100 protein-coding genes and 3 riboswitches (1 of these 103 running past the window's edge) are annotated in these 115343 nt (G+C 67.0%); of the genes, 56 read left to right on the top strand and 44 right to left on the bottom strand.

Annotated features, from left to right (window positions below):
* From rplO to katG, 9 genes are all read left to right on the top strand, one after another.
* Positions 1-360 carry the 3' portion of a 50S ribosomal protein L15 gene (gene rplO / locus N7607_RS20240; protein ID WP_192400835.1) on the top strand. 75 nt of this gene lie to the left of the window's left edge, so only the last 360 of its 435 coding nucleotides appear in the window; the start codon falls outside the window, past its left edge; its stop codon occupies positions 358-360.
* Positions 361-1689 carry a preprotein translocase subunit SecY gene (secY, locus tag N7607_RS20235; RefSeq protein ID WP_279867686.1) on the top strand — a complete coding sequence of 443 codons (1329 nt, stop codon included), beginning with the start codon at positions 361-363 and terminating at the stop codon, positions 1687-1689. It abuts the gene before it with no gap.
* A gap of 31 nt (positions 1690-1720) precedes the next feature.
* Positions 1721-1837, top strand: a complete 117-nt coding sequence (gene rpmJ / locus N7607_RS20230; RefSeq protein ID WP_003281814.1) for a 50S ribosomal protein L36 — start codon at positions 1721-1723, stop codon at positions 1835-1837.
* Between the two features lie 133 nt (positions 1838-1970).
* Positions 1971-2327, top strand: coding sequence for a 30S ribosomal protein S13 (gene rpsM / locus N7607_RS20225; RefSeq protein ID WP_021702691.1), 357 nt, complete (start codon positions 1971-1973; stop codon positions 2325-2327).
* Between the two features lie 30 nt (positions 2328-2357).
* Positions 2358-2747 (top strand): 30S ribosomal protein S11, encoded by a 390-nt coding sequence (gene rpsK, locus N7607_RS20220; RefSeq protein ID WP_021702690.1) that lies wholly within the window; start codon positions 2358-2360, stop codon positions 2745-2747.
* 16 nt (positions 2748-2763) lie between these two features.
* Entirely contained in the window at positions 2764-3384 is a 621-nt protein-coding gene (gene rpsD, locus N7607_RS20215) for a 30S ribosomal protein S4 (RefSeq protein ID WP_137975152.1), read from the top strand.
* A gap of 22 nt (positions 3385-3406) precedes the next feature.
* A complete protein-coding gene (rpoA, locus tag N7607_RS20210; protein WP_043310325.1) occupies positions 3407-4408 on the top strand; it encodes a DNA-directed RNA polymerase subunit alpha in 1002 nt (333 codons plus the stop codon).
* Positions 4409-4451: 43 nt separating this feature from the next.
* The gene (gene rplQ, locus N7607_RS20205; RefSeq protein ID WP_021702687.1) at positions 4452-4841 is read left to right on the top strand and encodes a 50S ribosomal protein L17; all 390 of its coding nucleotides are present in this window, start codon (positions 4452-4454) and stop codon (positions 4839-4841) included.
* 235 nt (positions 4842-5076) lie between these two features.
* On the top strand, positions 5077-7224 hold the full coding sequence (katG, locus tag N7607_RS20200; RefSeq protein ID WP_279867689.1) for a catalase/peroxidase HPI: 2148 nt from the start codon (positions 5077-5079) through the stop codon (positions 7222-7224).
* Positions 7225-7282: 58 nt separating this feature from the next.
* On the opposite strand, the gene uvrA is transcribed toward katG, so the two are convergent.
* The gene (uvrA, locus tag N7607_RS20195) at positions 7283-10117 is read right to left on the bottom strand and encodes an excinuclease ABC subunit UvrA (protein ID WP_279867691.1); all 2835 of its coding nucleotides are present in this window, start codon (positions 10115-10117) and stop codon (positions 7283-7285) included.
* Positions 10118-10466: 349 nt separating this feature from the next.
* On the opposite strand from uvrA, the gene N7607_RS20190 reads away from it, so the two are divergent.
* The 3 genes from N7607_RS20190 (at position 10467) to N7607_RS20180 (ending at position 12706) form a co-directional block, all read left to right on the top strand.
* Positions 10467-11861, top strand: coding sequence for an MFS transporter (locus tag N7607_RS20190; protein ID WP_279867692.1), 1395 nt, complete (start codon positions 10467-10469; stop codon positions 11859-11861).
* A 9-nt stretch (positions 11862-11870) separates the two neighbouring features.
* Positions 11871-12365 carry a single-stranded DNA-binding protein gene (locus tag N7607_RS20185; RefSeq protein WP_279867695.1) on the top strand — a complete coding sequence of 165 codons (495 nt, stop codon included), beginning with the start codon at positions 11871-11873 and terminating at the stop codon, positions 12363-12365.
* A gap of 182 nt (positions 12366-12547) precedes the next feature.
* Positions 12548-12706, top strand: a complete 159-nt coding sequence (locus tag N7607_RS20180) for a DUF3309 family protein (protein ID WP_137975157.1) — start codon at positions 12548-12550, stop codon at positions 12704-12706.
* Positions 12707-12747: 41 nt separating this feature from the next.
* Here N7607_RS20180 and N7607_RS20175 read toward each other — a convergent pair whose 3' ends face one another.
* From N7607_RS20175 to N7607_RS20165, 3 genes are all read right to left on the bottom strand, one after another.
* Positions 12748-15138, bottom strand: a complete 2391-nt coding sequence (locus N7607_RS20175; protein ID WP_279867698.1) for a TonB-dependent receptor — start codon at positions 15136-15138, stop codon at positions 12748-12750.
* Between the two features lie 102 nt (positions 15139-15240).
* On the bottom strand, positions 15241-16170 hold the full coding sequence (locus N7607_RS20170; RefSeq protein WP_279867700.1) for a FecR family protein: 930 nt from the start codon (positions 16168-16170) through the stop codon (positions 15241-15243).
* Positions 16167-16712 carry a sigma-70 family RNA polymerase sigma factor gene (locus tag N7607_RS20165; protein ID WP_279867701.1) on the bottom strand — a complete coding sequence of 182 codons (546 nt, stop codon included), beginning with the start codon at positions 16710-16712 and terminating at the stop codon, positions 16167-16169. Before N7607_RS20165 ends, N7607_RS20170 begins: the two co-directional genes overlap by 4 nt.
* Positions 16713-16934: 222 nt before the next feature.
* On the opposite strand from N7607_RS20165, the gene N7607_RS20160 reads away from it, so the two are divergent.
* The 4 genes from N7607_RS20160 (at position 16935) to fes (ending at position 22476) form a co-directional block, all read left to right on the top strand.
* Positions 16935-17459 carry a sigma-70 family RNA polymerase sigma factor gene (locus tag N7607_RS20160; protein ID WP_279867818.1) on the top strand — a complete coding sequence of 175 codons (525 nt, stop codon included), beginning with the start codon at positions 16935-16937 and terminating at the stop codon, positions 17457-17459.
* Positions 17456-18400 carry a FecR family protein gene (locus N7607_RS20155; RefSeq protein ID WP_279867703.1) on the top strand — a complete coding sequence of 315 codons (945 nt, stop codon included), beginning with the start codon at positions 17456-17458 and terminating at the stop codon, positions 18398-18400. Before N7607_RS20160 ends, N7607_RS20155 begins: the two co-directional genes overlap by 4 nt.
* A gap of 84 nt (positions 18401-18484) precedes the next feature.
* Positions 18485-20923, top strand: coding sequence for a TonB-dependent siderophore receptor (locus tag N7607_RS20150; RefSeq protein WP_279867704.1), 2439 nt, complete (start codon positions 18485-18487; stop codon positions 20921-20923).
* Positions 20917-22476 (top strand): enterochelin esterase, encoded by a 1560-nt coding sequence (gene fes / locus N7607_RS20145; RefSeq protein ID WP_279867706.1) that lies wholly within the window; start codon positions 20917-20919, stop codon positions 22474-22476. The genes N7607_RS20150 and fes overlap by 7 nt, the downstream gene beginning before the upstream one ends.
* A gap of 15 nt (positions 22477-22491) precedes the next feature.
* On the opposite strand, the gene N7607_RS20140 is transcribed toward fes, so the two are convergent.
* The 3 genes from N7607_RS20140 to N7607_RS20130 all read right to left on the bottom strand — a co-directional run bounded on the left by N7607_RS20140 (position 22492) and on the right by N7607_RS20130 (position 25538).
* Positions 22492-22857, bottom strand: coding sequence for a response regulator (locus N7607_RS20140; RefSeq protein ID WP_279867707.1), 366 nt, complete (start codon positions 22855-22857; stop codon positions 22492-22494).
* 10 nt (positions 22858-22867) lie between these two features.
* Positions 22868-24313, bottom strand: coding sequence for an ATPase domain-containing protein (locus N7607_RS20135; RefSeq protein WP_279867819.1), 1446 nt, complete (start codon positions 24311-24313; stop codon positions 22868-22870).
* An 88-nt stretch (positions 24314-24401) separates the two neighbouring features.
* Complete coding sequence (locus N7607_RS20130) at positions 24402-25538, bottom strand: PAS domain-containing sensor histidine kinase (protein WP_279867709.1); 1137 nt, start codon at positions 25536-25538, stop codon at positions 24402-24404.
* Positions 25539-25696: 158 nt separating this feature from the next.
* On the opposite strand from N7607_RS20130, the gene N7607_RS20125 reads away from it, so the two are divergent.
* The 5 genes from N7607_RS20125 (at position 25697) to bchE (ending at position 32223) form a co-directional block, all read left to right on the top strand.
* Complete coding sequence (locus N7607_RS20125) at positions 25697-26068, top strand: DUF2946 family protein (protein WP_279867711.1); 372 nt, start codon at positions 25697-25699, stop codon at positions 26066-26068.
* Between the two features lie 60 nt (positions 26069-26128).
* Positions 26129-28210 (top strand): TonB-dependent copper receptor, encoded by a 2082-nt coding sequence (locus tag N7607_RS20120; protein ID WP_279867713.1) that lies wholly within the window; start codon positions 26129-26131, stop codon positions 28208-28210.
* Positions 28211-28416: 206 nt separating this feature from the next.
* Positions 28417-28782 (top strand): DUF3509 domain-containing protein, encoded by a 366-nt coding sequence (locus tag N7607_RS20115; RefSeq protein ID WP_279867715.1) that lies wholly within the window; start codon positions 28417-28419, stop codon positions 28780-28782.
* A gap of 124 nt (positions 28783-28906) precedes the next feature.
* Positions 28907-30547 carry a methyl-accepting chemotaxis protein gene (locus tag N7607_RS20110; protein ID WP_279867717.1) on the top strand — a complete coding sequence of 547 codons (1641 nt, stop codon included), beginning with the start codon at positions 28907-28909 and terminating at the stop codon, positions 30545-30547.
* 122 nt (positions 30548-30669) lie between these two features.
* Positions 30670-32223, top strand: coding sequence for a magnesium-protoporphyrin IX monomethyl ester anaerobic oxidative cyclase (gene bchE, locus N7607_RS20105; protein WP_279867718.1), 1554 nt, complete (start codon positions 30670-30672; stop codon positions 32221-32223).
* Between the two features lie 11 nt (positions 32224-32234).
* Here the strand turns inward: bchE and N7607_RS20100 are convergent, their stop codons facing one another.
* Positions 32235-33623: an NAD(P)-binding domain-containing protein gene (locus N7607_RS20100; protein ID WP_279867720.1), complete on the bottom strand. Its 1389-nt coding sequence runs from the start codon at positions 33621-33623 to the stop codon at positions 32235-32237.
* A 220-nt stretch (positions 33624-33843) separates the two neighbouring features.
* On the opposite strand from N7607_RS20100, the gene N7607_RS20095 reads away from it, so the two are divergent.
* The 3 genes from N7607_RS20095 (at position 33844) to N7607_RS20085 (ending at position 37046) form a co-directional block, all read left to right on the top strand.
* Positions 33844-34230, top strand: coding sequence for a c-type cytochrome (locus N7607_RS20095; RefSeq protein ID WP_279867721.1), 387 nt, complete (start codon positions 33844-33846; stop codon positions 34228-34230).
* A gap of 1 nt (position 34231) precedes the next feature.
* A complete protein-coding gene (locus N7607_RS20090) occupies positions 34232-35617 on the top strand; it encodes a D-arabinono-1,4-lactone oxidase (RefSeq protein WP_279867723.1) in 1386 nt (461 codons plus the stop codon).
* Positions 35618-35834: 217 nt separating this feature from the next.
* Positions 35835-37046 carry a DSD1 family PLP-dependent enzyme gene (locus N7607_RS20085; RefSeq protein ID WP_279867820.1) on the top strand — a complete coding sequence of 404 codons (1212 nt, stop codon included), beginning with the start codon at positions 35835-35837 and terminating at the stop codon, positions 37044-37046.
* 218 nt (positions 37047-37264) lie between these two features.
* On the opposite strand, the gene N7607_RS20080 is transcribed toward N7607_RS20085, so the two are convergent.
* From N7607_RS20080 to N7607_RS20060, 5 genes are all read right to left on the bottom strand, one after another.
* Positions 37265-38302, bottom strand: a complete 1038-nt coding sequence (locus tag N7607_RS20080) for an AraC family transcriptional regulator (protein WP_279867725.1) — start codon at positions 38300-38302, stop codon at positions 37265-37267.
* 351 nt (positions 38303-38653) lie between these two features.
* The gene (locus N7607_RS20075) at positions 38654-39271 is read right to left on the bottom strand and encodes a hypothetical protein (protein WP_279867726.1); all 618 of its coding nucleotides are present in this window, start codon (positions 39269-39271) and stop codon (positions 38654-38656) included.
* Positions 39268-40728: an aminotransferase class III-fold pyridoxal phosphate-dependent enzyme gene (locus N7607_RS20070; RefSeq protein WP_279867728.1), complete on the bottom strand. Its 1461-nt coding sequence runs from the start codon at positions 40726-40728 to the stop codon at positions 39268-39270. Before N7607_RS20070 ends, N7607_RS20075 begins: the two co-directional genes overlap by 4 nt.
* Positions 40725-41360 (bottom strand): class II aldolase/adducin family protein, encoded by a 636-nt coding sequence (locus tag N7607_RS20065; RefSeq protein ID WP_279867729.1) that lies wholly within the window; start codon positions 41358-41360, stop codon positions 40725-40727. Before N7607_RS20065 ends, N7607_RS20070 begins: the two co-directional genes overlap by 4 nt.
* Positions 41357-42937, bottom strand: coding sequence for an FGGY-family carbohydrate kinase (locus N7607_RS20060; protein WP_279867731.1), 1581 nt, complete (start codon positions 42935-42937; stop codon positions 41357-41359). Before N7607_RS20060 ends, N7607_RS20065 begins: the two co-directional genes overlap by 4 nt.
* 121 nt (positions 42938-43058) lie before the next feature.
* Here N7607_RS20060 and N7607_RS20055 point away from each other — a divergent pair, with 121 nt between their 5' ends.
* The 6 genes from N7607_RS20055 to N7607_RS20030 all read left to right on the top strand — a co-directional run bounded on the left by N7607_RS20055 (position 43059) and on the right by N7607_RS20030 (position 51217).
* Complete coding sequence (locus N7607_RS20055; protein WP_279867733.1) at positions 43059-43697, top strand: TetR/AcrR family transcriptional regulator; 639 nt, start codon at positions 43059-43061, stop codon at positions 43695-43697.
* A 142-nt stretch (positions 43698-43839) separates the two neighbouring features.
* Positions 43840-45639, top strand: a complete 1800-nt coding sequence (locus tag N7607_RS20050) for a DUF1302 domain-containing protein (RefSeq protein ID WP_279867735.1) — start codon at positions 43840-43842, stop codon at positions 45637-45639.
* Positions 45640-45653: 14 nt separating this feature from the next.
* A complete protein-coding gene (locus N7607_RS20045) occupies positions 45654-47009 on the top strand; it encodes a DUF1329 domain-containing protein (RefSeq protein ID WP_279867736.1) in 1356 nt (451 codons plus the stop codon).
* A 246-nt stretch (positions 47010-47255) separates the two neighbouring features.
* Positions 47256-49256 carry a neutral/alkaline ceramidase gene (locus N7607_RS20040; protein ID WP_279867737.1) on the top strand — a complete coding sequence of 667 codons (2001 nt, stop codon included), beginning with the start codon at positions 47256-47258 and terminating at the stop codon, positions 49254-49256.
* 128 nt (positions 49257-49384) lie between these two features.
* Entirely contained in the window at positions 49385-50269 is an 885-nt protein-coding gene (locus N7607_RS20035; RefSeq protein WP_279867738.1) for a sugar nucleotide-binding protein, read from the top strand.
* Between the two features lie 18 nt (positions 50270-50287).
* Complete coding sequence (locus N7607_RS20030; RefSeq protein WP_279867740.1) at positions 50288-51217, top strand: NAD-dependent epimerase/dehydratase family protein; 930 nt, start codon at positions 50288-50290, stop codon at positions 51215-51217.
* A gap of 102 nt (positions 51218-51319) precedes the next feature.
* Here the strand turns inward: N7607_RS20030 and N7607_RS20025 are convergent, their stop codons facing one another.
* From N7607_RS20025 to N7607_RS20005, 5 genes are all read right to left on the bottom strand, one after another.
* Positions 51320-52006: an OmpW family outer membrane protein gene (locus N7607_RS20025; protein ID WP_279867743.1), complete on the bottom strand. Its 687-nt coding sequence runs from the start codon at positions 52004-52006 to the stop codon at positions 51320-51322.
* 118 nt (positions 52007-52124) lie between these two features.
* Positions 52125-52637 carry a DUF3299 domain-containing protein gene (locus tag N7607_RS20020; RefSeq protein WP_279867745.1) on the bottom strand — a complete coding sequence of 171 codons (513 nt, stop codon included), beginning with the start codon at positions 52635-52637 and terminating at the stop codon, positions 52125-52127.
* An 8-nt stretch (positions 52638-52645) separates the two neighbouring features.
* A complete protein-coding gene (locus N7607_RS20015; protein WP_279867747.1) occupies positions 52646-53908 on the bottom strand; it encodes an ABC transporter permease in 1263 nt (420 codons plus the stop codon).
* 1 nt (position 53909) lies between these two features.
* Entirely contained in the window at positions 53910-54617 is a 708-nt protein-coding gene (locus N7607_RS20010) for an ABC transporter ATP-binding protein (RefSeq protein WP_279867748.1), read from the bottom strand.
* Positions 54618-54697: 80 nt separating this feature from the next.
* Complete coding sequence (locus N7607_RS20005) at positions 54698-55282, bottom strand: DUF2796 domain-containing protein (protein WP_279867749.1); 585 nt, start codon at positions 55280-55282, stop codon at positions 54698-54700.
* A gap of 113 nt (positions 55283-55395) precedes the next feature.
* Here N7607_RS20005 and N7607_RS20000 point away from each other — a divergent pair, with 113 nt between their 5' ends.
* Positions 55396-55737, top strand: coding sequence for a hypothetical protein (locus N7607_RS20000; protein ID WP_279867750.1), 342 nt, complete (start codon positions 55396-55398; stop codon positions 55735-55737).
* On the opposite strand, the gene N7607_RS19995 is transcribed toward N7607_RS20000, so the two are convergent.
* The 4 genes from N7607_RS19995 to N7607_RS19980 form a co-directional block, all read right to left on the bottom strand.
* On the bottom strand, positions 55738-56172 hold the full coding sequence (locus N7607_RS19995) for a thioesterase family protein (RefSeq protein WP_279867751.1): 435 nt from the start codon (positions 56170-56172) through the stop codon (positions 55738-55740).
* The gene (gene trxA, locus N7607_RS19990; protein WP_279867753.1) at positions 56172-57044 is read right to left on the bottom strand and encodes a thioredoxin; all 873 of its coding nucleotides are present in this window, start codon (positions 57042-57044) and stop codon (positions 56172-56174) included. The genes N7607_RS19995 and trxA overlap by 1 nt, the downstream gene beginning before the upstream one ends.
* Before the next feature lie 121 nt (positions 57045-57165).
* Positions 57166-57819 (bottom strand): 50S ribosomal protein L11 methyltransferase, encoded by a 654-nt coding sequence (locus N7607_RS19985; RefSeq protein WP_279867754.1) that lies wholly within the window; start codon positions 57817-57819, stop codon positions 57166-57168.
* Complete coding sequence (locus N7607_RS19980) at positions 57816-58271, bottom strand: YbaY family lipoprotein (RefSeq protein WP_279867755.1); 456 nt, start codon at positions 58269-58271, stop codon at positions 57816-57818. The genes N7607_RS19985 and N7607_RS19980 overlap by 4 nt, the downstream gene beginning before the upstream one ends.
* Before the next feature lie 135 nt (positions 58272-58406).
* On the opposite strand from N7607_RS19980, the gene nrdR reads away from it, so the two are divergent.
* The 13 genes from nrdR to N7607_RS19915 all read left to right on the top strand — a co-directional run bounded on the left by nrdR (position 58407) and on the right by N7607_RS19915 (position 67983).
* Positions 58407-58871, top strand: coding sequence for a transcriptional regulator NrdR (gene nrdR / locus N7607_RS19975; RefSeq protein ID WP_137970782.1), 465 nt, complete (start codon positions 58407-58409; stop codon positions 58869-58871).
* The gene (gene ribD / locus N7607_RS19970) at positions 58868-60010 is read left to right on the top strand and encodes a bifunctional diaminohydroxyphosphoribosylaminopyrimidine deaminase/5-amino-6-(5-phosphoribosylamino)uracil reductase RibD (RefSeq protein WP_279867757.1); all 1143 of its coding nucleotides are present in this window, start codon (positions 58868-58870) and stop codon (positions 60008-60010) included. Before nrdR ends, ribD begins: the two co-directional genes overlap by 4 nt.
* An 87-nt stretch (positions 60011-60097) precedes the next feature.
* A riboswitch (FMN riboswitch) is annotated at positions 60098-60242 on the top strand.
* A 119-nt stretch (positions 60243-60361) separates the two neighbouring features.
* Positions 60362-61024, top strand: coding sequence for a riboflavin synthase (locus N7607_RS19965; RefSeq protein ID WP_279867758.1), 663 nt, complete (start codon positions 60362-60364; stop codon positions 61022-61024).
* A gap of 11 nt (positions 61025-61035) precedes the next feature.
* Positions 61036-62115: a bifunctional 3,4-dihydroxy-2-butanone-4-phosphate synthase/GTP cyclohydrolase II gene (gene ribBA / locus N7607_RS19960; RefSeq protein ID WP_279867759.1), complete on the top strand. Its 1080-nt coding sequence runs from the start codon at positions 61036-61038 to the stop codon at positions 62113-62115.
* Between the two features lie 108 nt (positions 62116-62223).
* Positions 62224-62700, top strand: a complete 477-nt coding sequence (gene ribE, locus N7607_RS19955) for a 6,7-dimethyl-8-ribityllumazine synthase (protein ID WP_279867760.1) — start codon at positions 62224-62226, stop codon at positions 62698-62700.
* A 2-nt stretch (positions 62701-62702) separates the two neighbouring features.
* Positions 62703-63182 carry a transcription antitermination factor NusB gene (gene nusB, locus N7607_RS19950; RefSeq protein ID WP_279867822.1) on the top strand — a complete coding sequence of 160 codons (480 nt, stop codon included), beginning with the start codon at positions 62703-62705 and terminating at the stop codon, positions 63180-63182.
* A gap of 4 nt (positions 63183-63186) precedes the next feature.
* Positions 63187-64152, top strand: coding sequence for a thiamine-phosphate kinase (gene thiL / locus N7607_RS19945; protein WP_279867762.1), 966 nt, complete (start codon positions 63187-63189; stop codon positions 64150-64152).
* Positions 64145-64630, top strand: a complete 486-nt coding sequence (locus N7607_RS19940; protein WP_279867764.1) for a phosphatidylglycerophosphatase A — start codon at positions 64145-64147, stop codon at positions 64628-64630. The genes thiL and N7607_RS19940 overlap by 8 nt, the downstream gene beginning before the upstream one ends.
* Before the next feature lie 14 nt (positions 64631-64644).
* Entirely contained in the window at positions 64645-65400 is a 756-nt protein-coding gene (locus N7607_RS19935; protein WP_279867766.1) for a transporter substrate-binding domain-containing protein, read from the top strand.
* A complete protein-coding gene (locus N7607_RS19930; RefSeq protein ID WP_279867767.1) occupies positions 65387-66040 on the top strand; it encodes a TIGR02281 family clan AA aspartic protease in 654 nt (217 codons plus the stop codon). The genes N7607_RS19935 and N7607_RS19930 overlap by 14 nt, the downstream gene beginning before the upstream one ends.
* Positions 66041-66162: 122 nt before the next feature.
* Positions 66163-66774, top strand: coding sequence for a GTP cyclohydrolase II (gene ribA / locus N7607_RS19925; RefSeq protein WP_279867769.1), 612 nt, complete (start codon positions 66163-66165; stop codon positions 66772-66774).
* Entirely contained in the window at positions 66771-67190 is a 420-nt protein-coding gene (locus N7607_RS19920; protein WP_279867771.1) for an MFS transporter, read from the top strand. The genes ribA and N7607_RS19920 overlap by 4 nt, the downstream gene beginning before the upstream one ends.
* A complete protein-coding gene (locus N7607_RS19915) occupies positions 67183-67983 on the top strand; it encodes a cobalamin-binding protein (RefSeq protein WP_279867774.1) in 801 nt (266 codons plus the stop codon). Before N7607_RS19920 ends, N7607_RS19915 begins: the two co-directional genes overlap by 8 nt.
* Before the next feature lie 63 nt (positions 67984-68046).
* Here N7607_RS19915 and N7607_RS19910 read toward each other — a convergent pair whose 3' ends face one another.
* The 9 genes from N7607_RS19910 to N7607_RS19870 all read right to left on the bottom strand — a co-directional run bounded on the left by N7607_RS19910 (position 68047) and on the right by N7607_RS19870 (position 84748).
* Positions 68047-69933, bottom strand: a complete 1887-nt coding sequence (locus tag N7607_RS19910; RefSeq protein WP_279867776.1) for a TonB-dependent receptor — start codon at positions 69931-69933, stop codon at positions 68047-68049.
* Between the two features lie 81 nt (positions 69934-70014).
* Positions 70015-70239: riboswitch (cobalamin riboswitch) on the bottom strand.
* A 96-nt stretch (positions 70240-70335) separates the two neighbouring features.
* Positions 70336-72552: a methyl-accepting chemotaxis protein gene (locus N7607_RS19905; RefSeq protein WP_279867778.1), complete on the bottom strand. Its 2217-nt coding sequence runs from the start codon at positions 72550-72552 to the stop codon at positions 70336-70338.
* An 88-nt stretch (positions 72553-72640) separates the two neighbouring features.
* The gene (gene dxs / locus N7607_RS19900) at positions 72641-74536 is read right to left on the bottom strand and encodes a 1-deoxy-D-xylulose-5-phosphate synthase (protein ID WP_279867779.1); all 1896 of its coding nucleotides are present in this window, start codon (positions 74534-74536) and stop codon (positions 72641-72643) included.
* Positions 74537-74617: 81 nt separating this feature from the next.
* Positions 74618-75568, bottom strand: a complete 951-nt coding sequence (locus N7607_RS19895) for an alpha/beta hydrolase (RefSeq protein ID WP_279867781.1) — start codon at positions 75566-75568, stop codon at positions 74618-74620.
* A 10-nt stretch (positions 75569-75578) separates the two neighbouring features.
* Positions 75579-78842, bottom strand: coding sequence for a carboxyl transferase domain-containing protein (locus N7607_RS19890; RefSeq protein WP_279867782.1), 3264 nt, complete (start codon positions 78840-78842; stop codon positions 75579-75581).
* 117 nt (positions 78843-78959) lie between these two features.
* A complete protein-coding gene (locus N7607_RS19885) occupies positions 78960-79997 on the bottom strand; it encodes an AraC family transcriptional regulator (protein ID WP_279867783.1) in 1038 nt (345 codons plus the stop codon).
* 99 nt (positions 79998-80096) lie between these two features.
* Entirely contained in the window at positions 80097-81485 is a 1389-nt protein-coding gene (locus N7607_RS19880; RefSeq protein WP_279867784.1) for a DUF1254 domain-containing protein, read from the bottom strand.
* Between the two features lie 39 nt (positions 81486-81524).
* Positions 81525-82871, bottom strand: coding sequence for a DUF1329 domain-containing protein (locus N7607_RS19875; RefSeq protein WP_279867786.1), 1347 nt, complete (start codon positions 82869-82871; stop codon positions 81525-81527).
* 2 nt (positions 82872-82873) lie between these two features.
* Positions 82874-84748 (bottom strand): DUF1302 domain-containing protein, encoded by a 1875-nt coding sequence (locus tag N7607_RS19870; protein WP_279867788.1) that lies wholly within the window; start codon positions 84746-84748, stop codon positions 82874-82876.
* 201 nt (positions 84749-84949) lie between these two features.
* On the opposite strand from N7607_RS19870, the gene N7607_RS19865 reads away from it, so the two are divergent.
* Both N7607_RS19865 and N7607_RS19860 read left to right on the top strand, forming a co-directional pair.
* On the top strand, positions 84950-85909 hold the full coding sequence (locus N7607_RS19865; RefSeq protein WP_279867789.1) for an AraC family transcriptional regulator: 960 nt from the start codon (positions 84950-84952) through the stop codon (positions 85907-85909).
* 86 nt (positions 85910-85995) lie between these two features.
* Positions 85996-86898, top strand: a complete 903-nt coding sequence (locus N7607_RS19860) for a phosphatase PAP2 family protein (RefSeq protein WP_279867791.1) — start codon at positions 85996-85998, stop codon at positions 86896-86898.
* A gap of 122 nt (positions 86899-87020) precedes the next feature.
* On the opposite strand, the gene ispA is transcribed toward N7607_RS19860, so the two are convergent.
* From ispA to N7607_RS19805, 11 genes are all read right to left on the bottom strand, one after another.
* Positions 87021-87908, bottom strand: coding sequence for a (2E,6E)-farnesyl diphosphate synthase (ispA, locus tag N7607_RS19855; protein WP_279867793.1), 888 nt, complete (start codon positions 87906-87908; stop codon positions 87021-87023).
* Complete coding sequence (locus N7607_RS19850; RefSeq protein ID WP_137970801.1) at positions 87905-88147, bottom strand: exodeoxyribonuclease VII small subunit; 243 nt, start codon at positions 88145-88147, stop codon at positions 87905-87907. The genes ispA and N7607_RS19850 overlap by 4 nt, the downstream gene beginning before the upstream one ends.
* A 33-nt stretch (positions 88148-88180) precedes the next feature.
* Positions 88181-88891: an ABC-type transport auxiliary lipoprotein family protein gene (locus tag N7607_RS19845; protein WP_279867795.1), complete on the bottom strand. Its 711-nt coding sequence runs from the start codon at positions 88889-88891 to the stop codon at positions 88181-88183.
* A gap of 135 nt (positions 88892-89026) precedes the next feature.
* Positions 89027-91285: a DNA topoisomerase IV subunit A gene (gene parC / locus N7607_RS19840; protein ID WP_279867798.1), complete on the bottom strand. Its 2259-nt coding sequence runs from the start codon at positions 91283-91285 to the stop codon at positions 89027-89029.
* Positions 91286-91298: 13 nt separating this feature from the next.
* The gene (locus N7607_RS19835; RefSeq protein WP_279867799.1) at positions 91299-91826 is read right to left on the bottom strand and encodes a TIGR02281 family clan AA aspartic protease; all 528 of its coding nucleotides are present in this window, start codon (positions 91824-91826) and stop codon (positions 91299-91301) included.
* Entirely contained in the window at positions 91823-92788 is a 966-nt protein-coding gene (locus N7607_RS19830) for an esterase-like activity of phytase family protein (protein ID WP_279867823.1), read from the bottom strand. The genes N7607_RS19835 and N7607_RS19830 overlap by 4 nt, the downstream gene beginning before the upstream one ends.
* 23 nt (positions 92789-92811) lie before the next feature.
* Positions 92812-94710: a DNA topoisomerase IV subunit B gene (parE, locus tag N7607_RS19825; protein WP_279867800.1), complete on the bottom strand. Its 1899-nt coding sequence runs from the start codon at positions 94708-94710 to the stop codon at positions 92812-92814.
* 15 nt (positions 94711-94725) lie between these two features.
* A complete protein-coding gene (locus tag N7607_RS19820; RefSeq protein WP_279867801.1) occupies positions 94726-95334 on the bottom strand; it encodes a YqiA/YcfP family alpha/beta fold hydrolase in 609 nt (202 codons plus the stop codon).
* A 75-nt stretch (positions 95335-95409) separates the two neighbouring features.
* Positions 95410-96225 (bottom strand): 3',5'-cyclic-AMP phosphodiesterase, encoded by an 816-nt coding sequence (gene cpdA, locus N7607_RS19815; RefSeq protein WP_279867802.1) that lies wholly within the window; start codon positions 96223-96225, stop codon positions 95410-95412.
* Positions 96226-96321: 96 nt separating this feature from the next.
* Positions 96322-96774: a DUF1249 domain-containing protein gene (locus tag N7607_RS19810; protein ID WP_137970808.1), complete on the bottom strand. Its 453-nt coding sequence runs from the start codon at positions 96772-96774 to the stop codon at positions 96322-96324.
* Positions 96765-97364: an NUDIX domain-containing protein gene (locus N7607_RS19805; protein ID WP_192399661.1), complete on the bottom strand. Its 600-nt coding sequence runs from the start codon at positions 97362-97364 to the stop codon at positions 96765-96767. Before N7607_RS19805 ends, N7607_RS19810 begins: the two co-directional genes overlap by 10 nt.
* A gap of 266 nt (positions 97365-97630) precedes the next feature.
* Between N7607_RS19805 and N7607_RS19800 the strand changes: the two genes are divergently transcribed.
* The 8 genes from N7607_RS19800 (at position 97631) to N7607_RS19765 (ending at position 107970) form a co-directional block, all read left to right on the top strand.
* On the top strand, positions 97631-98509 hold the full coding sequence (locus tag N7607_RS19800; RefSeq protein WP_279867803.1) for a PAS domain-containing protein: 879 nt from the start codon (positions 97631-97633) through the stop codon (positions 98507-98509).
* A gap of 227 nt (positions 98510-98736) precedes the next feature.
* Positions 98737-100485 carry a ThiF family adenylyltransferase gene (locus tag N7607_RS19795; protein WP_279867804.1) on the top strand — a complete coding sequence of 583 codons (1749 nt, stop codon included), beginning with the start codon at positions 98737-98739 and terminating at the stop codon, positions 100483-100485.
* 2 nt (positions 100486-100487) lie between these two features.
* Positions 100488-101702 (top strand): acyl-CoA/acyl-ACP dehydrogenase, encoded by a 1215-nt coding sequence (locus N7607_RS19790; RefSeq protein WP_279867805.1) that lies wholly within the window; start codon positions 100488-100490, stop codon positions 101700-101702.
* Positions 101699-104230, top strand: a complete 2532-nt coding sequence (locus N7607_RS19785) for an MMPL family transporter (RefSeq protein ID WP_279867806.1) — start codon at positions 101699-101701, stop codon at positions 104228-104230. Before N7607_RS19790 ends, N7607_RS19785 begins: the two co-directional genes overlap by 4 nt.
* Positions 104223-105110, top strand: a complete 888-nt coding sequence (locus N7607_RS19780) for a hypothetical protein (protein WP_279867807.1) — start codon at positions 104223-104225, stop codon at positions 105108-105110. Before N7607_RS19785 ends, N7607_RS19780 begins: the two co-directional genes overlap by 8 nt.
* An 11-nt stretch (positions 105111-105121) precedes the next feature.
* Positions 105122-105904 carry an outer membrane lipoprotein-sorting protein gene (locus N7607_RS19775; RefSeq protein WP_279867808.1) on the top strand — a complete coding sequence of 261 codons (783 nt, stop codon included), beginning with the start codon at positions 105122-105124 and terminating at the stop codon, positions 105902-105904.
* On the top strand, positions 105904-107106 hold the full coding sequence (locus tag N7607_RS19770) for a DUF1302 family protein (RefSeq protein ID WP_279867810.1): 1203 nt from the start codon (positions 105904-105906) through the stop codon (positions 107104-107106). The genes N7607_RS19775 and N7607_RS19770 overlap by 1 nt, the downstream gene beginning before the upstream one ends.
* A 111-nt stretch (positions 107107-107217) precedes the next feature.
* The gene (locus tag N7607_RS19765) at positions 107218-107970 is read left to right on the top strand and encodes a DUF3298 domain-containing protein (RefSeq protein WP_279867811.1); all 753 of its coding nucleotides are present in this window, start codon (positions 107218-107220) and stop codon (positions 107968-107970) included.
* A gap of 130 nt (positions 107971-108100) precedes the next feature.
* On the opposite strand, the gene cytX is transcribed toward N7607_RS19765, so the two are convergent.
* Positions 108101-109369 carry a putative hydroxymethylpyrimidine transporter CytX gene (gene cytX, locus N7607_RS19760; RefSeq protein WP_279867813.1) on the bottom strand — a complete coding sequence of 423 codons (1269 nt, stop codon included), beginning with the start codon at positions 109367-109369 and terminating at the stop codon, positions 108101-108103.
* Between the two features lie 173 nt (positions 109370-109542).
* A complete protein-coding gene (thiC, locus tag N7607_RS19755) occupies positions 109543-111426 on the bottom strand; it encodes a phosphomethylpyrimidine synthase ThiC (RefSeq protein ID WP_279867815.1) in 1884 nt (627 codons plus the stop codon).
* Between the two features lie 80 nt (positions 111427-111506).
* Positions 111507-111613: riboswitch (TPP riboswitch) on the bottom strand.
* Positions 111614-111832: 219 nt separating this feature from the next.
* Between thiC and N7607_RS19750 the strand changes: the two genes are divergently transcribed.
* Both N7607_RS19750 and N7607_RS19745 read left to right on the top strand, forming a co-directional pair.
* A complete protein-coding gene (locus tag N7607_RS19750; RefSeq protein ID WP_279867816.1) occupies positions 111833-113275 on the top strand; it encodes a TolC family outer membrane protein in 1443 nt (480 codons plus the stop codon).
* A gap of 139 nt (positions 113276-113414) precedes the next feature.
* The coding region (locus N7607_RS19745) for a methyl-accepting chemotaxis protein (protein WP_279867817.1) at positions 113415-115343 on the top strand (1929 nt) is incomplete at its 3' end.

Genomic DNA, 115343 nt, shown 5'->3' with positions numbered 1-115343 from the left:
GGTCTGGGTAAGACTGCTGGCCGTGGTCACAAAGGTCAGACCTCTCGTACCGGCGGCACCATTGCTCCGGGCTTCGAGGGTGGTCAGCAGCCGCTGCACCGTCGTCTGCCGAAGTTCGGCTTCGTTTCCCTGAAGGCCATGGATCGCGCTGAAGTGCGCACTTCCGAGCTGGCCAAAGTGGAAGGCGATGTCGTCTCCCTGCAGTCGCTGAAGGATGCCAACCTGATTAACCAGCACGTACAGCGCGTGAAAGTCATGCTGTCCGGCGAGGTTACTCGTGCGGTTACCCTGAAAGGTATCGCCGTCACCAAAGGTGCGCGTGCGGCTATCGAAGCAGCTGGCGGCAAGTTCGAGGACTAAATGGCTAAGCAAGGTGCTCTCTCCGCGCTCAGCAATGGCGGGTTGTCCGAGCTGTGGGCTCGGCTGCGTTTTCTGTTCCTGGCGATCATCGTCTATCGGATCGGTGCGCACATTCCGGTTCCCGGAATAAACCCTGACCGGCTGGCCGACCTGTTCCGACAGAACGAGGGGACCATTCTTAGCCTGTTCAACATGTTTTCCGGCGGCGCGCTGGAGCGGATGAGCATCTTTGCACTGGGGATCATGCCGTACATTTCGGCCTCGATCATCATGCAGCTGATGACCGCCGTCAGCCCGCAGCTGGAGCAGTTGAAGAAGGAAGGGGAAGCTGGCCGTCGCAAGATCAGCCAGTACACCCGCTACGGCACTCTCGTCCTGGCGATCGTTCAGGCTATCGGCATGTCCGTTGGTCTGGCCAGTCAGGGCGTAGCCTTCTCGGCAGATTTCGGCTTCCACTTCGTGGCGGTGACGACCTTCGTGGCCGGCGCCATGTTCATGATGTGGCTGGGCGAGCAAATCACCGAGCGGGGTGTCGGCAACGGTATTTCGATGCTGATCTTTGCGGGCATCGTGGCCGGTCTGCCGTCGGCAATCGGGCAGTCTTTCGAGTCTGCTCGCCAGGGTGATATCAACATCTTCGCCCTGATTGCCATCGGCCTGCTGGCGGTAGCGATCATCGGTTTCGTGGTGTTCATCGAGCGTGGCCAGCGTCGCATTGCGGTGCACTACGCCAAGCGTCAGCAGGGCCGCAAGGTCTTCGCTGCGCAGACCAGCCACCTGCCGCTGAAGGTGAACATGGCCGGCGTCATTCCGGCTATTTTCGCCAGCAGCATCCTGCTGTTCCCGGCCTCGCTGGGCACCTGGTTCGGTCAGTCTTCTGGCATGAGCTGGCTGCAGGATCTGTCTCAGGCAATCGCTCCCGGTCAGCCGTTGAACATTCTGCTGTTTAGTGCAGGGATCATCTTCTTCTGCTTCTTCTATACGGCGCTGATGTTCAACCCGAAAGACGTAGCGGAAAACCTGAAGAAGTCCGGTGCCTTTATTCCGGGCATCCGTCCGGGCGAGCAGTCCGCGCGCTATATCGATGGCGTGTTGACCCGCTTGACCATGTTCGGTGCTCTGTACATGACGGCCGTATGTCTGCTCCCGCAGTTCCTGCAGGTGGCAGCCAACGTTCCGTTCTACCTTGGCGGGACCTCGTTGCTGATCGTGGTCGTGGTTGTGATGGATTTTATGTCCCAAGTACAATCGCACCTCGTTTCGCACCAGTACGAATCCCTGATGAAGAAAGCCAACCTGAAGGGCTATGGCGGCGGCATGCTCCGCTGACATGGTTTCCGTAAGGTTCTAGGAGTTACTGATGAAAGTTCGTGCATCGGTCAAGAAGCTGTGCCGCAACTGCAAGATCATCCGCCGCGACGGTGTCGTGCGCGTGATCTGCAGCGCGGAGCCGCGTCACAAACAGCGCCAAGGCTGAGTGTGATTCACGCGTAATGAGCCCGGCAGCTAGTGCGCTGCCGGGTTGATTCTTTGTTATTACAGCGCTAATATCGCGCGCCCTATTTCTTGGCTTCCAGGGCGTGGGTAGCTGTCAATTGGAGTTCCACTGAATGGCCCGTATTGCAGGCGTCAACATTCCGGATAACAAGCACACTGTTATCTCGCTGACCTACATCTACGGTGTTGGTCGCACCACTGCGCAGAAAATCTGTGCAACCACCGGTGTCAATCCGGCGGCAAAGATCAAAGATCTCTCTGACGAGCAGATCGAGCAGCTGCGTGGCGAAGTTGCCAAGCTCACTACTGAAGGTGACCTGCGCCGCGAAATCAACATGAAGATCAAGCGTCTGATGGACCTGGGCTGCTACCGCGGTCTGCGTCACCGCCGTGGCCTGCCGGTCCGCGGTCAGCGCACCAAGACCAACGCGCGCACCCGTAAGGGCCCGCGTAAGCCGATCCGCAAGTAATTGCGCCCGCGAATCGACAGGATATAAGTCATGGCTAAGCCAGCTGCTCGTACTCGTAAGAAAGTCAAAAAGACAGTGGTTGATGGGATCGCCCATATCCACGCGTCTTTCAACAACACCATCGTGACCATCACCGACCGTCAAGGTAACGCTCTGTCCTGGGCTACCTCTGGTGGTTCCGGTTTCCGCGGCTCCCGTAAGTCCACCCCGTTCGCTGCCCAGGTGGCTGCCGAGCGTGCTGGTCAGGCAGCTCTGGAATACGGCCTGAAAAACCTCGACGTGAACGTCAAGGGCCCGGGTCCTGGTCGCGAATCCGCTGTGCGTGCTCTGAACGCCTGCGGCTACAAAATCGCCAGCATCACCGACGTGACGCCAATCCCGCACAACGGGTGCCGTCCGCCGAAGAAGCGTCGCGTGTAATAGGAGACAGTGAAGAATGGCTCGTTACATTGGTCCCAAGTGCAAACTGTCTCGCCGTGAAGGCACCGATCTCTTCCTGAAGAGTGGTGCGCGCGCGCTCGAATCCAAGTGCAACATCGAAGCGGCTCCTGGCCAGCACGGCGCTCGCCGTGGTCGTCAGTCCGACTACGGTACCCAGCTGCGTGAGAAGCAGAAAGTCCGTCGTATCTACGGCGTGCTGGAGCGTCAGTTCAGCAGTTACTACAAGGAAGCTGCCCGTCGCAAGGGCGCTACCGGCGAGAACCTGCTGCAGCTGCTGGAATGCCGTCTGGACAACGTGGTTTACCGCATGGGCTTTGGTGCTACCCGCGCCGAATCTCGTCAGCTGGTATCGCACAAAGCCATCACCGTGAACGGTTCGACCGTGAACGTCCCGTCCTACCAGATCAAAGCTGGTGACGTCGTGGCCGTTCGCGAAAAGGCCAAGAACCAGCTGCGCGTTGCCCAGGCTCTTGACCTGTGCGCCCAGCGTGGTCGCGTTGAGTGGGTCGAAGTAGATGCTGAGAAGAAGTCCGGCGTGTTCAAAAGCGTTCCGGTTCGCGGCGATCTGTCCTCCGACATCAACGAAAGCCTGATTGTCGAGCTCTACTCCAAGTAAGGGCTAGAAAATAGGTGCATCCATGCAGATTTCGGTAAATGAGTTCCTGACCCCCCGTCATATCGACGTTCAGGCGGTCAGTTCGACCCGCGCCAAGATCACCCTCGAGCCCCTCGAGCGTGGTTTTGGCCATACCCTGGGCAACGCGCTGCGTCGCATCCTGTTGTCCTCCATGCCTGGCTGTGCAGTGGTCGAGGCCGAGATTGACGGCGTACTCCACGAGTACTCCGCCATCGAAGGTGTGCAGGAAGATGTAATTGAGATCCTGCTCAACCTGAAAGGCCTGGCCATCAAGCTGCACGGCCGTGACGAAGTCACCCTGACTCTGGCCAAAAAAGGCTCGGGTGTGGTCACTGCTGCCGATATCCAGCTGGATCACGACGTCGAGATCGTCAACGGCGATCACGTAATCGCCAACCTGGCGGACAACGGCGCTCTGAACATGAAACTCACCGTGCGTCGTGGCCGTGGCTACGAGCCGGCTGATGCCCGTCAGAGCGATGAAGACGAAAGCCGTAGCATCGGCCGTCTGCAACTGGACTCCTCGTTCAGCCCGGTCCGTCGTGTTGCCTACGTGGTGGAAAACGCCCGCGTCGAGCAGCGTACCAACCTGGACAAGCTGGTCATTGACCTGGAAACCAACGGCACCCTGGATCCTGAAGAGGCCATCCGCCGTGCCGCGACCATCCTCCAGCACCAACTGGCGGCCTTCGTTGATCTGAAGGGCGACAGTGAGCCGGTAGTGGTCGAGCAGGAAGACGAGATCGATCCGATCCTCCTGCGTCCAGTCGACGACCTCGAGCTGACCGTACGTTCGGCCAACTGCCTGAAGGCGGAGAACATCTACTACATCGGTGACCTGATCCAGCGCACCGAAGTAGAGCTGCTCAAGACTCCGAACCTGGGCAAGAAGTCCCTGACCGAGATCAAGGACGTTCTGGCCTCGCGCGGTCTGTCCCTCGGTATGCGCCTCGACAACTGGCCGCCGGCAAGTCTGAAGAAGGACGATAAGGCTACTGCCTGATCGTCCGTAATCACCGAACCGAAAGTTTGGTAAGGAATTAATCATGCGTCATCGTAAAAGTGGCCGTCACCTGAGCCGCACCAGCGCACACCGCAAGGCTATGTTCCAGAACATGGCGGTGTCGCTGTTCGAACACGAACTGATCAAAACCACCCTGCCGAAAGCCAAGGAACTGCGCCGCGTTGCCGAGCCGCTGATCACCCTGGCCAAGGTAGACAGCGTTGCCAACCGTCGTCTGGCCTTCGACCGTACCCGTTCGAAAGCCATCGTCGGCAAGCTGTTCAACGACCTGGGCAAGCGCTACGCCACCCGTCAGGGCGGCTACCTGCGCATCCTGAAGTGCGGCTTCCGTGCTGGCGACAACGCTCCTATGGCGTACGTCGAGCTGGTTGACCGTCAGGTCGCTGGCGAAGCCGTAGAAGCTGCCGAATAAGCTGCTTCTGCTGCACAAGGAACCGGGCTTAGGCCCGGTTTTTTGCTTTCTGGAGCGTGGCTTTTACGCGCGTTCTTCGACTCGATGATTTGGCGATCAGGCATCTGGCTGTAAGAGATAAAAGCTATCGACTTGTTGTTTTTCATAAATTGGTCCTTCAGGCGAAGCGGGTCTAGTCTCTCTCCATCGTCGGCCGCAGTCGCAGGTACCGACCTGATGAGGAGAGGAGAGAACAATGTCTGATCAAGGTAAATGCCCGTTTCATCATGCTGCTGGCGGGACTACCAACAAGGATTGGTGGCCGAACCAGCTACGCGTCGATCTGCTCAACCAGCACTCAGAAAAGTCCAACCCGCTCGGCGAGAAGTTCAACTACGCCGAAGAATTCAAGAAGCTCGACTACAAGGCCCTTAAAGCCGATCTGGTCAAGCTCATGACCGATAGCCAGGATTGGTGGCCGGCGGACTTCGGTCATTACGGCCCGCAGATGATCCGCATGGCCTGGCACTCCGCCGGTACCTATCGCACCACCGACGGCCGCGGCGGCGGCGGGCGCGGCCAGCAGCGCTTCGCGCCGCTCAACTCCTGGCCGGACAACGTCAACATCGACAAGTCACGCCGTCTGCTGTGGCCGATCAAGCAGAAGTATGGCCAGCAGATCTCCTGGGCCGACCTGATGATCCTGGCCGGCAACGTGGCGCTGGAGTCCATGGGCTTCCGCACCTTCGGCTTCGCCGGTGGGCGCGAGGATGTCTGGGAACCGGACATGGACGTGGCTTGGGGCGCCGAGACCAAATGGCTGGGGGACGACCAGCGCTTCGAGGGCGACCGTGTATTGATCAACAGCCTGGGCGCCACCCACATGGGGCTGATCTACGTGAACCCGGAAGGCCCGAATGCCAGCGGCGACTACATGGCCGCGGCCAAGGACATCCGCGCCACCTTCAGCCGCATGGCCATGGATGACGAGGAAACCGTCGCCCTGATCGCCGGCGGCCATACCTTCGGCAAGGCCCACGGCGCTGCCCCCGAGTCGCACAAGGGGCCGGAGCCTGAGGGCGGTACCATCGAGGACCAGGGGCTCGGATGGACCAGCAGCTTCGGCGGCGGGCATGGCAAGGACACCGTCTCCAGTGGCCTGGAGGTGACCTGGACCAAGACTCCGACACTGTGGAGCAACAACTTCTTCGAGAACCTGTTCAAGTACGAGTGGGTGCTGACCAAGTCGCCTGCCGGCGCCAAGCAGTGGGAGGCCAAGGACGCGCCGGAGATCATTCCGGACGCCCATGTGCCGGGCAAGTTCAACAAGCCGACCATGCTGACCACCGACCTGACCCTGCGCTTCGATCCGGAGTTCGGCAAGATCTCCAAGCGCTTCCTCGAAGATCCGCAGGCCTTCGCCGAGGCCTTCGCCCGCGCCTGGTTCAAGCTGACCCATCGCGACATGGGGCCGAAGGCTCGCTACCTTGGCCCGGAAGTACCGAAAGAAGACCTGATCTGGCAGGACCCTCTGCCGGCGGCCGTGCACAATCCCTCGGCAGCGGATATTGCCGATCTCAAGGCGCAGATCGCGGCGTCGGGTTTGCCGGTTGGCGACCTGGTCTCGGTGGCTTGGGCTTCGGCTTCGACCTTCCGTGGCGGCGACAAGCGCGGTGGTGCCAATGGCGCGCGTCTAGCCCTGGCTCCGCAGAAAGATTGGGAGGTCAACCAGCGCGCCGTCAAGGCGCTGCCCAAGCTGGTCGAGATCCAGAAGACTTCCGGCAAGGCATCGCTGGCCGACGTGATAGTGCTGGCCGGCAATGTCGGCATCGAACTGGCTGCCAAGGCCGCTGGCGTCAGCGTCGACGTGCCGTTTACCCCGGGGCGCGTCGATGCCGCGCAGGACCAGACCGATGTCGACTCCTTCGCCGTGCTCGAGCCTACGGCCGATGGCTTCCGCAACTATCGCAAGGGCAAGGTTGGCGCCACCACCGAGGCCTTGCTGGTCGATCGGGCGCAGCTGCTCACCCTCACCGCACCGGAGCTGACCGCCCTGGTCGGCGGCCTGCGTGTGCTCGGCGCCAACCACGATGGCAGCCAGCAAGGCGTGCTCACCGACAAGGTCGGCGTGCTCAGCAATGACTTCTTCGTCAACCTGCTGGACATGAACACCGTGTGGAAGGCCGTGGATGCCGACGCCGAAGTGTTCGAGGCCAAGGACCGCAAGACCGGCGCCGTGAAGTACAGCGGCACCCGCAGCGACCTGATCTTCGGCTCCAACTCGATCCTGCGAGCTTATGCCGAGGTCTATGCCAGCGCCGACGGCAAGGCGAAGTTCATCCAGGACTTCGTCGCCGCCTGGACCAAGGTGATGAACCTGGATCGCTTCGATCTGGCAGCCTGAGTCGTCCGCAACAAGAGAAAGCCCCGCAGTAGCGGGGCTTTTTCATTGTTGCAGCATGCTAGGCGCGGTCCCGTTCCAGCAATGGCTTAAGGAAGTGCCCGGTATGCGACGCCTTGTTCGCCGCCACGTCCTCCGGGGTGCCGGTGGCGATGATCATGCCGCCCTTGGAGCCGCCCTCGGGGCCGAGGTCGACCAGCCAGTCGGCGGTCTTGATCACGTCCAGGTTGTGCTCAATGACGACGACTGTATTGCCGTGGTCGCGCAGGCGGTGCAGCACGTCGAGCAGTTGCTGGATATCGGCGAAGTGCAGGCCGGTGGTCGGCTCGTCGAGGATGTACAGGGTCTTGCCGGTGTCGCGCTTGCTCAGCTCGCGGCTCAGCTTGACCCGTTGCGCCTCGCCACCGGACAGGGTCGTCGCGCTCTGCCCCAGCTTGATGTAGGACAGGCCTACGTCGACCAGGGTCTGCAGCTTGCGCGCCAGGGCCGGCACGGCATCGAAGAACTCGCGGGCTTCCTCGATGGTCATGTCGAGCACCTCGGTGATGCTCTTGCCCTTGTACTTCACCTCCAGGGTCTCGCGGTTGTAGCGCTTGCCCTTACACACGTCGCACGGCACGTAGATGTCCGGCAGGAAGTGCATCTCCACCTTGATCACGCCGTCGCCCTGGCAGGCTTCGCAGCGACCACCCTTGACGTTGAAGCTGAAACGGCCCGGGCCGTAGCCGCGCGAGCGCGACTCCGGCACGCCGGCGAACAGCTCGCGGATCGGGGTGAACAGGCCGGTGTAGGTCGCCGGATTGGAGCGCGGGGTGCGGCCGATCGGGCTCTGGTCGATGTCGACCACCTTGTCCAGGTGCTGCAGGCCGTCGAACGAATCGTGTGCTGCCGTCTCCAGGGTGGTGGCACCGTTCAGAGCGGTAGCGGTGATCGGGAACAGGGTGTTGTTGATCAGCGTCGACTTGCCCGAGCCGGACACGCCGGTGACGCAGGTGAGCAGGCCGACCGGAATCTCCAGGTCGACGTTGCGCAGGTTGTTGCCGCGCGCGCCCTTGAGCTTGAGCAGCTTCTTCTTGTCGCGCGGGGTGCGCGTGGCCGGGTAGCGGATCTTCTCGCGGCCGGAGAGGTACTTGCCCGTCAGCGAGTCGGGGTGGTTCATCACCTCGTCCGGGGTGCCCTCGGCGACCACGCGGCCACCGTGCACGCCGGCGCCGGGGCCGATGTCGACCACGTAGTCGGCCAGGCGGATGGCGTCCTCGTCATGCTCGACCACGATCACCGTGTTGCCCAGGTTGCGCAGGTGGGTGAGGGTGCCCAGCAGGCGCTCGTTGTCGCGCTGGTGCAGGCCGATGGAGGGCTCGTCGAGGATGTACATCACGCCGACCAGGCCGGCGCCGATCTGGCTGGCCAGGCGGATGCGCTGGGCCTCACCACCGGACAAGGTATCGGCGCTGCGGTCCAGGGTCAGGTAGTCGAGGCCGACGTTGACCAGGAACTGCAGGCGCTCGCGGATCTCCTTGAGGATCTTCTCGGCGATCTCGCCACGGCGCCCGGTGAGGTGCATGCCGCCGAAGTAGTCGCAGGCATCACCGACCGGCAAGCCGGTGACGGCCGGCAGGGTGCGGTCGCCGACCCAGACGTGGCGCGCCTCGCGGCGCAGGCGGGTGCCGCGGCAATCCGGGCAGGGCTGGGTGCTGAGGAACTTGGCCAGTTCCTCGCGCACGGTGGCCGACTCGGTCTCGCGGTAGCGCCGCTCGAGGTTGGGGATGATGCCCTCGAACGGGTGCGAGCGTTTGACGATGTCGCCGCGGTCGTTGAGGTACTTGAAGTCGACGTTCTGCGTGCCGCTGCCGAACAGGATGAACTTCTGGTGTTCGGAGGCCAGGTCGTCGAACGGCTCTTCCAGGCTGAAGCCGTAGTGCGCGGCCAGCGAGCCGAGCATCTGGAAGTAGTAGACGTTGCGTCGGTCCCAGCCGCGGATCGCGCCCTCGGCCAGGGTCAGCTCGCCGTTGACCAGACGCTTGCCGTCGAAGAACTGCTTCACGCCCAGGCCGTCGCAGGTCGGGCAGGCGCCGGCCGGGTTGTTGAAGGAGAACAGCTTGGGTTCCAGCTCGCTGATCGAGTGGCCGCAGTGCGGGCAGGCGAAGCGTGCGGAGAAGATGATCTCGTCGCCGACTTCGTCGTCCATGGGCGCGATCAGGGCGATGCCGTCGGCCAGGTTGATGGCGGTCTCGAATGATTCGGCCAGGCGCTGCTGCAGGTCCTCGCGCACCTTGAAGCGGTCCACCACCACGTCGATGGAGTGCTTCTTCTGCTTGTCCAGCTTGGGCAGCTCGTCCAGTTCGTAGAGCTTGCCGTTGACTCGGGCGCGGACGAAGCCCTGGGCGCGCAGTTCGTCGAACACCGCCAGGTGCTCGCCCTTGCGCTCGCGGATCACCGGGGCCAGCAGCATCAGCTTGCGGCCCTCGGGCAGGGCCAGCACCTGGTCGACCATCTGGCTGACGGTCTGCGCCTCCAGCGGTACGTCGTGGTCCGGGCAGCGCGGAATGCCGACACGGGCGTAGAGCAGGCGCAGGTAGTCGTAGATCTCTGTGATGGTGCCGACGGTCGAACGCGGGTTGTGCGAAGTCGACTTCTGCTCGATGGAGATGGCCGGGGAGAGGCCCTCGATGGTGTCGACGTCGGGCTTCTCCATCATCGACAGGAACTGCCGGGCGTAGGCCGACAGGGACTCGACGTAGCGGCGCTGACCCTCGGCGTAGAGGGTGTCGAAGGCCAGCGACGACTTGCCGGAACCGGACAGGCCGGTGATCACGATCAGCTTGTCGCGTGGCAGGGTCAGGTCGACGTTTTTCAGGTTATGGGTGCGGGCGCCACGAATCAGAATCTTGTCCACTTAGGGAACCTCTAAAAGCTACCTGCGTTGCCATCGCTGCGTTAAAGCAGGCTCAGAATGCTCATTTACTACTCGTAAACCCGAATGCGGGCCCAGTGCATTCCTCGCGTGCTTTTGCCTTGCGCTGACTGCCTCGCCAACGCTTTTAGAGGCTCCCGACTGCAGCCTCGCAGGTGGCGGGCGGAAACGGCAAAGTATACGGCCGCTGGCTGGCACGCGGCAAAGCACAGCGATGGTGAAATGGCAGGACCCGCTGCGACGTTTTGCGCCTGCACGGTGCGCCGACAAAACGTCTACAGGCCCTGTCATGACTGATAGAATCGCCGGCCTCTTTGTTCAGGGTTTTTCCATGCACGATCCGCACAGCGAACGCATGAGCGCCAGGGAAACGCGCGCCGCCGGTGGCCTGGCGCTGGTGTTCGCCTTCCGCATGCTGGGCATGTTCATGGTCCTGCCGGTGCTCGCCACCTACGGCACCGACCTGGCCGGCGCCACCCCGGCGCTGATCGGCCTGGCCATCGGTGCCTACGGCCTGACCCAGGCGGTGCTGCAGATTCCCTTCGGTATCATCTCCGACCGCATCGGCCGCCTGCCGGTGATCTACATCGGCCTGCTGATCTTCGCCGCCGGCGCCGCCCTGGCGGCCAATGCCGACTCCATCTGGGGCGTGATCGCCGGCCGCGTGCTGCAGGGCGCAGGGGCCATCTCGGCGGCGGTGATGGCGCTGCTCTCCGACCTGACCCGCGAGCAGCACCGCACCAAGGCCATGGCCATGATCGGCATGAGCATCGGCCTGTCGTTCGCCGTGGCCATGGTGGTCGGCCCGCTGCTGACCCGCGCTTTCGGCCTGTCCGGGTTGTTCTGGGCCACTGCCGGCATGGCGCTGGTCGGCATGCTGATCGTCGCCCTGTTCGTGCCGCGGGCCTCCAGTGCGCTGCAGCACCGCGAGTCCGGCGTGGCGCGCCAGGCGCTGCTGCCGACCCTGCGCAATGCCGAACTGCTGCGCCTCAACCTGGGCATCGGCGTGCTGCACGCGATCCTCATGGCCAGCTTCGTGGTGCTGCCGCTGGCGCTGGTCGACCAGGGAGGCCTGGCCAAGGAAGAGCACTGGTGGGTCTACCTCAGCGCACTGCTGATCGGCTTCTTCGGCATGGTGCCGTTCATCATCTATGGCGAGAAGAAGCGCCAGATGAAGCGCGTGCTGAGTGGTGCGGTGCTGGTGCTGGTGCTCTGCGAGCTGCACTTCTGGGCCTTCGGTCATGGGCTGAAAGCGTTGGTGTTCGGCTTCATCCTGTTCTTCACCGCCTTCAACCTGCTGGAGGCCTCGTTGCCCTCGCTGGTGAGCAAGGTGGCGCCGGCCGGCGGCAAGGGCACGGCCATGGGTGTGTACTCCACCAGCCAGTTCCTCGGTGCTGCCGTGGGCGGCATTCTCGGTGGCTGGCTGTACCAGCATGGCGGGCTCGGCCTGGTGTTCGTCGGCTGTGCGGCGCTGGGGGTTATTTGGCTGCTGGCAGCTGCTACTATGCGCGAGCCGCCTTATGTGACCAGCCTGCGCCGGCCGCTCACGGCCCATGCCGTGGCCGATAGCGCACTGGTGGGGCGACTCCTCGCGATACCCGGCGTCAGCGACGCCATCGTGGTGGCCGAGGAGGCCGCGTTGTACATCAAAGTGGACACCCAACAATTGGACCGCGTGTTGCTCGAGCGAGTGCTCGAAGAGGCCGCGGAGACGCATTCAGCTTAGGAGAACGAAATGGCCCGTGGGGTTAACAAAGTCATTCTGATCGGCAACGTCGGCGGCGACCCGGAAACTCGCTATCTGCCCAATGGCAACGCGGTGACCAACATCACCCTCGCCACTACCGACAGCTGGAAGGACAAGCAGACCGGCCAGCAGCAGGACCGTACCGAATGGCATCGCGTGGTGTTCTTCGGCAAGCTCGCCGAGATCGCTGGCGAATACCTGCGCAAGGGCAGCCAGTGCTACGTCGAAGGCCGCCTGCAGACCCGCGAGTGGGAGAAGGACGGCGTCAAGCGTTACACCACCGAGATCGTGGTCGACATGAACGGCACCCTGCAGCTGCTCGGCGGCCGTGGCGGCAACAACGAAGGCGGTGGCGAGTACGCCCCGCGTCAGCAGCAGTCGCGCCCGGCCCCGCAGCAGGCCGCGCCGCGCCCGGCGCCGCAACCGGCGGCCCAGCAGCCAGCCCCGGACTACGACAGCTTCGACGACGACATCCCGTTCTGAGGCTCGCCCTCGGCACAGGAAAAAGCCCGGCATTGCCGGGCTTTTGCATTTTCACGGGTGAAGAAATAGTCCGAACTGCCGTTGCGGCTGCCGGGTCGATAGTTGTGTAGGGCCGGGAATGGCCTGGCTAGATGGGCGTCGCCTGCTGGCGCGCGCATGTCCACGACTGTGAGGAACTCGTCATGACCTTGGGAACCATACTGCTGATCGTCCTGATCCTGCTGCTGATCGGTGCCATACCGGCTTGGCCGCATAGCCGCTCCTGGGGCTACGGCCCGTCCGGCGGCCTCGGCCTGGTGGTGGTGATCCTGCTGATATTGCTGTTGTTGGGATACGTCTAGCCCGCGATGAAACAGCCGCCCCTCGCGGGGCGGCGGACCTCTCAGTAGGTAAGGTCGAGCGTGGTGCCGATCACGCGCTCGCGGCCGACGGAGGCGAACTGGCTACCCGGCTCGTCGTAGCGATACAGGTAGTACTCCTCGTCGGTGACGTTGTTGGCCCACAGGGTCAGGCGCCATTGATCGCCGGCATAGCCGGTGCGCAGATTGAGCAGGGTATAGACCGGCAGACCGTCTTTCTCCGCGCCTTCCAACAACGAGCGTGAGGTGGTGCTGCCGGTGTACTTGAGGTCGCCGCCGACGAACCAGCCGCTGTGGTGCTGATAGTCTGCGCCCAGTGCAGCCGTCCACTCGGGTGCCTGCGGGAAGGCTTCGCCGGCCAGGTCCAGCGGTACGCCGTTCTGCACGAAATAGAACTCGTCGAATTCGGTCTTGGCCATGCCGAGCGAGGCGAACGTGTCCAGGCCTTCCAGCGGCTGGTAGCCCAGCTCAATCTCGAAGCCGTCGACATGCGACTTGCCGGCGTTGATCACCACGTCGCTGGTGAAGTCGCCGGGAATCTGCGGCACGTTGACCTGCTGATCGTCCCAGTCCAGGTGGAACAGATTGGCATTCAGGCGCAACTTGCCGTCTGCCCACAGCGAGCGGTAGGACAGCTCGTAGTTCCAGGCGTACTCGGCGTCGTAGTCGTAGATCTCGGAAGTCACGTAGTTGGTCGCGGTGCCGCCGCCGCGGTAGGCGCGTTGCACGACAAAACCAAGGTTCTGCTGCTTGTCGATCTGGTATTGCACGCCGACCTTGGGCAGCCAGGCGTCATAGTGGGTGTCGCCGTCGCTGTTGAGGCTGCTGACCGGGGCGCCGGTGGCGTTGTCAACGCGGCTGTTGGCGGCCTTGTAGTCCTGCTTCTCATAGTCGTAGCGCATGCCGCTGATCAGCGTCCACTGCTCGGTCAGGTGCCAGTTCATCTCGCCGAACAGGGCGTAGTTGTCCACCTCGTTCTTGCTGCGGTCGCGGCGCTGGTAGCTTTCCCAGGGACGTTGCTGATCGCGGCGCCCCTTCTCTTCGCCGGTGTTGAGATAAACGCCGGCCACGGCCGAATACTGGGTGTTATCCCAGTTCAGGCGCAGCTCCTGGGCGATCTCCTTCTCGTCGAATTCGCCGGTGGTGCCCAGGTCGACCGAGGGGCGGCTGGTCTCGGTCTTCACGTGGGTGGTCAGCGAGGTCAGGGTCAGGCCTTCGCTGAGCGGCTGGGCGATTTCCAGGCCGGTGTTGTAGTTGATGGTGCTGCGCGCCTCGGTGAACAGCGCCATGCTCTGGTTGCCCCACTCGCGATCGAAGTAGTCGACCCCGCCGCTGGGACCGTCGACATCGTTGTAGGCCGGCGAGTCGTAGCTCTTCGAGTGGCTCAGCAGCACGCGCACGCCATCTTCGCCGTGTGGCTGGAACAGCAGCTTGCCGCGCACTTGCCAGTAGTCGTCGTCCTGGCGCTCGTCGAGACGCGGCATGCCCTCGAAGTAGGGGTAGTCGATGCCGCCATCGGCGTGGCTGCGTTCGGCGGCCAGGCGGAAGGCCAGTTTGTCCTCCACCAGAGGACCGGAAACCATCGCCGCGTAGCCGTGGGTGTCGAGGCTGCCGGCGGTGCCGCGGGCGGCGCTTTCCCAGTGATAGGTCGGGTCCTTGGACTCGATGCGAATGGCGCCGGCCAGGGCATTACGCCCGCTGGTGGTGGACTGCGGGCCGCGCAGCACCTCGACCTGCTCCACGTCCCACATGCCCAGTGCGCCGCGGCGCGCGCCCTGCATGGTTTGCGCCACGCCATCGACATACACGGTGGCCAGAGGCCGCCCGGCCGGGCCGCCGACGCCTTCGGAGTTGATGCCGCGGATGATGTAGCCGGAGTCGGCCCAGTCGGCGTCACGCACGTTGGCCATCATGCGGAAGGCATCCGGCAGATTCTGGATGCGCGCCCGTTCGATCTGCTCGGCGCCGACCACGGCCACGCTGCTGGTGGTCTGCTGCAGGTCGCGCTCGATCTTCTCGCCGGTGATCAGGATGGGCGCGAACTCCAGCGCCTCCCCGGCCGAGGAGGATGCTGCTTCCAGGGTGACGGTGCGTGCGCCGGTGAAGCGGTAGCTCAGGCCGGTGCCGGCCAGCAGCTGCTGCAGGGCCTGCTGGCGATCCATCTGGCCGCTGACCGCTTGCGAACTCAGGCCCTGGGTCAGGCCGGCGTCGTACAGCACCTGGGCGCCGCTGGCGATGCCGTAGGCGCTGAGAGCGTCATCCAGGCTCTGCGCCGGGATGTCGAAGCTGAGCTGCTCGCTCTGCTCGGCGGTGGTCTCGGCGGCCCAGGCAGCGGGCGCGGCAGTCAGCAGGCTGGAGCAGGCGAGCAGGATGGAGCTCGCCAGGCGAGTCCTGAGCGGAAAAGGCGTTGGCATGTGTTTCCCCGGTTTAGTCGGCAAATAGGTGCAGATGAAAAGCGTTCCTATTCGATAGACGTTTACCGAAGACTAGACCCGCAATGCCGCGCGCAGATTTTTTTAGCGCAGCATCACCCAGTTGCCCGGTAGATGGGTCGCGCTCAGCCCCAGGCTGCTGCTGATGTGGGCCAGCGCTTCGTCGGTGCGCTGCAGGTGGAACACGCCACTGACCGGGCGCTGGGCGATCTGCTGGTTGGCCAGGACGATGCGCCCGCTGCGGTAGCGGTTCAGCTCCTCGACCAGTTCCGCCAGCGGGCGCTGCTTGAACACCAGCAGGTCCTGGCGCCAGGCCAGGGCCTCGGCGCTGTTGACCGGTGCCGGCGGGCTGCTGGCGCGGGTGTCGTAACGCAGTTGCTGGCCGGCCTCCAGGCGTAGTGGCGGCCGGTCCGCCGAGCGCACGGCGACCACGCCTTCGCTGCAGGTCACGCGCACGCCGTTGTCCTGGTGACGCACCTCGAACACCGTGCCCAGAGCCGTCACGCTGCCGTTGTCGGCCTCGACCACGAAGGGGCGGCCGGGGTCGTGCTGCACATGGAATACCGCGGCGCCGCCTTTGAGCACCAGGCGTCGGCGTTCGGCGCTGAAGTCCAGGTCCAGGCTGCTGCGCGCGTCCAGTTCGACCCGGCTGCCGTCCTCCAGCAGGATCTCGCGGCGCTCGCCGACGCCGGTGCTGGCGTCGGCCAGCCAGGCCTGGGCATCGATCTGCCCCGGCTGCAGCCAGGCGAAGCCGAGCAGCAGGGCGCAGGCCGCCAGACCACCGCCCAGCACACGCCGACGTGGCGCGCGGCGGGCCGCCACGGGCGGCAACCGGCCCAGCTCGCGCCACAGGCGCGCCGCCTCGTGGTAGGCCTGGGCATGGGCCGCGCTGCGGGCGCACCACTCGCGCAGGGCGCGGGCATCCTCGACCGTGGCCTGGCCGGAGGTAAGGCGCGCCACCCAGGCGTTGGCCTGCTGGGTCAGCTCGAATGCGGGGGAGGAGGTGTCTGTCATGGTGTCGGCATTGTATCTCGCGAGCGCGTGGCCTCGCTGTGCTGCTGCAGGCGCAGGGCGCAATGGTCGAGGGCGCGGCGCACTTCCAGCTCGACGGTGCGCAGGCTGACGCCAAAGCGCTGGGCCAACGCCTTGTGCGGCTGGCCTTCGAGGCGCGCGGCGAGGAACAGCTCGCGCCGCCGTGCCGGCAACTCTTCGAGTATCTCTGCCAGGCGCTGCAGCTGCTGCTGGTCGGAGATGGCCTGCTCGGCATTCGGCGCCTCGTCGGGCACCTCCAGCAGCAGTTCGATCTCCACCGGGTCGAGCAGGCGGCGGGCGTTGGCGCGGGCGTCGTCGATGGCCAGGTTGGCCGCCATGCGCCGCAGGTAGGCCAGCGGGTTGTCCACCGGCTCGCCGGACTGCAGGCGGTTGAGCTTGAACCAGGCGTCCTGCAGCAGATCCTCGGCGGTGGCCTGGCAACCGGTGCGCCCGGTGAGGAAGCGGGCCAGGTTGCGGCGCTCGGCGATGAAGCAGGCCAGGAGTGAGGGGTATTGCTGCGACATCGCCGGAAGAGGGTCCAGACCTGCAGGAAAGTCGCCGACAGCTTATCCATTCACGGAGGAGGACTCAATTGCCAGTCATTCTCGATTCGCATCGATTTGCTGCTGTCCTTCGCGTCGGATGATAGCCCGCCAAACACAGGTTTCGATTCCTCCTGGCTTGTTGTTGATAATTATTATTAAATGCAACTTTTCTCATCTGTGGGGATGAACGTGTCTGCCGCCCTGTCACTCGATGCCATCGGCCGCCACCAGGTTGGCGCCTTGTACCGCCTGCACCATGGCTGGCTGCAGGGCTGGCTGACTTCGCGCATGGGCAATGCCTGCGAGGCGGCGGACCTGGCCCAGGACACCTTCGTCCGTGTGCTGCTGGCCGTTGGTCGCAGCGAGCCGAGCCTGCACCTCGACGCCCTGCAGGAGCCGCGCGCCTACCTCACCACCGTGGCCAAGCGCGTGCTGTTCAATCACTACCGGCGCCAGTCGCTGGAGCGTGCCTGGCTGCAGGCCGTGGCCCAGTTGCCGGAGGCCGAGGCGCCAGGGCCCGAGCAACAGCTGGAGATGCTGGAGGCGCTGTGCGAGATCGACGCCTTGCTCGACGGCCTCAAGCCGCAGGTACGCGAGGCCTTCCTGATGGCCCAGCTGGAGGGCCTGACCTATGCCGAGATCGCCCTGCGCCTGCACGTCTGCGAGCGCAGCATCAAGCGCTACGTGGCCCAGGGCCTGGCCCACTGCGTGCTGGCGCTGGCATGAGCGGCACGCTCGACCCGCAGGTGATCCACCAGGCCGCGCAATGGTTCGTGCAGCTGCATTCGCCGGAGGCCAGCGCCCGCGAGCACGAGGAGTGTGCGCGCTGGCGTGCCAGCCATGCCGATCACGAGGCCGCCTGGCAGAAGGCCCTGCACATCAGCCAGCGCCTCGGCCAGGTGCCGGTCGGGCCGGGCATGTCGGCGCTCGGTCGGCGCCAGCGCATCAACCGTCGCGACCTGCTCAAGACCCTGATGCTCGCCGGTGTCGCCCTGCCGTTCGGCTGGGCCGGTTATCGCGGCGCGAGCAGTCAGGGCTGGCTGGCCGATTACCGCACTGGTACCGGCGAGCGACGCAGCCTGGAGCTGGCCGACGGCTCGTTGCTGCAACTGAACGCTGCCAGCGCCATCGACCTGCAGTACGACGTCGACTGCCGCCGCCTGCATTTCCTGCGAGGCCAGGCGCTGCTGCAGATGGTCGACGAGGCGCGGCCGTTCGTCGTGCGTACCGACCACGGTTGCGTGCGTGGCCAGGCGGCGCTTTTCGATATTCACCAGGACACAGATGGCACCCGCATCGCCGTGCTGGAGGGCAACCTGGACGTGCACCCGCGCGACTCGGCGTTGCCGCCGCTGCGCCTGCAGGCCGGCCGGCAGGTGCGCTTCGACTCGCACGGCGCTGGGCTGGTGCAGGCGCTGCAGGGCCAGCCGGATGCCTGGACCCGTGGCGTGCTGCAACTGCAGAACGGCCGCCTGGACGAGTTCGCCGCCGCCCTGCAGCGCTATCGCCCCGGCTTCGTCACCTGCGCCGCCGAGGTGGCCGGGCTGCGTCTGTCCGGGGCCTTCCAGCTGGACAACAGCACGCCCGTGCTGGACAGCCTGCCCCAGGTACTGCCGGTACGGGTGGCCTATCGCACGCGTTACTGGGTGGCGATCCTGCCGGCGTGAAAAAACATTTCACCCGGCTGTCCCCTTTTGCCGGCTCGGGTGTCAAGGCAGCAGAAACACTGCCAACCCATCACGAGTCGAATCATGTCCCCACGTCATCCTTGCCAGGCCGCCGGCCTGCCTCGCGCCGCCCTGCGGCCCAGCGTTCGCGCCGTCCGCCATGGCCTGCTGGCCATGCTGCTGAGCGCCGCGCCCTTCGCCATCACCCCGCTGCAGGCGGCCGACAGCGCAGCGGTCAGCCGCAGCTATAGCGTCGCCCCCGGCAGCCTGGCCGCGGCCCTGGCCAGCTTCGCCGAGCAGGCCGGCGTCAGCGTTGCCGTGTCCCCCGAACTGGCGGCCGGCAAGCGTAGCGCCGGCCTGCAGGGCCAGTGGCCGGTGGCCGAGGGCCTGCAACGGTTGCTGGACGGTTCCGGCCTGGAAGCGGCGCCGAGCGGCGAGGGCGTGTACGTGATCCGGCCGCTGTCCGGCGCCGGTGCCGTCGAACTGGGCACCACCAGCATCATCGGCCGCGAGCAGAGCGCCACCGGCCCGGTCGATGGCTACCTGGCCGAGCGCAGCGCCTCCGGTACCAAGACCGACACCCCGCTGATCAAGACCCCGCAATCGGTGTCCGTGGTCACCCGCGACCAGATGGACGACCAGGCCGTGACCAGCGTGGCCCAGGCCCTGCGCTACAGCGGCGGCACCTTCGCCGACTACCGCGGCTCCTCGCACCGGGTCGACGAGGTCTACGTGCGCGGCTTCGGCTATGCGCCCACCTACCTGGACGGACTCACCGTCGGCGGCGAGTCCTACACCCAGGTCGACCCCTGGTTCCTCGAGCGCGTCGAGCTGATCCACGGCCCTGCCTCGGTGCTGTACGGCCAGGCCAACCCCGGCGGCCTGCTGGCGATGACCAGCAAGCGCCCGTCGACCGAGGCGAAGAACCGCGTGCAGTTCGGCGTCGGCAGCGATTCGCTGCGCCGTGGCGCCTTCGACCTCAACGGCCAGCTGGACGAGCAGGGCACCCTGCTGTATCGCCTCAACGGCCTGCTGAGCAAGGGCCAGGCCGAGGTCGACCACATCGACGAGGAGCGCCAGGCCCTGGCCCCGTCGCTGACCTGGCAGCCCAACGAAGACACCAGCCTGACCCTGCTGGCCTACTACCAGAACGACCCCGATGCCGGTTACCGCAACTTCTGGCCCACCGATGGCGTGGCCAACTCCGGCCCGCACGGGCGCATCTCCCGCCACCTCAACGTCGGCGATCCGGACTTCTACCAGTCCGAGCGCGAGCAGTCGTCCATCGGCTACCTGTTCGAGCACCGCTTCAACGAGCTGCTGACCTTCCGCCAGAACCTGCGCTACCTGAAGGAGAACGAGCGCTTCAAGCAACTGGTGTTCATGTCCATGGTCGACGACCGCACCATGCGCCGCGTGCCGGCGGACAGCCGCGCCGAGCTGGAGCAGGCCGTGGTGGACAACCAACTGCAGTTCGACTTCGCCACCGGACCGCTGAGCCATACCCTGCTCACCGGCGTGGACTACAAGCGCAGCCACCGCGACGCCACCGACGCCCGCGACTACAACGGCACCTACCTGCTGGACGCCTACGACCCACAGTACGGCGCGGACGTCGGCCCGCTGTCGCCGAGTTCGGACAGCACCCAGCGCGCCGACCAGATCGGCTTCTACCTGCAGGACCAGATCGAGTACGGCAACTGGAACCTGCTGCTCGGCGGCCGCCAGGATCGTGCCCGCAGCCGCACCGACGACAACCTGAGCGGCACCCGCGAGTCGCAGCGGGACGAAGAGTTCACCGGCCGCGCCGGCCTGCTCTACGCCTTCGACAGCGGCTTCTCGCCCTACATCAGCTACAGCACCTCCTTCGAGCCGGTGCTGAGCACGCCCGAACCGGGTGAGCCGGCGTTCGAGCCGACCACCGGCGAGCAGACCGAGATCGGCCTGAAGTACCAACCGCCGGGCAGCGAGGCGATGTTCAGCGTGGCCCTGTTCGACCTGACCCAGCAGAACGTGGTGACCTACGACGGCGGCTGGTATCCGACCCAGACCGGCGAGATCCAGTCCAAGGGCATCGAGCTCGAGGCGCGCGGCAACCTCACCGACAACCTGGAGCTGGTCGGCGCCTACACCCACCTGGAGCCGGAAGTCACCAAGACCACCCGCCCGGGCGTGGAGGGCAAGGAGCCGCCGCGCACCCCGGCGCACCTGGCCAGCCTGTGGGCCACCTACCAGTTCGACGGCAGCCTGCTGCCGGGCGTTTCCGCCGGCGCCGGCGTGCGCTATGTCGGCTCCAGCTTCGGCGACCAGGACAACAGCTACAAGGTCGACTCGGTGGTGCTGCTCGACGCCATGCTCGGCTACGACCTCGGCAGGCTGGCCGCGGACCTGGACGGCGCCTCCGTGCAGCTCAACGCCAGCAACCTGACCGACAAGGTCTACGCCGCCTCCTGCGCCGCGGTGGACACCTGCTTCTACGGCGCCAGCCGCACCGTCACCGCCAGCGTGAACTACGCATGGTAAGCCGCCTGCCACTACTGGCCGGCGTGCTGTGCCTCGGCCTGGGCTCTTTTAGCGCCCAGGCCGAGGAGGCGCGCCACTACGAGGGCCGGTTGGACGAGCGGGGCGCCCGCGAATACCGGCTGCACTTCACGCGCGGCGACTACCTGAGTGGCGAGCTGCCCAGCGCCGCCATGCAGCTCGATCTGCGGACCGCCGACGGAGACCATCTGCGCCGCCTGGTGGCCAAGGATGCGGGAAGGCGCGCCTTCCAGCTGGTGCTGCCCGAGGACGGCGACTACCGCCTGCGCCTGCAGGGCGTGGCGGGTGCCGAGTTCCGCCTGCAGCTGTCTGCCGTCACGCCGCTGGCCGCGCAGCGGGCTCCCGCGGAACAGCTGCAGAGCCCGCGCCTGCGTGCGCTGCAGGCCGAGCTGGCAGCCGGTGGCGACAGCCGCGACTTCTGGTGCGAGATGGGCAAGCGCGGCACGCCGCTGATCGAGGCGCTGGACGAACGCGAAGCGCTGGTGACCTTCCTCTGGCGCGGCGCCGAACGCAACGTGCGCCTGTTCGGCGGGCCCGGCTACGACCACAGCGAACTGGCCCGCCTGGGCGACTCGGATGTGTGGTTCGTGACCTTCCGCCTGCCACGCGAGACGCGCCTGGCCTACCAGCTGGCGCCGGACGTGCCGGAGCTGGACGCCGACCCTGGCACGCGGCGGCGGGCGATCCTCGCCACCGCCCAGGCCGATCCACTCAACCCCCGAGCCTACCCGGCCAAGGGCGTGGATGGCTTCCAGTACGACTCGCTGCTGGAGCTGGATCGGGCGCCACCGCAGCCGTGGAACGACAAGCGCGCGGGCGTGGCGGCCGGCAGCGTCGAGCGCCACGCGTTCACCAGCAAGATCCTCGGCAACAGCCGCGCGGTGTACCTGTACCGCCCGCATGGCTATCGCGCCGGCGCGGCGGACAACCATCTGCTCTACCTGTTCGACGCCGAGGCTTATCTGGGCAAGGTGCCGACACCGACCATCCTCGACAACCTGATCGCCGCCGGGCGCATCCCGCCCATGGCAGCGGTGCTGATCGACAACGCCAGCCCCGAGGCACGCGGCGTGGAGCTGCCGCCCAACCCGGACTTCGCCCGCTTCCTCGCCGAGGAGCTACAACCCTGGGTGGCGCAACAAGGGCTTAGCGTACCGGCGCCGCGCACGGTGATCGCCGGCTCCAGCTACGGCGGCCTGGCTTCCAGCTATGCGGCGCTCAGGCACCCCGAGCTGTTCGGCAACGTGCTCAGCCAGTCCGGCTCCTACTGGTGGTCGCCGCCTGGGCAGGAGCCGGAGTGGCTGACCCGCGAGTTCGTGCGTGCGCCCAGGCTGCCGGTGCGTTTCTATCTGGAGGCGGGGCAGTTCGAGGCCGGCAACGGCCAGCTCGGCATCTTCGACACCACCCGCCATCTGCGCGACGTGCTGCAGGCCAAGGGCTATGCGGTGACGCATCGGGAGTGGGCCAGCGGGCACGACTATCTGAACTGGCGCGGCACGCTGGCGGAGGGCCTGATCGCTCTGTTCGGTCGCTGAAAAAGTGGCAGCTGGTCAGCCCGCCGGGCCGACCAGCTCGCGGACCTTGGCGATCACGTAATCCACTTCGAAGGGTTTGTCGAACACATCGGCGAACAGCTCGGGCGTGGTCCGGCCGATGCTGCCGTGGGCGCCGCTCATCAGCAGGATCGGCAGATGCGCCGTGCCTGGGCGGCTGCGGATGGCGCGGGCGAATTCGACTCCATCCATCACCGGCATCATGAAGTCGGTGATGACCAGGGAAGGACGTTCGCGGTCGAGCACTTCGAGGCCGCGCCGGCCATTGGCGGCCTTGACCACCATGTAGCCTTCATCCTCCAACGCGTAGCCGAGAATATCCGCGATCAGATATTCGTCATCGACTATCAGGATGGTCGTCATGCGCTGAGGCTCATCTATCCGCCGTCGGTACTGCGCTGCCGGTCAGCACCGCAGCCGTATTCCTGAAGGTCTTCTCCAGGCGCAGGCCTTGTTCGTCGATCACCACCTCCAGCAGGGCGGGATCATAATTGCTGTCTCTCATCTTCAGGGTGGAGAGCACGCGCTTTAGTTCGGAATTGATTTCCACGAAGCGCATCAGCAGCAGGTTGTCCACCAGGCTGGACAGTTCCGGTGCCGGTGCGTTGATCTCGGAGCCGAACAGGTCACGCATCTCCCAGGTGGCCACCACCGTCACGCCGCGCGCGCGCAGCTCGCTCATCAGGGCGCTGAAGAACTCGGCCAGGCGCGCCTGGTTGGTCGCCACCCTGGCCATGCCGCCCAGGCTGTCGAGCAGCACACGCTTGATACCCAGGCGCTCGACCGTGTCGAGCAGCTTCAGGCCCAGGGCGTCGAGCAACCCGGATGTGGTGGGCTGCCAGAGGATATGCAGCGCGCCGCTGTCTTCCAGGGCTTGCAGGTCATGGCCCAGCGCTTGCGCCTTGAGGCGCAGGCGCTGCGGGTTTTCGTAGAAGCCGAAGTGCAGGCCCGGCTCCTGCGGCGTGCTCTGGGCCAGGAAGCTCAGGCCGGCGCAGGTCTTGCCGACGCCGGACGGCCCCATCAGCAGGGTCACCGAGGACTCCGGCAGGCCGCCGCCGATCATCTGGTCGAAGCCGCCGATGCCGCTGGGCACTCGCCGCAGGTCGGCACTGCCCGGCTGCGAGGGCCGCGCATAGAGGCTCTCCAGGCGCGGGTAGATGACGATGCCGTCGTTGGTGATCTCGCACTCGTGCAGGCCGGAGAGGGCGCCGCTGCCGCGCGTCTTGCGCAGCTGGATGCGGCGCACCGAGCGGCTGCCATGCAGCTCTTCGCCCACTTCGATCACGCCGTCGACCATGGTGTGTTCCGGGCTGCCGTCGTCCAGGCGGGCGCTGGTGATCAGCAGTACGGTGCAGCCGGCAAAGGCGGCATGGCCTTGCAGCTCGGAGATGAATTTCTTGGTGTCCAGCTGCGATTCGGCGCGCGAGCGGGCGTTGAGCACGCCGTCGACGATCAGCAGGGTGGCCTTCTGTCGGTTGATCTCGCGGCGCAGCAGGCGCACCACTTCGTCCAGGCCCTCGTTCTGCATGGTGTCGAAGGCGCTGACGAACTGGATCTCGGCGCCGACGCGCTGCGGCTCGAAGAAGCTCAGGGTGGAGAGGAACTGGAACAGCCGATCATGGGATTCGGCCAGCAGCGTGGCTACCAGCACGCGACCGCCTTCGCGCACATGGTTGAAGGCGATCTGGTTGGCCAGGATGGTCTTGCCCGAGCCCGGGCGGCCCTGAACGATGTAAGAGGCGCCGCTGACCAGACCCCCTTTCAACAGGACGTCGAGGCCATCGATGCCGCTTTGAAGGCGTTTTAGTTGTTCCAAGATCCGTCCCATCTCTCTATCGAGTGGCAGCGCTGGTGCGCCGCTAATTGGCCGCACTTTACCGGCAAGCCAGTATGGCGGACAACGCCGGCTAGACGGCGGCCGGCAGATAAAGGGTCATGCGCGTGCCCTTGCCGGGCTCGCTTTCGACCCCGATCGCACCATCGGCGGCGCGGGCGAAGCCGTACACCTGGCTGAGACCCAGGCCGGTGCCTTTGCCGAAGTGCTTGGTGGTGAAGAACGGCTCGAAGATGCGCTCCTGCAGTTCGCGGGGGATGCCGGGGCCGTCGTCGTTGACCGAGATCAGCACGAAGTCGCCCTGCAGTCCCTGCCACTCGCCGTGCAACTGGCCATTCTCGGCGCGCAGCAGAATGCGTCCGCCCTGCTCCTCCATGGCATCGCGGGCGTTGAACACCAGGTTGAGCAGGGCCATTTCCAGCTGAGTGGCATCGACCCGCGCCTGATGCAGCGCGGGTGAGATTTCCAGGTCCAGGCTGATGCTCTTCGGCAGGGCCTGGGCGAACAGGGCAGAGGAGGCCTGCAGCGTGGTGACCAGGTCGAGCGCCCAGGCCTGTGGTGCCCGTCGGCGGGCGAAGGTCAGCAGGTTCTGGGTCAGCGTGCGGCCACGGATGCCGGCCTCGTGGATGCTCTCCAGCAGCATCTGGATGCGCTCGGGATCGTTGCTGCGCCGGGCCAGGTCGCTGGAGCCGATGATCACCGTGAGCAGGTTGTTGAAGTCGTGGGCCATGCCGCCGGTGAGTTGGCCGAGGGCTTCCATCTTCTGCGCCTGGAACAGCTGTGCGCGCACCTCGTCGAGGTGTATCTGCGCCTCGTGGCGCTCGGTCATGTCGCGGGTGATCTTGGCCAGGCCGACCAGGCAGCCGGTCTCGTCATGGATGGCATCGAGCACGGTCAGCGCCCAGAAGCGTGTGCCGTCCTTGCGCACCCGCCAGCCCTCGTCGTGGGCGCGACCCTCGCGCAGGGCGGTGGCGATCAGCCGTTGCGCCTTGCCCTGGCGGCGGTCTTCCTCCAGGAAGAACAGTTCCAGATGCTGACCGATCACCTCCTTCGCCGTGTAGCCCTTGATCCGCTCGGCACCGACGTTCCAGGTCATGATCCGGCCTTGCGGGTTGAGCATGTAGATCGCGTAGTCGACCACGGCCTGGACCAGCAGCTCGTAGCTGCGTTCGGTCAGGCCGCTGGGCGTCACGGGTGGTTCGTCGGCCATGGAGTTTTCGATCCTGATTGCAGGGCAGGTGTGGCTTGCAGTGTAGAGCCATGACCGAGGCACTGCCTACCGTGGCTTCCGCCGGAAACGGGCGGGTGCGACGCCGTGGCAGTGGCGCGGGGCCGCGCACTGGCTAGAATGCCCGGCAACGAAAGGATATGCCCGCCCTGAACCCGCTCAGCCGTAACTTCCGCGATTGGCTCTACGCCTTTGCCCTGGTGGGCATGCTGCTGCGCGTGAGTATGCCGCTGTGGGCGCTGCCGCAGATGAGCGAAGACGGCTTCATGCTCATGTGCACCTCGCAAGGTGTGCAATGGCAGCTCGGCGAGGACGACCGGGGCGGCGCCGCCTCGCACCAGTTGCCCTGCGTGCAGTGCGGTGCGCATATCGCCAGCCTGCAGTCTCTTCCCTTCACGCCGCCACCGCCGCTGGTGGCGCCGCCCGAGCGGCCGCGCTTCGCCGAGGCGCTGGGCCTCAGCCCGCCGTTCCTGGTGGCCCCGCCCGGCAGGGCGCCCCCGTCGCTTTCCTGAAGTCGCCATCAGTCGCCCTCGTCGCGAGGGCATAGCGCTGTTCATCATTCAGGAAACACCATGACTCCATTCGTTTTCGTGCCGGCACGCGTCGGGCGCCTGCCGTTCGTTCTGTCCGCCCTGAGCCTGGCTATGGCCACGCCGATCTTCGCCGAGGAGGCCGCCGATGCCGAGCTGGCGCCCACGGTGGTCACCGCCGTGCAGCAGAGCTCGCCGCTGACCATCCACGCCGATCCCAAAGACGCCCGCCAGCCGGTGCCGGCCAGCGATGCCACCGACTACCTGAAGACCATCCCCGGCTTCGCCGCCATCCGCAGCGGCGGCAGCAACGGCGACCCGGTGCTGCGTGGCATGTTCGGCTCACGCATCAACCTGCGCACCAACGGCGGCCTGATGCTCGGCGCCTGTCCCTACCGGATGGACGCGCCGAGTTCCTATATATCGCCCGAGACCTTCGACAAGCTGACCGTGATCAAGGGCCCACAGACCGTGCTCTGGGGCCCCGGCGCCTCGGCTGGCACCGTGCTGTTCGAGCGCGAGCCGGAGCGTTTCGGCGAGCTCGGTTCGCGCCTGCACGCCAGCGTGCTGACTGGCTCCAACGGCCGCTTCGACAAGGTGCTGGATGGCGCCGTGGGCGGCGAGCAGGGCTACCTGCGCTTCGTCGGCAACCAGGCCCAGGCCGATGACTACGAGGACGGCGACGGCGATACCGTGCCGTCGCGCTGGAACAAGTGGAACGGCGACCTGGCCATCGGCTGGACGCCGGACGCCGACACCCTGATCGAGCTCACCGCCGGCAAGGGCGACGGCGAGGCGCGCTATGCCGGGCGCGGCATGGACGGCGCGCAGTTCGAGCGCGAGAGCCTCGGCCTGCGTTTCGAGAAGTCCAACCTCGGTGGCACGCTGGACAAGCTGGAGGCGCAGCTCTACTACAACTACGCCGACCACATCATGGACAACTTCAGCCTGCGCGAGCCCGACCCGAGCAGCATGATGGCCATGCCCATGGCCTCCCAGGTCGACCGGCGCACGGTCGGCGGACGCCTCGCCGCGACCTTCACCTGGACCGACGTGGAGCTGGTCGCCGGTGTCGACGCCCTGCGCAGCGAGCACCGCGAGCGCAACTCCGACTACGACATGATGAGCGACAGCTACATCGACACCGACCGCTTCCCCTGGAGCAAGGACGCGGTGATGCACAGCTACGGCGCCTTCGCCGAGCTGACCTGGCTGCTCGCCGAGCGCAACCGCGTGGTCGCTGGCGCGCGCCTGGACCGCGCCTCGGCCAAGGACTACCGTCAGCGCACCGGCGGCATGATGAGCATGCCCAACCCGACCGCCGACGAGACCCGCGCCGACACCTTGCCCAGCGGCTTCGTGCGCTATGAGCATGACCTGGCCGAGTCGCCGACCACCCTCTACGCCGGCCTCGGCCATGTGCAGCGCTTCCCCGACTACTGGGAGCTGTTCTCCCCGAGTCGCGGTCCGGCCGGCGAGATCAACGCCTTCGACGGCATCGAGCCAGAGAAGACCACCCAGCTCGACTTCGGCGTGCAGTACAACGGCACCGACCTGCAGGCCTGGGCCAGCGGCTACGTCGGCCAGGTGCGCGACTACATCCTGTTCGACTACAGCGCCGGCATGATGGGCGGCTCGCAGGCCGACAATATCGACGCGCGCATCCTGGGGGGGGAGCTGGGCGTGGCCTACGACCTCACCGACCACTGGAACACCGACGCCACCCTGGCCTACGCCTGGGGCAAGAACAGCTCCGATGACGAGGCCCTGCCGCAGATGCCGCCGCTGGAAGCGCGCCTGGGCCTGGCCTACCAGCGCGACGCCTGGAGCGCCGGCGCCCTGTGGCGTGTGGTGGCAGCGCAGAACCGGGTGGACGAGGGCCGCGGCAACGTGGTCGGCCAGGACTTCGGCAGCAGCGCCGGCTTCGGCGTGTTCTCGCTCAACGGTGCCTACCGCGTCAGCGCCAACCTCAAGCTCAGCGCCGGCGTCGACAACCTGTTCGACAAGGATTACGCCGAGCACCTCAACCTGGCCGGCGATGCCGGCTTCGGCTATCCGGCCGACCCGGTGGCCATTGACGAGCCCGGGCGAACCCTGTGGGCCAAGGTCGATCTCGACTTCTGAGCCAAGAGCCCGCCGCCACGGCGGGCTTTCCCTTTGTGCTCTCGTGCATTTTGCACGCCGCTACAAGCGAGCCGTGCATTCTGCATCGGGCATAGTGCCATCTCCATTTCTTAAGCTGTTGATTTATAAGGGCGTTATTGCTGTGCGCAAGTTGGCACAGGCGCTGCACTGGCTGGATACCCGGAACACAATAAGAGGGAGTAGAGATGCAAATTGCGATCAAGGAATTCTTCGACGCCTTTCCCGACCACAGCGTTTCGATCAAGCCGCGCCCGGACGGCATGCTGCTGCTGACCCTGCGCAAACCGAACGAAGTGCCGCTGAGCAAGGCCATCGACAGCGCTGCGATCTTCAACCGCGACAGCGTGCGCGAGCTGATCTTCGACGTGACCCTGAGCCTGAAACTGGCCAACGGCCAGGCCATCGACAAGAACGACGGTGACCGCTGGGGCCTGCGCGATCTGCCGACCTTTACCGGCGGGCCGATCCACGTCACCGCCTCGCGCATGCTGGTGCACAAGCGCAAGCTGGAGCTGATGAAGAAACAGCGTCGCGAAGCGATGGCAGTCTAGACTTCGACTGCGGCATGGCGGCGCCGAACGGTTCGGCAGGCCACTCAAGTTTTGCTGGCGCCAACCGCCACAGTAGGAGGCCGCCGCCAGCCGCGGCCCTCTACCAACGGATGGAACTGCCGTCATGCCGCTGCGCAATCTCAGCCTGCAAACCAAGCTGTTGCTGGCCTTTACCCTGGTCAACCTGATCAGCATCGCCGCCTTTATCAGCTACGCCCAATACGCCAAGTCCCTGGATATCCGCGCGCAGATGGACAATCGCCTGCGCGCCGCCGCCCATGCGGTGCCGCGCCTGCTCGGCGACGACTATCTGGAGCGCGCGCGCAGTGCCGATGGCCTGAAGGATGGCGAATACCTGGGCCAGGTGCGCAACCTCGGCGAATATGCGGCGGAGGTCGGCCTCAAGTACGCCTACACCATGATGGTGGATGCCGGCGGCCAGGTGTATTACCTCTCCGACGGCGCCGGCCCCGAGGACATCGCTGCCGATGAGTACGCCAAGCACCTGGAGCATTACTCCGACGCCAGCCCGGCAGTGACCGCGGCGGCCCGCAGCGGCCAGTTGCAGTTCGACGAATACACCGACAGCTACGGCAGCTTCCGCTCGATCTTCCTGCCCCTGCGCACCGCCGGCGGCCAGCCCTTCGTGGTCGGCGTGGACGTGACCCTGGACAGCCTCGACCAGGCCATCGGCGACAGCCTGCGCAGCCTGTTGCTGATCGGCGCCGCCACCCTTGGCGTCGGCCTGCTGCTGTCCTGGCTGGCGGCGCGCATGCTGGTGCGCGGCATACTCCAGCTCACCGGCCAGCTCAACCGCATCGCCGACCATCGCGACCTGTCACGCCCCATCGCCCTGATCAGCGGCGACGAATTGGGGCAGATGGGCGAACGCCTCTCCGGCCTGCTGCAGGACCTGCGCCAGACCCTGTCCAGTGCCTCCGGCATGGCCGACAGCAATCAACAACTGGCGGACACCTTCCTGCTGCGCGCCGACGACATCACCCGGCAGATCCAGCAGGCCGCCGGCCAACTGGCCGATGTCGACCAGCACGGCCAGTCGATCCAGCATGCGGCCGGGCATTCCTCCAGCCTGGCCGGCGCCGTGCGCGCCAACCTGGAACGCGCCAGTGGCGAACTGAGCCGTGCCCACCACGAACTGCAACGGCTGATCGGCGACGTGCACGGCAGCACCTCGGCCAACGTCGAGCTGGCCGTCGACCTGGAGCGCCTGAGCAGCGAGGCCGAGCAGATCGGCCAGGTGCTGCAGATGATCGCCGGCATCTCCGAACAGACCAACCTGCTGGCGCTCAACGCCGCCATCGAGGCCGCCCGTGCCGGCGAGGCGGGACGTGGCTTCGCCGTGGTGGCCGACGAGGTGCGCAAGCTGGCCGGGCAGACCCAGACCGTGCTGGGTGAGGCCCATCAGGTGATCGACAAGGTCACCGGCGCTATCCGCCTGGTGGCCCAGCGCATGGGCAGCACCGCCGAACGCTCACGCGCCCTGGCCGGCGACGCCGACGAGGCGCTGGAGGCACTCGACGCGCTGGTGCAGCAGATGGGCCAGGTGAGCAGCACGGTGGACCAGGCCCTGGCCAGCAGCGAGGAAATCCAGCACGCCGTGGCCGACATGTCCGGCCGCCTCGGCGGCATGCGCGACGCCTTCGAACACACCCGTCAGGACGTCGACGAAATCAACCGCTCCGCTGCAGAACTGGGCGACACCGCCCGCGCGCTCAAGGGCGGCCTGGGTGTGTTCCGTACCTGATCCTAGGGGGCCTGCTCGGCGGCAGGCCCCTCGCCATCTCCACACAGGCTCCATCCAGCGCTCATCGTCCAAACATTCCGCGGCGCTACAAATCCTCGCATCACCAATGCCGAGGAAGGGCGATGACCACCCAAACGCAGCGAATCCTGTTGATCAATCCGCCGCATACGGCGATCGGTAGCCGCATTCCCGGCGAGCACCTGCCACCGCTGGGGCTGCTCAGTATTGGTGGCCCGTTGCTTGATGCTGGGTTTGCGGTGCAACTGCTGGACGCCGATCTGCAGAACCAGGCGCTGGAGGACATCGTGGCCCATGCCGCCGAGGTCGATCCCAATCTGGTGTTGCTTGGGCACTCTGGCTCCAGCTCGGTCCACCTAACGGTGGTGGAGTTGTGTCGGCTGCTCAAACACCGATTGCCGGCGCTGCGGGTCATCTATGGTGGCGTGCATCCGACCTATCACTGGGACGAGATCCTGCGCGATTGTTCGGACATCGATTTCATTGTGCGCGGCGAGGGCGAACAGACGGCGCTGTCGCTGGTGCAGGCGCTGCAATGGCGAACGCCGTTGGCTGAGGTAGCCGGTATCGCCTATCGCCAGGATGGCGAGGTGCTGCGCACCATGGATGCGCCGATGCTACGCAATCTGGACGACTACCGGGTGGGCTGGGAGTTGATCGACCATGCGCGCTATTCCTATTGGGGTGGCAAGCGAGCGGTGGTGGCGCAGTTCTCCCGCGGCTGCCCTTATCTGTGCAACTACTGTGGGCAGCGTGGCTTCTGGACCCGCTGGCGCCATCGCGACCCAGTCAAGTTCGCCCAAGAGCTGGCGCGCCTGCATCGCGAGCAGGGCGTAGAGCTGATCAACTTCGCCGACGAACTCCCCACTGGGTCGCGCAAGGCTTGGAAAGCCTTCCTCGAGGCGCTGATTGCCGAGAATGTGCCGCTCCTGCTGGTGGGCTCCACCCGTGCCGGAGACATAGTGCGCGACGCCGACATCCTGCACCTGTACCGCCAGGCCGGGGTGATCCGCTTTCTGCTCGGTATCGAGAGCTACGACGAGGCGACTCTGGCGGCTATTCACAAGGGCGGTGACGTGCGTGAGGACCAACAGGCGATCCGCCTGCTACGCCAGCACGGCATAGTCTCCATGGCTACTTATGTGGTCGGCTTTCAGGAGGAGAGTGACCGCGATTACTGGCGCTCGTTTCGCCATCTGCTGCGCTATGACCCGGACCAGATTCAGTTGCTCTATGTCACTCCGCATCGCTGGACACCGTTCTACGAGACGGCCGAACAGCGCCAAGTGATTCAGACCGACACACGTCGCTGGGACTACAAGCATCAGGTGCTGGCGGTGCAGCGTGTGCCTGCTTGGCGGGTGTTTCTCTGGTTCAAGTTGATCGAAGTGGCCATGCAGGCGCGGCCCAGGGCATTGGCGCGCGTGCTGTTCCGCGGCGATGCCGATTTCCGCCATGCTATGCGCTGGTATACCCGCATGGGGCGGCGGGTGTGGTTTCACGAGGTGGTGGAGTTCATCTTCTCCACCCGGCTGCTCAAGGTGGGACCTACGTTGCGTCAGTTCCTCGGCGCCTCTCTGGCGGAGCGGGAATATGCGCTGGACAAGCGTAAGGCTCCGCCTCAGCCATCGACGGAGCTGATTGCCCGCTCCCGATAGTCCGTCACGGCTCAGACCTGCTGCAGTTGTGCCGCCGATTCTACGCTGGTGCTGCCGCGCAGGCCGGCGTAGTAGCCCTCGTCCAGTTCGCCCCAGCCCATCTGCCGGCGCAGCTTGCGCAGGTGGGCCTTTAGCGCGTGTACCTCCAGGTACACCTCGTGGCGCTGGGATTTGATGAAGTTGATGCCGCCGGACAGGTCCGGGTCATCCGTGGCGATCAGTTGTTCGAACTGGCGTGCTTGTTCTGGACGCTGCAGCTGGTCGCGCAGGTAGCAGGCGATGGCATGGGCTTCGTTGTCGAACAGCTTGTAGGCGCTGGAGTTGGTCTCCAGGTAGCCGATGCCGAACAGGTTGTGGTGCTGGCGGCTGAAGATCGACAGGTAAAGCTGCGGGCGCCCGCCTTTCCATTCGAAGTAGTCGGCGGCGTACTTGCAGCTCCATTTGTAGCCGGTGGCGTACAGCGCCAGGTCGATGCGCTCGCGGCTGCCGTCCTTGAACACGGCATGGTCGCCGTCGAAATGGTCGAGGTCGGGCTTGGCCTGGATATCGCCGTGCTGCAGGTAATGCAGCAGCTGGGTGTTCAGCAGCGGGTGGCTTTCGAACAACTTGTGGTCCGGTTTGGGCAGGCCGAGGCGGGTCAGGTCGCCGTTGATCACCCGCAGGAGCGCCTGGAAGATCGGTCGCACCAGCCAGATCGGCAGCTGCGGGCCCTTCTCGCTGACCTCGTCGGCGGGCAGGCCGAACAGGTGCTTGGGAATGAAGTGGTAGCCGCGGCGCAGGCTGATAAAGGCTTGCTCCGCATGGGTCGCCGCGTCGCAGGCGATATCCGCGCCGGAGTTGCCGGCGCCGATGATCAGCACGCGCTTGCCGGCGAATTCGGCGGCCTGCTTGTAGGTCACCGAGTGGCGGATTTCGCCGTTGAACTGGCCTTTGATGGCCGGCATGTTCGGGTCCCAGTTGCAGCCGGTGGCGCAGACCACGGCGCGGTAGCAGCGCTGCTCGCCGCCTTGCAGGGTCACCAGCCAGCGCCCGTCCTCGCGCTTGGCCACATGCTCGACGGCGGTATTGAGGCGGATGTTGTCGTAGAGATCGAAGGCCTGGGCGAAGGCGCGGACGTACTCGAGGATCTGCCGGTGGCTCGGGTAGTCGGGGAGGTGCTTGGGCATGGGGAAGTCGAGAAAACCCGAGAGGTCGCGCGAGGAGATGAAGTGCGCGGACTCGTACATCGGCGTGCCGGGGTTGCCGATGTCCCACACGCCGCCGACGTCGCTGTGCCGCTCGAACTGCTCGTAGGCAAGGCCCTGGCGCTTCAGGGCGCGGGCCATGCACAGGCCGCCGGGGCCGCCACCGATGATGCACACGGCATCGCCGCAATCCTGGAAGTCGTTCGCTGTGCTCACGGGGCGCTCCGCGCGGGGTGGTGGCAATGCATTCACGTTAGCCAAGCCGATGCCGCTACGGCAGGGGAGCGATGGCCGCGAAAGAGGGCAGCAACGGCCATCCTGAATGCCCCGGTTTTGGCCGTTTACCTGTTCCTGGCTGGCCGTTTGAGACCTCATACGCCATGCGTGGCTGCTTTAGTGTGGCGCTATCGAGATGAGCAGAGACTCGGAGCGGACTATGCAGGCAGGGCGTAACAGGGGCTGGCGCGATTGGGCCATGGTGCTGGGGCTGGGCGCGCTGCTGGCCGGTTGTGGCGGTGAGGATGCGCCGCCAGCGCAGGCGAACACCGGACAAGGCGTGCCCCAGGATGCAGTGCTGGCCCAGCTGTATGGCGCCAGCTGCAAGCAGTGCCACGCCAACCCGGCCGCCGGTGCGCCGCTGACCGGTGATGCCGCAGCCTGGGCGCCGCGCCTGGAGAAGGGCATAGATACCCTGCTGGATCACAGCATCAATGGCTTCCAGGGCATGCCGCCGCTGGGCCTGTGCATGCAGTGCTCGGAGCCGGACTTCCGCGCGCTGATCGAATTCATGGCCGCCGCGCCGCAGCCTGCGGAGGGCCGCTGATATGGTCTCCCGTCGCCAACTGCTGCAACGCGCCAGCCTGCTGGGCGCCTGCCTGGCCTTGCCGGGTCGCTCGCTGTGGGCCGCAGAAACGCCGCGCCCGATACCCTGGCGCAACTGGTCAGGGGTGCAGAGCTGCCTGCCGCTGGAGCGCCTGGCACCTAAGGATCTGGACGAGCTGGTGCAGGTCATCCGCAAGGCCTCGGGCAAGATCCGTCCGGTCGGCTCGGGGCATTCCTTCAGCGCGCTGGTGCCCACCGACGATACCCTGCTGTCGCTGAGCAACTTCTCCGGGCTGCTGGCGCACGATGCACAGACCCTGCAGGCGGAGTTCGGCGGCGGCACGCCGATGTCGACCATGGGCGCGCCGCTCAGGGAAGTCGGCCAGGCACTGATCAACATGGCCGACACCGACTACCAGACCCTGGCCGGAGCGATCGCCACCTCGACCCACGGCACCGGCATCGGTTTCGGTTCCTATTCCTCGAATGTCTGTGGCCTGCAGCTGGTCAGCGCCGCCGGCGAGGTGCTCGACTGCAGCCGCGAGCAGAACCCCGAGCTGTTCAATGCGGCGCGCGTCTCCCTTGGCGCGCTGGGCGTGGTGACCAGGGTGCGCATGCAGAACCGCGCCGCCTTCCGCCTGCGCGAACGCCAGTGGCTGGGCAAGACCGAGGAACTGCTGGAGGACATCGACAACCTCAAGCGCGACAACCAGCATTGGGAAATGCTGGTGGTGACTCACTCCGACTACGCCCTGTCGGTGGCGCTGAACGAGACCGAGGACCCGAGCACGCCGCCGGTGCCGCCGGACGAGGAGGGCGGCAACGGCTTTATCGACATCATCGAGGGGCTGGACAAGCACCTGAGCGACTCGCCCGGCGTGCGCCGCAGCCTGCTCAACAACATGCGCCACCTGGCCAGCTTCGATGACCGGGTGGATGCCTCCTACGAGATCTTCGCCAACGTGCGCAACGTGCGCTTCAACGAGATGGAGTACTCGGTGCCGGCCGAGCATGGCCCGGCCTGCCTGCGCGAAATTCTCAAGCGCATCGATGACGGCAACCTGCGCACCTGGATGCCGGTCGAGTACCGCTACGTGAAGGCCGACGACATCCCCCTGAGCATGTTCGAGGGGCGCGACAGTTGCGCGCTGTCGATCCACCAGCACCACTCGATGGACCATCGCGACTTCTTCGCCGCCATCGAGCCGATCTTCTGGAAGTACGAGGGGCGGCCGCACTGGGGCAAGCTGCACAGCCTGGGCGCACGCCAGCTGGCGGCGCTGTATCCGCGCTGGAAGGAGTTCACCGAGCTGCGCCGGGACATCGACCCGCAGGGGCGCTTCGTCAATGCGCATCTGGCCGGGTTGTTCGGCCTCAATATCGGTTGAACCGCAGTAGGGTGGATGGCCGAAGCCATCCACCATCTGGGCTCGGTGCCAGCCGTTGGTGGACAAGCCTCCGGCGTTGTCCACCCTACGAGGCTCTTGGCGCACGACGCATGGCCGACGATCAAGAGAACCGAGCAGGTTCGAAGGAGCAGCGATGAAACGACGCACACTCGTGCTGGCCGGCCTGGGCGCCGGTGGACTGCTGGCCGCCGCCTGGCTGCGCCCAGGGGATCGCGGGCAGCCGCACGATGCCTACTTTCAGGCGCTGAACCAGGAGCTCAAGGCCAACGGACCGATGCGCCCGGCCATGCTGATCGACCTCGATCGCCTCGACCACAATATCGAGGTGGTGCGCCAGTTCCTCGCTCGTAGCGGCAAGCAGCTGCGCCTGGTGGAGAAATCGCTGCCGTCGCCCGGTCTGCTGCGCTATATCGGCGAGCGCATCGGCACCCGCAAGCTGATGGCCTTCCACCAGCCGTTCCTCAATCACGATGCGCGGCAGTTCCCCGAGGCCGACATCCTGCTCGGCAAGCCACTGCCGGTACGCTCGGCGCAGCTGTTCTACCAGCAGCACAGCGGCCCCTTAGATCCGGCGAAGCAGCTGCAGTGGCTGATCGATACGCCCGAGCGCCTGCAGCAATACCTGGCGCTGGCCCAGGGGCTGGGCACGCGGCTACGCATCAACATCGAGCTGGATGTGGGCCTGCATCGCGGCGGCGTGAGCGATACGCAGGTGCTGGGGCAGTTGCTGCAGCTGATCGCGGATAACCCGCAGCAGCTGGAGTTCGCCGGCTTCATGGGGTACGACCCCTTCGTCGGCATGAACCTGCCTTCGGTGCTCGGCAGCCAGGACGAACTGCTGGCCAAGGTCATGGCGCTGTACCAGGGCTATGTCGACTTCACTCGCCAGCGCTTCCCGGCGCTGTGGCATGACGGCCTGACCCTGAACACCGCCGGCAGCCCCAGCTACCGGGCTCACGAGCAGGAGCGGTTGAGTAGCGAGGTGGCCATCGGTACCGGCCTGCTCAAGCCCAGCCACTACGACCTGCCGTCGCTGGCCGAGCATCAGCCCGCGCTGTACATCGCCACGCCGGTGCTCAAGCGCACGGGCGCGCTGCGCATTCCGGCACTGGACGAGAAGTCACGGTTGTTCGCCTGGTGGGACGTCAACCAGCGCGAGACCTTCTTCATTTACGGCGGCAACTGGCAGGCCGACCTGGCCTCGCCGGCCGGCCTGCAATTGAGCGGCCTTTACGGGCGCAGCTCGAACCAGGAGCTGGTCAACGGCTCGCCGGCGGTGGGCCTGGCGGTGGATGATCAGGTGTTTCTACGGCCGACCCAGAGCGAGGCGGTGCTGCTGCAGTTCGGTGATCTGCTGGCCGTGCGCGGCGGCAAGATCGTCGAACGGTGGCCGGTGTATCAGGAATAGGTCCTCCCCTTTCCCTATGGGAGAGGGGCCGGGGGTGAGGGACTCTCCGTCTGCTCCGAGCTGCCTGCAAAGCCCTCACCCTACGCGGGCCGCCCTAACCCTCTCCCAGGGGGAGAGGGAGTTTGTCCGAGGTGTCGACGAGTTACGGGCTCGAATCCAACACCAATTCAGCCCCCTCTCCCTCTGGGAGAGGCTCGGGGTGAGGGGCCGTCAGTCCGCTAGGACTCCTGAGCAATCCGCTGCTTCGCCGTGCGCGGCGTCACCCCGGTCCAGCGCTTGAAGGCGCGGCGGAAGTTGCGCACGTCGCTGAAGCCGGTCTCGCTGGCCACGTCGATCAGCCGGCTGTCGCGGTGGCTGAGCAGGGCCAGGGCTTTGGCCCGGCGCACGGAGTCGACGATGCCGTGATAGGACAGCCCGGCCTCGTCGATGCGCCGGCGCAGGGTGCGTTCGCCGAGGTTAAGCTGCTGCGCCAGTTCGGCCAGTTGCGGTGGGCGGCACAGGCTCTTGCGCACCTCGCGCTGGATGGTCTCGATCAGGTCGGAGCTGCCGTGCTGCTCCCAGCGCGCGCTGTCCAGCAGCTCGGCGATCTCGGCGGCCACGTAGTCGTCGCGGGTCGGTAGCGGCAGCTCCAGCCAGCTTGCGTCGAAGGTGATCAGGTTGTGTCCGGCACCGAACTTCAGCGGGCAGCGGAACAGCTCCGCATAGCGTTGCCAGTGCGGCGGGCGCGGGTATTCCAGTTCGATGCGGTCGATGACCAGGTCTTGGCCGGACAGGTGGCGCACGATGGCCTGGGCGCTGGCGAAGGCTTCCTCCAGATAGAACACCGCCACCTCGGGATCGAAGAAGCGCGTGCTGGCGAACACCAGGCAGCGGCCGTTGCGCACTTCCATCTCGCAGTCGAGCAGGGCGCCGGTGTGGCGCTGGTAGCGGATGGCCAGGTCCAGCGCCTCGCCCAGGGTCGGGCTGGCCATCATGGCCATGCCCACCAGGCCCCAGGACACGGCGGTCTGCCGGCTACCGACGGCCAGGCCCAGGCCGCTGTCGTCCAGGCTGTGCAGGGCGCGGCGCACCAGCAGATAGCTCTGCCGGTAGGACAGGCGATAGTCGGGCTTCTTCAGGTCGTCCGGCTCGAAGCCCAGGCCACGGCACAGCATGGCCGGGTCGCGGCCGACGGCGGCCACATGCTGCAGCAGGAAGCGGGAAATCTGCGGCGGGGCCGAGGCCTCCGAGTAGCGCGGATCGGCGATGGGTTTCATGGACACGCTCCCTGCAGGGACGTCGTAGAGCGGCGGCGGGCGCCTGTTCTTGTTGTTATGCGCTGCCCGGTCGGGAGCAGCGCTTGCATAGTTAGCACGGTGCCAGTGGGTGGCGCCACTGTTGCCCCGGTAGGTCACCCGTAGGGTGGATCACGCTTCATCGATCCACCGGGTGGCGATCCACCGGGCGGCGATCCGTCGGGCGGCGATCCACCGGGTAGCGGCCCGCGCGGGACCAGTGGTGGATGAGCAGAGCGTCATCCACCCTACGGTCTGCTTAGGCGGCATGGCGTAGGGCGGGTGAAACCCGCGTTGGTCATGTCGTGCATACGCGAGTTTCACCCGCCCGACTCAATAGGCGCCCAGTTCGGCGGCCTGCTGGCCGGCCGCATGGCTGCTGGCGGCGCGGGCCTGGTCCTGGCGCAGGCGCTGGCCGGCGATCAGGCGCACCCACCAGGGCACCTTCTTCACCGCGCCGCCGCCCAAGCGCGCCAGTACGTAGGCCATGGCGCATTTCTCGAACAGCTCGGCGTTGAACAGCATGCGGTTGCGCGTCACGCCCAGGGCCAGCAGGCGGCCTTCCAATGGCCCAGCGTTGCCGCCGCCGGCCAGCAGCTTGGGAAGCTGCTCGCTGCTGGCGGGTGCCCAGGAGCGGCCGATATGCCGCGCCTGTTCGTCGAACACCGAGGGCATGGCCTCGCCGAGCTGCTGCAGTTGCAGGCTCCAGCGCGGGCTGAGCAGCGCCGCCGCACCGATGTCGCCGCGCAGGCGATAGAGCCGTGCGTGCAGGCCAGCCACGCCATCCTCGCCCTGGCCCAGTTCGACCTCGCGCGGCGCCTCTCCGTAGACCTGCAGCAGGATGCGCCCGGTGCCGGGCAGCAGCAGCGAGAGACTGTCGCCGGCGTCGTTGAACAGGCCCTTGGCGGCCAGGCGCTGGCTGGCCTGGTGCAGCTCGTCGTGCAGGCTCATACCAGTTTGAACACGTCTTCGAAGCGGTTCAGCGCCTCGTCGATGATCTCGTCGCTGTCGGCCGCGCTGGTGTACATGCGGCTGCCGGCCAGGGTCACCAGGCCGTGGGCCATGTAGGCGGCGCCCATCTCCTCCATCATGTGCTTGCGCGGGTTGACCTCGCGCAGCAGCTGGATCGGGTTGCGCACGTTGAGCAGCAGCACGCCGGAGGTCTGCAGGTGCACCACCGAGCCCTGGTTGTAGACCACGTAGGGCAGGCCCAGGCGTTCGATGATCTGGCCCAGACCGGCGGTCAGGCGGTCGCCGGCGCGGCCGGCGATGGCCGGGGCGTTGCGTCGCTCGATCTCCAGCAGGCTGTGGTAGCCAGCCACACAGGACAGCGGGTTGGCGGTCAGGGTGCCGCCGACGAAGGCGCGTTTGGTCTGCTTGCCGCCGATGCCGCCGGCCAGCAGCATCATCACCTCGCGGCGCCCGCCGATGCCGCCGGCCATGGGATAGCCGCCGGTCAGGCACTTGCCGAAGATGGTCAGGTCCGGGCGCACGTTGAAGTAGCCCTGGGCACCGGACAGGCCGACGCGGAAGCCGCTGACCACTTCGTCGAAGATCAGCAGCGCGCCGAACTCGTCGCACAGCTTGCGCAGGTTGGCGTTGAACTCGCGGTGCGCCGGACGGGTGCCGCTCTCCGGACCGAGCGGTTCGACGATGATCGCCGCGGTGCCGCCGCACAGGCGGTTGATCTGCAGGCGCCGGCGGATGGCGGCGAGGTCGTTGGGGAAGCTCTCCTGGGTGTGCGAAGTGGCGCCGCGCGGGATGCCAATGGCCTCGCGCCGGCCGGTGCCGGGGATGCGCATGCCGTACACCAGCTGGTCGCTCCAGCCGTGGTAGGCGCCGCCGATCTTGATCACCCATTTCTTGCCGGTGTAGGCGCGGGCCAGGCGGATGGCGCCCATCACCGACTCGGTGCCGGAGGAGAGCATGCGGAACATCTCCACCGAGGGCACCATGCGGCACACCAGCTCGGCCAGCTTGACCTCGTACTCGTGCAACAGGCCGGTGACCGGGCCGCACTCGCGCAAGGTCTCGATGACCTTCTCCTGCACCACCGGGTCGTTGCTGCCGAGCAGGGTCGGGCCGCCGGCCTGGAGGAAGTCGATGTAACGGTTGCCGTCGACGTCCTCCAGGTGCGCGCCCTGGGCACTCTTCATCGCCAGCGGGAAGGGGTAGTTGAACGCCAGGTTGTGCTGCACGCCGCCGGGGATCACCGCGCCGGCCTTCTCTGCCAGGCGCCTGGAGCCCTGGCACTGCTGGTCGAAATAGCCGAGCACCTTGTCCATGTGTTCGCGGCGGATCGGCCGGATCGGCTGCTTGATCAGCGTCTTCAGGCGCGCGTCGATGGCGTCGGTATCCGGCCAGTGGCTGATGCCGGAGGTGCTGTTCAAGTCGGTGGAGGCGTTCATCGCAGGTCCTCTTCTAGGAATTCGAGCGTCTGTCGGTACAGGCGGTTGTCGGGTTGCTCGGCCAGGGCGCGGCGGAACCAGGCGATGGCTTCCTGCTCCAGCAGCCGCACCACGGTGCAGGCATCTTCCAGGGTGGCGCCGAGGCAGACGGCGCCGTGGTTGCGCATCAGGTAGGCGTTGAGGTCGGCGCCCACGCGCTTGCCGACATTGCTGGCCAGCCAGCTGGTGCCGGACGGTGCATAGGCGCACATCGGTACCTCGGCGCCGATCAGCCGGCGCGCCTCGGCACCGTGCATCGGCAATGGTCGGTCGAGCAGGGTGAAGGCGCTGGCCACCGGCTGGTGGGTATGCACGCTGGCCATGCAGTCCGGCCGCGCCTGCAGCGCGCGGGCGTGCAGGCCGCTTTCCACCGAAGGTTTGCCATGGCCGGAAAGCTGGCTCAGGTCGTCCAGACGCAGCACGCAGATATCGTCCGCGCTCATCGTGTAGTAGTCGCTGGCCGAGGGCGTGACGGCGAAACGCTCGGCGTCGATGCGCAACGCCAGGTTGCCGCCGACACCGGCCAGGTAGCCCTGGTCGGCCAGGGCGACGGCGGTGCGCACCACCGCCTCGCGGGCTTCGCGCTCGTTCATCGTGGGTCTCCATGGAGCTTGGCGTAGAAGGGCGCCAGCGCCTTGTGCGCGGCGCGGAAGGTGGCGTAGCTGTCGGTGTAGCGCTGGCGGTGCGCGGCCTGCGGCTCGAAGCGGCGGCGAATGGCGACCCGCTCGGCGAGATCGGAAAACTTCAGTGCGCCGATGCCGACTCCGGCAAGGAACGCGGCGCCGCGGGCATTGGCCTGGATCGGCTGCTCGGGCTGCAGCACGGTCATGTCCAGCACGTCGGCGAAGACCTGGCTCCATACATCTGACTGGCCGCCGCCACCGACCAGGGTGATGGTGTCCGGCCGGGTGCCGAGGAAGCTGCGCACCGACTCCATCATCCAGCGGGTGTTGAGCGCCACGCCCTCGAGGAAGGCGCGCACCATGTCTTCGCGGGCGTGCTCCAGGCTCAGGTTGAGCAGGCCGGCGCGCAGACGCGCGTCGTCCACCGGGGTACGTTCGCCCATCAGCCAGGGCAGGTAGAGCAGGCCGCGGGCACCGGCCGGCACGCCGGCGGCGATCTCGTCGAGGATGCGGTAGACGTCCGGCCCGGCCTCGTTCTGCAGCAGGGCATCCCTGGCGTAGAGGATGCGGTCGCGCAGGAAGCTGAGGTTGGCGCCGGCGGCGGACTGCATGGCCATCATCAGGTAGCGATCGGGCAGGGCGCAGGGCACGGCGGCGATCTGCCGGAACACGTCGGTCTTCTTCTTCGCCACATGGGCGCCGATCCACGACGAGGTGCCGACGTACAGGTGCAGGGCATTGTCCGCCACCGCCCCGGAGCCCAGCGCCGATGCGGTGTTGTCCACCGCGCCGGCCACCACCGGCAGGTTGGTGGGCAGGCCGAGCTTCTGCGCTACGGCCGGGCGCAGGGTGCCGAGGATATCGCTGCAACGCACTAGCTCCGGCAGCTGTTCGCGGCTCAGCCCGGCCAGGCGCAGCAGGCCGTCGTCGTAGCGAATGTTGGCTGGATCGCGGTTGTCGGTGACCCAGGTGGTCAGTGCCGAGTCCACGGTGGCGGCGATGCGCCCGGTCAGGCGCAGGTTCATGAAGTCGAGGACGTTGAGGAACTTGGCGGTACGCGCGTACAGCTCGGGCATTTCATCGCGGATGAAGGCGATATGGCCGAACGGGTCCTTGCCGGACAGCGCCGGCGCGCCGCCGGTCAGACGCAGCCAGCGCCAAAGCTTGAGCGGGTCGTAGCCGGCCACGCGCGGCAGGGCGCCGCCGACCTGACGCTGCACGGCGGCCTGGCCGCGCATGTCCATGTACAGCATGGCGCGGGCCAGCGGATTGCCGTCGCGGTCCACCGGCAGGGTGCCTTCGCCCTGGCAGGAGCAGGCCAGCGCGACTATGTTCGAGCGGTCGATCTCGGGGCGCTGCAGCACTTCGGCGGCGCTCTCCTCGAAGGCGCGCCACCAGTCTTCCGGGCACTGCTCGACGCCGGCGCCGGGCAACAGGTGGTTGCTCACCGCGCGGAAGGCGAAGGCGCGCACGCGGCCATCCAGGCCGACCAGGGCGGTCTTGCAGCCGGAGCTGCCGAGGTCCACGGCCAGTACCAGCTCAGTCACGTTTTTTGCCTCGTTTGCATCGGCCTCTTCCCATTCCGCGAGAGTCGCGCTAAAACATAAGCATTGCTCATGTTTTTCCGAGAATGCTGTGGCCAACAAAACCTTGTCAAGCACCCCCGTGGTGAAACCCAAAGCACCTCGCGCTCCCAAGCAGGAGCGTAGCCAGGCGCGCTTCGAGTCGATCCTCAAGGTCGCCCTGGAGCTGATCGCCGCGCGTGGCTACGAGGCGGTGTCGATGCGCGAGATCGCCCGCGAGGCCGGCCTGCCGATCGCCTCGCTGTACCTGTACTTCCCGACCAAGCTGGCCATCGTCAAGGAGGTCTGGCAGCGCTACACCAGTAGCGTCAGCGAGCGTCTGGAAGAGGATCTCAAGCGGATCGTCGACCCGGCCAACAGCGCCGATGCCGGCCTGCTGATCGAACGCCTGATTGACCTGATGGTGGAGATCCAGATCAGCCATCCGGGATTCGTCGAGGTATGGGGCTGCGTGGCCGCGGCACCGGAGCTGCGCGAGCTGAACCAGGCCGACACCCTGGCCACCGCGGGCATGGTTGCCACGGCGATTCTCAGCGCTCATCCGAATGTCGATCCGGAGCAGGCCGAGGGCCTGGCGCTGGTGCTGTGCGAGGGCGGCAGCTCGGTGACCAAGCTGGCCCTGACCCTGCCGGCCGAGCAGCGCCAGCAGCGGGTGCAGCAGCTCAAACGCACCCTGCAGTTCATCTACACCAGCAGCCTCGAGGCCTTTGCCCGGCAGGCGTAATGAGCACTGCGCGCAGTGCCGCACGGCACCTGTGTAGAAATGTTTCAAGGGCCCTTTCGGCGTCTGTTTTTGTCCGCCTCGGCCCCATGGAGGTTTTTCCAAGTCGGCTAGTTTCGCCACATCACCGCTAGGGGACAGCAGCATGTCGCATAACAAGAGCAAGATAGCGCTGGCAGTCGGAATAGGAATCTGGGGGATGCAGGCCCTGGCGTTCGAGATCGATACCGGGCCCAATGTCACCACGTCGCTGGAGAGCGTCGCCGAGTTCACCTCGGTGTACCGCACCAGTTCGCCCGAGCGCATCGAGCGCGGTGGGCAGAACATCTTCACCAACAACAACGACGGCAGCGAGTACTACGACACCGGCTTCGTCTCCAACGAATTCAAGCTGACCTCCGAGCTACACGTGCGCACCGAGCAGGACGGCCTGTTCATGCGCGGTACCGCCTGGTACGACACCCAGATCATGGATCACGATCCCAGCGGCGACGGCTTCGAGACCCACAACACCGACAGCGACGAGCGCTACCCCTCGGACCTGGAAAACCGCGCCGGCCACCGCGCGCGCCTGCTCGACGCCTACCTCTACACCAACCGCTACGTCGGCGAGATGCCGTACAGCCTGCGGTTCGGGCGCCAGGTGATCAACTGGGGGGAGGGCATCTACTACGCCGACGGCATCAACGTGATCAACCCGGTGGACATCGGCCGCGTGGTGCTGCCCAACGCCAGCCTCAAGGACGCGCTGCTGCCGACCAACATGATCTCCGGCCAGCTGGGCCTGACCGATGCGCTCAATGTCGAGGCCTTCTATGGCCTGGAGTGGAAGGGCCACGAGCTGATCCCCACCGGCGCCTTCCTCAACAACCAGGACTACTTCGGCAAGGGCAGCAACGGCGTGCTGGTCGACCTGCGCAACGAGCTGGGCCCGCTGGCCGACCTGGTGCCAGGCCTCAACGGCGAGAACGGCATCGTCGCCGGTGCCCGCTACGGCAAGGAGCATGACGCCCGCGACGACGGCCAGTTCGGCGTCGCCATGCGCTATATGGTGGAGGAGTGGAACAACACCGAGTTCAGCCTCTACTACCTCAACTACCACAGCAAGGTGCCGTTCCTGCGCATCCAGAAGGGCCAGTCCATGGCCTGTAGCGCCGGTAGCGGCGGCAATTTCAGTGACCTGTGCAGCCTGGCCCAGGCGCTCGACCCGGCCTCGGTGCCGCTGGTGGACGGCCTGGCCCTGCTCGACAGCACCTACTACGACTTCATCTACCCCGAAGACATCCGCCTGTTCGGCCTCAGCGTGTCCGGCACGGTCGGTGACACCAGCGTCGCCGGCGAGCTGACCTATCGGCCCAACGCGCCGCTGGAACCCTCGATGATCTACGAGCTGGAGAGCATGGCCGAAGGCGCCCTCGGCGCTGGCGGGGCCAGCGGCGGCAGCATTGACCTCGGCGAGTTCGGCGACGGCTCGGCCAACGACCCGCGCCGCAGCATCGACTTGTACAAGCGCCACGAGCTGTATACCGCCTCGGTCTCCACCATCCACACCTTCGGCCCCACCGCCGGCCTGGACGACCTGATCATGCTCGCCGAGGTGGCCTTCAACCATGTGCCGGGCAGCCTGCTCGACACGGTCAACTACGACTACCTGGACTCCTTCGCCTGGGGCTACACGGTGAACTTCTCCGGCCTGCTGCAGGACGTGCAGCCCAACTTCGACCTGATGCCGGGGCTGACCTTCCGCCAGGACGTGTCCGGTACCTCGCCCTCGCTCAACGAGAACTTCGTCCAGGGGCGCAAGTCCGCCACCCTCGAACTGGGCGCCAAGTACGGCCAGAAGCTGGCCGGCAAGCTGGCCTACACCTCGTTCTGGGGCGCGCGCAAGGACAACGCGCTGATCGACCGCGACCACGTCGCGCTCAACGTCTCCTATTCCTTCTGATGGCAGGGATCACCATGACCAGAACAGCATTTACCTCCGTCCTGCTCTCCCTCGGTCTGCTGCTGCCCCTGGCGGCTCAGGCCAAGGTGAGTGCCGAGCAGGCGGCGCAACTCGACGGCGCGCTGACCCCCTTCGGCGGCGAGCGCCAGGGCGATGCGGCCAAGGGCATTCCCGAGTGGGGCGCTGGCCTGCAGGCGCCGGCCGGCTATGGCGGCCCGGGCAGCTTCCATGTCGATCCCTATGCCGATGAGAAGCCGCTGCGGATCATCGACGCGCAGAACATGGCGGCCGAGGAGGCCAACCTGAGTGACGGGGTCAAGGCGTTGCTCAAGACCTACCCGCAGACCTTCAAGCTGCCGGTCTATCCCAGCCACCGCAGCCTCGTGGCGCCCAGTGAGATCATCGCCAACACCCGGCGCAATGCCGAGCAGGCGACCCTGGCCGCCGGCGGCAACGGCCTGCTCAACGCCTACGCCGGCATTCCCTTCCCGATTCCGGCGGACGGTCGCGAGGCGATCTGGAACCACATCGCCCGCTGGCAGGGGCGCTACCAGGACGAGGTGTCGGTGACCGCCCAGGTCACCACCAGCGGCAGCTACTCGATCCTGCGCGAGCGCATCCAGCTGCTGTCCAACTACTACAACCCGAAGAAGGATGCCGGCAGCCTCGACAACATCCTGTACTTCTTCGCCAGCGAGCTGCTGCCGCCATCCCGCGACGTGGGCCGTGCGCTGCTGGTGCACGAGACCATCGACCAGGTCGCCGAGCCACGTTCGGCGTGGATCTACAACCCCGGCCAGCGCCGCGTGCGCCGCGCGCCGACCCTGGCCTACGACACGCCGATCGACGGTATCTACGCCGACGACACCGACATGTACAACGGCGCCACCGATCGCTACGACTGGAAGCTGATCGGCAAGCAGAGCCTGCTGGTGCCCTACCACAACTACGCCATGGAAAAGCCGGGGCGCAAGGTGGATGAGCTGGTCAAACCGGGCCACCTGAACAGCGACCTGACCCGCTGGGAAATGCACCGCGTGTGGGTGGTCGAGGCGACCCTGCGCCAGGGCCAGCGCCACGTGCATGCCAAGCGCCGCTTCTACCTCGACGAGGACAGCTGGTACGCCCTGATGGTGGAGAACTACGACGCCCGCGGCGAGCTGTGGCACGTCAACCTGGCGTTCAGCAAGAACGCCTACGAGGTGCCCAACATCACCCCGGTGAACCTGGTCTACCACGACTTGATCGCCCGCAGCTACACGGTGATCGGCCTGCGCAACAACGAGAAGGCGCCGCGCCAGTTCCTCCTCACGCCGCCGCCGGAAAACTACTTCACCCCGGCCAGTCTGCGCCGCAAGGGTACGCAGTAAGGTTCTCGAAGGGACCTGTAGGAGCGAGCTCTGCTCGCGAAGTCATGCACTGAAGCGTTCGCGCAGAGCTCGCTCCTACCAGAGTCACCGTCGCTACAGCACTTCCACCTTGGGGGTTCGGGCTTGCGGCCTCGCCGCAGGGCGGAGCTTTGCCGCCGCAAAACCGGACGACCGAGAAACCCACCGGCTGAGTTCAAGCCACCGATTGCAGTTCATGCAAGAGCCTTTGGCTCGAGGTGCTGAAACATGAAAACAAGGAGAATCGCCACACTGCTGCTCGCGTTCCTGGGCAGCGTCCTGTCCCTGGCCGTCCAGGCCTACAGCGACAACTACCTGATCGGCGTCGGCAAGTACGATGTCACCGGCGCCGCCGCCGAGGTCGGCATGATGGGCTATGCCGACCCCGCGCAGAAAAGCAGCGGCATCCACAACCGTCAGTACGCCCGCGCCTACATCATCGCCCAGCCCAACGGCGGGCCCGCCGTGGTGTTCGTCAACGTCGACGCCGGTGCGCTGTTCCAGTCGGTCAACCAGGCGGTGGTCGAGCGCCTGCGCCAGCGTTTCGGCGAGCGCTACACCGAGCAGAACGTGGTGCTTAGCGCCACTCATACCCACGGCGCGGCCGGCGGCCAGTCGCACTACGCGCTGTACAACGTGACCATCCTCGGCTTCATCAAGGAGAACTTCGAGGCCCAGGTGGGCGGCATAGTCGCGGCCATCGCCGAGGCCCACGCCAACCTGCGTCCCGGCCACGTGCTGGTCAATCGCGGCGAGCTGAGCAATGCCAGCATCAACCGCTCGCAGGCCGCCTACGACAACAACCCGGCCGAGGAGCGGGCGCGCTACGGCAGCTCGATCGACCCGGAGATGCTGGTGCTGCGCCTGCGCCAGGGCAACCGCGACGCCGGCATGATCAGCTGGTTCGCCGTGCATCCGGTGTCGATGAACAAGAGCAACACCCTGCTCACCAGTGACAACAAGGGCCGCGCCGAATGGCGCTTCGAGGAGCTGGCCAAGGCCCAGGGCAACCCGGACTTCGTCGCGTCCTTCGCCCAGAGCAACCACGCCGACACCACGCCCAATCTCAACCTGGACGGTACCGGGCCGACCCAGGACCAATTCCGCAACACCGAGATCATCGGCGACCGCCAGTTCGACAAGGCGCTGGCGCTGTACCAGGGCGCCACTGTGCAGCTGACCGGCGCCGTCGACTTCCGCCAGCAGTACAACGACTTCTCCAAGATCCGCGTGCGTCCCCAGTTCGGTGGCGGCCAGGAGCGGCAGACCTGCAACGCCGCGCTGGGCTACGCCTTCGCCGCCGGCACCGAGGACGGCCGTGGCCTGGAGGATGTCGACGAGGGCACGGTGGAGACCAACCCGCTGCTCAACCTGATCACCCAGACCATCACCCCGCCGACCGCGGCGGATATCGCCTGCCAGGCGCCCAAGCCGATCATCCTGCAGCAGAGCGCGTTCAAGCCCTATCCCTGGAGCCCCGAGGTGCTGCCGGCGTCGATCCTGCGCATCGGTCAGTTCGCCCTGCTGGCGGTGCCCGGGGAGTTCACCGTGATGTCCGGCCGGCGCCTGCGCGAGACGGTGCGCGGGGTGCTCGGCAACGACCAACTGCTGGTGGTGGCCGGACTGTCCAACGCCTATTCCGGCTATGTCACCACCGCCGAGGAGTACGACAAGCAGCACTACGAGGGTGGCTCCACCCACTTCGGCCGCTGGACCCTGGCCGCCTACCAGCAGGTGTTCCACGACATGGCCGTGGCCCTGCGCGACCAGCAGGCGGTGATCAGCACCCTGGTGCCGCGTGACCTGCGCAACGACCAGCACAACTTCGTCACCGGGGTGGTCTACGACAACCCGCCGCTGGGCAAGCGCTTCGGTCAGGTGGTGACGGACGCCAACGCCCAGTACCGCATCGGCGACACGGCCCAGGCGGTGTTCTGGACCGGCCACCCGCGCAACAACCTGCGCCCCGAGGGCACCTTCCTCGAGGTGCAGCGCAAGGTCAACGGCGCCTGGCAGGTGGTGGCCCGCGACAACGACTGGAGCACCCAGTACCACTGGCTGCGCAAGGACGGCTTCTGGGGCACCTCGCATGCCACCGTGCGCTGGACCATTCCCGCCGGTACGCCGGCCGGCGAGTATCGCCTGGTGCATTACGGCGACAGCAAGGCGCCGGTGACCGGCCGGATCAGCGCTTTCTCCGGCGCCAGCCGCAGTTTCACCGTGCAGTAGTCCGCCACCGGGCCGCTGCGCCGGCCCTGGTAGTGACGAGCCGCCGCGAAACCCGCAGAATGGCCACTTTCGCCCCGCCGCCACGGCGGCCGGGGCCTTCGTCGGTCTTTCGGGTCTTGTTCTGAACTATGCGAATGCGGCTGTTGTTGCTGGGAGGGGGTAATGCCCTGGGTCAGGCGCTGGTGCGCCAGGGTGCCGAGGAAGACATCGGCTTCCTCGCCCCGCGTCCGCCGGAAGGCGGCTGGGACCGGGCCAGCCTCACCCAGTTGCTCGACGAGACCCGCCCCGACGCGCTGATCAACCTGGCCTACTACTTCGACTGGTTCCAGGCCGAGGGCTTCGACGAGCGCCGCTTCGCGCCCCAGGAGCGGGCCATGGAGCGTCTGGCCGAACTCTGTCAGCACCACAACATCCTGCTGCTGCAGCCCTCCAGCTACCGGGTATTCGACGGCTCGCGGGCCACCGCCTACAGCGAGAAGGACGAACCGGTGCCCCTGGGCCTGCGTGGCCAGGCCCTGCTGCGTATCGAGCAGTGCGTGCGCGCCACCTGCCCGCGCCACGTTCTGCTGCGCTTCGGCTGGCTGCTGGACGATAGTCCGGAGGGCCTGCTCGGCCGCTTCCTGCGCCGCGCCGAGCTTGAGCAGGAGCTGTTCATGGCCGACGACCGCCGTGGCAACCCGACCCTGGTCGACGACGCCGCGCGGGTCATCCTCGCCGTGCTCAAGCAGCTGGACTGCCAGAGCCCGCTATGGGGCATCTATCACTACGGAGGCCACGAGGCGACCACGCCGCTGGCCCTGGGCCAGGCAGTGATCGGCGAGGTGCGCGGCTTGCACCCGCTCAAGGTGCAGGAAGTTGGCCCCCAGGCCCACGCCGCCCGCAGCGACGCCGCCGACGAGCCGCAGCACGCGGTGCTGGCCTGCAAGAAGATCCTGCATACCTTCGGCATCAAGCCGCGGGCCTGGCGCGCCGGCTTGCCGGCGCTGCTCGACCGCTACTATCGCCACGCCTGAAGCGCCCTAGAGAACCCCATGTCCGATTCCCTGATCCTGGTCACCGGCGGCGCCGGCTTCATCGGTTCCCACCTCTGCGACGCCCTGCTGGCCGCCGGCCACCGGGTGCGTGTGCTGGACAACCTGTCCACCGGCAAGCGCAGCAACCTGGCCCTGGACAATCCGCGTCTGGAGCTGATCGAGGGCGATGCCGCCGACGCCGCTCTGGTGCGCCGTGCCGTGGCCGGTTGCAGCGCGGTGGCGCACCTGGCCGCGGTGGCCTCGGTGCAGGCTTCGGTGGACGATCCGGTGAGCACTCACCAGAGCAACTTCGTCGCCACCCTGAATATCTGCGAGGCCATGCGCGAGGCCGGCGTGCGCCGGGTGGTGTTCGCCTCCAGCGCCGCCGTGTACGGCAACAACGGCGAGGGCGTGGCGGTGGCCGAAGACACGCCCAAGGCGCCGCTCACGCCCTATGCCGCGGACAAGCTGGCCAGCGAGTTCTACCTGGATTTCTACCGTCGCCAGCACGGCCTGGAGCCGGCGATCTTTCGCTTCTTCAATATCTTCGGCCCGCGCCAGGATCCCTCGTCGCCCTATTCCGGGGTGATCAGCATCTTTACCGAGCGCGCCCTGGCCGGCAGTCCGATCAGCGTGTTCGGCGATGGTGAGCAGACCCGCGACTTCTTCTACATCGCCGACCTGGTGCCACTGCTGGTGCAGGCCCTGAACCAAGATGCGGTGGAGCCTGGGGCTGTGAACGTCGGCCACAACCAGTCGGTCAGCCTCAATCAGCTGCTGGCCGCCGTGCGCCAGGTGCTCGGCAGCCTGCCCGAGGTCACTTATGGCGCGGCGCGCCCCGGCGATATCCGTCATTCGAAGGCCGACAACAGCCTGCTGCGCCAGCGTTATCAGCTGGCGCCGGCCACGCCGCTGGCGGAAGGCCTGGCACAGCTGCTCGGACGCTGAGTAGGGCGGGTGAAACCCGCGCCATGTACTCTCGCGGGTTTCACCCGCCCTACGAAAAAGCCCCGCGAATGCGGGGCTTTTTTGCTGGTGCCAGTCGAGGACTCAGAATTTGTAGCCGAGACCAATCATGTACACGAACGGATCGACGTCCACATCCACCTCGACCTCGCGGCCGCCGAAGCTGGTGCTGCCCTGGGTGTCGATGTCGATGTAGCGCACCTGGGCGTTGACCATCACGTTGTCGGTCAGCATGTAGTCCATGCCCACCTGGGCGGCTAGGCCCCAGGAGTCGTCCAGGTCGAGGCCGCTGAAGCCCTTGTCCTCGGCCTCGCTGCTCAGCTTGGTGTCGAAGAACCAGGTGTAGTTGATGCCGGCGCCGACATAGGGCTGGAAGGCCGAGGCGGTGTCCAGCGGGTAGTACACCACGCTCAGGGTCGGCGGCAGGTGCTTGAGCTCGCCGAGCTTGCCGTTGAGGCCGGCGAAGGCGCCGGGCATGCCCTTGACGCCGACGTCGTGGCTGAACGGGGTGGCAGCCAGCAGTTCGACGCCGACGTGGTCGGTGACCATATAGGCGAAGTTCAGGCCCAGCTGGGTGTCGCTGTCCAGGGTGGCCTTGGTGCCGGCCACGTCGGTGCCGAGCGCGCCGACCCAGATGTCGCTGCTGCTTTCGTGCGGGTCGACGGTGACGGCGCCGGCACGGAGGATGATGTCGCCGGCCTGGTGGGCCTGGGCCAGCGGGGCGGCCAGGGCGAGGGCCAGCAGGGAAGTGGCGAACAGGGATTTATGCATGGTGGGCTCCGGGGAGTCAGCAGTTCGTATTGGCTGACTGTCATGCTACGGAGCCCGCGCGGGCGCTTGTTGATCTGGCTCAATGGCCGCGCACCTCGGGGTGCGACGGCCTGTCGCACTACATCTCGTAGGCGTAGATCTTCTCCGCGGTCATCTTGTAGCCGGCGCTGCCCATCTCGCTGTCGGTGGCCTCGACCTTGAGCGGCCCCTCGATCCAGAAGGGCTGGTACAGGGCGTCCATCTGCACGCCCAGCTCGCTGGTGACATGCACGATCTGGTTGGATGGCGGTGGCGGCACGTGGATGCAGGCGCCGAAATAGGGCACGAAGAGGAACTCCGTCACCCGGCCTTCTTCGGTCACGTCCAGCGGCACGATGTAGCCGGGCAGCTTGACCTGCTGGTTGTCCAGCGCCTGCACCACCGGTGCGTCCGGCGCCGATTGCTGGGCCGCCGGGCCGCTCTCGGCGGCCAGGGCATCGGCCAGCTGCGACAGGTCGTGCATCGGCGCCTGCTGTGGCGCCTGTGGCGGTGCGTCTTCCGGAATCAGCTCGCTCCAGGTCAGCTCGCGGGGCTCTGCTGCCCACAACGGAGTGGCGACGGCGAGCAGCAGGGCGAACAACAGATGACGCATGGGCAACCTCATAGACGAATGGACAGGCCGTCGGCCAGCGACTGCCGGTAGGCGCGCCAGGCCGGCACGGCGCCCATCAGCAGGGCGGCGCCCAGAATAGCGCCGAGCAGGCTCCACTCATAGGCGCTGGGCAGCGCCAGCGGCAGGTACAGGCCGTATTGCGCCTGCACCCAACCCTGGCTGGCGGCGATGCCGCCATACAGCAGGCCCAGGCCCAGCGCGGCGCCGGCCACGGCCAGCACCAGGGCCTCCAGCACCAGCAGCCCGGCGATATGCCAGGGCCGCGCGCCCACCGAACGCAGGATGGCCATCTCGCGGCGGCGTTCGTTGAGGCTGGTGAGGATGGCGGTGAGCATGCCGATCAGGCCGGTCAGCACGACGAACAGCGAGACCACGAACAGCGCCTTCTCCGCCGTGCCCATCAGGCTCCACAGCTCCTGCAGGGCCACGCCGGGGAGGATCGCCAGCAGCGGTTCGCCACGGAATTCGTTGACCTGACGCTGCACGGCGAAGGTGGCGACCTTGCTCTTCAGCCCCAACAGCACGGCGGTGATCGCCTTGGGCTGCAGGTGCATGCCGCGCGCCTGCTCGGCGGAGACCTTGGCGTTGCCGCGGGCCGGCATGCCGTTCTGCCAGTCGACGTGCAGCGCCTCCATGCCCTCCAGCGAGATGTGCAGGGTGCGGTCCACCGGTGTGCCGGTGCGGGCGAGAATGCCGACCACGGTGAAGGGCTTGTCGTCGTGCTGGGTCAGGCTGACGGTGGCGACGCCGTGGGCCAGGACGATCTGGTCGCCCAGCTTGTACTTCAGCGCCTCGGCCACTTCGGCGCCGAGCACCACCTCGAACAGGTCGGCGAACGGCTTGCCCTGGGCCAGCTGCAGCGGCTGGGCGCGGCCGTAGCGATAGTGCTCGAAGTAGCCGGGGGCGGTACCCAGCACCCGGTAGCCGCGGTGCGAGTCGCCCAGCGACAGCGGGATGGCCCACTTCACCTGCGGGTGTTTGGCCAGGGTCTCGAAGCTGTCCCAGCGGATATTGTTGGTGGCGTTGCCGATGCGGAACACCGAGTACAGCAGCAGGTTCACCGAGCCGGAACGGGCGCCGACGATCAGGTCGGTGCCGCTGATGGTGCTGGCGAAGCTGGCGCGGGCCTCGGTGCGCACGCGCTCGACGGCCAGCAGCAGGCACACCGAGAGGGCGATGGCGAACACCGTGAGCAGCGCGGTGAAGCGGCGGTTGGCCAGGCTGGCCAGAGCGATGCGCAGTAGGTGCATGTCAGACCTCCACCGGCTTGCTGGCGCGGTTCAGCTCGGCCAGCGAGACGCTGCGGTCGAACAGCGGCGCCAGGCTCTGGTCGTGGCTGACGAACAGCAGGCTGGCGCCGGCCGCGCGGCACTCGGCGAACAGCAACTGCAGGAAGGCCTCGCGGGCGTCATGGTCCAGCGCCGAAGTGGGCTCATCGGCGATCACCAGTTCTGGCTGGCCGATCAGCGCACGGGCGGCGGCGACCCGTTGCTGCTGGCCGATGGACAGGCTGTCGGCGCGGCGCTCCAGCAACTCGGCCTTGAGTCCCAGGTGTTCGAGCAGCTGCGCGGCGGCACCGTCGACGCTGCCGTGGCGCTCCGCGGCCCGATGCGCGCGGCTCTGGGAGAAGCGGCAGGGCAGCTCGACGTTCTCGCGCACCGAGAGGAACGGTAGCAGGTTGAACTGCTGGAAGATGTAGCCGGTGTGGTCGACGCGGAAGCGATCGCGGGCGCCGGAGGACAGCGTCGCCAGCTCCTGGCCGAGCAACTTGAGGCTGCCGCGGCCGGGCTTCTGCACGCCACCGAGCAGGCCGAGCAGGGTAGTCTTGCCGCTGCCGCTGGGGCCCTTGAGGAACAGGCTCTCACCACGTTGCAGGGTGAAGGCGGGGATATCCAGCAGCTCGGCCTGGCCGGGCCAGGCGAAGCCGAGGTCGTTGAGTTCGATCAGTGCGTCGGGCATGGGCGATTCGCGCGTCGGAGAGGACGACAGCTTAAAGGCAATAAGAAGGACGGCGCACCCGGCAGGTGCGCCGCGATGTGTCAGAAGCTCAGGCGCGAGCTCTTCGGCGTCAGCTCGGCGCCCTGTTGGCCGCTCGGGCCGATCAGTTGCACTTCCAGTTTCTCGGTGCCGGGAAAGGTGCCGAAGAAGCTGCCCAGCTCCAGGGTCTGCAGTGCCTCGGCGTTGGCGCAGGCGAAGCGGTAGCTGGCGTCGATATCGCTGTGGCCGTGCTCGTCGGCATGCTCCTGTTCCTCATGTTCGCGGCCGCCAAACAGCGGGCTGTCCAGCTCGCTTTTCTGCAGCGCGCACTTGGCCTCGATCGGCAGCGCGAACAGTGCCTGCGGCTGCTTCAGGTGCTTGCGGGCGGTGGCGACCTTGGCCTTGTCGGCATCGCTCTTGGCCTCGTGCTCGAAGCCGACCAAGTTCATCGCTGGGCTCTCCAGCTGGATCTCCAGGGTCTGGCCGTCCAGCGCCACATTGAGGCTGGCCACGCCGTGCTCATGCACGCCGAGGCTGCCATGTTCTTCATGGGCATGATCGTGGTCGTGCACATGTTCATGGCTGTCGGCCTGGGCGATGGACAGCGGCAGCAGGGCGAAGGGCAGGGCGAGCAGGGTGCGGCGCATGGGGCAAACTCCGGCGATCAATTGTTAGGTTATGTTGTAACACTTAATCGATGCAATTGGCCAGCCTCGGCATGCATGGCAGCATGGAGGCCTGATGTTCTGGAGTGGGCGAGATGCTGCGAATCAAGGGGCGGGTCGGCGACTGGCCGGTGGACCTGACGGTGGAGATGGATGCCGAGGATTGGGCGCAACTGGCTGCGCATCTGCCGATGGAGGCTCCACCTGCCGCGCCGCGAACTGCGTCAGCCGGCAACCCGGCGGATGGCCTGTGGCCACTGGCGCAGGAACTGCTGCAGCGCGCCGGCAGCATGGAAGGTCCGCAGCTGCTCGGCGAGCTGTCCGCCCTTGCCGGTGGCGATGCCGCCGGCAAGCGCCTGCTGGTGCGCCTGCGTCATTGTCCGCAGGTACAAATAGAAAGCGGCGCCGAAGCGCCGCTGTATCGCTGGATCGGCTGATCAGCCGGCCTGATTGACCGTCACGTCCGGCGCGCCACGTTCCAGCTGGGCGCGGATGGCGTCGGGAATCGCCGCCTTGGTGAAGGCCTGGGCATCCACCATCACGTAGGTGACTTCGGCGCGGGCGATGGCGGCCTGGTCGGCCTTGCGGCGGATGTCCACTTCCAGGGCGAACGAGCTGTTGCCCAGGCGCAGGGTGCGCACCTCCAACTGAAGTACATCGTCGAAACGCGCCGGCGCGCTCCAGTCGATCGCCATGCGCACTACCTGGCTGTCCAGGTTCTGCTCCAGCAGATTCTGGTAGCTGCCGAACACGGCGCGGTAGAACTCGGTGGCCGCCACGTCCACGTAGTCGCCATAGCGAGCGTTGAACACCACCTGCTGGGCATCGCACTCGCCGTAGCGCACCCGCAGCAGCAGGCGGAAGGGCGCCATCAGTAGATCGCCTGGTACAGCTTGCGGCGGTACAGGGTCACCAGCGGATGGTCGCCGCCGAGCAGGTCGAACACCTGCAGCAGGGTCTTGTGCGGTAGGCCTTCCTGGTAGCTGCGGTTGCGCACGAACAGCTTGAGCAGACCGTCCAGCGCCGCCTCGTACTGCTGGCGCGCCAGCTGCTGCACGGCCAGCTGGTAGCTCGCCTCGTCATCGTCCGGATGCTGTGCCAGGCGGCTCTTCAGTTCGGCGGCGTCCGGCAGGCTGGCGGCCTGACGCAGGAAGGTCAGCTGCGCCTTAGCACCGGCCAGGGCCTGCTTGTGTTCGTCGCCCTTGACCGCGCCGAGCACGGTTTCCGCCTCGCCCAGTTCGCCACGTTCAGCCAGGCAACGGGCATAGAGGATCAGCGCGGCGCCGTTCTCGTTGTTCTCGCCGAGGATCTGCTTGAGCAGGTTCTCCGCGTCACCGATGCGCCCCTCGGCGAACAGCGCCTGGGCCGTTTCCATGGGGTCGGCGGCGAGCGGCGCCGGCTCGGCCACATGCGGCTTGAGCATCTCGCGCACGGCCGATTCCGGCTGGGCACCGGCGAAGCCATCCACCGGCTGGCCGTTCTTGAACAGCACCACGGTGGGCAGGCTGCGGATGCCGAAGCGCGCGACTATGTCCTGCTCCGCGTCGCAGTCGACCTTGGCCAGCAGCAGCTCGCCGCGGTATTCCTCGGCGATCTTCGCCAGCATCGGCATCAGCGCCTTGCACGGCGCGCACCACTCTGCCCAGAAGTCCACCAGCACCGGCTTGTGGAAGGAGTTCTCGATCACCAGCTGCTCGAAGTTGGCGGCGCCGGATACGTCGAAGATGTAGGGGGTATCGCTCATGGAAGAATCTCGGAAGGGCGAAAGGCTGGAACTATAAATGCGGGCGGGTCGCCGCGGATACAAGTAGCCCGGATGCAATCCGGGTCGCCTGTCTCCCGGATTGCATCCGGGCTACGGGAGATCAACGCTTGGCGTGATACAGGCTGACGCTGCGGAACTCCGCCGGCTCGGCCAGGTCTGGCCAAGTGCAAGCATCGAGCAGGCCAAGACGCTGGTAGAGCGGATGCTGGAAGTCCTTGACTCGCGAATCGGCCACCAGGGCCTCCTTGCCGCGACTGAGAAAGGCGTCGAGCAGCGGCAGGTTGGCGCGGTCGTAGAGCACGTCGGCGACGATGATCAGATCGAAACGATCCTTTTCGGCGAAGAAATCCAGCGAGTAGCTCAACTCCACCCCGTTCAGCTCGGCATTGGCCCGGCACGACTCGATGGCCAGCGGGTCGAGGTCACAGGCCACCACTTCCGCTGCGCCGGCCTTGGCCGCGGCGATGGCCGCCACGCCGGAGCCGGCGCCGAAGTCCAGCACGCGCTTGCCGCACACCCACTCCGGCTGTTCCGCCAGCCAGCGCGCCAGGGCCAGGCCGCTGGCCCAACAGAAGCTCCAGTAGGGCGGCTCCTCGAGGATGCGCCGGGACTCCTCCGGGCTGAAGCTGCGGTCCATGTTGCTCGGGTCGACCAGCCACAGGCGGATATCTGTGCCGGGCAGGGTTTCTGCGCTCAGGCGGGCGTCGCCGAGCAGCTGTTGCAAGGCGTTCTGCAGGGCTTCGGGGGACTTCATGGCGCGCTGACCAGCGACAGGGCGCCGAAGTCGCGGCTGACCGCCTGGGTCACCCGTTGTGGCGGCAGGCGCAGGATCAGCCGGCCTGACTGGCTGATGCGTGCGCGCAGCTCGACCCGTGCACCGCTCGGGAAATACTCGGGGTTGAACGGCAGGCGGAAGGCCAGGGCCTGGCCATCGCCGGCCAGCTTGAGGCTGCCCAGCAGCTGTTGCGGGCGGTCGCGCTCGTCCACCACCAGCAGGGCCATCTCCACTTCGCTGCCGGGCGGCGGCGTCAGCAGGCTGCCGCGCAGCTCGCGCATATGGGCGGGCAGGGCCTGCTCCTGCGGGGCGACTGGCTTGGCGACAGGCGCTGGACGGGGCGGTGCGGCCGGGGCGACGGGCTTGGGCGGCTCGCTGGCGCAGGCGGCCAGCAGCAGGGTCAGGCAGGCGAGGGCGGGGCGTTGCAACATGGCGGCATCCGATGCGGCGGCGTATCTAGCTGGAATAGCGCAAAAATCGGGCGCCTGTATACCGCAACGGCGGCGGCTTGTCTTGTCGGGGGCATGCGCTACCATGAGCCACCGTTTCGTAGGGCCTCATCTTCCATGCATTGTCCGTTCTGTTCCGCCAACGACACCAAGGTCATCGATTCCCGCCTGGTCGCCGAGGGCGAACAGGTGCGCCGGCGCCGCGAGTGCCTGGCCTGCGGCGAACGCTTCACCACCTTCGAGACCGCCGAACTGGTGATGCCGCGCCTGATCAAGTCCGACGGCAGCCGCCAGCCGTTCGACGAAGAGAAGCTGCGCGCCGGCATGCAGCGCGCGCTGGAGAAGCGTCCAGTCAGCGTCGAGCGCCTGGAAGAGGCCATCGCCCACATCAAGCACAAGCTGCGCGCCACCGGCGAGCGCGAGATCAAGTCGCGGGTGCTTGGCGAACTGGTGATGACCGAACTGCAGAAGCTCGACGAAGTCGCCTATATCCGTTTCGCCTCGGTCTACCGGCGCTTCCAGGACCTCAACGAGTTCCGCGAGGAGATCGAGCGCCTGGCCCGCGAGCCGTCCAAGGAATGAGCGCGGCCGACCAGCAACACATGGCCCGTGCGCTGGAGCTGGCGCGCAAGGGGCTGTACTCCACCCATCCCAATCCGCGCGTCGGCTGCGTCATCGTCCGCGACGGCAAAGTGGTCGGTGAGGGCTGGCACGCCAAGGCCGGCGAGCCCCATGCCGAGGTGCACGCGCTGCGCCAGGCCGGCGCGCTGGCCCGTGGCGCCACCGCCTATGTGACCCTGGAGCCCTGCAGCCATCATGGCCGCACGCCGCCCTGCGCCGATGCCCTAGTGGCCGCCGGCGTGACGCGGGTGGTGGCGGCCATGCAGGACCCCAACCCCGAGGTATCCGGCAAGGGCCTGCTGCGCCTGATGCACGCCGGCATCGCCGTGCACAGCGGTGTGCTGGAGGCCGAGGCCAGAGCCTTGAATGCCGGCTTTATCAAGCGCATGGAGCAGGGCCTGCCGTTCGTGCGGGTCAAGCTGGCCATGAGCCTGGACGGCCGCACCGCCATGGCCAACGGCGAGAGTCAGTGGATCACCGGCCCCGAGGCGCGCGCCGCGGTGCAGCGCCTGCGCGCGCGGGCCAGCGTGATAGTCACCGGCGCCGATACCGTGCTCACCGACCAGGCGCGCCTGACCGTGCGTGCCGAGGAACTGGGCCTGAATGCCGAGCTGACCGCGCTGGCCATTGACCGTCCGCCGCTGCGCGTGCTGGTTGACGGCCGCTTGCGCGTACCGCTCGCCGCGCCCTTTTTCCAGGCAGGCCCGGCGCTGGTCGCCACCTGCGCGGCGGCTGCCGCCCGTGATCGTTTCCTCGAGGACGGCCACGAGCTGCTCGCTATGCCCGGCAGCAATGGCCATGTCGACCTGCGCAAGTTGCTGATGGAGCTGGCCGGCCGTGGCGCCAATGAGGTGCTGGTGGAGGCCGGGCCGAAGCTGGCCGGCGCTTTCGCCCGCGCCGGGCTGGTCGACGAGTACCAACTGTTCGTCGCGCCCAAGTTCCTCGGCTCCAGCGCCCGTCCGTTGCTGGACTGGCCGCTGGCGCGCATGGCCGAGGCGCAGGAGCTGGAGATCCGCGAGATGCGCGCCATCGGCAGCGATTGGCGGATCATCGCCGTGCCCAGGCAACCCCTGGGAGCGAGCCCTGCTCGCGAATCCTGACCGGGCAAAAGCTTCGCGAGCAGAGCCCGCGCCTACAGCTCGCCGGGCTTTTGTGGTAAAAAGCCAGCCGCAGCCACTTTCTGGCTGCAACGTTCTCAGGGCGGGGTGTGATTCCCCACCGGCGGTAATGACAGTCACTGTCTAGCCCGCGAGCGCCTTTCCAGCGAAAGGGACAGCAGACCCGGTGCGATTCCGGGGCCGACGGTATAGTCCGGATAAAGAGAGAGCGGGATTCCCTTCCAGGGCGCCGTCCGCTGCGCCCGCGAAAATCCCTATCGATCGGCATTGCCCTGTTTTTGACCAAAACAGGAGTTCATCCATGCTGCATTGCAACACCCACCGGGAGGACGCATGTTCACCGGCATAATCGAATCCATCGGCACCATCCGTGCCCTCAGCCCCAAGGGCGGCGACGTACGCGTGTACGTGCAGACCGGCAAGCTTGACCTGGGCGACGTCAAGCTGGGCGACAGCATCGCGGTCAACGGCGTGTGCCTGACCGTGGTCGAGCTGCCGGGCGACGGCTTCTGGGCCGACGTCAGCCGCGAGACCCTGGCCTGTAGCGCCTTTATCGACCTGAAGATTGGCAGCCGGGTCAACCTGGAGAAGGCCCTGACCCCGACCACTCGCCTCGGCGGGCACCTGGTCAGCGGCCATGTCGACGGCGTCGGTGAGATCGTCAAGCGCGAGGACAATGCCCGAGCCATCCAATTCACCGTGCGCGCACCGCGCGAGCTGGCCAAGTACATCGCCCTGAAGGGCTCGATCACCGTCGACGGCACCAGCCTGACGGTTAACGCCGTGAATGGCGCCGAGTTCGAGCTGACCATCGTGCCGCACACCCTGGTCGAGACCATCATGGCCGACTACCAGTCCGGTCGCCGGGTCAACCTGGAGGTGGATCTGCTGGCCCGCTACCTGGAGCGCCTGCTGCTCGGTGACAAGGCCGCCGAGCCCACCGCCAGCGGCATCACCGAAGGTTTCCTGGCCGAACACGGCTACCTGAAGAATTGAGGAACGGCCAGATGGCTCTGAATACCGCTGAAGAACTGATCGAAGACATCCGCGCCGGCAAGATGGTCATCCTCATGGATGACGAGGACCGCGAGAACGAGGGCGACATCATCATCGCTTCGGACTGCGTGCAGGCCGAGCATATCAACTTCATGGCCCGCTTCGCCCGCGGTCTGATCTGCATGCCGATGACCCGTGAGCGCTGCGAGACGCTCAACCTGCCGCTGATGGCACCGCGCAACGGCTCCGGCTTCGGTACCAAGTTCACCGTCTCCATCGAAGCGGCCGAGGGCGTCACCACCGGCATCTCCGCCGCCGACCGCGCGCGCACCGTGCAGGCGGCCGTGGCGCGCAACGCAGTGGCCGACGATATCGTCAGCCCCGGCCATATCTTCCCGCTGATGGCCCAGCCCGGCGGCGTACTGGCCCGTGCCGGCCACACCGAGGCAGCCTGCGACCTGGCGCGCATGGCGGGTTTCGAGCCGAGCGGCGTGATCTGCGAGATCATGAACGACGACGGCACCATGGCCCGCCGCCCGGAGCTGGAGCAGTTTGCCGCCGAGCACAACCTCAAGATCGGCACCATCGCCGACCTGATCCACTACCGCCTGATCCACGAGCGCACCGTCGAGCGCGTCAGCGAGCAGCCGCTGGATACCGAGCTGGGCCAGTTCACCCTGGTCACCTACCGCGACGGCGTGGAGAACACCGCGCACATGGCCCTGACCCTGGGCAAGGTGTGCGCCGAGGAGCCGACCCTGGTCCGTGTGCACAACATGGAGCCGCTGCGCGACCTGTTCCTGGTCAAGCAACCGGGGCGCTGGAGCCTGCGCGCGGCCATGGCCGAAGTGGCCAAGGCCGGCAGCGGAGTGGTGCTGCTGCTGGGTAATCCGCTCACCGGTCCGGAACTGCTGGCCCACCTGGGCAAGCAGCCGGCGCCGAGCCCGGCCACCTACAGTACCGTTGGCGCCGGCTCGCAGATCCTGCGCGATCTGGGCGTGCGCAAGATGCGCCTGATGAGCTCGCCGATGAAGTTCAACGCCATATCCGGCTTTGACCTGGAAGTTGTAGAATACCTGCCCGCTGAATGATGACCCCGGCCGAGCGCAGCCTGCGCCCGGCCCGGCTTTTCGTTCTACATTGATACCCACGGGACGCCCATCGGCGCCCCGGCTCTTTATACAGACTGAGACTCGCCCATGACCCTGAAGACCATCGAAGGTACCTTCATCGCCCCGCAAGGCAAATTCGCCCTGGTGGTTGGCCGCTTCAACAGCTTCGTCGTCGAGAGCCTGGTCAGCGGCGCCGTCGACGCCCTGGTCCGCCACGGCGTGAAGGAAAGCGACATCACCATCATCCGCGCGCCGGGTGCCTTCGAGATTCCGCTGGTCACCCAGAAAGTCGCCCAGCGCGGCGAGTTCGCCGCCATCATCGCCCTCGGCGCGGTGATCCGTGGCGGTACCCCGCACTTCGAATACGTCGCCGGCGAGTGCACCAAGGGCCTGGCCCAGGTCTCCATGGAATACGGCGTACCGGTTTCCTTCGGCGTGCTGACCGTCGACTCCATCGAACAGGCCATCGAGCGCTCCGGCACCAAGGCCGGCAACAAGGGCGCCGAAGCTGCCCTGTCCGCTCTGGAAATGGTAAGTCTGCTGGCGCAGCTGGAGGCCAAGTGAGCCTGAACCACGACGACAGCCAGGACGCTCCGCAGCCCAAGGCCAAGGGCAAGATCGCGCAACGCCGCGTGGCCCGCAGCCTGGCCATGCAGGCGCTGTATCAGTGGCACATGGCCGGTCAGTCGCTGAACGAGATCGAAGCGCAGTTCCGCGTCGATAACGACTTCAGCGGCGTCGATGGCGCCTACTTCCACGAGATCCTCCTCGGCGTGGCGCGGCAGAAGACCGAGCTGGACCAGTCCTTCGCCACCTTCCTGGATATCCCCCTGGAAGAGCTGGACCCGGTCGAACTGGCCATCCTGCGCCTGTCCGCCTGGGAGCTAACCAGCCGCGTCGACGTGCCCTACAAAGTCGTGATCAACGAGGGCATCGAGCTGGCCAAGACCTTCGGCGCCACCGACGGGCACAAGTTCGTCAACGGCGTGCTGGACAAGCTGGCGCCGGTACTGCGCGCCGCCGAAGTCAAAGCCAACAAGCGTTGAGGCTTTGGGCGAGTTCGAGCTGATCCGCCGCTATTTCGCCGCCGCGCCTTGTGCGCAGGCGGCCGAAGGCGTGGCACTGGGCATCGGCGACGACTGCGCCCTGCTGCAGCCAGCCCCCGGCCAGCAACTGGCCGTGTCCACCGACACCCTGGTGGCTGGTGTGCATTTCCCCGATCCCTGCGATCCCTTGTTGCTCGGCCAGCGTGCGTTGGCCGTGGCGGTCAGTGATCTGGCGGCCATGGGCGCCGCGCCTCTCGGTTTTACCCTCGGCATGACCCTGCCGCAGGCCGATCCGGCCTGGCTGGAGCGTTTCGCCCGTGGCCTGTCGCAGATGGCCGAGTCCTGTGGTCTGGCCCTGGTCGGTGGCGATACCACGCGCGGCCCGCTGTGCCTGACCCTGACCGTGTTCGGCCAGGTGCCGACCGGCCAGGCGCTGACCCGCAGCGGCGCACGTCCCGGCGATCTGCTCTGCGTCGGCGGCAGCCTGGGCGATGGTGCCGGCGCGCTGCCGCTGGTGCTGGGCCGCCAGGTGGCGCAGGGCGAGGCGGCCGATTATCTGCTGGCGCGCTACTGGTCGCCGCAGCCGCAGTTGGCTCTCGGCCAATGGCTGCGCGGCACGGCCACGGCGGCTCTGGATATCTCCGATGGTCTGCTGGCCGACTGCGGCCATGTCGCCGCGGCATCCAGCCTGGCCCTGCAGATCGAACAGGGCAGCCTGCCGCTGTCGCCGGCCCTGCGTGCTCTGGCCGGCACTGCGGCGCTGGACTGTGCACTGAGCGGTGGCGACGACTACCGTCTGGCCTTTACCCTGCCGCCTGAACTCCTGCCCGCGCTGCAGGCCCAATGGCCGGAGGCCGTGGTGATCGGCCGGGCGCTGGCGGGGCAGGGCGTGCGGCTAATCGACGGCCAGGGCCGTCCCATCGAACCGCCACGGGCGGGTTATCAGCATTTCGGGAGTAGCGGTGACTGAACTGGTGAAAGTGGCGCCGCGGGTGTGGCGCAATCCCTGGCATTTTCTCGCCTTCGGTTTCGGCTCCGGCCTCATGCCCAAGGCGCCGGGGACCTGGGGCTCGATGGTGGCCATCCCCTTCATCCCGCTGTGGCAGATGCTGCCGGACTGGGGCTACTGGCTGATGCTCGGCGTGACCATGCTGTTCGGCTTCTGGCTGTGCGGCCGGGTGGCCGAGGACATGGGCGTGCATGACCACGAAGGCATCGTCTGGGACGAGATGGTCGGCATGTGGCTCACCCTGTGGCTGGTGCCCGAGGGTTGGCAGTGGTTGCTGCTAGGCTTTGTAGTGTTCCGCGTATTCGACATCCTCAAGCCCTGGCCGATCCGCTGGATCGACCGCCATGTGCACGGTGGCATCGGCATCATGCTGGACGACGTGCTGGCCGGCGTATTCGCCTGGCTGGCGATGCAGGTGCTGGTCTGGGGCCTGGCCTGATTCGGAGGCTGCACATGCGTGTCTGCTGGCTGGCGTTGCTGTTGTGCCTGGGGTGGCCAATCGCCCAGGCCGGCCAGGCACTGCCGGCCGAGATCCAGCTGGTCAGCGAGCACTGGGTCGGTCATACCAATGAGGACGGCAGCGGCCTGGCCTGGGATGTCATGCGCCAGGTGTTCGAGCCGGCCGGGGTGAAGGTGCGCTTCCGCATCGTGCCCTACACCCGCTCCATCGGCCTGGTCCAGCGTGGCGAGGCGGATGCCTGGCTGGGCTCGTATCGCGACGAGATCAGCGAGAAGATCATCTACCCACGCTGGCCCTACGACGCCGATCAGATCGCCGCCCTCTCGCTGCGCGAGCAGCCGGTGCCGACCTTGCAGAGCATCGGCCAGTACCGCCTGGCGTGGATGCGTGGCTACGAGTACCAGCGCTATTTGCCAGGAATCAGCCGCTTCGAGGAGATCGAGCGCCGCGTCGGCATCCTGCGCATGCTCGAACTGGGCCATGCCGACTTTTACCTGGATGCCTCCACCGAGGTCGAGGACGTGCTGCACGAGGGCTCGGACCCTGCGCGCTTTCGCACTACCGTGCTGACCCGCTTGCCGCTGTATGCCGGCTTTGCCGATACTGCCCGCGGTCGCGCCCTGGCCGAACTCTTCGACCGGCGCATGACCGAGCTGGTGCGTGACGGCGCGCTGCGAGCGATTTTCAGTCGCTGGCAGCAGCCTTACCCCTTCGACGAGGACATGGAGATCCCAGATGCGTCGCCTTGAGCTGTTCGCCGCCAGCCTGTTGCTGGTCCTGACTCCCCTGCTGCATGCCGAGACCCAGGTCCAGGTGGTCGGCCTGTTCCCCGGCGCTGCGGTGCTGCTGGTGGATGGCCAGCGCAAGCTGGTACGCAGCGGCCAGACCGGCCCCGGCGGGGTCAAGGTGGTCAGTGCCGACAGCAAGGGCGCGGTGCTGGAAGTCGATGGCGTGCAACGCAGCTACGGCATCAGCCGCGAATACAACCAGGGCGGCGCCGCCTCCGGGCCGCAGAAGGCCCAGCTCAGCATCAGCCGTGGGGTTGGTAATCACTACTGGATCGCCGGCTCCATCGATGGCCACCCGGTGCAGTTCCTGGTCGATACCGGTGCCACCTCGGTGGCGATGAACGAGGGCCAGGCCCGCCGCCTGGGCATCGATTATCGGGTGCAGGGCAAGCCCATGGTGGCCAGCACCGCCGGTGGCAATATCCGCGCCTGGCGGATCAAGCTCGACAGCGTGAAGATCGGCGGCCTGGAAGTGCTCGGCGTGGAGGGTGCGGTGCTGGAGGGTGACTCGCCCACCGAAGTGCTGCTGGGCATGAGCTTCCTCAGCCGGGTGCGCTGGCGCGAGGAGAACGGCGTGCTGCAGCTGGAGTCCAAGCTCTAGATGCGCTTGGCCGATTCATCGGCCCTTTCGATCCTTATCCCCGACAATTCACGCTGCGCCGCAGTGCGACGCTGCTGGTACAATGCCGGCCTTTTCTGCCGAACGTCCAACAGGAGCACACGGTGTCCGTCGTCTTCGTCGCCGCCTCCAAGCTGCCCACACCCTTCGCGGTGTTCACCATGCACGGTTTCCTCGATGAGGAGAGCGGCAAGGAGCATGTGGCCCTGACCCTGGGCGATATCGCCGATGGCCAGCCGGTGCTGGGCCGCCTGCACTCCGAGTGCTTGACCGGCGATGCCCTGTTCAGCCAGCGCTGCGACTGCGGCGCCCAGCTCGAAGCCGCCCTGCGCGCCATCGCCAGCGAAGGCCGTGGCGTGCTGCTGTACCTGCGCCAGGAGGGTCGTGGCATCGGCCTGCTGAACAAGATCCGCGCCTACGAACTGCAGGATGCCGGCGCCGACACCGTGGAAGCCAACGAGCGCCTGGGCTTTGCCGCCGATCAGCGTGACTATTCGATCTGCCAGCCGATGCTCGATCACCTGGGTGTGCGCGCGATCAATCTGATGACCAACAACCCGCGCAAGGTCAAGGCGCTGGAAGGCTTTGGCGTGCGCGTGGCCGAGCGCCGTCCGCTGGAGATCGGGCGCAACCCGCACAACAGCAAGTACCTGGCGACCAAGGCCGGCAAGCTCGGTCACATGCTGGGGCTGCAGCACCAGGAAGAGACCGAGTGACGCGCGCCGAAGTGCGTCGCCGGCTCGCCCTTGAATGGTGGCGCTGGCTCGGCTTCGCCCTGGCACCGCTGTTCTTCCTCAATCTGCTGTTCGGTGGCAGCCAGGCATTGGGGACGGTGCTGGAGATGCCGCTGTTCATCGCCGGCATGGCGTCCATGTTCGTCAGCCTGCCGCTGTTCTCCGCCTACAAGCGCGCGCTGATCGCTACCGAGGCGGCCCTGGATGGCGAGCATGAGCGCGAGGCCTGGCTGGAGCTGGCGCGCCAGCGGCGCAAGGCCTTCCTCGGCGCCTGCCTGCCGGGCTGGGTCGCCGCCATTGCCCTGTTCAGCGGGCTGAATGCCGTCGCCCTGATTCTTCTTGCCCTGAGCAGCGTGGTGCTGCTCTGCCTGTACCGCATCCCGCGCCAGCTTGGCTAAGCGTCTCTTCGCCACCTGCCTGCTCGCCTTGAGCCTGCCGCTGGGCGCGGCGGAGCGGGTGGTCAGCCTGGCCCCCTCGATGTCGGAAATCATGCTGGAACTGGGCGCCGAGAAGCGCCTGGTCGGTGTGCTCGATGGCGGCGAGCGGCCGCCTGAACTGACGCACCTGCCCTCGGTGGGGCGGTACGGCCAGGTGGAACTGGAAACCCTGCTGGCGCTGCGCCCGGATCTGTTGCTGCTATGGCCGGACAGCGTTCCTGCTGCCCAGCGCGAACAGCTGAAGTCCTTCGGCATCCCGCTCTATGTCGGCGAGCCCCATGACCTCGACCAGCTGGCCGAACAGTTCGCCGAGGTCGGCGAGCGGGTCGGCCATGCCGAGAGTGGTCGCCAGCTGCGCCAGCAGTTCCGCGCTGGCCTGGCCAGCCTGCGCGAGCGCTACCGGCGCGAACCGCCGCTGCCGGTGTTCTACCAGGTCTGGCATGAGCCGCTGTACACCATCGGCGGGCGGCAGATCATTGGCGACGCGCTGAACGTCTGCGGTGCGCGCAACGTGTTCGCCGATCTGCAGCTGCCGGCGCCGCAGGTCAATGTCGAGGCGGTGCTGGGGCGCGCGCCCGAGGTGATACTCGCCGGCAGCGATGCCGAGCTGCAGCACTGGCGGGCCTGGCCGCAGTTGCCGGCAGTACGGCGCCAGCAGCTGTGGACGGTGCCGGACAAGGGCCTGGAGCGCCCCAGCTTCCAGATGCTGGCGGCTATCGGAAAACTCTGCGCGATGCTGGCCAAGGCTCGTTGAGCCACACCGTAGCGCAGAAAGACAAAAGGCCCCGAAAGGGGCCTTGTGCATTGCGCTTAACGCTTACAGCTCGGGAGTCCAGACGAAGCCGAGCATCGCCGTGCGGCCTTCCTGGCGGTAGCCGTAGCGCTCACCCTCGTGCTCGTACAGGGCACGCTGGTAATCCTTGTCCAGCAGGTTGTCGATCTTCGCCTCCAGCTTCAGCTCGCCGGTCGCCTGCCAGCTGCCGCGCAGACCCAGCAGGCCGTAGCCGGCCAGCTGGTACTGGTTGTTCGGATCGTCGTAGCTGCTGCTCGCGGCCTGCCAGGTGGCACCCACGGCGAAGTCGCCGAAGGCGCGGTCCAGATCCAGGCTCAGGGTGCGGCGGGCGCGGCGGTTGAGGGTGTGGCCGGTGTCGCGGTCACGCGGGTCGACGAAGGCGATGCCGAGCTGGCCCTGCCAGCCGAACAGCTCCTGCTGCAGCGTCGCCTCGAAGCCGTGGATGCGCGCGGTGGCGATGTTCTGCGGGATGAAGTTCTGATCGTTGGCGATCGCATCCTTGATATCGGTGCGATACACCGAGGCCTCCAGGCGGGTGCTCTCGGTCAGCTCGCTGCGCCATTGCAGCTCGTAGCTCTTCGAGTGCTCGGGCTTGAGGTCCGGGTTGCTGTAGTCCGGGTAGTACAGGTCGTTGAAGGTCGGCGCACGGAAGCCTTCGCTGTAGGACAGGATCAGGTCGTTGACAGCGTTCAGCGGCAGGGTCAGGGCGCCGCTCCAGGTGTTCTCGCTGCCGAATTGCTCGTTCTTGTCGTGGCGCACGCCCAGCTCGGTGGAGAAGTGCTCGCCATCATAGCGGTGCTGAACGAAGGCGGCCTGGTTCCAGCGTTGATGCTCGTCGAAGGCGGTGTTGCTGTTGAGCTGGTCCTCGTACCAGTCGGCGCCCAGCAGCAGGCTGTGGCTGTCGCTCAGGGCCAGGGTGTTGAGCCAATTCACCGAGTCGCGGTAGGTGTTGAACACGCCGCGCTCGTCGCTGAGCTTGTCCAGGCTCTCCTCGCGGTTCTCGCTGTGACCGACTTCCAGGCGGCTGTTCCAGATATCGTTGATCTGCGCATCGAGGTAGCTGGAGACGCTGCTGACGGTGAAGTCGCTGTACGGGTCCTGGCCGACCGACTCGAAGGTGGTCATGTCGAAGCGGCCGAAGGGGTTGTCGAATTCGGTGCGGCCGCGCTGGTCGAGCACATTGACGCCGGCCTCCAGCTGTTCGCTGAAGCTGTGGCTCAGGCTCAGGCTGAAGGCCTTGTTGCGGTAGGCATCGTGGTCCTGGTCGGAGCCGTAGGAGGTGCCGGTGCGGTCGATGCCGTCGGTCTCGTCGAGGCTGCCGGCCAGGCTGAAACGTGTCTGCTCGTCGCCACCGGAGATGCCGGCGCTGCGCTGCCAGCTGTCGTTGCTGCCGTAGCTCATGCGCACGAAGGGCTTGAGGCCCGCGCCGGCACTGCGGCGGGTGAAAATCTGTACCACGCCGCCGATGGCGTCGGCGCCATACACCGCGGAGCGCGGGCCGCGCAGCACTTCGATGCGCTCGATCTGGTCTACGTTAATGTGCTGCAGGTTGCTGTCGCCGGAGCTGGCCGAGCCGATGCGCATGCCGTCCACCAGCACCAGGCTCTGGGCCGACTTGGTGCCACGGATGTACAGGCTGGTCAGGCTGCCGATACCGTTGTCGGTCACCTGGACGCCAGGTACGCGCTTGAGCAGTTCGCTCACCGATGAGGGCTGCAGGCGCTCGATGTCGGCGCGAGTGAATACCGTGTTGGCGGTGCTGCTGGCGCTGCGCTGCTGCACATCGCGGTTGGCGCTGATCAGGGTTTCGGACAGCTTCAGCGCGGCTTCCTGGTCGGCAGCCAGGGTGCTGGTGCCGGGCAGCAGGGCAACGGCCAGGGCCGAGAGAGGCAGGGAACGGGACAGCTTCATGGAGATTCCTCAAAGATCGCAAGACTTCGAGGAGGGCAGGACAGGCGCGGGCAGGCGCCTGACGGTGCTGCCCTCCGCAACACCAGTCGAATCCGTCCAGGCCGGTCTCCGGGCTCTCGACGCGCCGGCTCGCCTTCCCGGGAAACCCAGTGGCTGATGAGCGGGCGTGCAGCCTGTGGGCTGCGGTCGATTACCGTTGCGGGGGCAGCGCCGGGATTGCTCCTTGCGGAGCGCACCGGCTTCCCGTTTAACGCCGACCCTGTCGATCTGACAGGCTCTGGGCGCACCTAGGCGGAAAATAAAACGCCGCGCACCTTAGTGCACGGCGTGTTGAATCTCAAGCAAGTTTAGCCATGGTCGGCTTGAGTTTCGCTCATGCGCGACGGCCGGCGATGCAAACACTCATGCACCGACCGGGCTGGGGCGCGAGTCGGTCACCTTGATGTTGGCCTTCTCGCTGCTGTCCTGGCGGCTCAGGCGGCTGGCAGTCTTGTGCAGGTCGAGCACCAGCTGGGCCAGCACCTGGGCCGCCTGGCGCGTCTCGTCGGCACTCTGGCTGCTGCGCTCGGCAGCGCCGGTGATGGCCTGGGCCTGGTCGGTCACCGCCTGCACCTGGGCCAGTTGTTGTTGCATGGACTGGCTGACCTGGCCGAGCCGGCCCTGCATAGCCTCGACTTCGGCCTGGATGCGTTGTAGCGCCGCGTTGGCCTCGTGGGAGCGCGCCACCCCGCGCTGCGCCGCGTCCTGGCAGGCCTGCATCGCATCCATGGCGTCGCGGGTCTGCTGGCGCACGCCGCCCAGGGTGCTGGCGATTTCCTGGGTCGCCTGGGCCGTGCGCTGGGCCAGGTTGCGCACCTCGTCGGCCACCACGGCAAAGCCGCGGCCGCTGTCGCCTGCCCGCGCCGCCTCGATGGCGGCGTTGAGGGCCAGCAGGTTGGTCTGCTCGGCGATGGCGCGGATCGCTTCGCTGATGTGCTGGATCTCCTCGGTCTGCTGGTTCAGCGCCTGCAGGGCCTGGCTCGACTGCTCGATGCGCGCGGCCAGCTGGGTCACGTCCTCGGCGCTCTGGCGCACCGCGTCGCTGCCGGCGCGGCTCATCTCCAGGGCCTGGCGCGAGGCGCTTTCGCTGTCGACTATGTGCTCGGTGGTGCTGCCGATGCTGTGGTTGACCTCGAGCATCGCCCGCGCCGTAGACACGGCCGCCGCCTGGCCCTGGGCGGCGCACCGGGTGGCGCTGGCGGCGGTGCGGCTGAGGCCGCTGGAGGTGCGCTGCAGGGCGTCGCCGGCGGTGACGATGCCCTGCATGGTGTGGTCCATCTTGTCGACGAAGCTGTTGACCCAACCGGCCAGGGCGCCGGCCTCGTCGCGGCCGAAGCGCTCCACGCCGAGGCGGTTGCTCAGCGGTGCGCCGCATTCGGCGGTGTCCAGGAAGAAGTCCGACAGGGCCTGCAGCTTGCGCGCCCGTGGGCGCAGGCTGAATGCCCAGAACGCGCCGAGCAGCAGGCCGGCGACGGCGAAGGTGATGGCCGAGGCCTGCTGCGGCAGCTGGGCGTCCAGCAGCAGATGCAGGCCGCCGAGCGCGCACAGGCCGAACAGCAGCTGGCGGCACAGCGCATAGCTCAGGCTGCGCTGGCGGTAGACCTCTTCCAGGTCGCCCTCGCACATCATCCCCCAGGTATCCGGCGAGCCAGGCAGGCGCAGGGTCAGGCCGGCACCAATCACCGGCACATGGCGGTAGTCCGGGTAGCCTGGATAGAGCACGAACAGGTTGCTGCCGTGGCGGATGGTCTCGCGCACGCCGGGGTGCAGTTCGCCGGTTGCCGGTGCGGTGAAGCGCAGCTCGAATTCGGTGTGGTGACGCACCCGGATGGTGCCGAAGGGCGTTGGTATGCCCTGTTTTAGGTTGTCGCCGCCGCTGAAGGTGGCGTCCTCGAAGCGCGAGCGCGACAGCGCGGTGCCGGGGGCGATGGCTGGGTCATAGGCGCTCTGCACCATGAACAGGTAGTTATCGCCGGAATCGCGGTAGACGTGGCCGGCCTCGCGCTGGATCAGGTCGCTGAGCACGTCGTTGGGGATGCGCGCGCACAGGCAGCCGACCACCTGGCCGGCGTGGCGCAGCGGCTGGTGGAACATCAGGGTGACGGCGTCGTGGAACTGGGAAGTGGTGGCGCCCAGGCTCAGCGTCAGCGGGTCCAGATAGGGTCCGCGCAGGAAGGGCGCCTTGAGCCCGGCGGCGGTGGCGTCCGGGTCATGCTTCTGGCCGGCGCGCGGGGCGTGGCTGGAGGCCAGGATGCGGCCGTCCGGGGCGGCCACGAACAGCTCGGAGACCTCCGGCATATGGGCCCGTGCCTGGGCCAGATCCTCGTCCGCCAGGCTCGGCCAGGCCTGGCTCAGGCCGTTGCCGATCAGCTCCAGCTCCTGCCAGTACTGGCGGGCCCAGCCGGTCAGCAGGTCGGCGCGGGTCTGCGCCAGGCCGGCGAAGGTCTTCTCGATCTGGGCGGCCTGGCCGCGGTTGAGCCAACAGGACCAGCGCAGGGCCAGCTTGCCGGCGCGGCCGAACCACGGCAGCCAGCGGCGCTCGCGGCCATGGAAATCCATTCGATGACTGAGCAGAGGCATGTGAACTCCCGGCCGTCCGAGGACGGCGCACGTTTCTTGTAGTTATCCGGAACGATAGTGCAAGAAACGGGCCGTACGGGCCGGGAGGTCAGGCGTCGAGCAGGGCCAGGCGGGCGCGGATGGCGGCTTCGATGCCGGCGCTGTCCAGCCCGCACTCGGCGAGCATCTGCGCCGGCTTGGCGTGCTCGACGTAGTAGTCGGGCAGGCCCAGGTGCAGCAATGGCTTGACGATGTTCTCGGCGGCGAGGAACTCGCTGACCGCGCTGCCGGCGCCACCCATCACGGCGTTTTCCTCGATGGTCACCAGCAACTCGTGGCTGGCCGCCAGCTCGCGCAGCAGGGCCTCATCGATGGGTTTGACGAAGCGCATGTCGACCACGGTGGCGTCCAGCGACTCGCCGACGCGCAGGGCCTCGGTCAGTTGCACGCCGAAGGCCAGGATGGCGACCTTGCTACCCCGGTGACGGACCACGGCCTTGCCGATCTCGACCGGCGCAAGCGTCGGGTCGATGGCGGCGTTGGGGCCGCTGCCGCGCGGGTAGCGCACGGCCGCCGGGCCCTGGAAGTGGTAGCCGGTGGTCAGCAGCAGGCGCAGCTCGTTCTCGTCGCTGGGTGTGGCGATGAGCATGCCGGGGATGCAGCGCAGGTAGGAGATATCGAAGCTGCCGGCGTGGGTCGGGCCGTCTTCGCCCACCAGGCCGGCGCGGTCGATGGCGAACAGCACGTCGAGGTGCTGCACGGCCACGTCGTGGATAAGCTGGTCGTAAGCGCGCTGCAGGAAGGTGGAGTAGATCGCCACCACCGGCTTGGCGCCGTCGCAGGCCATGCCGGCGGCCAGGGTCACCGCGTGCTGCTCGGCGATGGCGACGTCGAAGTAGCGCTCGGGGAACTTGTCGGCGAAGGCCACCAGGTCGGAGCCTTCCTTCATCGCCGGGGTGATGCCGACCAGGCGCGGGTCTGCGGCGGCCATCTCACACAGCCACTGGCCGAACACGGCGGAGTATTTGGGACCGGAGGGTTGCTTCGGCTCGACTGGTGCCTTGATCGGCTCCAGCTTGGTGATGGCGTGGTAGCCGATCGGGTCGACCTCGGCCGGGGCGAAGCCCTTGCCCTTCTTGGTCACCACATGCAGGAACTGCGGGCCTTCCAGGTCGCGCATATTGCGCAGGGTGGCGACGAGTGTGGGCAGGTCGTGGCCGTCGATGGGGCCGACGTAGTTCCAGCCCAGCTCCTCGAACAGTGTGCCGGGCACCAGCATGCCCTTGGCGTGCTCCTCGACCTTGCGCGCGATCTCCCAGGCGCCCGGCAGGCGCGAGAGGATCTTCTTGCTGCCTTCGCGCATGCTCGAATAGGTGCGGCTGGAGATGATCTTGGCCAGGTAGTTGGACAGGCCGCCGACGTTCTTGGAGATCGACATGTCGTTGTCGTTGAGCACCACGAGCATGTTGGCCTTCACATCGGAGGCATGGTTCAGCGCCTCGAAGGCCATGCCGGCGGTCAGCGCGCCGTCGCCGATCACCGCTACCGACTTGCGCTTGCTGCCCTGCAGGCGGGCGGCGATGGCCATCCCTAAGGCGGCGCTGATGCTGGTGCTGGAGTGGCCGACGCCGAAGGTGTCGTACTCGCTCTCGCTGCGGCGCGGGAAGGCGGCCAGGCCGTCCTTCTGGCGCAGGCTGCCCATGCGCTCGCGGCGGCCGGTGAGGATCTTGTGCGGGTAGGCCTGGTGGCCCACGTCCCACACCAGGCGGTCGTCCGGGGTGTCGAAGATGTAGTGCAGGGCGATGGTCAGCTCGATCACGCCCAGGCCGGCACCGAAATGCCCGCCGGTCTGGCCAACGCTGTACAGCAGGTATTGGCGCAGCTCGTCGGCCAGGCTTTCCAGCTCGCTTTCCGCCAGGCGGCGCAGGCCGTCCGGGGTGTCGGCGCTGTCGAGCAGGGGCGTGGCGGGACGCTCGCGGGGGATTTCGTGGAAGGTGGTCGGCATCAGGCAGATCGTTATAGGCATACAAAAGATGCGGCAGTTTACCTGAAGCGCCGGAAACAGCCCAAACGACCTGTAAGCGGATCAGTCCGCGGCGTAATGCCGCGCCAGGAAGTCCAGCAGCAGCGCATTGACCCGCGCACCGTCCTCGCTCTGCAGCCAGTGACCGCAACCTTCCAGCAGGTGCTGCTCCAGGCGCGGCACCTTGGCGGCCATACGCTTGAGCGTTGGCTCCTCGAAGCGCCCGACCGGGTCGCGGTCGCCGAGCAGGAACAGAGTCGGCTGCTCGACCTGCAACTCGCCCAGGTGCTCGGTGCGCTGCCAGTTGCGCTCGAAGTTGCGGTACCAGTTCAGCGCACCGCGGAAGCCGCGGCCGGCGAAGGTCTTTTCGTACACGGCGAACAGCTCTGGCGAGCACCAGGCCGGCAGCGGCAGGTCGTCTGCGCCGTCGAACAGTCTGGCATCGGCCGGTTTGTCGGCCAGCAGCGCGCCCTCCAGGCCGCCGAGCAGCAGGCGCAGGCTGCGGCCGATGTCGGCATCCAACTCGGCCTCGGCCAGGCCCGGCTGCTGGAAGTAGAGGATGTAGTGGAAGCGCCCGGCGTAGGCCGCGCGCATCATCTCGATGGCCGGGCGCTTGGGTCGCCCGCCGAATGGAACGGACAGCGCACCGAGGGCCTGCACCCGTTCGGGCTCCAGCAGGGCCAGGTGCCAGGCCACCGGTGCGCCCCAGTCATGGCCGACCACCGCGACATCGGTTTGCCCAAGGGCATCCATGGCGCCCTGAATATCGCCGCACAGGGTCAGCAGGTCATACGCGGCGGGATCGGCCGGCGCGCTGCTTTGCCCGTAGCCACGCATTTCCGGGGCAAACACCCGGTAACCGGCGGCGGCCAGCGCCTCGATCTGCGGGTGCCAGGCGTACCAGCACTCGGGGAAGCCGTGCAGCAGCCACACCGGCTTGCCGTGCGCCGGGCCGGCGCTGTAGAGGCTTAGGTCGATGCCGTTGACCGCCAGCAGCTGATGCTCGATGTGCATGGGTGCGTCCTTACCAGGTATCGACGAAGGGGCGTTTCTTGCCTGTGCGAGCAGGCGCTTTCGGCGCCGCGTTGAGCCCGCGCAGCAGCCAGGCGCGGCTCTCGGCGGGGTCGATGACGGCGTCTATCTCCAGGTAGCTGGCCATGTTCAGCGCCTTGCCGTTGGCGTAGGCCTTGTCCACCAGTTTGTCGAATAGCGTCTGGCGGCTGGCGTCGTCCGGTTGGGCCGCCAGCTCCTTGGCGAAGCCCAGACGCACCGCGCCCTCCAGGCCCATGGCGCCGAATTCGCCACTGGGCCAGGCGGCGGTGAACAGCGGCGAATGGAAGCTGCCAGCGGCCATGGCCTGGGCACCGAGGCCGTAGCCCTTGCGCAGCACCAGGGTGAAGAACGGCACGCTGAGGCTGGCGGCGGCGACGAACATGCGCGACACATGGCGCACCGTGGCCTGCTTCTCCGCCTCCGGGCCGACCATAAAGCCGGGGGTGTCGCACAGCGACACCATGGGGATATCGAAGGCGTCGCACAGCTGCATAAAGCGCGCGGCCTTGTCGCCGGCCACAGCGTCGATGGCGCCGCCCAGGTGCGCGGGATTGTTGGCGAGCAGGCCGAACGGCTTGCCCTCGATACGGATAAAGGCGGTGATCAGCCCCGGGGCGAACTGGCGGCGCAGCTCCAGCACGCTGCCGCTGTCGGCCAGCAGCTCGATCACCCGGCGGATGTCGTAGACGCGCAGGCGGTTCTCCGGGATGACATGGCGCAGCTCGCGTGGGTCGGCGCACTCCCAGTCGGCCAGCGGCCCCTGGAAGTACGACAGATACTGCTTGGCCACGCGTACGGCCTCTTCCTCGTTCTCCACCAATACGTCGATCACCCCGTTCGGGCCTTGCACGCTGGTGGGGCCGACCTGCTCGGGCTTGAAGCTGCCCAGGCCGCCGCCTTCGATCATCGCCGGGCCGGCCATGCCGACGGTGGCGTCTTTCGCGGCGATGATCACATCGCAGCAGCCGAGCAGGGCGGCGTTGCCGGCGAAGCAGCGGCCGGAGACTATCCCTACCGTTGGGACCAGGCCAGACAGCTTGGCCATGCCGACGAAGGTGTGGCAGTCGAGGCCGGCCACGCCGACGAAGTCGGTGTCGCCCGGCCGCCCGCCGCCACCCTCGGCGAACAGCACCAGCGGCAGGCGCCACTGTTCGGCGAGGCCGAGCATGCGGTCGGTCTTCTTGTGGTTCATCACACCCTGGGTGCCGGCGAACACCGTGTAGTCGTAGGCGATGGCCATGCAGCGCGCCGCCTCGCTGCCGAACTGGCTGGCATTGACCGTGCCGATGCCGGCCACCAGGCCATCGGCCGGGCTCAGCTCCAGCAATTCCTCATGGGGGCGACGGCGGCGTTGGGCGGCCAGGGCCATGGCGCCGTACTCGTTGAAGCTGCCTTCATCGAGCAGGTCGTGCAGGTTCTCGCGGGTGGTGCGCTGGCCGGTCTTGCGCCGCTTGGCCACCGCCTCGGGGCGGCGCGCATCGGTCAGGCGCGCGTGGCGCTCCAGCACCTCGGCCAGGTCGGCGCGGATATGTTCGAGATCGACTGCCTGCTCATCCTGCGCGTGCCCGCCGTCGACCTCGGCGGGTTCGATGAACAGCAATGCCTGGCCTTCGCCCAGCGCATCGCCGGGTGCGGCGGCCAGGGCGCGAACGATGCCACCGCGTTCGGCGCGGACGACGAACTCCATCTTCATCGCCTCCAGCACGGCGACCTGCTGGCCGGCGGCGACGCTATCGCCCTCGGCCACTTCCAGGCTGACCAGCACGCCAGTGCTCGGTGTGTTCAGCGCCAGGGTGCCTGCCGGTGCCTCGATGGCGCTGCGGCTATCGGCGGCGCCAGCGTCTGCCTGGGCGAAATAGCGGTGTGGGTGGGCCGTGCCATGGGCGCCGAGCAGTTCGCCCAGCTGCTGTTCGACGAAGCGCGTGCTGACCTGGTTGCTCAGCACTTCCTCACGCTGCAGCAGGTTCTGCAGCAGGTGCAGGTTGCTCGCCACGCCCTCCAGGCGGAATTCGCAGAGGGCGCGATAGGCGCGGCGCAGGGCACCCGGATAATCGGGCGCGCTGGCGATCAGCTTGGCCAGCAGCGAGTCGTAGGCCGGGCTGACCGGGTAGCCGGCGTAGCCGTAGCCATCCACCCGCAGGCCGGGACCGGACGGTGGCTGGTAGGCGCTCAGCGTGCCGGCGGCCGGGCGCGCGCTGCCGTCGGCGTGCAGGGTTTCCAGGTTGATCCGCAGCTGCACGGCACAGCCCTGCGGCACCGGCGGTTGCAGCAGGCCCAGCTCGGCTAGGCTGGCGCCGGCCGCCAGGCGCAGCTGGCTGTGCAGCAGGTCGACGCCGGTGATCTGCTCGGTGACCGTGTGCTCCACCTGCACCCGTGGGTTGGCCTCCATGAAGTAGAAGTGCTCGCCCTCGACCAGGAATTCGAAGGTGCCGATGCCGCGGTACTTCACCTCGGCGGCCAGGCGCAGGGCGCAGGCGATGATCGCCTCGCGCAGGCCGGCATCCAGGTCGGGGCTGGGGGCGATCTCCACCAGCTTCTGGTGGCGGCGCTGCAGGCTGCACTCGCGCTCCCACAGGTGGCTGACCCGCGCGCCGTCGCCCAGCACCTGCACCTCGATATGGCGGGCGCTCTGCACCAGTTGCTCGATATACAGCGCGCCGTTGCCGAAGGCGCTCTGTGCCTCGGACTGGCAGCGCGCGTAGGCTTCATCCAGCTCGGTGGCGTTATGGATGGCGCGCATGCCGCGGCCACCGCCGCCGGCCAGGGCCTTGAGCATGGCGGCGCCGTGTGCGGCGAGGAAGGCGCGTGCCTCGTCCAGGCTCACCGCGCGGTTGATCCCGGCCACCAGCGGGGCACCGCAGCGTTCTGCCAGCTGGCGGGCGGCGGCCTTGTCGCCGAACAGCTCCAGCACCTCCGGCGCCGGGCCGACGAAGGTCAGTCCGGCAGCATCACAGCGGCGGGCGAACTCGGCGTTCTCGGCGAGAAAGCCGTAGCCGGGGTGCACTGCCGTGCAGCCCTGTTCGCGGGCAATGGCGATCAGCTGATCCATGTCCAGGTAAGCCGGTACGCCGCGCCCCTTGAGCGCCACGGCCAGATCGGCCTTGCGCGTGTGCAGGCTGGCGCCGTCGTCCTCGGCGAACACGGCCACCGAGCGGATGTTCAGGTCGGCGCAGGCCTGGGCGATGCGGATGGCGATTTCGCCGCGGTTGGCGATCAGCAGGGAGGAGAAGGGCATGGCCGGCGGCTCTGTCTGGTTTTTGTGATACGGCCATCTTAGGCGCCGGGCGGCAGGGGTAAAGCAAGCCTGATCAGGCGAAAGGCAGGGTATTTGTGCGAGTGATGGTGGTGGCGCTCAGCCCTGACCGAGGATGTCGCGGCGATAGCGCATCGGCGTGCTGTCCTGCCAGCGGCGGAACGCCTTGGCCAGGCTCGTTGCACTGCTGAAGCCGACGCGTGTGGCGATCTGCTCCAGCGCCAGGTCCGGGTTGGCCAGCAACTGCAGGGTCTGGGCCTCACGGGTCTGGTCGAGCAGCTGGGCGAAGGTCAGGCCATGCTGGCGCAGGCTATGGTGCAGGCGCTCCGGTGACAGGCCGAGTGCGCTCGCCAGTTGCTCGGCGCCGCAGTCCCGCTCCAGGAGGCCGGCCAGCTGCGCACGCAGGGCGCTGAGCGGCAACGCCATGCCGTGCTGGGCCAGGTACTGCAGGATGGGTTGCTCGACCAGGGCCAGCAGGCGCGGATTGGCGCCCGGCAACGGCAAGTCCCAGTGTTCCCGACGGAAGATCAGCGTGGCGCAGTCGCAGTCGAAATGCAGCGGCACGCCCAGTTCCTGCCAGAGCGCGGGAGTGTCCGCCGCGCCGCGATAGAATTCGATCCCGCGCAGGATCTGCGCGGCGCTTTTGCCCGTGAGGCGCTCGAACATGCGGATCTGGAACAACAGGTAGAAGTCCCGCGCCGGCATCGTCGGCTGCGCCTGGGCGAGTGGGCGGAATTCGATGCGCCAGTCGCCGCTTGCATCCTGGTGCAGGGAGGCCGCGCCGCCGGTGCTGATCAGGCTGACCAGTTGCACCTGGCGCTGTACCGCCTCGGCCAGGGTGGCACAGGCGTACAGGGCCAGATCGATGCCGTAGAGGTTGGCCGACTGGTGATAGCGCACGGCCTGCAGGCCGAAGCTCGGGTCGCCACTGACTTCCTGGCAGCGCAGCCAGAGCGGGCTGAGCGTGGTCATCGGCAGGCGCAGCTCGCTGTCGTTCATCACCGCCGGATCGATACCGACCTGCGCCAGCACCGGCAGAGGGTCGATGCCATAGTGCTGGCGCAGGGTGGTGGCCAGGGTACGGACGATGGTGGCCAGGGTGGTCTGGGCAATGCTGGCGGGAGCGGGCGAAGTCATCGGTGGGGCGGCGCGTGTGCAATGGGCTGCCTAGCAGCATGGCTGCAGACGCGCGGTGCTTCAAATGATAAAGCCCCGGACGGGGCCGGGGCGGGTGGCTCAGGGCAGGCGCTGGATGATCGGTGGCAGCCAGTGCTTGTCGAGTACCGCCTGTTCAGGCCAGTACAGGCGCAGGAACAGGCTGAAGTCGCCATCCGGCGCCGGCAGCCAGTTGCTGCTGCGCTCCTGCTCGCTTGGCTGCTCCCGCTGGATGTACAGGTCGAGCGAGCCGTCGGCGTTATAGTGCAGGTCGTCACGGTCGCCCAGCGCATAGCGGTCGAGCGGGTTGTCGGCGAGGAACTGGCGGGCGTTGTACAGGGTCAGCGACCAGAAGGCGCGCACCGGCGGCAGTTGCCCCTTGGCGAAATGCAGCACGTAACGGTGGTTGCCGTTGAGTGGCTGGCCGTCCTGGTCCTTCCACAGGTTTGGATAGATCGCGTCGGCCGCCAGGTTGGCGCCGAGACCGATCTTGGCCACCAGGGCGCGTTGGTCATAGCGGGTGGCGTATTCGCCCAGGTCGTAGCCGATCCGCCAGCCGTTGTAGGTGGTCAGCTTTTCCAGCAGCTCTTTGCTGTCGTTGAGGGTGGCGACTACCTTCTCGTAGCCGATGGCGCTGCCGAGCCGCTGCAGTGGCGACAGTTGCGGCTGGCAGTCATCGCCGAGCAGGCCGGTGGCCTTGATGCGCGCCATCATCGGCGCGTCCTCGGCCCGCGGCGGGTTGTTCGGCAGCAGCCGGCAGAAGGTGGAGAAGAACTCGTCCTGGCTCCAGTTGGCGAGCTGGCGGTCCGGCGGCAGCTCGCGTTCGAGCCTCGGCAGGGTGGCCATCTCCACCGGTGCCGGCGCGCCCGGATGCCCCTGCCAGGCGCTCAGCGGCATCAGCCTGAACTGCTGTTGCAGCGCGCCGACCTCGGCGTAGTCCTGTGGCCCGCTGCTCTTGATCCGCCCGATCATCCAGGCCAGCTCGGTGGGCACGCGCACCAGCTCCATGCCGCTGGGAACCTGCCCCTGCCAGGTCGGCCCGGCGAGCAGGTAGGTCTTCGGCCCGGTGCCGATGGTGCGGGTGCCGGGGCTCACCACCACGTTGGTCCAGGCATCCATGATCTGCATCATGTAGAAATGCCCGGCGGTGGACGGAATGCTCATCACCAGCGGTTCGTGGCGCAGATCGAAGTGGCTCAGGGTGTAGAGCGTGTCGACGTTCGGTGACACCACGCTGTTGAAGCTGGCGTCGGGGAAGCGCTGGCGGTGGTTGAGGCCGTTGATCGCGCTGGTGCCGACCAGCATCTGGTGCTGTTTGGTCAGCTCCATGATCACCAGCGGATAGCCGAACAGGTAGGCCTGGGCGGTTTCCCGGGCCTGGTGGATGACGCTGCCGGTGACCAGGCCGGCGGCGATCAGCGCCCCGGCTCCGAGTCCCAGGCCCCAGCGCTGCTTCTTGCTGAAAGGCATGCAATGCTCTCCTTCGAGTCGTGTATGTGGCTGTGGGGGCTACTTGCCCAGGCGCTTGAGCTGGGCCGGGGTGAATTCGGCCTTCGACATCGAGGCGCCGAACTCGGCCTTCTGGGTGACCTCGTTGGTCAGGTAGTTGGTCGCGTAGCGGCCAGAGATCAGGTCGTAGGTCGCCTCGGCGACGGTGATCGGCAACTGCACGTCGTGGTACATCGCCAGGTGCGACTCGTAGCTGCGCCACAGCTCGCCACGGCTGTCGTAGATGTCGGTCGCCATCACCTGCCAGGTGTCTTCGTCGAGGTAGAAGCGGCGCTTGCCATAGACGTTGCGGGCGCCCTGTTTCAGGGTCGCCTCCACCACCCAGACGCGGTGCCTCTCATAGCGGGCATATTGCGGATTGAGGTGGCCGGGCTTGAGCAGGTCGGCGTACTTCAGGCTCTTGCTGGCCAGCCGGTAGGCGTTGTAGCCCACCAGCAGCTCCTGCTTGCCGATCAGCTTCCAGTCGTAGCGATCCGGCGCGCCGTTGTAGCCGTCGACGCTGTCGGATATCACCTGGCCGAAGCTGTAGCGCGCACTGCTGTCGTAGGCCGCGGTGGGCGCGCGGCGCACGCGACGCTGGCCGGGGATGTACTGCCAGGCGGAGCGTGGCTCGATGACCTGGTTGAGTGGCTCGTGGATCAGCGTCACCTCGCCGGCATAGCGCGAAGGCGAGGTGGTGCGGATGCGGTTGAAGAACATCAGGTTGGCGCCCGGCTCCAGATCGCTGACGCGCTCGCGGAACGCGCTCAGGGCGTCGTAGTTGACCAGGGTGAAGTCACCACTCTCCTGCACCGTGGCCGAGGCGAACTGGCGGCGCACCGAACCGCCGCGGAAGCGAGTGAGGTGGTTCCACATCACCTCCAGCGCCTCGGTGGGCTGGGCGAACGGCACGCCGAAGGTGTAGCCGTTCAGACCATTGCCGTTCTCGGCGAGGCTCACCTTGGCCAGGTTGGCGCGGGTCTCGTCGAGATAGGCCTGGGGCAGCGTGCTGGTGCGATGGCTCGGGAAAACCTGCATGCGGTAGTCGGGGAAGCGCTGGAACATGGCCCGCTGGCCGGCGCTCAGCAGGGCCTGGTACTGCGCGACGTTGGCCTTGCTGATCACGTACAGCGGCTGCTCGCTGGCGAACGGGTCGGCGTAGTCGCCATTGCTGGCGATGGCCGCGGCACCGCTGGGCAGGCCACCGTCCCAGGCCGGGATGCTGCCGTCGGCGTTGGCGGCGCGCTCGGCGCCGACCGGGGTGAGCGAGCCGTCGAGCCGGCTGGCGTCGGATTCCTTGGCGTGTGCCAGGGTGCAGGCGGCCAGCAGGGCAAGAGCGAAAGGCAGTTTCTTCAGGGCGACAGTCATGATCAGAAGCTCGCTTTGACGGTGACCGAGGCGAAGTCGCGGTCATCGATGGTGGAGAACTCGTTGGAGCCGAAGAAGGCGTTGTAGGCCAGCTCTAGCGAGTAGTTGTTGCGGTAGTCGAAGGTCAGGGCCAGACCTGCCGCCTGCTGGCCTTCCTGGAAGTTGGGGCCGTTGCCCTCGACGTCATGCCGCCAGTTGAGCGACGGGGTGATCACCGTGGCCGGCAGCAGGTCCTCGTAGTTCAGCGCCAGGCGCAGGCGGTAGCCCCAGGAGAAGTCGGTCATCAGGCCGTCGGTGTTGCAGTTGTCGGCGTTGTAGGCGGCCAGCTCGGCGGCGCTTAGGCCACCCGGCGCACCAAAAGCGGTGGCGGCGGTGCAGATGGCCCCGTCGGTGGGCGGGGTGCGGCCGAAGCTGCCGGCGCGGCCATAGCGCTCGTCCTGCGGGTCGAGGCTGCCGATCCAGTTGGCGCCGATCTCGCCGGCCCAGGCCAGGCGCTGGGCACCCAGCACGTTGGAAACGGTGTCGGTGGCGCCCAGGCTGAACTGCCAGACTTCCTTGCGCTTGTAGCCCTCCACCGTGCTGCCGCGGGCTGCGGCCAGTTCGGCCGGGGTCATCGGCTGGATCGGCGTGGTGGCCTGGCCGACGAGGATGCCGACCAGGTCGGCGGGGTTGTAGCCCAGCGGCAGGTTGGGCCGGTAGCTCAACTCGCCGAACACCGCGGTGCTGCCGACCACACCGCTGATGCTGGTACCGAACAGGCGGATGTTTTCCGGGTACACGGTGTAGTAGTCGCCGGTGTTCAGGTTGGTGCCCGGGTTGCCGCCGGCCAGCGGCGCCTGGCGGGAGATCACGCCGTTCAGCTGCGGCGTGCGGCTGTGGTAGTTGGCGTAGTAGAGGCCGAGGTCGGCGTCGTTCAGCGCCTCGATCACATAGTGCAGGGCCAGGCCGTACTGGCCGGTGTCCCTGGCCCAGTCGGTGCCTGTGCGTTGCAGATAGCGTTCGCCGAGCATGCGCTGCGCCGGCGGCAATGCGCCCGCATCGGGCCGGGTGGTGATGTCGGTGGTGGCGAGGCCGCCACCGATCATGGCGTCGAACTGGCAGCCTTCCTGGACGTTGTCGTTGCCGCTGAAGAAGGTGCCGCAGCCATCGAGTACCGAGGGGCGGAAGTTGTACTGCCAGAAGCCCTCGACACTGAGCGAGTCGGCCAGGTCGAAGTTGAAGCTGAGCATCTCCACCGGCAGCTGGCCTTCTTTCAGCTCGACACCGGGGCGGTTGAATGCGGAAACGTCCAGCGGGTTGATGGCATTGATGCCGTTCTGCAGGAACAGCGCCTCGCCCCAGCTCAGCACCTGTTTGCCGACCTTCACGCCGAGGCGTCTTTCGGCAATCTCGAAGTCCTTCCAGGCATAGGCGTCGAGGACCTCGAAGCCCTTGAAGCGCGCCAGGTCCTGCCAGCCCGAGTCGTCGAACTCGCGGAAGTCGCCGTCGCCGGTTTCCAGGGCATGGTCGTACCAGTACTTGAAGCGCACGAAAGCGCCCTGGCTGCCATCGTTGAGATCAAAGTCGCTCAGGCCCTTGAACACCGTGGAGATGGTGTCGCCCTTCTCGAAGTTGAGCTTGCCGTCGTCGCCGTTGTAGTTGATGCCGCGCCCGACCTTGCCGATGCTGGCGGCGTCGGCCTTGGTCAGCAGGCCCTTGTCGGCATCCTCCAGGGCCCAACTGGTGCCGAGCGTGAGGGTGGTGTTGGTGGTCAGGCTCCAGTCACCGCCGACCTGCCAGGTCGCGGCCTGTGCTGTGCTGCCGAGCGTCGCGAGGGCCACGCCCAGGGCCAGCAGGGTGGGGCGTACGGGTGTACGAGTCGAGGCGAGTTGCTTCATGCTTACTAAATCACCTGTTGTTTTTATATTGGCGAGGGTCGGCTGCCATTCGCGGCAGTGCCGCCATGACCGCGGGTCTGACGGGAGTTCGATGGGAGCAATATTCGGAGGGCGGTCGTGAGTCATCGGCGGACAAATACTTTCCCGCGACATCGGGCGCGGGCATCGGTTTGCCCCTCGATCTTCGTCGGCGCAGTGCAGGTGCTCGAGGCCCGCGGCATCGATCTGGAGTTGCTGCAGCGCGAGTGGGGCATGCGCCTGGCCACGCTGCGCCAGCCGCATCTGCGGGTGCCTTCGTTTCTCGCCAGGCGCTTCTGGGAGGCGGCGCGGCGTCTGGATGGAGACGAGGCCATCGGCCTGGAGATCGCCCGTCTCAACGATCCCGGCATGCTGCAGGGCCTGGCCTACCTGATGCAGCTGATGCCGGATCGCCTCAGCGCGATCGAGCGGCTGTTGCACTTCTGGCCGCTGGCTTCCAGCCATTCGGCGAGCAGCGCCGAGATCGAGGGCGAGGTGCTGCGCCTGCGCGTGTGGCCCAGCGTGGCCCTGCGCCCGGCGGTGGAGGAAGTCGACTTCTGGGCGGCGCGGCAGGTCTACCACCTGAAGAGCTTCCCCGGCGCCCCGGCGGCCCTGCGCGAGCTGCGCCTGCGCCGACGCCCGCCGGCGGACCCGAGCCCCTGGCTGCGCATGGCGGGCGCACCGGTGGTTTTCGGCGCCGATGCCGACGAGCTGGTGCTCGATCTGCAGGCGCTGCGGGCGCCGCGACTACCCGGGAGTGCGGCGGTCTGCGCGGCGCTGGAAGAGGCGCTGCTGGTGTACGCCGAGCAGACTGCGGAGGGCGGTGAACTGGAGCAGGTCGCCAGCGCGGTGCTCGACAGCCTGCCGGGGGAGGCCAGCCTGGAGCAGGTTGCCGAACACTTGCACATGACCCCGCGCACCCTGCATCGCACCTTACTGCGCGAGGGCTGGAGCTTCAGCTCGATCATCGACGAGCACCGCCGCCTGCTCGCCGCCGACCTGCTGCGCGACGAGGGTCTGACCTCGGGCGAAGTGGCCGATCGGCTCGGCTATCGCGAGCTGTCCAGCTTCAATCGCGCCTTCCGCCGCTGGTACGGCGTGACCCCCGCGGCCTTCCGTGAGGGGCTTCCCGGCCAGGCTTGAGCAGCATCGGTAGCGATGCGATTGCCTGCGGCCACCGCGATGCGGTATCAACGCTGCCCATAACAAGAACCCCATGAGGGCGCGCCATGAACGAACTGCTGCACAGCCTGGACTGGGTGCTGCCATTGCGCAGCGACGGGCTCACTCCGCTGATGCGTTTCTTCACCCTGCTCGGCTACGAGAAATTCATCCTGTTCTTCCTGCCACTGGGCTACTGGGCCTGGAGCCGCGGCGTGTTCCTGCGCCTGCTGGTGCTGGTGGCGCTCACCGCGCTGCTCAATGCCTGGCTCAAGGACTTCTGGCAGGACCCGCGACCGGATATCGCCCTGCGCATGGATCACGAGGTGGGCGACAGCTTCGGCCTGCCCAGCGGCCATGCGCAGATCGCCGTGGTGATCTGGTTCTGGCTGGCCTGGGAGCTGCGCCGAACCTGGGCCTGGCTGGTGGCTGGGGTCGTGGCGACGGGGATCATCTTCAGCCGCCTGTACCTGGGCGCTCATGACGTGGAGGATGTGCTCGGCGGCTCGCTGCTGGGCATCGCCACCCTCGTCGTGTTCGAGTACGCGCGGCGCTGGAGCGGCTGGCGCGAGGCCCATATTGGCTGGCACCTGGGCCTGATCCTGCTGGTGTTCCTGGCCGCCTGGCTGAGCTGGCCGGGCGCGGCGCCCAGCTATGTGCCGCTGCTGGCGGGCATGCTGGTCGGCGTGCTGTGCGGCTATCGGCAGCTTGGGTTTTCCGCCGAGGTCGCTGTCTGGCGCCGTCTGCTGGCGGCGCTCGTCGGTGCGCTGGCGTTTATCCTGCTGCAGAAGGGCCTGAAGCTGCTCGGCGATGTCCTGCCGCTGGAGCCGATGGCCTGGCAGGGGCTGCGCGGCCTGGCGATGGGGCTGTTCGTGGCCTGGCTGATGCCATGGCTGCTGGTGCGCGCGGGACTGTTGGTGGCGGTGCGCAAACCGGAGCCGGAGCAGTTGCCCGAGGCGGCCGCAGCCTGACAGATGTCGTAGGGCGGGTGAAACCCGCGTGACACAAGTCGCGGGTTACACCGCCCTACGGCAGTGGCTGCAGCGTTTGATAATGGGCCGCCCATGCAGCGACCCAGCGCAGTCATCCGCGGTTAGCTGCGGCGTTCGACTATATAGCGGGCCAGCTCGCGCAGCGGCTCGGCGCTGTCGCCGAACGAGCGCAGGGCGTGCAGGGCCTGGTCGCGCAACTCAAGGGCATAGGCCTTGGCCGCATCCAGGCCGAGCAGGGCCGGGTAGGTCGGCTTGTGGTTGGCTTCGTCCTTGCCCTGGGTCTTGCCCAGGGTGGCGGTGTCGCTTTCCACGTCGAGGATGTCGTCCTGCACCTGGAACGCCAGGCCCACGGCCCGGGCGTACTGCTGCAGCGAACGCAGGCCGGCCAGGTCGGCCTTGCCGCTGGCCAGGGCGCCGAGCTGCACGCTGGCCTCGATCAGCGCACCGGTCTTGTGCCGGTGCATGGTTTCCAGGGCCTGCTGGTCGAGCTGGCGACCGACTGACTCGAGGTCGATGGCCTGGCCGCCGACCATGCCGGCCGGGCCGGCGGCGCGGGCCAGGCCGAGCACCATGGACAGGCGCAGGTCCGGGTCCTGTGGGTTGCGGCGGGCGTCGGCCAGGGCCTCGAAGGCCAGGCTCTGCAGGCCGTCGCCGGCGAGAATGGCGCAGGCCTCGTCGTAGGCGATATGGGTAGTCGGCTGGCCTCGGCGCAGGTCGTCGTCGTCCATGGCCGGCAGATCGTCGTGCACCAACGAGTAGGCGTGGATCAGCTCCACCGCGCAGGCGGCGCCATCGGCGCGGTCGAGGTCACCTTCCAGCGCTTCGCAGGCGGCGTACACCAGCAGCGGGCGCACGCGCTTGCCACCGTTGACCACGCTGTAGCGCATGGCCTGGTACAGGCGGGCCAACTCGCTGCGCGGGGCATCGAACAATTCTTCCAGCGCGGCGTCGACCCGCGCCTGGCAGCGCTGCTGGTACGCGGCGATCATGCCTGTTCGTCCGCGTCGAAGGGCACTTCCTCCAGCTCGCCGTCACGCTCCAGCAACTGCTGGACCTTCTGCTCGGCCTGGGCCAGGGCGGCCTGGCAGTCGCGGGTCAGGCCGATGCCCTGTTCGAAGGCGGTCAGCGAATCTTCCAGGGACAGCTCGCCGCTCTCCAGGCGCTCGACCAGGGTTTGCAGGTCGGCGAGGGATTTTTCGAAATCGACGGCGGCTTTCTTGCGGGCCATGGGGACGGGTTCTCGGCTCTGTGGGGGCGTGGGTCAGAAGCGCAGGACTTCGCCGTTGCTGCGGGTCGGCGCCACCAACGGGATACGTGGCTGCTGCTCGGCCTTGGGTTTGGCGGGTTTCGGGGTGACGGCCGGCTTGGGCGCCTCGGCGATCGGTTGGTTGCGCAGCGGCTCGATGGCTTCCGCCAGACGCTGGGCCAGCTGGCGCAGCAGACGGCTCTGCGCCTGGACCTGGTCGGCGGTGGTGCCGCTGTGGGCCTCTTCCAGGCGCAGTAGCTGGCTGTCGCGCAGCTGGCCGCTCTTGTCGAGCAGGCGCCACTGGGCTTCCAGCACGGCCGGATGGGACGGGCCGGAGTCGAGGCGGATGATGTTCAGCAGCACCTGCACGTCCGGCTTGAAGTCGGCGGCGGTGGTGGGGGCCAGCACGGTGCGCTGGCTGTCCAGGCGCCAGGCCAGCTGGCGCAGCAGCAACTGGTCGATATCGGCGGCCAGGCTGCCGGCCCAGCGCGCGTCGTCGGCGGCCAGCAGGCTGCCGTCGTTCTGACGTTGCAGGAGGGTTTCGCGTTGCAGGTAGTCAGCCACCGAGACGGGGCCTAGCAGCACGGCCAGGCCCTGGGGCTGGGTGGGAATGGCGGCGTTGCCGTTGTCCAGCTGGTACAGCGGTATCGGCTTGTGCGCCGTGCAGCCGGCCAGGCCGAGGAGGCCGGTCAGCAGCAGTACGGAAGAAAGGCGCAGCAGTTTCATCGGTTCACCTGAGGGCCGCGCGGGCGGCCGTGATCGTACGTCAAGGCCGCGTATGATCCGTCAAAGCGGCCGCGGACTCCAGCCCGCGGCGCTCTACGGCATGCCTTGCGCGCTGCGCTTGAGCGCAGCGGCGGCTCAGGCCGGGGTTTCCACCAGCAGTGAATCGACCCGCTGGAAGCCACGCGGCAGCTTGTTGCCACGCCGTCCACGCTCACCCTTGTAGTGCTCCAGGTCGTCCGGCTTGAGCGACAGGGTGCGCTTGCCGGCCTGCAGGACCAGGGTGGCGCCGGTGGGCAGCACGGCCAGGTCGGTGAGGTACTCCTCGCGACTGGCCACGCGCTCACCGGGGATGCCGATGATCTTGTTGCCCTTGCCTTTGCCCAGCTGCGGCAGGTCGCGCACCGGGAACAGCAACAGACGGCCTTCGGTGGTCACCGCCGCCAGCCAGTTGTCCTCGACACTGGCCACCGGCTTGGGCGGTACCACCAGCGAGCCGTTGGGCAGGCTGAGCAGGGTCTTGCCGGCCTTGTTCTTGGCCTGCAGGTCCTCGCCCTTGACCACGAAGCCGTAGCCGGCGTCGGAGGCGATCACGTACAGGGCGCTGTCTTCCGGCAGCAGCACGCAGTCGAAGGTGGCACCCGGCGGCGGTTGCAGACGGCCGGTGAGCGGCTCGCCCTGGCCGCGTGCCGACGGCAGGCTATGGGCGGCGAGGGAATAACTCCTGCCGGTTGAGTCGATAAATACCGCGTACTGGTTCGAGCGGCCCGGCGCGGCGGCCTTGAAGCCGTCGCCGGCCTTGTACGACAGGCCGGTGGCGTCGATATCGTGGCCCTTGGCGCAACGTACCCAGCCTTTTTCCGAGAGCACCACGGTGACCGGCTCGGTCGGCATCAGCTCGGTTTCCGACAAGGCGCGGGCCTCGGCGCGGGCGACGATCGGCGAGCGACGGTCATCGCCGTACTTCTCGGCGTCGTCGAGGATTTCCTGGCGCACCAGCTTCTTCAGCTTGGCTTCGCTGCCGAGCAGGGCCAGCAGCTTGGCGCGTTCTTTGGCCAGCTCGTCCTGCTCGCCACGGATCTTCATCTCTTCCAGGCGGGCCAACTGGCGCAGGCGGGTGTCGAGGATGTAGTCGGCCTGGATGTCGGTGAGGCCGAAGCGCTCCATCAGCACCGGCTTGGGCTGGTCCTCGGTGCGGATGATATGGATCACTTCATCCAGGTTGAGGAAGGCGGTGAGCAAGCCTTCCAACAGGTGCAGGCGCTTCTCGACCTTGTCCAGGCGGAACTGCAGGCGGCGGCGCACGGTGCCGACGCGGTACTGCAGCCACTCGCTGAGCAGGGTGCGCAGGTCTTTCACCTGCGGCTTGCCGTCCAGGCCGATGACGTTGGTGTTGACCCGGTAGCTGGACTCCAGGTCGGTGGTGGCGAACAGGTGGGTCATCAGCTCGTCGGCATCCACGCGGTTGGAGCGCGGGATGATGACGATGCGGCAGGGGTTCTCGTGGTCCGACTCGTCGCGCAGGTCGGCGACCATCGGCAGCTTCTTGGCCTGCATCTGCGCGGCGATCTGCTCCAGCACCTTGGCCCCGGAGACCTGGTGCGGCAGGGCGGTGACCACGATATCGCCGTCCTCGACGCGGTACACGGCGCGCATACGCACCGAGCCACGGCCGGTCTCGTAGATCTTCAGCAGGTCGGCCTTGGGCGTGATGACTTCCGCCTCGGTGGGGAAGTCCGGGCCGAGGATGTGCTCGCACAGTTGCTCGACCGTGGCATTCGGCTCGTCCAGCAGGCGCACGCAGGCGCTGGCGACTTCGCGCAGGTTGTGCGGCGGCACGTCGGTGGCCATGCCCACGGCGATGCCGGTGGTGCCGTTGAGCAGCAGGTTGGGCAGGCGCGCCGGCAGGGTCGCCGGCTCGTCGAGGGTGCCGTCGAAGTTCGGTACCCAGTCCACGGTGCCCTGGCCCAGCTCGGCCAGCAGCACTTCCGAGTAGCGCGACAGGCGCGCCTCGGTGTAACGCATGGCGGCGAAGGACTTGGGATCGTCCGGCGCACCCCAGTTGCCCTGGCCGTCGACCAGCGTGTAGCGGTAGCTGAACGGCTGCGCCATCAGCACCATGGCCTCGTAGCAGGCGCTGTCACCGTGGGGGTGGAACTTGCCGAGCACGTCGCCGACGGTACGCGCCGACTTCTTGTGCTTGGAGTCGGCATCCAGGCCCAGCTCGCTCATCGCGTAGACGATGCGGCGCTGCACGGGTTTGAGGCCGTCGCCGATATGCGGCAGGGCGCGGTCCATGATCACGTACATGGAGTAGTTGAGATAAGCCTGCTCGGTGAAGTCGGCGAGGGAACGTCGTTCCACGCCTTCCAGGCTCAAATCGAGGGTGTCGCTCATGCGTGCCTCATGGTCATTTCAGTGAAGTCGATTGGCGCAGCACCAGAGTGCCGCCCTTCTGAGTGAATTCGAGTTGCTTGAGGGCGCTCATGCCGAGCAGCACCTCGTTGCCGTCCATGCCGGGGGTGATCAGCGCCGCCACGTCGCGCAGCTGGATATCGCCGAGCTGCAGCAGGCCGAGGCGGGTGCGCGCACCAGTGACGGTACCGTTGGCGGTACGGATCTGCACCGGCGCGCCGGGCTGCAGGCCGAGCTTGCCGGCCAGTTTCTGCGGCACGGCCACGGCGGTGGCGCCGGTATCGAGCAGGAAGGTCACGGTGTGGCCGTCGATCTGCCCGTCCAGCACGTAGTGGCCGCCGCGGCTGCTGGCCAGGCGCACTTCGATATAGCCGTCGCCGTGCACCGACTGCAGCTGGCGATTGGGGTTGTCGCGCTGCTCTTCCCAGTTGCCGAACCAGTGCGTGGCCAAGGCCAGGGCCGCGACCCAGGCCAGGATCAGCATCACGCGGGCGGCGCGCTGGCCGGTGGGGCGTTCGCTCATGGCGCGCTCCAGCCGCCTGCCGGGGCCTTGAACTGCCACAGCAGCGGCCGGCTCTCGCCGTCGGCGCGGGCCAGGTCGTTGTTGTCCAGGCCCAGCCAGGCGCCGTCCTTGTCCAGCCACAGGGCCTCGGCGACGCCGTAGGGTTCGGGGTAGGCGCGACCTTCGGCCAGGGCGGCAGCGGCGAACGACCAGCACTTCTGCTCCGCGCCAGTGGCCGGGTCGCGGCGGCAGATGCGCTGCTCCAGGCGTTCCAGGCTGAACAGCTTGCCATTCAGATAGGCCAGGTCGCCGAAGCTGCGCGGGTGACGGGCATCGCTCTGCGGAGTCAGCGGCGAGCGTAGTTGGCCGGCCTCGGACATCAGGATGCAGCCGCCGGTGCAGCGCCAGCGGCCCTTGTCCTTGTGCAGCACCAGCAGGCCACGGCGCTCGCGCTCGGCGGCCAGCCACAGACGCTCGCCGGCCGGGTCGATGGCTAGGCCTTCGAGCAGGGCGTTGTGGCGCAGCAGCATGCCGCTGGCGCGGGCCTGGCGGATCAGCTCGTCGGGCAGCGGCAGCCATTCGGCCATGCCGCTGGGGCCGACTTGCAGCAGGGCGACATGGGCTTCGCTAAGCAGGTAGCGGTTGCCCTTGTCGTCGCAGCTGATGCTCTCGAAATCCAGCTCACCCTGGCGCACCAGGTTGGCCGCCCAGGTGCGCATGCGCAAGCCCCAGGGCAGCGCGCTGGGCGGCACCGGCGGCGCTGCGAAGGTCTCGGCCTCGGCCTGCCAGGCGCCGTCACCCGGCTGCAGGCGATACAGACGGTCGTCCTCGCGGTCGGACACCGCCAGCCAGTCCGCGCCGCAGCGGGTCAGACCGGACAGATTGCCGCCGGCCATGCCGTCCACGGCATGCTCGGCCAGCAGCTCCAGCTCGACCGGTTGTTTGGGCTTGTCGGCCGCGGCCGCCGTGCAGGCGAACAGCAGGCCGGCGAGGGCGAGGCTCAACCTCACGCGATGACCTCGGCGAGGTTGCCCTTGCTCTCCAGCCAGCTCTTGCGGTCGCCGGCGCGCTTCTTGGCCAGCAGCATGTCCATCACTTCGCGGGTCGCCTCGAAGTCGTCCAGGCCCAGTTGCACCAGGCGGCGGGTGTTGGGGTCCATGGTGGTTTCGCGCAGCTGCGGCGGGTTCATCTCGCCGAGGCCCTTGAAGCGGGTGACCTGCGGCTTGCCGCGGCGTTTCTCGGCCACCAGGCGGTCGAGGATGCCGTCGCGCTCGGCGTCGTCGAGGGCGTAGAAGATCTCCTTGCCCAGGTCGATGCGGTACAGCGGCGGCATGGCCACGTAGACGTGCCCTGCTTCCACCAGCGGGCGGAAGTGGCGGACGAACAGGGCGCAGAGCAATGTGGCGATATGCAGACCGTCGGAGTCGGCGTCGGCGAGGATGCAGATCTTGCCGTAGCGCAGCTGCGACAGATCGGCCGAGCCCGGATCGATGCCGATGGCCACGGCGATGTCGTGTACTTCCTGCGAGGCGAGGACTTCGCCGCCGTCCACTTCCCAGGTGTTCAGGATCTTGCCGCGCAGCGGCATGATGGCCTGGAACTCCTTGTCGCGGGCCTGCTTGGCGGAGCCGCCGGCGGAGTCACCCTCCACCAGGAACAGCTCGGAACGCATCGGGTCCTGGCCCGCGCAGTCGGCCAGCTTGCCGGGCAGCGCCGGGCCCTGGGTGATCTTCTTGCGCTCGACCTTCTTGCCGGCCTTGAGGCGGCGGCCGGCGTTGCCGATGGCCTGTTCGGCCAGTAGCAGGCCGGTTTCCGGGTGGGCGTTGAGCCACAGGCTGAAGGCATCCTTGACCACGCCGGAGACGAATGCCGAGGCCTCGCGGGAGGACAGGCGCTCCTTGGTCTGGCCGGAGAACTGGGCGTCCTGCATCTTCATCGAGAGAACGAAGGCGATGCGCTCCCAGACATCTTCCGGCGCTAGTTTCACGCCGCGCGGCAGCAGGTTGCGGAACTCGCAGAACTCGCGCATGGCATCCAGCAGGCCCTGGCGCAGGCCGTTGACGTGGGTGCCGCCCTGGGCGGTGGGGATCAGGTTGACGTAGCTCTCCTGCAGCGACTCGCCGCCTTCGGGCAGCCACAGCAGGGCCCAGTCCACCGCCTCCTTGTTGCCGGCCAGGGAGCCGCAGAACGGCTCGTCGGGCAGGCGCACGAATTCGCTCACCGCGTCGACGAGGTAGGAGCGCAGACCGTCCTCGAAGTACCAGCGGGTGGTCTCGCCGTTGTTCTTGTCGGTGAAGGTGACTTCCAGGCCCGGGCAGAGAACGGCCTTGGCCTTGAGTACGTGCTTGAGGCGGCTGATGGAGAACTTGGGCGAGTCGAAGTACTTCGGATCGGGCCAGAAGCGCACGCTGGTGCCGGTGTTGCGCTTGCCGACGCTGCCGATCACTTCCAGGTCGGTGGCCTTGAAGCCGTCGGCGAAGGTCATGCGGTATTCGCTGCCGTCACGCTTGACCTTGACCTCGACCTGGTTGGACAGGGCGTTGACCACCGAGATGCCGACGCCGTGCAGGCCGCCGGAGAACTGGTAGTTCTTGTTGGAGAACTTGCCCCCGGCGTGCAGCTTGGTAAGGATCAGCTCGACGCCGGGGATGCCTTCCTCCGGGTGGATGTCGACCGGCATGCCGCGGCCGTCGTCGACCACTTCCAGCGAGTTGTCCTCGTGGAGGATCACCTGGATCGATTTGGCGTGACCGGCCAGCGCCTCGTCGACGCTGTTGTCGATGACTTCCTGGGCCAGGTGGTTGGGCCGCGCGGTATCGGTGTACATGCCCGGGCGCTTGCGCACCGGGTCCAGACCGGACAGTACTTCGATGGCATCGGCGTTATAGGCGTTCTGCTGGGCCATGGTGTCTCTTGTCTATTAAAGGGTGGAAAAGTCGAAATCGGCCCAGAGCGCCGGGGCGAAGCCGGCCAGCGCGAGGATTTCCGGGATGCGTTGGGCGAAGCCCTGATAGCTGTGGTCGCCACCTTCACGGATGTCCAGGCTGCAGCCGCTGTAGAACGTCTCGGCCTGGCGGTAGTCCAGCGTCTCGTCGGCCGTCTGCAGCCACACGCGGTAGCGCGCGGCGTCGCGCGGCTCGGGTGTTTCCAGCTCGGCCAGGGCGGCGATGTGGTCGTGGGTCAGCAGCCAGGTCTCGTTGGTGTAGTAGTTGGTCTGCTCGACTTCCTTGCCGCCGAACAACCGGTGCGGACGCACGGCCGGATTGATCAGCAGGGCGGGGAGGCCATGCTGCTCGGCGAGGAAGGTGGAGTAGTAGCCGCCCAGCGAGCTGCCGACCAGCAGCGGGCTGCCCAGCTCAGCGATGGCCGCCTGCAGCTGCTGCATGGCCTGGCGCGGGTGGTGGTGTAGAGCCGGCACGCGCAGATGCTGGGCGATGCCGCAGTGTTCGGCCACCTTGAGCAACTGGCTGGCCTTGGTCGAGGCCGGCGAGCTGTTGAGGCCGTGGATATAGAGGATGCTGGGATTCATGGAGCGGGAGGCTACAAGCTAGGCGGCGCTAGCCGCAAGCATTGACAAGCCAGGCCTAGGCCTAGAGCCAGTTCTTTAGTAGCCCTTGATGCTGTAGTCGACTTCGAAGTGAATGCCGGTGACCCGCGACACGCCGGTCTCCAGCCGTCCGTCGGCGTGCAGGCGCAGCCAGCGGTAGCCGGGGGCAGTGGTATCGACCTGGAATTCCTCGCTGCCGGGGGCGAACTGCACGCAGGTGGAGGGCGAGGCGAGCAGGCGGATGCCGCCGCGCTGCTGGTCGAATTCCTGGTGCACATGGCCCCAGAGCACGGCCTTGACCTGCGGGTGGCGCTCCAGCACGGCGAACAGGGCGTCGGGGTTACGTACGCCGATCGGCTCCATCCAGTTGCAGCCGATGGACACCGGGTGATGGTGGAAGCACACCAGGTGATGACGTTCGGGAGCTTCGCTGAGGGCCTGTTCGAGCAGCTCAAGCTGGTCGTCGGCCAGATAGCCGGGCACTGCGCCGGGAATCGAGGAGTCGAGCAGGGTGATGCGCCACTGGCCCAGGTCGATCACCGGCTCCAACAGATCGCTGCCATTGCACACTTCGCGCATGGCCGGCAGCTCGTCATGGTTGCCGGGAAACCAGCGGGCATCGGTATCGAGGTTGGCGGTGAGTTGGCGGAAGCTCTGGTAGGAGGCCACGCTGCCGTCCTGGGAGAGATCGCCAGTGGCCAGGATCAGGTCGATGTCGCTCTGTTCCGCCTGCACCCGCTCGACCACCTTTTCCAGGCTGTCACGGGTGTTCATGCCCAGCAGCTTGCCGTCTTCCTCGGCAAAAAGATGACTGTCCGACAACTGCACCAGCAGTACCGGGCGATCGGAGGCAAGAGACGACGGGCGCGACAAGGGCCAACTCCTGAGCGGGTTCCCAGGATTATGGTGGGTGAAACGCGATTCGGTAAACCCGGCAAACGTGAACTCGTCACATTTGCGCGGTTGTGATCACAGTACCGTGACCAGTTCGTGACCGCAGGCAATGCAGTGGCTCAGCCATTCGCCGAGGAACAGGTTGAGCTGGGTCTTCTCGTCCGGCTGGTGCATGGCGGCATTCGGGTAGGGGTAGATGCCACGGAAGCGCCGGGCGTTTTCCGCGCCGATCACCTCGGCCATGCGCGCGTCGTGGTAGGCCCGCACTTCCAGGCGCGGCACCGGCAGCCAGGGCAGGCTGTGTTCCTGACGCACTTCCAGGGTGGTGGTGTAGGGGCAGTTCTCGGTGACGCGGATCAGCAGCACGCCGAGCAGCAGGTCGCCCTGGCTCAGGGCCACGCGGCGCTCGCCCTGGGCCTCGCGCATGTCCGGCAGCAGGCGCAGCAGGCGCGCGTAGTTGGCTTCGCAAGCGGCCTGCAGCTCGACCAGGTCGACCCGGTAACGCTCGCGCAGCAGGTTCATGACCACAGCCCCCGCACTTCCGCACGGTTCAGCGCCAACCATTGCAGGGCGATGATGCTGGCGGCGTTGTCGATGCGCCCGTCCTTCACCGCCTGCAGCGCATCTTCCAGCGGCCAGACGTGCACGCGGATGTCCTCGCCTTCCTCGGCCAGGCCATGCACGCCACCCACGCCCTCGCTGTTGCAGCGGCCGACATACAGGTGCACGCGCTCGTCGGAGCCGCCGGGGGAGGGGTAGTACTGGGTGATGGGCCAGAGTGCGGTCAGTTGCAGGTCGGCCTCTTCCTCGGCTTCGCGGTGGGCCACTTCCTCGGGCTGCTCGTCCTTGTCGATCAGCCCGGCCACCAGCTCCAGCAGCCAGGGGTTGGCGCTCTTGTCCATGGCGCCGACGCGGAACTGCTCGATCAGTACCACGCTGTCGCGCTGCGGGTCGTAGGGCAGCACGCAGACGGCGTCGTGACGCACGAACAGTTCGCGACTCAGCTGCGGGCCCATGCCGCCGGCGAACTGGCGGTGACGCAGATGCAGGCGGTCCAGGCGATAGAAGCCCTTGAAGCAGGTCTCGCGCTGGAGCACCTCGACATCGGCATGTGACATGCAATTCCCCCTCGTGGCAGGGTCCTTCCCTGCAGAAAATCCAGCCGCCCTTGGCGGGTTACCGGTGAATGTGCGCGCGGCAACGGCGCTTTGGCAAGGGTTGCCGCCGCGGCCCGGCACTGTCGCCGCCAGGGCATTCCATCAAGATAGTGTGACGTTCGATATGCCGTGCCGTTCGGCATTTATCGTAAATAGCAGTCTTTTTCATTGGCTACCGATGAGTATACTCGGGGCCGTCGGTATCGACTTCAACAGGGAGGTGGGGAATGCGCGCTGCAGAGCTGATCGATCTGCTCCGGCAATACGACCCGGACACGGATATCCCGGTGGCCTACACCGACGCCGAATTCGGCGAGCAGCCGCAGCTGCAGGTGGCCAGCTGTTACAGCACCGGCGACACCCGCTGCTACCAGAACCTGGTGGAGCAGGCCCAGGAGGGCCTGGTGGTGCTCGATCCGTTCGGCCGCATCACCTACATGAACCCCTTCATGCAGCAGTTCCTCGGCTACTCGCCGGCCGAAGCGCTCGGCAGGCCGCTGGCCCAGGTGATTTCCGCCGACCTGGTGGAAGTGGTGCTGATGCAGCGCCGCCAGGGTCCGTCGGCCGAGCGTTATCCGATGCGCATCCAGGCGCGCGACGGCCAGGTGCGCTGGGTGCAGATGAGCGCCGCGCCGATTCCCAGCGTCGACGGCAGCGACCGCGGCAGCCTGCTGACCATCACCGACATCTCCCACCGCGAGAGCCAGGCCGACAAGCTCGGCGACCAGGAGAGCCTGGGGCAGAAGGTCTGGCGCATCTCCGAACAGCTCGACAGCCTCAAGTCCCTGCGCATGAACCTGCTGGCCGAGTTCGAGGCCCTGCAGGACTCGCCGCGCATCGCCGCCACGCCCTACTGGCACCAGCAGCGCTACCTCTATCTGGTGCGTCCGCAGAAGGATGGCAAGCGCGTGCGCGAATACATCGGCGCGCAGCCGGAGCGGATCAGCGAGGCCCTGGCCGCCGTGCGCCGCGAACAGCGCTACCAGGAAGTCTGTCGCGAGCTGCAGGACATCGAGGAAAAGATCCGCACTTCCACCTTCAAGCTCGACAGCTTCCTCTGGGAGCTGACCAAGGTGCCGGAGAACCTGCACAAACTGGTGAGCTAGAGGCTCGCGACCGCTTTTTTCGATGACGGTTCCATGACAGGCCGCCCCATTCCGGGGCGGTCGTCGTTTCTGCATCCTGAATATCTGTGATCACATCTATAAATATCAATAAAAACAAATAGTTATGTGAATTTATCGTTAATGACAGCGAGGGGGATTTGGTCCTTGTTGTGCCATTAAAGCGCTGAATAGGATGCCCGCCTCTCCCAACTCAGCAGGATGCAACGATGAGCCACCCCCAGCCCCCTCTGGATCACGACCAGTTTTACCGCGAACTCACCCTGCGCAACGCCGGGTTCATCAGTACCGACGACCAGTGTGGTCTGCGTGAGGCGGTTATCCTCGTGGCCGGCTGCGGCTCCACCGGCGGCAGCGTGATCGAGCTGCTGGTGCGCAGCGGTGCCGAGCACCTGATCCTGGCCGACAACGGCAGCTACGAGCTGAATAACGCCAATCGCCAGAACATGGTGGCCAGCGACATCGGCCGGACCAAGGTCGAGGTGTTCGCCGAGCGCGTGCGGCAGATCAACCCCTATATCAAGCTAGAACTGCACGGCCACGGCGTGACGCCGGACAACGTCGAGGCCATGGTCGCCCAGGCCGACGTGGTGGTGGATGCCATCGACGTCACCGGGCGCTCCGGGCTGGAAATGAAATACCTGCTGCACCGCGTCTGCCAGCGCCAGTACAAGCCGGTGGTGTGCGGCTACGACATGGCCGCCGCCCAGTACATTCCGGTGTTCGACTACCGCAACCCGGACCTGGCGGTGTTGGACAACCAGTTGAGCGCCGAGCAGGTGGCCACCCTCGACCCGATGCAGGCCTGCTCCTACCTGATCCCGGTGGAGTGCGTGCCACTGGAGATGTACGCCGAGCTGGACCGCCATCTGGCCGGCAAGGACTACACCTCGCAACTGGGCATCGCCGCCCACCTGTTCGGCACCCTGGCTACCGCGCTGATCATCGATCTGCTCAACGGCCGTCCGGTGCGTGACGCCATCTATGTCGACGTGTGGGAACTGACCCGCCGTCGCGATGCCCAGGCCGAACGCGAGCACCAGTTGCAGCTGGAGCAGGGGCGTCAGGCCCTGGCGCAGTGGCGGCAGCTGCCGGCGGAGCGGCCCGACGCGTTCTTCCTCGAACGCTCGGTCAAGCACTACCAGGCGCCCCAGCTGAACGGCCTGCGCAGCTACCAGCAGTTCTGCATCGACCGCCGCGCCGGCATCGCCACCTACGCCATTCCCAACTACCAGCTGGACAACAACCTGACCCGCCAGCTGCTGCGCTTCGCCTTCGTCCACTACGCCAAGGTCGGTTTCATCAACCCGCAGGTGGCGGCGCTGCGCCAATTGCACGCCGAGCCGCTGGAGCATCTGGCCCAGGAGGACGTGCATATCGTCCTGGTGCGCGACAGCGACCAGCAGCTGCTGGCCTATTCCACCCTCAAGGCGCCGATCGCCCGCGGCAAGCGCTTCGACGACGAGCAGCGCCCGGCGTTCGGCGTGGAGACCGCCTTCGGCCGTGACCTCTACACGCAGATCGCCGAGCTGCAGGATCTGCCGGTGGAACAGGTACGCGAGATCGGCCGCGTGACCAAGGCCCAGATCGGCGATCCGGTGCTGGAGGCCAAGGCCGGCATGCTGCTGCTCAGCGCCTACGGCCGCCTGCTGTGCAAGGCCGACAGCGGTGTGGCGGCGATGGTCGGCGACGGCGAACGCCAGGTCACCCTGCGCAACCTCGGCTTCTTCGGTTTCCGCCCGCAGGTCATGGCGGCGCGCGCCGCCAGCATCCCGGCCGAGCACCTGTACGCCAACCGCTACCAGGGCCGCGAGGTGCATCCGTTCTGGCTGCGCCTGGATGCCATCGACCGCGAGCGAGTGGCACAGATCGAAGGCCTGATCGAACTCGAAGGCGACGAATTCCTTTCCCAGCTGCGCGACGCCAAGCAGCAGAACAACCTGCACATAGGAGCATGAACATGAACGGTATCTGGAACCAACAGCAGCAAGACATCCGCGCCCACTACCTGGCCGTCGGCCGCCAGCTGGTGCGCCCCACCTCGGCCCAGCGTGATCAGGAGCTGGGCTTCGATCGCGAGCTGTGGCGCTCCCTGGGCAGCAGCGGCCTGTTCGGCGTGCACATGCCCAAGCAGTACGGTGGCCAGGGCCTCGGTGTGTGGGAATTCTCCGCCGCGCTGGAAGGCTTCTCCGAAGGCTGCCAGGACATGGGCGTGCTGGTTTCCTTCGTCGCCCAGGTGGCCCTGGTGCAGGCCGCACTGATCAGCTACGGCAGCGAGGAGCAACTGCAGCGCTGGCTGCCGCCGCTGATCAGCGGCGAGAAGATCGGCTGCTTCGCCATTACCGAGCAGGGCTGCGGCTCCGACGTGCGCTCGCTGAAACTGGCGGCGCGTCGCGATGGCAACGGCTATCGCCTCAACGGCATGAAGTGGAACATCACCAACGCCCCGGTGGCGGACATCTGCATGACCTTCGCCCGCCTGGAAGAGGCCGGGGCCAACGCCATCTCCTGCTTCATCACCGAAACCGCCAAGCCCGGCCTGGTGCAGTCCGCACCGTTCGAGCTGATGGGCAACCGCGGCACGCCGATCGGCAGCCTGAGCTTCGACGAGGTGGCGCTGGACGCCGACAGCCTGGTCGGCACCGAGGGCCAGGGCCTGCGCGTGCTGTACTTCGGCTTCCTGGTCGAGCGCATCTTCACCGGCGTCTCCATCGTCGGCTGCATGCAGCCGGTGATCGACGAATGCCTGCAGTACAGCCTCAAGCGCGAGGCCTTCGGCCGGCCGATCAGCGACAACCAGTACGTGCAGGGCCATATTGTCCAGGCCTACACCCAGCTGGAGCTGCTGCGCAGCGTGGTCGGCCGCGGCCTGACCGAGCTGGAACAGGGCCGCGACTGCTCGACCCTGGCCTCGATCATCAAGATGCTGGCCAGCGAGGCGATGCACGAGGCCTGCCTCAATGCCATGCGCATCCACGGCAACTACGGCTACCGCCGCGACTTCCACTTCGAGCGCCTGCTGCGCGACTCCATCGGCCTGTTCTTCGCCGGCGGCACCAGCGAGATCCACAAGACCGTGATCTGGGCCAACCTGGTGGCCGAGGCGCAGAACCGCAGCAAGACCAAGGACGACCTGCGCCTGGACGCCTACACCGGCGAAGGAGCCGCGGCATGAAGACTCGCGCCGTCGAGTTGCTCTCCTGGATGCTGCATCGGCCCTGGCTGATGCTGGCCATCCTGCTGCTGATCAGCGCTGCGGCGGTGGTCGCGGTGGGTCGCCTGGAGATCAACAGTACCCCCTACATGATCGACAAGAGCCACCCCAGCCGGGTGGCCGATGCCGACAACAAACGCCTGTTCTCCAACACCGGCGAGCAGGCCTTCGTTGCCCTGGAGAATCCCCAGGGCAATATCTTCAACACCAAGAGTCTGGCCCTGGTGGCCGAGCTGACCCGCGCCTTCCAGGCCATCGAGATGGTGCAGCCGAGCGACAGCGACAAGCTGCGCGCCCTGGCCGAGGATCCGGGCCTGCAAGCAGATGTCGACGCCGTCCTCGAAGGCGGCCTGACCCCGGCCGACCAGCCGCGCCTGATCGCGCTCAAGCAGCGCCTGGCCGAGGCCGGTGAGCTCAGCCATACCCAGGAAGCCTGGCTGGACAGCCTGCACACCCGCCTGGTGCCGATCCGCAAGGTGCGCAGCCTGGTCACCGTGGAGAACCTGCTGACCGTCGACGAGGCGCTCGACGTGCATGCGCTGATGCCGCGCGTGCCGCAGGACAAGGCCGCGCTCGACGCCCTGCGCGCCGAGGCCATGGGCAACCCGCTGTTCCTCGACAGCCTGGTCTCGCGTGACGGCAGCGCCACCACCATCCAGGTCGAGTTCAACATCGCCCAGGATGACTCGCCGGCCATGCTGCAGGTGTACCAGGCCATCGTCGCGATCACCGACCAGGTGCAGAGCGACGACCGCATCTACCTCAGCGGCCCGCCGATGATCGCCGCGCAGACCGCGTCGAACATGGAGAAGGACAACCAGACCCTGCTGCCGGCCGTGCTGCTGGTGATCCTGTCGATCCTGTTCATCAGCTTCGGCCGCCTGCAGGGCGTGGTCGCGCCGCTGCTGATCGCCATCTTCAGCCTGATCTGGACCCTGGGTCTGATGGCCGCGTGCGGGGTGAAGCAGAACATCATCACCTCGATCATGCCGGTGTTCATCATCTCCATCGCGGTGTGCGACGCCATCCACTTCCTCGCCGACTACTACCGCAACCTGCCGCCCAACCCGGATCGCCAGGCGCGCATCGACACCGCCTTCAAGGTGATGCAGCAGCTGTTCTGGCCGATGTTCGTGACCTGCATGACCACCCTGGTCGGCTTCTTCTCGCTGATCTGGACCGACGTCACCTTCATTCGCGAGTTCGGCATCTTCACTGGCTTCGGCATCTTCTTCGCATGGTTGATCACCATCGTCTTCCTGCCGACCATCGTCATCCTGTGGAAGGCCGAGCCGCCGCGCCACGGCCTGCTGGTCAGCGACCGCCTGGACCGCATGATCGCCGCCCTCGGCCACTTCGCCCGCTACGGCAAGAAGCTGGCCCTGGGCATGCTGGTGGCCATCGTGCTGTGCAGCTGGTACGTGGTGGAGAACCTCACCGTGGACAACCAGGTGATCGGCTACTTCGAGGAAGACAGCCGCATCCGCCAGGACGACGCGGCGATCAACGCCAAGTTCGGCGGCACCACGCCGATCAGCATCATGATCGAGAGCAGCAAGGTCGACGCCTTCAAGGACCCGGCCGTGATCGAGGCCGTGGCCAAGTTGCAGGAGCATCTGCGCCAGCAACAGGTGGTCGGCTTCACCTACTCGCCGGCCGACTTCGTCAAGCGCCTGCACCAGGTGACTCAGGATCAGTTCGCCGCCGAGCAGTACCGCCTGCCGAGCGACATCAGCGGCAGCCTGCTGGCGCAGTACTACCTGCTGTACGAGAACGCCAACGGTCGCGACCTGTTCGACGTGGTCGACCGCCGCTTCCAGAGCGGCCGGGTGCTGGCCATCCTGCACACCGACCGCTCCTCGGAAGTCGGCGCGCTGATGCAGGGCGCCCTGGACTACGCCCGCGAGGTGCTGCCGGCCGGCATGACCGTGCGCGTGTCCGGCTACGGCGAAGTGCTGGTGGCCACCACCGACGCGGTGGTGTGGGGGCAGATCAACAGCATCCTGTCCTCGCCGGCGCTGATCGTGCTGATGGTCATGGCCATGTTCCACTCGATTCGCCTGGGCTTCGTCGCCCTGCTGCCGCTGCTGTTCACCCTGGTGGGCATCAGCGGGCTAATGGCGCTGAGCGGCACCGACCTGGATATCGGTACCTCGATCATCGCGGCGATCTCCTTCGGCATCGGCATCGACTACGCGATCCACGTGATTGCGGCCATGCGCCACAGCCCCGGCACGCCGCAGGAGGCCACCCAGTACGCCCTGCGGCATACCGGCAAGCCGATCCTGATCAACACCCTGGCGCTCGGCCTGGGCTTCCTGGTGCTGTGCCTGTCGGGCTATCAGTCGCTGGTCAACCTGGGCGTCTTCATTTCGCTGACCATGCTGTTCGCCGCGCTGTTCGCCCTGCTGGTGCTGCCGGTGTTCGTGCGCACCCGCCAGGCGCCGCAGGCCTCGGCGCATCCGCAGGCGGAGCCGGCCAATGCGTAAGCACCTGATCTGGCTGCTGTGCGTGGCCCTGCCGGCCGGCGCCCAGGACTGGCTGGCGCTGACGCTCTACCCGGGCGGCGAGCTGTACCAGGCCGAGCATCTGCAACGCCTGGTCGGTGCCACGCAGAACCTGTGGCAAGTGAAGGATGCTCAGGGGCGCACGCCGATCCAGTCCCTGGACAGCCTGGCCAGCACCAACGCCATCGCCGCCCAGGGCGATGACGTGCGCTTCCGTCGCCTGATCGAGACGCGCGAGCTCACGCCCGCGGGCCTCAAGACCCTGGCCGGGCTGGTCGAGCAGCACCCGCTGCTCGGTCCGCGCCTGGTCACGGCGCAGCACGACGGCACGCACTTCTGGCTGCGCCTGGCCCATCCCTACGCGGAGGCCGAGAAGGCCGAACTGCTGCTGAGCTATGCCAAGCGCCTGGCCGCCGACTTCGCTGCCAACTGCCGGGTGGCCGGTGGCGCCCAGGGCACGCTGCAGGGCTTCCAGCTCGCCGAGTGGACGCTGCAGGCCGAGGCCAAGGTGCCGCCGCGCACCGCCACCCTGCAGGCCTTGCAGCAGGAGGTGGGCAACCTGCGCCAGCGCAGCGAGCAGGCCTATTCGGCCGCCGACATCCTGATCTACCTCAAGCGGGTGCTCAACGGCGACGCCAGCCTGCCGGCCAGCGACGACGAAGTTGCCCAGCTCTACCTGATCGCCGAAAGCCTGCGCAGCCGCGATCTGCAGGACCTGGCGCGGCCCGACTTCCAGCGCCTCAAGCTGGTCGCCCTGGGCCGCGAGCGCGCCGCCACCCCATCCCTGCCGGGTTACCACCTGGAGGCCAAGGCCCAGTGGTCATCCACCCCGAACAGCTACCTGACAGTCGACTGTCGTTAAGGAGTTTTCCCATGCGTATTTCCCTGATTGCCCTCGGCCTACTGCTGAGCCTGCCGGCCCTGGCCGAGGCCCTCGACCCCGCCGCCATCATGCGCACCGTGCGCGACCGCGACGAGGGTCAGGACCGCCGCTCGGAAGTGACCCTGGTGCAGACCATGGCCGACGGCTTCGTCCGCGAGCGCAAGCTGCTGATGCTGGAGAAGGAGTACGGCGAGGAGCGCAAGGCCACCCTGTACTTCACCGCGCCCAGCGACACCGCCGGCACCGGCATCCTCATGCACAGCTACGCCGAGGCCGCCGCCCGCGAGGACGACCAGTGGCTGTACCTGCCGGCCCTGCGCAAGACCCGGCGTATCGCCACTAACTCCAAGGAGGGCCCGTTCCTCGGTACCGATTTCTCCTTCGCCGACATCGAACGCATGCGCGTCGACGACTACCAGTACAAGCTGCTGCGCGAGGAGGAGTACAAGGGCCGTCCGGTCTACGTGATCGAGGCGCGCACCGCCGATGGTCTGGAGAACCCGCGCACCGGCTACAGCCAGCGCCTGGTGTATGTCGACCGCGAGCGCAAGTTGATCCTGCGCGACGAGTTCTTTCGCGGTGGTCGTCAGATCAAGACCTTCGAGGTGGTGGATGTAGCTCAGGTGGAGGGCTTCTGGACGGTCAACGAGTCGCTGATGAGCAACCTGGTCGAGGGTGGCCAGACCCGTCTGCTGCGCACCGCTGCCGACTACAACCTGGATCTGGGCGACCAGAACTTCAGCGAGCGCGCCCTGCGCAACGGGATTCGCTGATGCGTGCAGTGCTTATCGGCGTTCTGGGCCTGATCAGCCTGCCGCTGGCCGCGGCAACCCTCAGCAGCCGCGGCCATGTGGAGGACAGCTATCACCACGACACTACCGGTGCCAGCAGCTCCGGCCATCGCGTCGAGGCGTTGCTGGAGAGCCGCATCAGCGAGGGCAACTGGACCCTCGACAGCGTGCTACTCGGCCGCTACCGCAGCCAGTACGACGATGCCGGCGGCAAGCTGGAAGACCGCATGGAGTCCGACCAGGACCTGCGCGAGCTGTACCTGACCTGGGCCGGTGACAACTGGCAATGGCGCCTCGGCCAGCAGCAGATCGCCTGGGGCCGCGGCGACTACTTCCGCCTGGTCGACGTGCTCAACCCGCTGGACCTGCGCGAGTTCCTGCTGCCCTACATCGACGACTACTCGCTCGGCCGGCAGACCCGGCCGATGGCAGTGGTGGAGATCTACGGCGACAGCTTCGAGCATCAGTTCGTTGTCGCGCCCAAGACCCAGGACACCCGCTTCGCTCCGGCCGGCGCCGACTTCGCCGTGGCCGGGCGTCCGGAAGGGCTGCCCGAGGACGACGAGCACGAGCGCCCGGATATCGGCTGGCGCGGCAAGACCCTGATCGACGGCACCGACCTGGACTTCTACCTGTTCGACGGCCTCAGCCCCGATCCGCTGTATGTGGTGGAGGAGGGGCGGATGGTCGAGCAACAGCGTCGGCGCAGCCTGGTCGGCGCCTCGTTCGCCCGCCCGGCTGGCGACTGGGTGGTGCGTGGCGACCTGGTGCACCTGTTCAACGAGCCGCTGCAGACGCCGGAGGGTGCCGACAACGTGCCCAAGTCGGCGGCGCTGCTCGGCCTCGATCTGACGCGCAACGAATGGACGGTCAACCTGCAGGCCACGGTCAGCCATCGCCATGGCGCACCGGACAGCCTGCAGCGCGAGACCGGCTGGGAGGCCTCGGCCGCGGTGCTCAAGGACTGGTCCAAGCAGCGCCTCAACGCCGGCATCCTCTGGCTGTACAACCGCGAGGTGCAGAGCAGCCACATGGTCAAGGCCAACCTCGGCTACCGGCCGTGGAATCAGTGGTACCTGGAGACGGGCTACATCGCCTTCAGCGGCGGGCAGACCACCCAGTACGGCCAGTTCGACAACCGGGATCGTCTCTACCTGCACGTGCGTCGCGACTTCAGCCTGTGATTTCTCGCACTTGGATGGCGGCGCGCGTGCGGCGACAATGGCCGCGCGCACGCCGGGAACGCCCGGCGGCGTGCACAGTCGAAACGCCCGTCGCCGCCCCGAGGAAAGTCCATGCGCCCCATCGCCGTTGCCGGCCTGCTGTCTCTCTCGCTGTTGCTCAGTGGGTGCCAGGCAATACTGCTCGCCGCCAAGCCCAAGTCGTCGGCGCTGCCTATCACGCGTGACACCTGGGAACACCGCCCGGCGGGTTGCGCAGGCAAGGACTGCCCGCTGATCAATATCGATCTGCAGCGCCTGGATGATCTACCCGAACTGAATGCACGCATCGAGCAGGAGTTGCTCAAGCTGACCATCGAGCTGCCGGGCGATCCGCCGCCAGCCTCGCTGCAGGCCTACGAGCGCGAGTTCCTGGCCACCGCCAAGCCAGGCTGGATGAGCTATCTGCAGGCCAAGGTGCTGGAGCAGCGCGACCGCCTGGTGGTGATCGAGCTGTCCAGCTACCGCTTCACCGGCGGCGCCCACGGCATTCCCGGGCGCGCCTACCTCAACTACGACCGCGACAAGGGCCGCCTGCTGAGCCTGGACGACCTGCTGCTGCCGGACGGCGAGACGGCCTTCTGGCAGCAGGCCGAGCTGGCCCACCAGGCCTGGCTCAAGGCCAATGGCCTGGGCGAGGACCTGGAGTACCAGGCCGAGTGGCCCTTCGCGCGCACCGCCAACATTGCTCTGCTGCGTAGCTCGGTCATGCTCAAGTACGAGATCGGCCGCATCGCGCCCTATGCCAGCGGCCATCCTGAATTGCGCATTCCCTATTCGCGCCTCAACGGCATCGTCAAACCCTTCTACTTCCCTGGTCGCGGCTGAGGCTTCTCCCTAGGGCGCGATCGGTAGCCCGGACTTCAGTCCGGGACATGTCGGGCGCCCTCCCGGACTGAAGTCCGGGCTACGTTGTTACGCATTACTTATGCGCGCCTAAACGGTATCTGCTGGCTGATCAGCCGCGCCCGGCCAGCTTGCCCAGCAGCAGTTGCAGGGCGGCGGCCAGGCCTAGCGCCGGCAGGGTGGCGCCGACGGTGGGGTAGAAGTTCACCAGCACATGGAAGGTGGCCACGCCGCAGGCCCAGGCCAGCAGGCTGTCCCAGCGCAGCAGCGGCACGCTGCTCGGCAGCTGGCGGCGGCGCAGGACGAAGTGGTCCATCAGCACCACGCCGAACAGCGGGGCGAACACCGAACCGATCAGCAGCAGGAAGTGTTCGTACTGCGCCAGCGGGGCGAACCAGGCGATCAGGGTGCACAGCACGCCGATGGCCAGGGCCAGGTGCTCGACCTTGAACGGCAGCAGGGTGCCGCTGGACACGGCGGCCGAGTGGATATCGGCGAAGGCCTTCTCCGACTCGTCGAGCAGGATCAGTAGCAGCGGGATGCCCATGCCGGCGCCGGCCAGGGCCAGCAGCAGAGTATTGGCCTCGCCCGGTGTAGCGAACGCCAGGGTGTAGGCCATGCCCAGGCTCATCAGCCACAGACAGCCGATGAAGAAGCCCAGTGCCGCGCCGGCGAACACGCCGCCGGCACGCTTGCCGAAGCGCGAGTAGTCGGCGATCAGCGGCAGCCAGGACAGCGGCATGGCGATGGCCAGGTCGAAGCCCAGGGCGAAGTTCATCGAACCGTCGCCCGGGCGCGCCCACAGGGCGGCCATGTCGGCCTTGGCGAACAGGTTCCAGGTCAGCCAGGCCCAGGCGCCGAGCAGCAGCCAGATGCCCCACTGGCGCAACACGCGACGGACGAAGGCCAGCGGCCCTGCGACTGCCAGCAGGGTGGCCAGGGCGCCGAAGCACAGGGTCCACAGGGTGGCGTTGGTCCAGGCGCTGTCCGCGCCGAGGAACTTGCCGGCCAGCAGGCTGGCGGCATCGCGCATCACGATGATCTCGAACGCGCCCCAACCGATCAGCTGCAGCAGATTGAGCAGCGCCGGCAGGGTGGCGCCGTGGCGGCCAAGGCTCAGGCGCAGGGCGGCCATCGAGGCCATGCCGGTGTCGCTGCCGATCACCCCGACCGCGCCAAGCAGCAGGGCGCCGAGACCGACGCCCAAGACCAGCGCCAGCAGCGCGCCGGCCAGGCCCAGGCCGGGGGCGAGCAGAGCGCCGGCCTGCAGCACCATCAGGCCCATGCCGAGGGAGAACCACAGCACGAGCAGGTCGCGGGCGCCGAAGGCGCGCTCGGTCAGCGGCACGGCGAGGTTGGGGGAGTAGTTGGGCGTGTTCATTGTTGTTCTCTGAGGGGAATGAACAGGCCCCGCGACAGTGCGCGGGGCCAGGCGAGGGCAGGACTCAGGCCTGCTTGTAGTTGGTAGGGTGGATGGCGCTCTAACCATCCACCTCGGTGGCGCAGCAGGTGGACGAAAAACGTCGTCCACCCCCTATCAGCTCCGATGCGTTATCAGACCTGCTTGTAGATCACCGAGCCCTCTTCCTTGAAGCGCTCGGCCTGGGCTTTGAAGCCGGCCTCGACCGCCTTGCTCTCGTCGGAGAGGCCGTTGTCCTTGGCGTAATCGCGTACTTCCTGGGTGATCTTCATCGAGCAGAACTTCGGCCCGCACATGGAGCAGAAGTGGGCGACCTTGGCCGAGTCCTTGGGCAGGGTCTCGTCGTGGAAGCTGCGCGCGGTGTCCGGATCGAGGCCGAGGTTGAACTGGTCTTCCCAGCGGAACTCGAAGCGCGCCTTTGACAGGGCATTGTCGCGGATCTGCGCACCGGGGTGGCCCTTGGCGAGGTCCGCGGCATGGGCGGCGATCTTGTAGGTGATGATGCCGGTCTTCACGTCATCCTTGTTCGGCAGGCCCAGGTGTTCCTTGGGCGTGACGTAGCAGAGCATGGCGCAGCCGAACCAGCCGATCATGGCGGCGCCGATGCCGCTGGTGATGTGGTCGTAGCCGGGGGCGATGTCGGTGGTCAGCGGGCCGAGGGTGTAGAAGGGCGCCTCGTCGCAGCATTCCAGCTGCTTGTCCATGTTCTCCTTGATCAGCTGCATCGGCACATGGCCGGGGCCCTCGATCATGGTCTGCACGTCGTGCTTCCAGGCGATCTTGGTCAGCTCGCCGAGGGTTTCCAGCTCGCCGAACTGGGCGGCGTCGTTGGCGTCGGCGATGGAGCCCGGACGCAGGCCGTCGCCCAGCGAGAAGCTGACGTCGTAGGCCTTCATGATTTCGCAGATTTCCTCGAAGTGGGTATAGAGGAAGTTCTCCTGGTGATGCGCCAGGCACCACTTGGCCATGATCGAACCGCCACGGCTGACGATGCCGGTGACGCGCTTGGCGGTCAGCGGCACGTAGCGCAGCAGCACGCCGGCGTGGATGGTGAAGTAGTCCACGCCCTGTTCGGCCTGCTCGATCAGGGTATCGCGGAACAGCTCCCAGGTCAGGTCCTCGGCGATGCCGTTGACCTTCTCCAGGGCCTGGTAGATCGGCACGGTGCCGATCGGTACCGGGCTGTTGCGAATGATCCACTCGCGGGTTTCATGGATGTGCTTGCCGGTGGACAGGTCCATCACCGTGTCCGAGCCCCAGCGGATGCCCCAGGTCAGCTTGGCTACTTCTTCCTCGATGGACGAGCCCAAAGCCGAGTTGCCGATATTGCCGTTGATCTTCACCAGGAAGTTGCGGCCGATGATCATCGGCTCCAGCTCCACGTGGTTGATGTTGGCCGGGATGATGGCGCGGCCGCGGGCGATTTCATCGCGTACGAACTCCGGCGTGATCTCTTTCGGAATGCTGGCGCCGAAGCTGTGGCCGGCGTGCTGCTCCTTCAATAGCCCGGCTTCGCGCGCCTCCGTCAGCTTCATGTTCTCGCGGATGGCGACGAACTCCATCTCCGGCGTGATGATGCCCTGGCGGGCATAGTGCATCTGGCTGACGTTCTTGCCCGCCTTGGCCCGGCGCGGGTTGCGCACGTGGGCAAAACGCATGGCGGTCAGCTCGGCATCGTTCAGGCGGCGCTGGCCGAACTCGGAGGAAAGGCCGTCGAGGCGCTCGGTATCGCCACGGTCGTCGATCCAGGCGCTGCGCACGTCGGCCAGGCCCTGGCGCACGTCGATGGTCACGCTCGGGTCGGTATAGGGCCCGGAGGTGTCGTAGACGGTGACCGGGGCGTTGATCTCGCCACCGAAGGCGGTGGGCGTGACGTCCAGGCTGATCTCGCGCATCGGCACGCGGATGTCCGGGCGCGAACCCTGCACGTAGATCTTCTGCGAACGGGGAAAGGGCTGTACGGACTGCTGGTCGACCTGTGCGCTTTCGCTCAGGTTCTTGTGGTTTTGCACGCTCATCGGCTCGGCTCCTGGCTGGATGTCGGAGCGAACCTGATGACGCAAGGCGCACCATGGCTGGTGCGAGAAGACTCGCCGAACGGCGAGGACATCTTGTTCCCTACGCAGGCCTTAACCTGATCAGGTTCAACGGGATCCGGAACTATCCGATCTCAGCCCACGACTCTGGGCACCCCGACAAGAACTGCCGGCAGTCTAATCAAGCTCGCCGCCGGGCGACAGTCCGCGGTGGTGGCGGTGGCGGCATTTCGTCGGGAATCGCAACTTGGCTGGTACAGCATGGGAAATTGTTGCAGCCAAGCAACAAAGCTTATTGCAAACTGGCCTGCCGTTGTGCCGACGGTGCCTTGACCGTTTTCGGCGGCCACCTTAGCCTTGCCCGATTCCCCCGCATCTAGGACTGATCATGCTACGCAGACTCTCTCTGGCGCTCGCAGTAGCTGCTGCCACCACCGGCATGGCATGGGCGGAAGACGCCCCGCAGGCAAGCAAGACCGATCTGGTCACTGTCTATAACGAGGCGGTGAAGAACAACGCCGACCTGGCCGCCGCCCGTGCCAACTACGCGGCGATCAGCGAAGTGGTGCCCCAGGCCCGCGCCGGTCTGCTGCCGAACCTGTCCGCCGGTGCCGATGCGATGAACACCGATACCGACGTGGACACCCGCTCGGGCAATGTCGACAGCTCGCGCAGCGGCCTGTCCTACCAGGCCAACCTGAGCCAGCCGCTGTTCCGTGCCGATCGCTGGTTCCAGTTCCAGGCGGCCAAGGCCACCGACCAGCAATACGCCCTGCAGCTCTCCGCCACCGAGCAGAACCTGATCTTGCAGAGCGCCGAGACCTACTTCGCCGTGCTGCGCGCCCAGGACACCCTGGCCTCGACCAAGGCCGAGGAAGCGGCATTCAAGCGTCAGCTGGACCAGGCCAACGAGCGCTTCGACGTGGGCCTGTCGGACAAGACCGACGTGCTGGAAGCCCAGGCCGGCTATGACACCGCCCGTGCCAACCGCATCCTCGCCGAGCGCTCGGTGGATGATGCGTTCCAGGCGCTGGTCACCCTGACCAACCGCGAATACGCCTCCATCGAGGGCATCCTGCACACCCTGCCAGTGCTGGAGCCGACACCGAACGACGCCAAGGCCTGGGTCGATACCGCCGCCCAGCAGAACCTCAACCTGCAGGCCAGCAACTATGCGGTGAATGCCGCCGAAGAGACCCTGCGCCAGAACAAGGCCGGTCATGCGCCGACTCTGGACGCCGTGGCCCAGTACCAGAAGGGCGACAACGACTCCCTCGGCTTCACCAACAATGACCTGGCCTCGCCCTATGACGGCGACGCCGAGCAGACCAGCATCGGTCTGCAGCTGAACATCCCGATCTACAGCGGTGGCCTGACCAGCTCCCAGGTGCGCGAGGCCTATCATCGCCTGAGCCAGAGCGAGCAGGAGCGCGAGAGCCTGCGCCGCCAGGTGGTAGAGAACACCCGCAACCTGCACCGCGCGGTGAATACCGACGTGGAAACCGTGCAGGCGCGCAAGCAGTCGATCATCTCCAACCAGAGCGCCCTGGAAGCCACCGAGATCGGCTACCAGGTCGGTACCCGCAACATCGTCGACGTGCTTGATGCCCAACGCCAGCTGTACAGTTCGGTGCGCAACTACAACAACGCCCGCTACGACTACATCCTCAACAACCTGCGCCTGAAGCAGGCCGCCGGTACCCTGGCTCCGGCCGACCTGGACGCCCTGTCGGGCTTCCTCAAGCCGGACTACAACCCGGACCAGGACTTCCTGCCGCCGGATCTGGCCAAGGCCGCGGAAGCCCAGCTCAAGGGCAATCCGGAATACTGAGTCAGCCGCAAGAGCAAAACCCCGCGCCGAGCGGGGTTTTTTTTATGCTGGCATTTGGCCTATACCTTGCTTTGTCTACAGCTTTGCTGAATGCGGCCGATGCACAGGTATCGGTCGCCTGACCGGAAGGAGTTTCGTTGTGTCCGTTCTGTTCTCGCTGTTGCGCAGCCGTCTGCTGCGCCCCGTATTCATCGCTCTCGGCCTGGCCATGCTGGCGCAGGTCGGCATCGCCGTGTGGCTGACACGGGCGACCGTCGACAACCTGGTCAATGACCTGACCCAGCGCCTGGGTGGCGAGAGCCAGCGCCTGGCCGGTGAGCTGGGCAGCGCCGAGGAGGAGATGCGCGCCGGCCTGGCCGCGCTCTCCACCAATACCCGCGAGCGTCTATCCGGCGGCCTTTCCAGCCAGCTCAAGGACGAACAGGCGCAGCTGCGCAAGGTGCTCGAGGAGAACCTCAAGCAATCCGGCAACTCCATCGCCCAGATGCTCGCCGGCGTGGCACCCAAGGCCATCTGGGACAACGACGCGCCGGCGCTGACCGCCCTGACCCGCATCGTCCAGCGTGATCCGGCCGTGCTCTTCGCAGTCTTCTATGACGCCCAGGGGCAGCGGCTGACCCGCAACTTCAACCGCAGCAGCCCGCGGGTGCGCGAGCTGGTGGCGGCCGGGCAGGGTGACGGCGCCCTGGCCAAGCTGGTCGACGCGGCGTCGCGCGATCCGAAAGTGCATATGGTCGAGGTGGACATCAACCCGATGGGTGCCTCCATCGGCAAGGTCCAGCTGGGCATGTCGCTGGATGGCGTGGAGCAGGAGCTGACGGCGCTCGATGCGCGCTTCGCCACTCTGGTCGGCAGCGCCGGCGAGCTGGTCGACAAGAGCCTCTCAGGTGCCGCCCAGGAAAGTACCCAGGCCCTGCAGCAGCGCCTGCAGCTGGCCGAGCAGGCGACCAACGACATGGCGCGCGATGGCAGCGAGACCGTGAAGCAGGCTGCCGATAGCCTGCGTTGGCGCATCGCCAGTGGTTTGCTGGTGGTCGGCCTGCTGACCCTGGCGGTGGTCGCGCTGGTGCTCGGCTGGCGTGTGCTCAGCCGCCTGCAGCTGCTGATCGCGGCGCTCAAGGATCTGGCTGCCGGCGAAGGCGATCTGACCCGCAGGGTTCAGCTGGACAGCGATGATGAGGTCGGCGAGATGGCCGACGCAGTCAATCGCTTCATCGCCAAGCTGCAACCCATCGTGCGCGAGGCCGGCGAGGTGGCGCAGCGCACCGGCGAAGAAATCCGCAGCCTGGCCCAGCGCAGCGCGGCGGCAGAGGCTGCGGCCGGACGTCAGCGCGACGAGGTGGCCGGCAGCCTGCAGGCCCTGGAGGAGATGGCGGCGGCGGCCCAGGCCGAGAGCCAGGCCATGCACGACGCCCAGCAGCGGGTGGTGGCCATCCGTCAGGCGGCCCACGAGAATGCGGCCATCGCGGCCAAGGTCGGCGCCCTGATCGAGGCACTGGTGGCGCGGGTGGACAACGGTTCGGCGGTGATCGAGAAGCTGGCCAAGCAGAGCGAGCAGATCGAGGTGGTGCTGACGGTGATCCAGTCCATCGCCGAACAGACCAATCTGCTCGCCCTGAACGCGGCCATCGAGGCGGCGCGGGCGGGGGAGAGTGGCCGTGGCTTTGCCGTGGTGGCCGACGAGGTGCGCGCCCTGGCCAGCAAGACCCAGCAGTCCACCGGCGATATCCAGGCGCACATCACGGCCTTGCAGCAGGGCGCTCGCGAGGCGGTGGCGGTGATCGGCCAGGCTGGCGGCCAGGCGGCCGAGGGTCTCAAGGCGCTGCGCGACAGCGCGCGCCTACAGCAGTCGGTACAGGCCTCGGTGGATGAGGTGCACGGCGCCATCGACACCGCTACCCGTTCCGCTGCCCATCAGGCCGATGGCGCGTCGGCGGTGCGTGGCCGGGTCGAGGTGATCCACAACGAGGCCCAGCGGGCGGCCGAGGCGGTCAGCGAGACGGCGGCCAGTGGGCGCGTGGTGGACGGCCTGGTGGCTCAGCTACGGGCGAGCTTCGCGCAGTTCAAG

It is taken from the genome of Pseudomonas sp. GD04019 (assembly GCF_029837695.1).
GTDB lineage: Bacteria > Pseudomonadota > Gammaproteobacteria > Pseudomonadales > Pseudomonadaceae > Aquipseudomonas.
The sequence above is the reverse complement of the archived record's forward strand: the minus strand, read 5'-3'. Positions and strand labels throughout refer to the sequence as shown.

Coding starts and splice junctions, on each gene's coding strand:
- N7607_RS20110 (WP_279867717.1), top strand. CDS start 28,907: ATGCCGCTGCGCAATCTCAGCCTGCAAACCAAGCTGTTGCTGGCCTTT.
- fes (WP_279867706.1), top strand. CDS start 20,917: ATGGTAAGCCGCCTGCCACTACTGGCCGGCGTGCTGTGCCTCGGCCTG.
- N7607_RS19895 (WP_279867781.1), bottom strand. CDS start 75,568: ATGCACATCGAGCATCAGCTGCTGGCGGTCAACGGCATCGACCTAAGC.
- N7607_RS19965 (WP_279867758.1), top strand. CDS start 60,362: ATGTTCACCGGCATAATCGAATCCATCGGCACCATCCGTGCCCTCAGC.
- N7607_RS19765 (WP_279867811.1), top strand. CDS start 107,218: ATGCGCCCCATCGCCGTTGCCGGCCTGCTGTCTCTCTCGCTGTTGCTC.
- N7607_RS19995 (WP_279867751.1), bottom strand. CDS start 56,172: ATGGCGCCCTTCCGCCTGCTGCTGCGGGTGCGCTACGGCGAGTGCGAT.
- N7607_RS20030 (WP_279867740.1), top strand. CDS start 50,288: ATGTCCGATTCCCTGATCCTGGTCACCGGCGGCGCCGGCTTCATCGGT.
- N7607_RS20150 (WP_279867704.1), top strand. CDS start 18,485: ATGTCCCCACGTCATCCTTGCCAGGCCGCCGGCCTGCCTCGCGCCGCC.
- parC (WP_279867798.1), bottom strand. CDS start 91,285: ATGAGCGACACCCTCGATTTGAGCCTGGAAGGCGTGGAACGACGTTCC.
- N7607_RS19930 (WP_279867767.1), top strand. CDS start 65,387: ATGCGTCGCCTTGAGCTGTTCGCCGCCAGCCTGTTGCTGGTCCTGACT.
- N7607_RS19980 (WP_279867755.1), bottom strand. CDS start 58,271: ATGTTGCAACGCCCCGCCCTCGCCTGCCTGACCCTGCTGCTGGCCGCC.
- N7607_RS20140 (WP_279867707.1), bottom strand. CDS start 22,857: ATGACGACCATCCTGATAGTCGATGACGAATATCTGATCGCGGATATT.
- N7607_RS19885 (WP_279867783.1), bottom strand. CDS start 79,997: ATGACTTCGCCCGCTCCCGCCAGCATTGCCCAGACCACCCTGGCCACC.
- parE (WP_279867800.1), bottom strand. CDS start 94,710: ATGGCCCAGCAGAACGCCTATAACGCCGATGCCATCGAAGTACTGTCC.
- N7607_RS19820 (WP_279867801.1), bottom strand. CDS start 95,334: ATGAATCCCAGCATCCTCTATATCCACGGCCTCAACAGCTCGCCGGCC.
- N7607_RS20080 (WP_279867725.1), bottom strand. CDS start 38,302: ATGAAACCCATCGCCGATCCGCGCTACTCGGAGGCCTCGGCCCCGCCG.
- N7607_RS20050 (WP_279867735.1), top strand. CDS start 43,840: ATGTCGCATAACAAGAGCAAGATAGCGCTGGCAGTCGGAATAGGAATC.
- N7607_RS20090 (WP_279867723.1), top strand. CDS start 34,232: ATGGTCTCCCGTCGCCAACTGCTGCAACGCGCCAGCCTGCTGGGCGCC.
- N7607_RS20005 (WP_279867749.1), bottom strand. CDS start 55,282: ATGCGCCGCACCCTGCTCGCCCTGCCCTTCGCCCTGCTGCCGCTGTCC.
- N7607_RS19985 (WP_279867754.1), bottom strand. CDS start 57,819: ATGAAGTCCCCCGAAGCCCTGCAGAACGCCTTGCAACAGCTGCTCGGC.
- N7607_RS20190 (WP_279867692.1), top strand. CDS start 10,467: ATGCACGATCCGCACAGCGAACGCATGAGCGCCAGGGAAACGCGCGCC.
- N7607_RS19860 (WP_279867791.1), top strand. CDS start 85,996: ATGAACGAACTGCTGCACAGCCTGGACTGGGTGCTGCCATTGCGCAGC.
- N7607_RS20045 (WP_279867736.1), top strand. CDS start 45,654: ATGACCAGAACAGCATTTACCTCCGTCCTGCTCTCCCTCGGTCTGCTG.
- N7607_RS20095 (WP_279867721.1), top strand. CDS start 33,844: ATGCAGGCAGGGCGTAACAGGGGCTGGCGCGATTGGGCCATGGTGCTG.
- N7607_RS19850 (WP_137970801.1), bottom strand. CDS start 88,147: ATGGCCCGCAAGAAAGCCGCCGTCGATTTCGAAAAATCCCTCGCCGAC.
- N7607_RS19800 (WP_279867803.1), top strand. CDS start 97,631: ATGCGCGCTGCAGAGCTGATCGATCTGCTCCGGCAATACGACCCGGAC.
- N7607_RS19835 (WP_279867799.1), bottom strand. CDS start 91,826: ATGAGCGAACGCCCCACCGGCCAGCGCGCCGCCCGCGTGATGCTGATC.
- N7607_RS20175 (WP_279867698.1), bottom strand. CDS start 15,138: ATGCCAACGCCTTTTCCGCTCAGGACTCGCCTGGCGAGCTCCATCCTG.
- N7607_RS19775 (WP_279867808.1), top strand. CDS start 105,122: ATGCGTATTTCCCTGATTGCCCTCGGCCTACTGCTGAGCCTGCCGGCC.
- N7607_RS19780 (WP_279867807.1), top strand. CDS start 104,223: ATGCGTAAGCACCTGATCTGGCTGCTGTGCGTGGCCCTGCCGGCCGGC.
- rplQ (WP_021702687.1), top strand. CDS start 4,452: ATGCGTCATCGTAAAAGTGGCCGTCACCTGAGCCGCACCAGCGCACAC.
- N7607_RS19845 (WP_279867795.1), bottom strand. CDS start 88,891: ATGAAACTGCTGCGCCTTTCTTCCGTACTGCTGCTGACCGGCCTCCTC.
- N7607_RS19890 (WP_279867782.1), bottom strand. CDS start 78,842: ATGCCCTTCTCCTCCCTGCTGATCGCCAACCGCGGCGAAATCGCCATC.
- rpmJ (WP_003281814.1), top strand. CDS start 1,721: ATGAAAGTTCGTGCATCGGTCAAGAAGCTGTGCCGCAACTGCAAGATC.
- rpoA (WP_043310325.1), top strand. CDS start 3,407: ATGCAGATTTCGGTAAATGAGTTCCTGACCCCCCGTCATATCGACGTT.
- dxs (WP_279867779.1), bottom strand. CDS start 74,536: ATGCCGACCACCTTCCACGAAATCCCCCGCGAGCGTCCCGCCACGCCC.
- N7607_RS20020 (WP_279867745.1), bottom strand. CDS start 52,637: ATGCGTCATCTGTTGTTCGCCCTGCTGCTCGCCGTCGCCACTCCGTTG.
- N7607_RS20000 (WP_279867750.1), top strand. CDS start 55,396: ATGCTGCGAATCAAGGGGCGGGTCGGCGACTGGCCGGTGGACCTGACG.
- N7607_RS20010 (WP_279867748.1), bottom strand. CDS start 54,617: ATGCCCGACGCACTGATCGAACTCAACGACCTCGGCTTCGCCTGGCCC.
- N7607_RS20180 (WP_137975157.1), top strand. CDS start 12,548: ATGACCTTGGGAACCATACTGCTGATCGTCCTGATCCTGCTGCTGATC.
- N7607_RS19750 (WP_279867816.1), top strand. CDS start 111,833: ATGCTACGCAGACTCTCTCTGGCGCTCGCAGTAGCTGCTGCCACCACC.
- N7607_RS20025 (WP_279867743.1), bottom strand. CDS start 52,006: ATGCATAAATCCCTGTTCGCCACTTCCCTGCTGGCCCTCGCCCTGGCC.
- cytX (WP_279867813.1), bottom strand. CDS start 109,369: ATGAACACGCCCAACTACTCCCCCAACCTCGCCGTGCCGCTGACCGAG.
- rpsK (WP_021702690.1), top strand. CDS start 2,358: ATGGCTAAGCCAGCTGCTCGTACTCGTAAGAAAGTCAAAAAGACAGTG.
- N7607_RS19880 (WP_279867784.1), bottom strand. CDS start 81,485: ATGCCTTTCAGCAAGAAGCAGCGCTGGGGCCTGGGACTCGGAGCCGGG.
- N7607_RS20185 (WP_279867695.1), top strand. CDS start 11,871: ATGGCCCGTGGGGTTAACAAAGTCATTCTGATCGGCAACGTCGGCGGC.
- N7607_RS20065 (WP_279867729.1), bottom strand. CDS start 41,360: ATGAACGAGCGCGAAGCCCGCGAGGCGGTGGTGCGCACCGCCGTCGCC.
- N7607_RS19785 (WP_279867806.1), top strand. CDS start 101,699: ATGAAGACTCGCGCCGTCGAGTTGCTCTCCTGGATGCTGCATCGGCCC.
- rpsM (WP_021702691.1), top strand. CDS start 1,971: ATGGCCCGTATTGCAGGCGTCAACATTCCGGATAACAAGCACACTGTT.
- ribD (WP_279867757.1), top strand. CDS start 58,868: ATGAGCGCGGCCGACCAGCAACACATGGCCCGTGCGCTGGAGCTGGCG.
- bchE (WP_279867718.1), top strand. CDS start 30,670: ATGACCACCCAAACGCAGCGAATCCTGTTGATCAATCCGCCGCATACG.
- ispA (WP_279867793.1), bottom strand. CDS start 87,908: ATGATCGCCGCGTACCAGCAGCGCTGCCAGGCGCGGGTCGACGCCGCG.
- ribBA (WP_279867759.1), top strand. CDS start 61,036: ATGGCTCTGAATACCGCTGAAGAACTGATCGAAGACATCCGCGCCGGC.
- N7607_RS19905 (WP_279867778.1), bottom strand. CDS start 72,552: ATGCCTCTGCTCAGTCATCGAATGGATTTCCATGGCCGCGAGCGCCGC.
- N7607_RS20035 (WP_279867738.1), top strand. CDS start 49,385: ATGCGAATGCGGCTGTTGTTGCTGGGAGGGGGTAATGCCCTGGGTCAG.
- N7607_RS19875 (WP_279867786.1), bottom strand. CDS start 82,871: ATGACTGTCGCCCTGAAGAAACTGCCTTTCGCTCTTGCCCTGCTGGCC.
- N7607_RS19770 (WP_279867810.1), top strand. CDS start 105,904: ATGCGTGCAGTGCTTATCGGCGTTCTGGGCCTGATCAGCCTGCCGCTG.
- nrdR (WP_137970782.1), top strand. CDS start 58,407: ATGCATTGTCCGTTCTGTTCCGCCAACGACACCAAGGTCATCGATTCC.
- N7607_RS20125 (WP_279867711.1), top strand. CDS start 25,697: ATGCCCGCCCTGAACCCGCTCAGCCGTAACTTCCGCGATTGGCTCTAC.
- N7607_RS20130 (WP_279867709.1), bottom strand. CDS start 25,538: ATGGCCGACGAACCACCCGTGACGCCCAGCGGCCTGACCGAACGCAGC.
- trxA (WP_279867753.1), bottom strand. CDS start 57,044: ATGAGCGATACCCCCTACATCTTCGACGTATCCGGCGCCGCCAACTTC.
- N7607_RS19935 (WP_279867766.1), top strand. CDS start 64,645: ATGCGTGTCTGCTGGCTGGCGTTGCTGTTGTGCCTGGGGTGGCCAATC.
- ribE (WP_279867760.1), top strand. CDS start 62,224: ATGACCCTGAAGACCATCGAAGGTACCTTCATCGCCCCGCAAGGCAAA.
- N7607_RS19805 (WP_192399661.1), bottom strand. CDS start 97,364: ATGTCACATGCCGATGTCGAGGTGCTCCAGCGCGAGACCTGCTTCAAG.
- N7607_RS19790 (WP_279867805.1), top strand. CDS start 100,488: ATGAACGGTATCTGGAACCAACAGCAGCAAGACATCCGCGCCCACTAC.
- secY (WP_279867686.1), top strand. CDS start 361: ATGGCTAAGCAAGGTGCTCTCTCCGCGCTCAGCAATGGCGGGTTGTCC.
- N7607_RS19910 (WP_279867776.1), bottom strand. CDS start 69,933: ATGAAGCTGTCCCGTTCCCTGCCTCTCTCGGCCCTGGCCGTTGCCCTG.
- N7607_RS19795 (WP_279867804.1), top strand. CDS start 98,737: ATGAGCCACCCCCAGCCCCCTCTGGATCACGACCAGTTTTACCGCGAA.
- N7607_RS20155 (WP_279867703.1), top strand. CDS start 17,456: ATGAGCGGCACGCTCGACCCGCAGGTGATCCACCAGGCCGCGCAATGG.
- katG (WP_279867689.1), top strand. CDS start 5,077: ATGTCTGATCAAGGTAAATGCCCGTTTCATCATGCTGCTGGCGGGACT.
- N7607_RS20165 (WP_279867701.1), bottom strand. CDS start 16,712: ATGTCGCAGCAATACCCCTCACTCCTGGCCTGCTTCATCGCCGAGCGC.
- N7607_RS20120 (WP_279867713.1), top strand. CDS start 26,129: ATGACTCCATTCGTTTTCGTGCCGGCACGCGTCGGGCGCCTGCCGTTC.
- N7607_RS20170 (WP_279867700.1), bottom strand. CDS start 16,170: ATGACAGACACCTCCTCCCCCGCATTCGAGCTGACCCAGCAGGCCAAC.
- N7607_RS20015 (WP_279867747.1), bottom strand. CDS start 53,908: ATGCACCTACTGCGCATCGCTCTGGCCAGCCTGGCCAACCGCCGCTTC.
- N7607_RS20115 (WP_279867715.1), top strand. CDS start 28,417: ATGCAAATTGCGATCAAGGAATTCTTCGACGCCTTTCCCGACCACAGC.
- thiC (WP_279867815.1), bottom strand. CDS start 111,426: ATGAGCGTGCAAAACCACAAGAACCTGAGCGAAAGCGCACAGGTCGAC.
- N7607_RS19870 (WP_279867788.1), bottom strand. CDS start 84,748: ATGAAGCAACTCGCCTCGACTCGTACACCCGTACGCCCCACCCTGCTG.
- rpsD (WP_137975152.1), top strand. CDS start 2,764: ATGGCTCGTTACATTGGTCCCAAGTGCAAACTGTCTCGCCGTGAAGGC.
- N7607_RS20075 (WP_279867726.1), bottom strand. CDS start 39,271: ATGAGCCTGCACGACGAGCTGCACCAGGCCAGCCAGCGCCTGGCCGCC.
- N7607_RS20040 (WP_279867737.1), top strand. CDS start 47,256: ATGAAAACAAGGAGAATCGCCACACTGCTGCTCGCGTTCCTGGGCAGC.
- N7607_RS20070 (WP_279867728.1), bottom strand. CDS start 40,728: ATGAACGCCTCCACCGACTTGAACAGCACCTCCGGCATCAGCCACTGG.